The organism is Actinomyces sp. zg296 (assembly GCF_009829695.1).
GTDB classification, from domain to species: Bacteria; Actinomycetota; Actinomycetes; order Actinomycetales; family Actinomycetaceae; genus Actinomyces; species Actinomyces marmotae.
Genome location: NZ_VWPG01000006.1, coordinates 1 through 115,343, shown reverse-complemented (window position 1 = coordinate 115,343; position 115,343 = coordinate 1). Strand labels below are relative to the sequence as shown.

The 115,343-nt window shown below is 71.9% G+C and carries 90 protein-coding genes, 9 tRNA genes, 1 other RNA gene and 2 pseudogenes (1 of these 102 running past the window's edge); 70 read left to right on the top strand and 32 right to left on the bottom strand.

What is annotated here, in order from left to right; genetic code table 11:
• The 3 genes in view from GVV76_RS06890 to GVV76_RS06880 are tightly spaced (each overlapping or abutting the next) and all read right to left on the bottom strand, a layout consistent with a single transcriptional unit that may run on beyond the window.
• Positions 1-1,141 carry the 5' portion of a glycosyltransferase family 4 protein gene (locus GVV76_RS06890; protein WP_159625897.1) on the bottom strand. It extends 161 nt beyond the left edge of the window, so only the first 1,141 of its 1,302 coding nucleotides appear in the window; its start codon is at positions 1,139-1,141; the stop codon falls past the left edge of the window.
• Positions 1,138-2,295 carry a glycosyltransferase family 4 protein gene (locus GVV76_RS06885; RefSeq protein WP_159625895.1) on the bottom strand — a complete coding sequence of 386 codons (1,158 nt, stop codon included), beginning with the start codon at positions 2,293-2,295 and terminating at the stop codon, positions 1,138-1,140. Before GVV76_RS06885 ends, GVV76_RS06890 begins: the two co-directional genes overlap by 4 nt.
• Positions 2,292-4,460, bottom strand: a complete 2,169-nt coding sequence (locus tag GVV76_RS06880) for a polysaccharide biosynthesis protein (protein WP_201292212.1) — start codon at positions 4,458-4,460, stop codon at positions 2,292-2,294. Before GVV76_RS06880 ends, GVV76_RS06885 begins: the two co-directional genes overlap by 4 nt.
• A gap of 331 nt (positions 4,461-4,791) precedes the next feature.
• On the opposite strand from GVV76_RS06880, the gene cimA reads away from it, so the two are divergent.
• Positions 4,792-6,477: a citramalate synthase gene (gene cimA / locus GVV76_RS06875; protein ID WP_159625893.1), complete on the top strand. Its 1,686-nt coding sequence runs from the start codon at positions 4,792-4,794 to the stop codon at positions 6,475-6,477.
• Positions 6,478-6,610: 133 nt separating this feature from the next.
• On the opposite strand, the gene GVV76_RS06870 is transcribed toward cimA, so the two are convergent.
• Positions 6,611-6,686, bottom strand: a tRNA-His gene (locus tag GVV76_RS06870).
• A 150-nt stretch (positions 6,687-6,836) separates the two neighbouring features.
• Positions 6,837-7,466, bottom strand: coding sequence for an oligoribonuclease (gene orn / locus GVV76_RS06865; protein ID WP_159524144.1), 630 nt, complete (start codon positions 7,464-7,466; stop codon positions 6,837-6,839).
• 141 nt (positions 7,467-7,607) lie between these two features.
• Between orn and GVV76_RS06860 the strand changes: the two genes are divergently transcribed.
• Entirely contained in the window at positions 7,608-10,262 is a 2,655-nt protein-coding gene (locus GVV76_RS06860; protein WP_159625891.1) for a serine/threonine-protein kinase, read from the top strand.
• A 6-nt stretch (positions 10,263-10,268) separates the two neighbouring features.
• Here GVV76_RS06860 and GVV76_RS06855 read toward each other — a convergent pair whose 3' ends face one another.
• Positions 10,269-13,289 carry an ATP-binding cassette domain-containing protein gene (locus tag GVV76_RS06855; protein ID WP_159625889.1) on the bottom strand — a complete coding sequence of 1,007 codons (3,021 nt, stop codon included), beginning with the start codon at positions 13,287-13,289 and terminating at the stop codon, positions 10,269-10,271.
• Between the two features lie 184 nt (positions 13,290-13,473).
• Between GVV76_RS06855 and GVV76_RS06850 the strand changes: the two genes are divergently transcribed.
• The 4 genes from GVV76_RS06850 (at position 13,474) to GVV76_RS06835 (ending at position 17,533) form a co-directional block, all read left to right on the top strand.
• Positions 13,474-13,546 (top strand) — tRNA-Arg (locus GVV76_RS06850).
• 102 nt (positions 13,547-13,648) lie between these two features.
• The gene (locus GVV76_RS06845) at positions 13,649-15,253 is read left to right on the top strand and encodes a GTPase domain-containing protein (protein ID WP_159625887.1); all 1,605 of its coding nucleotides are present in this window, start codon (positions 13,649-13,651) and stop codon (positions 15,251-15,253) included.
• Between the two features lie 59 nt (positions 15,254-15,312).
• Positions 15,313-16,743 (top strand): GTPase, encoded by a 1,431-nt coding sequence (locus GVV76_RS06840; RefSeq protein WP_159625985.1) that lies wholly within the window; start codon positions 15,313-15,315, stop codon positions 16,741-16,743.
• 163 nt (positions 16,744-16,906) lie between these two features.
• Complete coding sequence (locus tag GVV76_RS06835) at positions 16,907-17,533, top strand: single-stranded DNA-binding protein (protein ID WP_159625885.1); 627 nt, start codon at positions 16,907-16,909, stop codon at positions 17,531-17,533.
• A 48-nt stretch (positions 17,534-17,581) separates the two neighbouring features.
• On the opposite strand, the gene GVV76_RS06830 is transcribed toward GVV76_RS06835, so the two are convergent.
• Positions 17,582-18,121: a TY-Chap domain-containing protein gene (locus GVV76_RS06830; RefSeq protein ID WP_159625883.1), complete on the bottom strand. Its 540-nt coding sequence runs from the start codon at positions 18,119-18,121 to the stop codon at positions 17,582-17,584.
• A 202-nt stretch (positions 18,122-18,323) separates the two neighbouring features.
• Here GVV76_RS06830 and ftsE point away from each other — a divergent pair, with 202 nt between their 5' ends.
• The 5 genes from ftsE to ssrA all read left to right on the top strand — a co-directional run bounded on the left by ftsE (position 18,324) and on the right by ssrA (position 22,404).
• Positions 18,324-19,013: a cell division ATP-binding protein FtsE gene (ftsE, locus tag GVV76_RS06825; RefSeq protein ID WP_159625881.1), complete on the top strand. Its 690-nt coding sequence runs from the start codon at positions 18,324-18,326 to the stop codon at positions 19,011-19,013.
• Between the two features lie 12 nt (positions 19,014-19,025).
• Positions 19,026-19,943 (top strand): permease-like cell division protein FtsX, encoded by a 918-nt coding sequence (gene ftsX, locus GVV76_RS06820; RefSeq protein ID WP_159625879.1) that lies wholly within the window; start codon positions 19,026-19,028, stop codon positions 19,941-19,943.
• A 3-nt stretch (positions 19,944-19,946) separates the two neighbouring features.
• On the top strand, positions 19,947-21,227 hold the full coding sequence (locus GVV76_RS10615; protein WP_159524121.1) for a M23 family metallopeptidase: 1,281 nt from the start codon (positions 19,947-19,949) through the stop codon (positions 21,225-21,227).
• Between the two features lie 144 nt (positions 21,228-21,371).
• Positions 21,372-21,914, top strand: coding sequence for an SsrA-binding protein SmpB (smpB, locus tag GVV76_RS06810; protein ID WP_159524142.1), 543 nt, complete (start codon positions 21,372-21,374; stop codon positions 21,912-21,914).
• Between the two features lie 119 nt (positions 21,915-22,033).
• Positions 22,034-22,404, top strand: a transfer-messenger RNA (tmRNA) gene (gene ssrA, locus GVV76_RS06805).
• Positions 22,405-22,573: 169 nt separating this feature from the next.
• On the opposite strand, the gene GVV76_RS06800 is transcribed toward ssrA, so the two are convergent.
• Complete coding sequence (locus tag GVV76_RS06800; protein WP_159625876.1) at positions 22,574-24,547, bottom strand: solute carrier family 23 protein; 1,974 nt, start codon at positions 24,545-24,547, stop codon at positions 22,574-22,576.
• 130 nt (positions 24,548-24,677) lie between these two features.
• The gene (locus GVV76_RS06795) at positions 24,678-25,373 is read right to left on the bottom strand and encodes a FadR/GntR family transcriptional regulator (protein ID WP_175994125.1); all 696 of its coding nucleotides are present in this window, start codon (positions 25,371-25,373) and stop codon (positions 24,678-24,680) included.
• Between the two features lie 228 nt (positions 25,374-25,601).
• Here GVV76_RS06795 and GVV76_RS06790 point away from each other — a divergent pair, with 228 nt between their 5' ends.
• The 13 genes from GVV76_RS06790 to GVV76_RS06730 all read left to right on the top strand — a co-directional run bounded on the left by GVV76_RS06790 (position 25,602) and on the right by GVV76_RS06730 (position 40,927).
• Positions 25,602-27,236 carry an ABC transporter substrate-binding protein gene (locus tag GVV76_RS06790; protein ID WP_159524119.1) on the top strand — a complete coding sequence of 545 codons (1,635 nt, stop codon included), beginning with the start codon at positions 25,602-25,604 and terminating at the stop codon, positions 27,234-27,236.
• 225 nt (positions 27,237-27,461) lie between these two features.
• Entirely contained in the window at positions 27,462-28,427 is a 966-nt protein-coding gene (locus GVV76_RS06785; protein WP_159524118.1) for an ABC transporter permease, read from the top strand.
• Positions 28,427-30,565 (top strand): dipeptide/oligopeptide/nickel ABC transporter permease/ATP-binding protein, encoded by a 2,139-nt coding sequence (locus GVV76_RS06780; RefSeq protein WP_159524117.1) that lies wholly within the window; start codon positions 28,427-28,429, stop codon positions 30,563-30,565. The genes GVV76_RS06785 and GVV76_RS06780 overlap by 1 nt, the downstream gene beginning before the upstream one ends.
• Entirely contained in the window at positions 30,565-31,404 is an 840-nt protein-coding gene (locus GVV76_RS06775; protein WP_159524116.1) for an ATP-binding cassette domain-containing protein, read from the top strand. The genes GVV76_RS06780 and GVV76_RS06775 overlap by 1 nt, the downstream gene beginning before the upstream one ends.
• Positions 31,405-31,457: 53 nt before the next feature.
• Positions 31,458-32,378 carry a dihydrodipicolinate synthase family protein gene (locus GVV76_RS06770; RefSeq protein ID WP_159524115.1) on the top strand — a complete coding sequence of 307 codons (921 nt, stop codon included), beginning with the start codon at positions 31,458-31,460 and terminating at the stop codon, positions 32,376-32,378.
• 105 nt (positions 32,379-32,483) lie between these two features.
• Positions 32,484-33,521 (top strand): ROK family protein, encoded by a 1,038-nt coding sequence (locus GVV76_RS06765; protein ID WP_159625874.1) that lies wholly within the window; start codon positions 32,484-32,486, stop codon positions 33,519-33,521.
• Positions 33,522-33,651: 130 nt separating this feature from the next.
• On the top strand, positions 33,652-34,383 hold the full coding sequence (locus GVV76_RS06760; protein WP_159625872.1) for an N-acetylmannosamine-6-phosphate 2-epimerase: 732 nt from the start codon (positions 33,652-33,654) through the stop codon (positions 34,381-34,383).
• A gap of 202 nt (positions 34,384-34,585) precedes the next feature.
• Positions 34,586-34,870: an HU family DNA-binding protein gene (locus tag GVV76_RS06755; protein WP_073452310.1), complete on the top strand. Its 285-nt coding sequence runs from the start codon at positions 34,586-34,588 to the stop codon at positions 34,868-34,870.
• A gap of 171 nt (positions 34,871-35,041) precedes the next feature.
• Positions 35,042-35,824 carry an ABC transporter ATP-binding protein gene (locus GVV76_RS06750; protein ID WP_328703567.1) on the top strand — a complete coding sequence of 261 codons (783 nt, stop codon included), beginning with the start codon at positions 35,042-35,044 and terminating at the stop codon, positions 35,822-35,824.
• The gene (locus tag GVV76_RS06745) at positions 35,800-37,509 is read left to right on the top strand and encodes a transporter (protein WP_159625870.1); all 1,710 of its coding nucleotides are present in this window, start codon (positions 35,800-35,802) and stop codon (positions 37,507-37,509) included. Before GVV76_RS06750 ends, GVV76_RS06745 begins: the two co-directional genes overlap by 25 nt.
• Positions 37,510-37,851: 342 nt before the next feature.
• Complete coding sequence (gene nagB / locus GVV76_RS06740; RefSeq protein ID WP_159625868.1) at positions 37,852-38,595, top strand: glucosamine-6-phosphate deaminase; 744 nt, start codon at positions 37,852-37,854, stop codon at positions 38,593-38,595.
• Between the two features lie 179 nt (positions 38,596-38,774).
• A complete protein-coding gene (locus tag GVV76_RS06735; RefSeq protein WP_159625960.1) occupies positions 38,775-39,113 on the top strand; it encodes a DUF3039 domain-containing protein in 339 nt (112 codons plus the stop codon).
• Positions 39,110-40,927 (top strand): DEAD/DEAH box helicase, encoded by a 1,818-nt coding sequence (locus GVV76_RS06730; RefSeq protein WP_159625866.1) that lies wholly within the window; start codon positions 39,110-39,112, stop codon positions 40,925-40,927. Before GVV76_RS06735 ends, GVV76_RS06730 begins: the two co-directional genes overlap by 4 nt.
• An 84-nt stretch (positions 40,928-41,011) precedes the next feature.
• Here the strand turns inward: GVV76_RS06730 and GVV76_RS06725 are convergent, their stop codons facing one another.
• Complete coding sequence (locus GVV76_RS06725; RefSeq protein ID WP_159625864.1) at positions 41,012-42,412, bottom strand: nicotinate phosphoribosyltransferase; 1,401 nt, start codon at positions 42,410-42,412, stop codon at positions 41,012-41,014.
• 62 nt (positions 42,413-42,474) lie between these two features.
• Here GVV76_RS06725 and clpS point away from each other — a divergent pair, with 62 nt between their 5' ends.
• The 5 genes from clpS to GVV76_RS06700 are packed head-to-tail and all read left to right on the top strand — an operon-like array spanning position 42,475 to position 45,591.
• A complete protein-coding gene (gene clpS / locus GVV76_RS06720; protein ID WP_159524108.1) occupies positions 42,475-42,798 on the top strand; it encodes an ATP-dependent Clp protease adapter ClpS in 324 nt (107 codons plus the stop codon).
• Positions 42,795-43,358, top strand: a complete 564-nt coding sequence (locus GVV76_RS06715; RefSeq protein WP_159625862.1) for a DUF2017 family protein — start codon at positions 42,795-42,797, stop codon at positions 43,356-43,358. Before clpS ends, GVV76_RS06715 begins: the two co-directional genes overlap by 4 nt.
• A gap of 42 nt (positions 43,359-43,400) precedes the next feature.
• The gene (murI, locus tag GVV76_RS06710; RefSeq protein WP_235905456.1) at positions 43,401-44,255 is read left to right on the top strand and encodes a glutamate racemase; all 855 of its coding nucleotides are present in this window, start codon (positions 43,401-43,403) and stop codon (positions 44,253-44,255) included.
• Complete coding sequence (locus tag GVV76_RS06705) at positions 44,252-45,058, top strand: MBL fold metallo-hydrolase (RefSeq protein WP_159524105.1); 807 nt, start codon at positions 44,252-44,254, stop codon at positions 45,056-45,058. Before murI ends, GVV76_RS06705 begins: the two co-directional genes overlap by 4 nt.
• A complete protein-coding gene (locus GVV76_RS06700) occupies positions 45,046-45,591 on the top strand; it encodes a DUF3054 domain-containing protein (protein ID WP_328703566.1) in 546 nt (181 codons plus the stop codon). Before GVV76_RS06705 ends, GVV76_RS06700 begins: the two co-directional genes overlap by 13 nt.
• An 80-nt stretch (positions 45,592-45,671) precedes the next feature.
• On the opposite strand, the gene rdgB is transcribed toward GVV76_RS06700, so the two are convergent.
• From rdgB to pip, 8 genes are all read right to left on the bottom strand, one after another.
• Positions 45,672-46,379: an RdgB/HAM1 family non-canonical purine NTP pyrophosphatase gene (rdgB, locus tag GVV76_RS06695; RefSeq protein ID WP_159625860.1), complete on the bottom strand. Its 708-nt coding sequence runs from the start codon at positions 46,377-46,379 to the stop codon at positions 45,672-45,674.
• Entirely contained in the window at positions 46,376-47,170 is a 795-nt protein-coding gene (gene rph, locus GVV76_RS06690; protein WP_159523870.1) for a ribonuclease PH, read from the bottom strand. The genes rdgB and rph overlap by 4 nt, the downstream gene beginning before the upstream one ends.
• Positions 47,171-47,289: 119 nt before the next feature.
• Positions 47,290-47,371, bottom strand: a tRNA-Leu gene (locus GVV76_RS06685).
• A 112-nt stretch (positions 47,372-47,483) separates the two neighbouring features.
• On the bottom strand, positions 47,484-47,960 hold the full coding sequence (locus GVV76_RS06680; RefSeq protein ID WP_159523872.1) for a peroxiredoxin: 477 nt from the start codon (positions 47,958-47,960) through the stop codon (positions 47,484-47,486).
• Positions 47,961-48,016: 56 nt separating this feature from the next.
• Positions 48,017-48,184, bottom strand: coding sequence for a hypothetical protein (locus tag GVV76_RS10210; protein ID WP_201288726.1), 168 nt, complete (start codon positions 48,182-48,184; stop codon positions 48,017-48,019).
• A 362-nt stretch (positions 48,185-48,546) separates the two neighbouring features.
• A tRNA-Lys gene (locus tag GVV76_RS06675) sits at positions 48,547-48,620 on the bottom strand.
• A 38-nt stretch (positions 48,621-48,658) separates the two neighbouring features.
• Positions 48,659-48,732, bottom strand: a tRNA-Lys gene (locus GVV76_RS06670).
• A gap of 134 nt (positions 48,733-48,866) precedes the next feature.
• Complete coding sequence (pip, locus tag GVV76_RS06665) at positions 48,867-50,000, bottom strand: prolyl aminopeptidase (RefSeq protein ID WP_236263280.1); 1,134 nt, start codon at positions 49,998-50,000, stop codon at positions 48,867-48,869.
• 168 nt (positions 50,001-50,168) lie between these two features.
• Between pip and GVV76_RS06660 the strand changes: the two genes are divergently transcribed.
• Together GVV76_RS06660 and GVV76_RS06655 are read left to right on the top strand one after the other, a co-directional pair.
• Entirely contained in the window at positions 50,169-51,089 is a 921-nt protein-coding gene (locus GVV76_RS06660) for an ATP-grasp domain-containing protein (protein ID WP_159625858.1), read from the top strand.
• Between the two features lie 147 nt (positions 51,090-51,236).
• A complete protein-coding gene (locus tag GVV76_RS06655) occupies positions 51,237-51,620 on the top strand; it encodes a YccF domain-containing protein (RefSeq protein ID WP_159625856.1) in 384 nt (127 codons plus the stop codon).
• Positions 51,621-51,666: 46 nt separating this feature from the next.
• Here the strand turns inward: GVV76_RS06655 and GVV76_RS06650 are convergent.
• Positions 51,667-53,034, bottom strand: a pseudogene (locus GVV76_RS06650) (amino acid permease).
• A 189-nt stretch (positions 53,035-53,223) separates the two neighbouring features.
• Between GVV76_RS06650 and mmuM the strand changes: the two are divergent.
• Complete coding sequence (gene mmuM / locus GVV76_RS06645; RefSeq protein ID WP_159625854.1) at positions 53,224-54,255, top strand: homocysteine S-methyltransferase; 1,032 nt, start codon at positions 53,224-53,226, stop codon at positions 54,253-54,255.
• 26 nt (positions 54,256-54,281) lie between these two features.
• Here the strand turns inward: mmuM and GVV76_RS06640 are convergent, their stop codons facing one another.
• Positions 54,282-56,987, bottom strand: a complete 2,706-nt coding sequence (locus GVV76_RS06640) for a DEAD/DEAH box helicase (protein ID WP_236263278.1) — start codon at positions 56,985-56,987, stop codon at positions 54,282-54,284.
• Between the two features lie 204 nt (positions 56,988-57,191).
• On the opposite strand from GVV76_RS06640, the gene GVV76_RS06635 reads away from it, so the two are divergent.
• The 5 genes from GVV76_RS06635 to GVV76_RS06615 all read left to right on the top strand — a co-directional run bounded on the left by GVV76_RS06635 (position 57,192) and on the right by GVV76_RS06615 (position 64,328).
• Positions 57,192-58,730, top strand: a complete 1,539-nt coding sequence (locus GVV76_RS06635; protein ID WP_159625852.1) for an alanine/glycine:cation symporter family protein — start codon at positions 57,192-57,194, stop codon at positions 58,728-58,730.
• 19 nt (positions 58,731-58,749) lie between these two features.
• Positions 58,750-60,309, top strand: a complete 1,560-nt coding sequence (locus GVV76_RS06630) for an alanine/glycine:cation symporter family protein (protein WP_159625850.1) — start codon at positions 58,750-58,752, stop codon at positions 60,307-60,309.
• A gap of 11 nt (positions 60,310-60,320) precedes the next feature.
• Positions 60,321-61,766 (top strand): alanine/glycine:cation symporter family protein, encoded by a 1,446-nt coding sequence (locus tag GVV76_RS06625; protein ID WP_159523884.1) that lies wholly within the window; start codon positions 60,321-60,323, stop codon positions 61,764-61,766.
• An 87-nt stretch (positions 61,767-61,853) separates the two neighbouring features.
• Positions 61,854-63,404 carry an alanine/glycine:cation symporter family protein gene (locus GVV76_RS06620; protein ID WP_159625940.1) on the top strand — a complete coding sequence of 517 codons (1,551 nt, stop codon included), beginning with the start codon at positions 61,854-61,856 and terminating at the stop codon, positions 63,402-63,404.
• A gap of 87 nt (positions 63,405-63,491) precedes the next feature.
• Positions 63,492-64,328, top strand: a complete 837-nt coding sequence (locus GVV76_RS06615; protein ID WP_159625848.1) for a fumarylacetoacetate hydrolase family protein — start codon at positions 63,492-63,494, stop codon at positions 64,326-64,328.
• Positions 64,329-64,342: 14 nt separating this feature from the next.
• Here GVV76_RS06615 and GVV76_RS06610 read toward each other — a convergent pair whose 3' ends face one another.
• Positions 64,343-65,575, bottom strand: coding sequence for a MalY/PatB family protein (locus GVV76_RS06610; protein WP_159625846.1), 1,233 nt, complete (start codon positions 65,573-65,575; stop codon positions 64,343-64,345).
• Positions 65,576-65,740: 165 nt separating this feature from the next.
• Between GVV76_RS06610 and gltX the strand changes: the two genes are divergently transcribed.
• Positions 65,741-67,285, top strand: coding sequence for a glutamate--tRNA ligase (gene gltX / locus GVV76_RS06605; RefSeq protein WP_236263276.1), 1,545 nt, complete (start codon positions 65,741-65,743; stop codon positions 67,283-67,285).
• A 188-nt stretch (positions 67,286-67,473) separates the two neighbouring features.
• Here gltX and GVV76_RS06600 read toward each other — a convergent pair whose 3' ends face one another.
• Positions 67,474-68,250, bottom strand: a complete 777-nt coding sequence (locus GVV76_RS06600; RefSeq protein WP_159523890.1) for a hypothetical protein — start codon at positions 68,248-68,250, stop codon at positions 67,474-67,476.
• Between the two features lie 301 nt (positions 68,251-68,551).
• Between GVV76_RS06600 and GVV76_RS06595 the strand changes: the two genes are divergently transcribed.
• From GVV76_RS06595 to GVV76_RS06580, 4 genes are all read left to right on the top strand, one after another.
• A tRNA-Gln gene (locus GVV76_RS06595) sits at positions 68,552-68,623 on the top strand.
• Between the two features lie 37 nt (positions 68,624-68,660).
• Positions 68,661-68,733: transfer RNA gene (locus GVV76_RS06590), tRNA-Glu, on the top strand.
• 31 nt (positions 68,734-68,764) lie between these two features.
• Positions 68,765-68,837 (top strand) — tRNA-Glu (locus GVV76_RS06585).
• A gap of 31 nt (positions 68,838-68,868) precedes the next feature.
• A tRNA-Glu gene (locus GVV76_RS06580) sits at positions 68,869-68,941 on the top strand.
• 885 nt (positions 68,942-69,826) lie between these two features.
• On the opposite strand, the gene GVV76_RS06575 is transcribed toward GVV76_RS06580, so the two are convergent.
• A complete protein-coding gene (locus GVV76_RS06575; protein WP_159625844.1) occupies positions 69,827-70,717 on the bottom strand; it encodes a polysaccharide deacetylase family protein in 891 nt (296 codons plus the stop codon).
• A 168-nt stretch (positions 70,718-70,885) separates the two neighbouring features.
• Between GVV76_RS06575 and GVV76_RS06570 the strand changes: the two genes are divergently transcribed.
• The 9 genes from GVV76_RS06570 (at position 70,886) to GVV76_RS06530 (ending at position 80,769) form a co-directional block, all read left to right on the top strand.
• Positions 70,886-72,520 carry a ribonuclease J gene (locus GVV76_RS06570; RefSeq protein ID WP_159523944.1) on the top strand — a complete coding sequence of 545 codons (1,635 nt, stop codon included), beginning with the start codon at positions 70,886-70,888 and terminating at the stop codon, positions 72,518-72,520.
• Between the two features lie 5 nt (positions 72,521-72,525).
• The gene (locus GVV76_RS06565; RefSeq protein WP_159523894.1) at positions 72,526-73,449 is read left to right on the top strand and encodes a PfkB family carbohydrate kinase; all 924 of its coding nucleotides are present in this window, start codon (positions 72,526-72,528) and stop codon (positions 73,447-73,449) included.
• A gap of 114 nt (positions 73,450-73,563) precedes the next feature.
• Positions 73,564-76,461: a DNA translocase FtsK gene (locus GVV76_RS06560; RefSeq protein WP_159625842.1), complete on the top strand. Its 2,898-nt coding sequence runs from the start codon at positions 73,564-73,566 to the stop codon at positions 76,459-76,461.
• A gap of 71 nt (positions 76,462-76,532) precedes the next feature.
• A complete protein-coding gene (gene pgsA / locus GVV76_RS06555) occupies positions 76,533-77,210 on the top strand; it encodes a CDP-diacylglycerol--glycerol-3-phosphate 3-phosphatidyltransferase (protein ID WP_159625840.1) in 678 nt (225 codons plus the stop codon).
• Positions 77,203-77,718: a CinA family protein gene (locus tag GVV76_RS06550; protein ID WP_159625837.1), complete on the top strand. Its 516-nt coding sequence runs from the start codon at positions 77,203-77,205 to the stop codon at positions 77,716-77,718. The genes pgsA and GVV76_RS06550 overlap by 8 nt, the downstream gene beginning before the upstream one ends.
• A 203-nt stretch (positions 77,719-77,921) precedes the next feature.
• Entirely contained in the window at positions 77,922-78,338 is a 417-nt protein-coding gene (locus GVV76_RS06545) for a helix-turn-helix domain-containing protein (RefSeq protein ID WP_413227751.1), read from the top strand.
• 127 nt (positions 78,339-78,465) lie between these two features.
• Positions 78,466-78,693 carry a DUF3046 domain-containing protein gene (locus tag GVV76_RS06540; RefSeq protein ID WP_159523902.1) on the top strand — a complete coding sequence of 76 codons (228 nt, stop codon included), beginning with the start codon at positions 78,466-78,468 and terminating at the stop codon, positions 78,691-78,693.
• 313 nt (positions 78,694-79,006) lie between these two features.
• Positions 79,007-80,248: a recombinase RecA gene (recA, locus tag GVV76_RS06535; RefSeq protein WP_159625835.1), complete on the top strand. Its 1,242-nt coding sequence runs from the start codon at positions 79,007-79,009 to the stop codon at positions 80,246-80,248.
• Entirely contained in the window at positions 80,248-80,769 is a 522-nt protein-coding gene (locus GVV76_RS06530; protein ID WP_159625833.1) for a regulatory protein RecX, read from the top strand. Before recA ends, GVV76_RS06530 begins: the two co-directional genes overlap by 1 nt.
• A gap of 142 nt (positions 80,770-80,911) precedes the next feature.
• On the opposite strand, the gene GVV76_RS06525 is transcribed toward GVV76_RS06530, so the two are convergent.
• The 5 genes from GVV76_RS06525 to GVV76_RS06505 form a co-directional block, all read right to left on the bottom strand.
• A complete protein-coding gene (locus GVV76_RS06525; protein ID WP_159625831.1) occupies positions 80,912-81,775 on the bottom strand; it encodes a hypothetical protein in 864 nt (287 codons plus the stop codon).
• A gap of 154 nt (positions 81,776-81,929) precedes the next feature.
• Positions 81,930-83,324 (bottom strand): ABC transporter substrate-binding protein, encoded by a 1,395-nt coding sequence (locus GVV76_RS06520; RefSeq protein WP_159625829.1) that lies wholly within the window; start codon positions 83,322-83,324, stop codon positions 81,930-81,932.
• 8 nt (positions 83,325-83,332) lie between these two features.
• On the bottom strand, positions 83,333-84,292 hold the full coding sequence (locus GVV76_RS06515; protein ID WP_159625827.1) for a carbohydrate ABC transporter permease: 960 nt from the start codon (positions 84,290-84,292) through the stop codon (positions 83,333-83,335).
• A gap of 13 nt (positions 84,293-84,305) precedes the next feature.
• Positions 84,306-85,211: a carbohydrate ABC transporter permease gene (locus GVV76_RS06510; protein WP_159625825.1), complete on the bottom strand. Its 906-nt coding sequence runs from the start codon at positions 85,209-85,211 to the stop codon at positions 84,306-84,308.
• A 122-nt stretch (positions 85,212-85,333) separates the two neighbouring features.
• On the bottom strand, positions 85,334-87,532 hold the full coding sequence (locus GVV76_RS06505) for an alpha-galactosidase (RefSeq protein WP_159625823.1): 2,199 nt from the start codon (positions 87,530-87,532) through the stop codon (positions 85,334-85,336).
• Positions 87,533-87,777: 245 nt separating this feature from the next.
• Here GVV76_RS06505 and GVV76_RS06500 point away from each other — a divergent pair, with 245 nt between their 5' ends.
• Together GVV76_RS06500 and miaB are read left to right on the top strand one after the other, a co-directional pair.
• Positions 87,778-88,953 carry an ROK family transcriptional regulator gene (locus GVV76_RS06500; protein ID WP_159625821.1) on the top strand — a complete coding sequence of 392 codons (1,176 nt, stop codon included), beginning with the start codon at positions 87,778-87,780 and terminating at the stop codon, positions 88,951-88,953.
• A gap of 11 nt (positions 88,954-88,964) precedes the next feature.
• Positions 88,965-90,629: a tRNA (N6-isopentenyl adenosine(37)-C2)-methylthiotransferase MiaB gene (gene miaB / locus GVV76_RS06495; protein WP_159625819.1), complete on the top strand. Its 1,665-nt coding sequence runs from the start codon at positions 88,965-88,967 to the stop codon at positions 90,627-90,629.
• A gap of 629 nt (positions 90,630-91,258) precedes the next feature.
• Here the strand turns inward: miaB and GVV76_RS06490 are convergent.
• Positions 91,259-92,212, bottom strand: coding sequence for an FAD:protein FMN transferase (locus GVV76_RS06490; protein ID WP_159625817.1), 954 nt, complete (start codon positions 92,210-92,212; stop codon positions 91,259-91,261).
• Between the two features lie 128 nt (positions 92,213-92,340).
• Here GVV76_RS06490 and GVV76_RS06485 point away from each other — a divergent pair, with 128 nt between their 5' ends.
• The 13 genes from GVV76_RS06485 (at position 92,341) to GVV76_RS06425 (ending at position 106,720) form a co-directional block, all read left to right on the top strand.
• Positions 92,341-94,140, top strand: a complete 1,800-nt coding sequence (locus tag GVV76_RS06485; RefSeq protein WP_236263274.1) for an FTR1 family iron permease — start codon at positions 92,341-92,343, stop codon at positions 94,138-94,140.
• 96 nt (positions 94,141-94,236) lie between these two features.
• Positions 94,237-94,911 carry an iron transporter gene (locus tag GVV76_RS06480; protein WP_159625815.1) on the top strand — a complete coding sequence of 225 codons (675 nt, stop codon included), beginning with the start codon at positions 94,237-94,239 and terminating at the stop codon, positions 94,909-94,911.
• 153 nt (positions 94,912-95,064) lie between these two features.
• Positions 95,065-96,336: a DUF2318 domain-containing protein gene (locus tag GVV76_RS06475; protein WP_159625813.1), complete on the top strand. Its 1,272-nt coding sequence runs from the start codon at positions 95,065-95,067 to the stop codon at positions 96,334-96,336.
• A 58-nt stretch (positions 96,337-96,394) separates the two neighbouring features.
• Positions 96,395-97,687, top strand: coding sequence for an ABC transporter permease (locus tag GVV76_RS06470; RefSeq protein ID WP_159625811.1), 1,293 nt, complete (start codon positions 96,395-96,397; stop codon positions 97,685-97,687).
• A gap of 83 nt (positions 97,688-97,770) precedes the next feature.
• Positions 97,771-99,084, top strand: coding sequence for an ABC transporter permease (locus GVV76_RS06465; protein ID WP_159625809.1), 1,314 nt, complete (start codon positions 97,771-97,773; stop codon positions 99,082-99,084).
• Between the two features lies 1 nt (position 99,085).
• A complete protein-coding gene (locus GVV76_RS06460) occupies positions 99,086-99,874 on the top strand; it encodes an ABC transporter ATP-binding protein (protein ID WP_159523931.1) in 789 nt (262 codons plus the stop codon).
• Positions 99,874-100,434, top strand: a complete 561-nt coding sequence (locus GVV76_RS06455; RefSeq protein WP_159625807.1) for an FMN-binding protein — start codon at positions 99,874-99,876, stop codon at positions 100,432-100,434. Before GVV76_RS06460 ends, GVV76_RS06455 begins: the two co-directional genes overlap by 1 nt.
• A gap of 71 nt (positions 100,435-100,505) precedes the next feature.
• Positions 100,506-100,982, top strand: a complete 477-nt coding sequence (locus GVV76_RS06450; protein ID WP_159625805.1) for a YbjN domain-containing protein — start codon at positions 100,506-100,508, stop codon at positions 100,980-100,982.
• Entirely contained in the window at positions 100,979-101,779 is an 801-nt protein-coding gene (locus GVV76_RS06445) for a YbjN domain-containing protein (protein WP_236263272.1), read from the top strand. The genes GVV76_RS06450 and GVV76_RS06445 overlap by 4 nt, the downstream gene beginning before the upstream one ends.
• Positions 101,780-101,787: 8 nt before the next feature.
• The gene (gene miaA, locus GVV76_RS06440; RefSeq protein WP_236263270.1) at positions 101,788-102,780 is read left to right on the top strand and encodes a tRNA (adenosine(37)-N6)-dimethylallyltransferase MiaA; all 993 of its coding nucleotides are present in this window, start codon (positions 101,788-101,790) and stop codon (positions 102,778-102,780) included.
• A gap of 9 nt (positions 102,781-102,789) precedes the next feature.
• Positions 102,790-103,773: a diaminopimelate epimerase gene (locus GVV76_RS06435; RefSeq protein WP_159625801.1), complete on the top strand. Its 984-nt coding sequence runs from the start codon at positions 102,790-102,792 to the stop codon at positions 103,771-103,773.
• Positions 103,770-105,143: a branched-chain amino acid transport system II carrier protein gene (gene brnQ, locus GVV76_RS06430; protein ID WP_159523936.1), complete on the top strand. Its 1,374-nt coding sequence runs from the start codon at positions 103,770-103,772 to the stop codon at positions 105,141-105,143. The genes GVV76_RS06435 and brnQ overlap by 4 nt, the downstream gene beginning before the upstream one ends.
• 23 nt (positions 105,144-105,166) lie before the next feature.
• On the top strand, positions 105,167-106,720 hold the full coding sequence (locus GVV76_RS06425; RefSeq protein ID WP_236263268.1) for an MFS transporter: 1,554 nt from the start codon (positions 105,167-105,169) through the stop codon (positions 106,718-106,720).
• On the opposite strand, the gene GVV76_RS06420 is transcribed toward GVV76_RS06425, so the two are convergent.
• Positions 106,710-107,330 (bottom strand): class I SAM-dependent methyltransferase, encoded by a 621-nt coding sequence (locus tag GVV76_RS06420; protein WP_159625930.1) that lies wholly within the window; start codon positions 107,328-107,330, stop codon positions 106,710-106,712. The two genes, GVV76_RS06425 and GVV76_RS06420, sit on opposite strands and share 11 nt — an antisense overlap.
• A gap of 46 nt (positions 107,331-107,376) precedes the next feature.
• Positions 107,377-108,747, bottom strand: a complete 1,371-nt coding sequence (locus GVV76_RS06415; protein WP_328703565.1) for an MFS transporter — start codon at positions 108,745-108,747, stop codon at positions 107,377-107,379.
• Positions 108,748-108,949: 202 nt separating this feature from the next.
• Here GVV76_RS06415 and hflX point away from each other — a divergent pair, with 202 nt between their 5' ends.
• From hflX to GVV76_RS06400, 3 genes are all read left to right on the top strand, one after another.
• A complete protein-coding gene (hflX, locus tag GVV76_RS06410; protein WP_159625799.1) occupies positions 108,950-110,479 on the top strand; it encodes a GTPase HflX in 1,530 nt (509 codons plus the stop codon).
• Between the two features lie 92 nt (positions 110,480-110,571).
• Positions 110,572-112,506, top strand: coding sequence for an ATP-dependent DNA helicase (locus GVV76_RS06405; RefSeq protein ID WP_175994122.1), 1,935 nt, complete (start codon positions 110,572-110,574; stop codon positions 112,504-112,506).
• A 176-nt stretch (positions 112,507-112,682) separates the two neighbouring features.
• Positions 112,683-113,687, top strand: coding sequence for an L-lactate dehydrogenase (locus GVV76_RS06400; RefSeq protein ID WP_159523938.1), 1,005 nt, complete (start codon positions 112,683-112,685; stop codon positions 113,685-113,687).
• Positions 113,688-113,763: 76 nt separating this feature from the next.
• Here GVV76_RS06400 and lexA read toward each other — a convergent pair whose 3' ends face one another.
• On the bottom strand, positions 113,764-114,684 hold the full coding sequence (gene lexA / locus GVV76_RS06395; RefSeq protein ID WP_159625797.1) for a transcriptional repressor LexA: 921 nt from the start codon (positions 114,682-114,684) through the stop codon (positions 113,764-113,766).
• A gap of 254 nt (positions 114,685-114,938) precedes the next feature.
• Between lexA and GVV76_RS06390 the strand changes: the two are divergent.
• Positions 114,939-115,343, top strand: a pseudogene (locus tag GVV76_RS06390) (hypothetical protein); the annotation flags it as partial.

Genomic DNA, 115,343 nt, shown 5'->3' with positions numbered 1-115,343 from the left:
GGGGGACCACGAGCCCGGCGCTCGCGGAGCGGATGATGTCGGCCGCCTCGCCGTCGACAGCGCCGCTGATATGGCGACCGGTGGCCAGGGCCTCGTAGAGCTTGGAGGGCACCGTCATGGACATGGCCGGCCAGTCCTGGAGGCTCACGAGGACCGTGTCGGCCCAGGCGTAGTGCTCGGCCACCGCCTCGGGGGCGACCAGCGGCAGCATCTCCACCGGGGCGCCCAGCCTCTTGGCGGTGGCGCGGATGTGGGCGGCCCGCGCGCCGTCGCCCACGATCCGCAGGCGCAGGCGGGCCCCCCGGCGCTCGGCGAGGACCGCCGCCTCCACCGCGGCCGCCAGCCCCTGGCTGCGCCCAACGGTTCCCAGGTACACGACGCGGAGTTCGGGGCGCCCATCATCACCGTCCCGGCGCGGTGGGGGAGCGGGCAGCACCCAGTCCGACGGGGTCGCGCTGTTGCGGATGACCTTCACCCTCTTCATGCCCCGCTCCCGCAGCGCCTGGGCGAAGGACTCCGTGGTGGCCACGACGGCGTCGGCCCTGCGTTCCAGGACGGTGACGAGCGGGGGGACGAGGGCGGCGCCGTGGCGCAACGAGCGCGGAGCCCAGGCTCCGACGCCGCGCGGGTCTCCGTCGGCACCGCCTGTCGCGCCAGCCCCGCCCGAGGGCCCGGCCCAGTGGTGGCTCGAGTCGAGGATGTCCGGCCAGGCGTCGCGCAGCTCGGCGACGACGGGGCGCCGCAGCGCGCCCCCGACCGCCAGTGCCGCGGGCAGGGTCGGCAGGCCCGGGACCGAGCCGATGACGACGTCGGGGCGGTGCCTCCCCCCGAAGCGCGCCAGGGCCAGGCGCGCCCCGTCCGCCGCGGCGAGCGCTTGATCCGCGCCGCGCCCGCCGATCCCCACCCCGTAGGGCCTGAAAGCCGTGCGGTGGATCATCGCCCCGCTCTCATCGCGAGTGATGGCTCCCGGGGCGAACCGGGGTGAGGAGTCGAGCAGCGCGCCAGCCGGGTAGTGCGGGGCGGGAGTGAGCACGGCGAGCTCATGACCGCGCTCCACCAGGCCGCGGGCCAGCCACTGCCAGCGGTTCTGGGGCGCGCCTGTCTCCGGCGCCCAGTAGTGGGTGAGCAGGAGGAGCCTCATCCCTGCTCACCATCCTCAGGGACACCGCCCCTGGGACTGGAGCCGCCCTGGCCGCTGTAGCCCTGGCGCTCATGGCGCTCCTGGCGCTCCTGGCGCGCCGCGCCCACGAGCGAGGGCAGGCTCATGTAGCAGGCCAGGACCACCAGCATCCCGATAACGCCCGGCGCCCACGCGACGCGCCCGCCTGGCCCCTGCCAGGAGGCCAGCGCCACCGCTGAGCAGGCCGCCGCGCAGGCGCCCACGAGGAGCGCCACCGCCCAATGGGGCCACCCGGCGGCGACGAGCCGCTGGTAGACGTGTTCACGGTGTGGCTCGTACCAGCGCTGCCCGGAGCGGGCGCGGCGCCACAGGGTCAGGCCCGTGTCGGTGGCCAGGATGAGCAGCGGGGCCACGGCGACGAGCAGTGGCACCCCGGAGGCCAAGCAGAGGGCCGCGCCGAAGGACCAGGCCGCCCCGAGGGCGTAGGAGCCGGAGTCACCCAGGAAGACCCGGGCGCGGGGCGCGTTGAAGGGCAGGAACCCGGCGACCGCCCCGCCGAGCCCGGCCATGACGAGCGCCAGCCCGGGGATCCCCACCGACAAGGCCACATGCGCGTAGTACGCCGCGGCCACGAGGGCGTGCCCGGCGGCTACCCCGTTCGCGCCATCCATGAAGTTCGTGGCGTTGACCATGGCGACGGCGCCCGCCCCCAGTGGGATCACGAGCCACAGCGGGGCCCCCGTGATCGACGTCGTGAGCAGGGCCAGCCCAGCGCCCAGGATCGCCTGGGCGATGAGGCGCCCCTTGATGGGCAGCGTGTACAGGTCGTCGCCGAGCCCCAGGATCGCCAGGGCGAGAATCGTGGAGAGCCCCGCGCTCAGCACCTCGATGAGCCTGCCGGAGCGGACCATCGGCCCCCCTGCCATGGCGCCGGCCAGGCCCGCCCCGACGGCGATGACCGCGGCCAGGACCAGGGCGCATCCGCCTCCTCGGGGCACCGGCCCGGCGTGGAGGGAGCGGCCAACGGGGACATCGATGACGCCGGCCCTCCGCAGCACTGGGATGATGGCGGCGGTCAGGACAGCCCCGGCCGAAAGGCCCATGAGGGCGCCAACGGTCGTGCCCCAGGCCCAGGCCCCGGGCGGCTGCGGGATCCAGAATGCCTGCTGAATCATGTGGGGGCGCCTGCCCGCTCGACGGCGCCCCTGGCGGTCGGAGTGCCACTGGGGGCGGCGGTCGGCTGCCTGCTTGCCGGGGCGCGCATCCATCGGGTGGCCGACCTGACGCCGGGGCCGCCGGTCTGGCCGTCCGCGGGGGCGGCGGCCCCGGGGCCCGCGACCGGCGCCCCGGGAGCGGGGGCCCGGCTCGTGCCCGTCATCCACCTGCGCACGAGCTCGCCCTGGGGGCCCCACTCCGAGCGCAGGCGGAGATCATCGATGTCCTGGAGGAGCCCCAGCCCGAGCGCCGCGACATCCACGTGCGAGATGAGCGGGTGCCAGGGACGGCGGTCGGCCTCCCCGGCGCCGAACAGCGACTCCGTCATCTTCTCCCCGGGACGGACCCTCGTGTAGGCCACCCGCGGCTCGTCAGCGCCCATGAGGGAGGCGAAGCGCCTGGCCAGGGACTCGATGTTGTGTGGCTCGCCCATGTCCAGGACCAGGACCTCGCCGGAGCGCCCCAGCGCCCCGGCCTGGAGGACCAGTTGGCAGGCCTCGTTGATGGACATGAAGAAGCGCTCCATGCGGGGATCCGTGACGGTCATGGGCAGTCCACGCTCCAGTTGGGAGGCGAAGGTGTGGAGCACCGAGCCACGCGAGCCCAGGACATTGCCGAAGCGCACGGAGATGAAGCGCCGATCGGCAGGCAGGCTCAACCCCACGGCGGCGGTCAGCCGTTCGGCGATGCGCTTGGAGTGGCCGAGCACGCTGGTGGGATCGGCCGCCTTATCGGTGGAGATGTTGATGAACAGGCGCACGCCATGGCTGGTCGCGGCCGTGAGGAGATCTCGGGTGGCGGCCACGTTGGTCAGGAAGGCCTCCTCTGGGAAGCGCTCGGTGAGGGTGAGGTGCTTGAGGGCGGCGGCGTGGAAGACGATCGTCGGGCGGGCCTCGTCGAAGAGGCCGCTAATGAAGCCGGGGGCGCGCAGGTCCCCGAGGATGAGGTCGGGGGAGTCGAGCATCGCCTCGCCGTCGAGGGACAGCTGGACGGCGTGCAGGGCGGACTCGTCCCTGTCCACGAGGATGAGCCGCTCGGGCCGGTACCTCGCGATCTCATGGCACAGTTGCGCCCCGATGGAGCCCCCCGCGCCGGTCACGAGGATTCTCTCGCCGGTCAGGTAGGAGGCGATGGCGTCAACATCGGTGTCGATCGCCCGGCGCCCCAGCAGGTCCGAGATCTCCAGGGGGCGGAAGATCCCGGTGCCTCGCTGGGCGACGGCGCTCGGCGGCGCGGGCGCGAGGGAGGGCGCCAGGCCCATGAGCTCCTCGGTGCCGGGCATGACCCGTATCGCGAGGCCGAGCTCGCGCGCCCGGGCCACGACGCCGTCGACCTCCTCCGGCCTGGCCGAGGGCACCGCCAGCAGGACGAGATCGGCGCTGGTCTCCCGGGCCACCTGCGCCAGGGCGCGCCAGGGGCCGAGCACCCGCACCCCGGAGAGCCGCAGATGCCGCTTGGCGGGGTCGTCGTCGAGCAGGGCGACGGGCGTGTAGGGGGAGGACGGGTCGTTCTGCATGAGGCTGATCGCCGCGGCGCCGCCGCCCCCGGCGCCCATGACGATCGTGCGCCGGGCGCGTCTGCCGACCGGCCGCTGGCGCGCCTCGACCACCCGCAGGTAGAGCCACCGGCAGGCCAGGTGGAGGGTGAGGGCGGCGCCGCCGGAGAGGACAGAGTCGCGCAGCGGCAGGAGGAGGCCCGCGGACATCCCGGAGGCCGCGGATAGGGCGACGGCGATGATGACGTCGGTCAGCAGGACGAAGGGGATCTCATCGATGGTCGCGAAGCGCGCCCTGCCCCGCAGGAAGGCCAGGTAGCCGGCGATCTGGAAGATGATCGCCAGCAGCGCCGTCAGCGTGACCCCCATGCCCTCGGGGTGGGCGTCGATCCCCGTGGTCAGGCTGAGGGCGGCCACGACCATCACGGCCAGCCCCCACATCGCGGAGTCGAGGGCGGCGGTGGCGCCGTGGGGCAGATGCAGGCGGGAGCCGCCGATCTCCCGCTCCCGCCACCCGGGCCCCGACCCACCCCTCGTGAGCGATGAGCCCGTTGGCGGCGATGAGGGCCTCACGGGCGGTGGGGCCGTCCTCGCCCCGAGCTCGGTCGAGGCGGCGCCATGCTCAGGCATGGGGAGAGTCCTTCGTTCAGGGACAAGGGTGCGGCGCCTGCGGAGCCGGTGCATAACAGGTCAGGGGTTGTATCGGCCGTTATATCAGCACTGAGGCGCCTTCGGCGGCGTCGCCCCAGTATCCCCTATAAGCGCTGCTTGTGGAGTGGATTCGGTGGAGATCACAGGCTCCTCCCTTCGCGGGGGCGGCCGCGTGGTGGCCGGCCCTTGGTCTGCCAAGGGCGCTGACCGCGTTTTCGTGACAGCATGACGGCTGGAATGCCGCACGTGCCACGACTGCTCGCCGTCCCGACGACCGGTCCTCTGGCCGACGATCGATGAAGGAGGCGCCATGGGAGCCGATGGCGCGACCCTGCCCGCCGGTGGCGACGCCGTCGCCATCTATGACACGACGCTTCGCGACGGCGCCCAGCAGCAGGGCGTCTCCTTCACCGTGGGGGACAAGCTCTCCATCATCGCCCTCCTCGATGAGCTCGGCGCGGCCTACATCGAGGCCGGCTGGCCCGGAGCCATCCCCAAGGACACCGAGCTCTTCGCGCGGGCCCGGGAGTTGGACCTGGCCACCGCGCGGCTCGTGGCCTTCGGCGCCACCCGCCGCCCGGGCGCCCGCGCCGCCGAGGATTCTGGCCTGCGCGCGCTCCTGGACAGCGGGGCCGAGACGATCACCCTGGTGGCGAAGTCCGACCCGAGGCACGTCGAGCGGGCCCTGCGCGCGACGCGCGAGGAGAACTTGCACATGGTCGCCGATTCGACGGCCCTCCTGGTGGGGGCGGGCCGGGAGACGATGGTCGACCTGGAGCACTTCTTCGACGGCTTGCGACGGGACGCCGATGGCCAGCCCTACGGGATCGAGGTGGCCCTGGCGGCGGCCCGCGCCGGCGCCAGTGCCGTCATCGCCTGTGACACCAATGGCGGCGCCCTCCCGGGCACCATCGCGGACTCTGTCGCCCGCCTGCGCCGGGCCCTGGACGCCGCCGGGCACCCAGACTGCGTCGTCGGGATCCACACCCATGACGACTCGGGCCTGGCCGTGGCCGGCGCGATGGCGGCGGTGGAGGCCGGAGCCCGCCAGGTGCAGGGCTGTGTCAACGGCATGGGGGAGCGCACTGGGAACGCCGAACTGCTGACCATCATCGCGAACCTGGAGCTCAAGACCCGCTTCACCGCGCTTCCGGGAGATGAGGCCGAGCGGGCGCGGCGCTTATCTGAGCTCTCGCGCGTGTCGCGCTCCGTGGGGGAGATCGCCAACCGCGCCCCCTCCACCCGGCAGGCCTACACGGGGGCCAGGGCCTTCGCCCACAAGGCGGGCCTGCACGCCTCGGCGATCCGCGTGGATCCCGACCTCTACCAGCACGTCGACCCCGCCCGCGTGGGCAACACGATGAGCATGCTTGTCTCGGAGATGGCGGGGCGCGCCTCGATCGAGCTCAAAGCCCGCGAGCTGGGCATCGACGCCTCGGGGCAGGGCGACGTCCTGGGCAGGGTGGCCGAGGAGGTCAAGGCCCGGGAGGCCGTCGGCTACGCCTACGACGCCGCGGACGGCTCCTTCGAGCTGCTGCTGCGCCACGCGCTGGGGGAACCGCCCGACTACTTCCGCGTGGAGTCCTGGCAGGCCTCGGTGCGCGCCGCCCCGGTGGGGGCGGATCGCCTCCTGCCGGTGGACGGCTCCACCCACACCCAGGCGGAGGCCACGGTGCGCCTGCGCGCGGGCGGGAGGCGCTTCGCGGTGCTGGGGGAGGGCAATGGCCCGGTCAACGCCCTCGACGCCGCCCTGTGCGATGCGCTGGCGCAGGTGTACCCGGAGATCCGGGCCTTCGAGCTGACCGACTACAAGGTGCGGATCCTCGACGCCGAGCGGGGCACGCGCGCGATCATCCGAGTGCTCATCGACCTCACCGATGGCGAGCGCACCTGGTCCACGGTGGGCGTGGGCACGGATATCGTCGAGGCCACCTGGGAGGCCCTCACCGACGGGCATGTGGTGGGGCTGATCCGAGCCGGCGTCAGCCCGCGCTGAGAGGAGGGCCAGCCTGAGGGTGCCGGCATTCTCAGCGCGCGGGCGGACGCGGGCCTCTAACCCGCGGTAATAGAGGATCTGGCATCGCGCCGGGGAAAGGGATCCTCAAACCTCGCCATGGCCCATCGCCCTCTGGGGTGGCTGACGGGGCTTGAACCCGCGACCTCCTGGACCACAACCAAGCGCTCTGCCAACTGAGCTACAGCCACCATGCGCAGTTCCCGCGATGAGCAGGACCGCAACGAATCGGTACTGTATCGGCTCGCTCAGAGCTCCGGCAAACCGGGGGCCGTGGACTGCGTCACGCCGCGGCCCGGGCCTGCGCCCCCGGCTGCTCGCCGACCCGCGGTCCGCGCGGCTCAGGCCTGGCTGCCGGCCGCCGTCGTCGGGTTGGCGAGGATCTGGGCGGCGATGGCCCGGCAATCATCCGAGGACGGTCCCTCGCCGTCGGGGAACAGCACCGCGCGGTAGTAGCGCAGCTCGTCGATGGACTCCAGGATGTCCGCGAGCGCGCGGTGCCCGCCGTTCTTCTCCGGGGACTGGAAGTAGGCGCGCGGGTACCAGCGCTTGGCCAGCTCCTTGATGGAGGAGACGTCCACTACCCGGTAGTGCAGGTAGTCGATGAGTTCGGGCATGTCGCGCGCGAGGAAGGCCTTGTCCGTGCCCACCGAATTGCCCGCGAGCTGCGCCGTGCGGGCCGTGGGAGCGAGGGAGCGGACATGGTCGAGCACTGCCTGCTGCGCCTCGGCCATTGTCAGCCCCTGCTCAAGTTCGTCCAGCAGGCCGGAGGAGGTGTGCATGCCGCGCACGAAGTCGTTCATCTGCTCCAGGGCCGCCGCCGGCGGCTTGATGACGACGTCGATCCCCTCCCCGAGCGGCTTGAGCTCGTAATCGGTCACCACCACGGCGACCTCGATGAGCGCGTCGGCGCCCAGGTCAAGGCCAGTCATCTCGCAGTCGATCCACACCAGGGGATCCGAGGTTGTCATCTGTCGGCTCACGGGCCAGCAGTCTAGTCCGGCCGGTCGCCCCCGGAGCCCGCCACCGTCAATGTCTCCCCATCGGCCCGCCGCCTGACGTAGATTCGGTCTTAGCGCCACCCCTCTCCCCGCAGATCACGGAGTTCCTCGATGACATCCCTCGATGAGCCGCGTCCCCTCGGCAGTTCCTACTTGCTCAAAGAGCGGATCGGGCACGGCGCCCAGGGGGAGGTGTGGCTCGCCAGCAGGACCGAGGAGGCTGACGGCGCCGCGACGCCGCTGGCGGTCAAGATCCTGCGCTCCGATCTCATCGACGACCCCAGCGTCGTCGAGCGCTTCGTGCGCGAGCGCGCCACCCTCATGCGCGTTCACTCGCCCTACGTCATCGCGGTGCGGGACATGGTGGTCGAGGGCACGACCTTCGCGATCGTCATGGACTATGTGCCGGGGCCGGACCTGCGCGAGGCGGTCATGTCCACCGGCCCCCTGCCGCCCGCCGCGCTCGCCCGCCTGGGGGCTCGGATCGCCGAGGGCCTCGTCGCCGTGCACGCCGCCGGCGTGGTTCACAGGGACATCAAGCCCGCCAACATCCTGTTGGAGGACTGGCAGGCCGGCGCGCGACCCGGGCGGCACGCCTCCCCGGCCGAGCCGTCACCCGCCCAGGTGCCCGCCGACGCCGCTGCCGCCACGATGACCTCCTCTGCCGTGACCACCTGGGGCGACGGCGGCATCATCGCCCCGATCCCCAGGATCGCGGACTTCGGGATCGCCCGCATCTGCGATTCGCTGGCCACGGTCACCGGAACCGGCGCCGTCGGAACGCCCCTCTACATGGCGCCGGAGACGATCGCGGGCGCCCAGCCCGCCCCTGCCGCGGACGTCTATGCCCTGGGCATCGTCCTGTACGAGCTCGCCTGCGGCGTCCCGCCCTACGCGGGTCAGCCCGTCCAGGTGCTCGCCCAGCACGCCCAGCGCGACCCGGGCCGCCCCGCGGGCATCCCGGACGGCCTGTGGAGCCTCATCGCCTCCATGCTCGCCAAGCGCCCCGACCACCGCCCCACGATGCGGCGGGTCGCGGAGAGCTTGGAGCAGATGGTCCCGGCGCTCCAGGGCCTGCCGGCCACGGCGGCCCTCACCTCCCCACCTCCGACCATGCCCTCGGTCACGCCCTACGGCTGGGAGGAGGCGGCGGGCCCCGCCGCGGCGGGCGGGGGAGCGGCCTCCGACGGCGCCCAGCAGGCCACGCTCATGAGCTCGGCGGGGACCGTGCCCGCCACCGCCGTCATGCCGGGCGGAGTGGGCGCCGCCGCGGGCCCCGGCCAGGGGTGGCCCGGGGGAGGCCTGGGGAGCCCCTCACTGCCCGCCGCGGCCTACTCGCCGCCGGGGCCGGCGCTCGACGGCGCCGCCCCTCCCCGCGGACGGCGCCGCAAGGCGGCGCTCGGCGGCCTGGCCGTCCTCCTCGTCCTCTCACTGGCCGCGGGCGGGGCGTGGTGGTGGCTCCACGGCGGCACGGGGGCCGAGGGGCGGTCGGCCATGGGCTGGACATCGGGTATCACCGCGGGCAGCGGCGCCGACTCCCAACGTGAGTTCAAGGACGCCGACGGCGAGATCCGGCTGTCCCCCGAGGGATCGGTGATGCTCGCCAAGACCGGTGGGGCGGGCAAGTACAACACGTTCTCCCTCTACGACCTGGCCTCCTCGTCTCAGGGGGCCGCCTGGACGGGGGAATGCGACAGCGCGGTCGCGTTTTGGACCGAGCGCCAGGTGATCTGCCGGAGGAACAGCGCGAGCGCATCCGTCCTGGTGTCCCTCGCCGCTGACGGGACGGCGACGGAGAACACCTCCCCCCTGTCCAAGGACCAGACCCCCATCGGCTCCGATGGGACGCGGGCGATCGTTCACGGTGGCGGGTATCAGGGCAACCTCATGGCCCTGGACAGCGCCGGGAACACGGTGTGGACCGTGCGCGGCGAGTATCGGAAGGCGATCATCCGCGATGGCTTCATCGAGGCCTACGACTCGTGGTCGCAGCAGACGGTGGTCCTCGACTCGGCCACCGGGAAGCGGATCGTGAGCAGCTCGTCGGGCGACTCATCGGATTTCGACGGCCGAAATCCGCAGCCGGGGGGCATCGGGATCGACGCCGGGCCGCAGACCGTCTACCAGTGCGATCGAAGCAACTGCACGGTCTACGACTCGGCTGGCAACAGCGTCGGCACCGTCACCGACCCCGGTAGGAGCTCCTGGGTGCTCTCCGGCCCCGTCACGCCCAAGCGCCTCCTGGAGATCCTCCAGCGGGCAGGCGAGGAGGGGATCCAGGGCGGCGAGATCGATCTTGAGGGATCCATGAGGCTCCCGAGCCTCCAGGAGCCCAATTCTGACGGCAAGACCCTCGTGGCGGGGGCGGAGCGCATGGATGTGGTCACCGTCGACTCCGAGGCCTGCACGGCGGTAGTTGGCGGCACCTCGCTGTCCATCCCTCCCAAGGAGGTGAGCGACAAATGCCGCATCAACCCCGTTGGCTGGACCGCCGGGGACAAGGCGATCCTCGTCCAACTCGGTGGATCGGGCTCAGGCGCTCCGGACAAGGACGACATCCTCGGGGCCTACGACCCATCGACCGGTGCCGAGCTGTGGCGCGTGCCCGGCGACTGGGCCGCGGTGCCCGGCCGGGGCGCCGCGGCGGATGGATCAGCGGTCCGGGCGGCGGGCATCGATCCAGCCGGCCTGCGCGACCTCTTCCTCATCTGGCACGCCAAATCCGTCTTGAAAGGCGAGTACGTCCTCTACCGCGCCAACGGCTGAGGTAGTTCAGCGGCGGCCCCGGCGCCACAGGCCCACGTAGCACACGGTCAACGCGACGACGAGAATGGCCCCCAGCACGCCGAGGTTCGCGAGCCATTGCCCGGAGGCGTGATCCCACAGCTCATCGCTGCGCAGCGGGTTGATGGTGTTGAGATCCACCGTCCCCGCCGTCATCGCGAAGCCCCAGCGCGAGGGCATGACCCAGGAGAGCTGCTCGAAGACCGCCTTGCCCGTCACGGGAATGATGCCGCCGGACAGGACGAGCTGCGCCATGATCGAGACCACGAGTACCGGCATGACCTGCTCGGAACTGGACACGAAGGCGGACACCGCCAGGCCCAGCAGGCCGGAGGCGAAGGCCACCGCCCACAGGCCCATGGCCAATTCGAGCCCCGGATTCCCCAGGAGGATCGCCTCGGAGGGGGCCTTGTTGAGCGCCAGGGAGATCCCCACCATGAGGCTGACTTGAATGGTGACGATGAGCGCGAGCACGATCGTCTTGGCCAGCAGGTAGGAGCCCGAGCGCAGGCCGACCGCCTTCTCGCGCAAGAACACGTCCCTCTCCCCGATGAGCTCGCGGATTGTCACCGACATCCCGGAGAACGCCGCGCCCGTCACCAGGATCACGAGCAGTTGCAGCACCTGGTTGGAGTAGTAGACGCATGGCTGCTCGGCGGTGGGCTCGGGGATCACCGGGGTGGAGAAGCCGTCGCTGCCTGGGATCGCTTTGGTCAGCAGTCCCATGACCACGGGCAGCGCCAGCATGAACACGAGGTAGGAGGGGTCTGCCGCGATGATGCGCAAGTGTCTGCGCACCAGGGTGGACATCTGCCGCAGCGCCGACTGCTTGGGGATCCGCCTCGTGGAGGCGTCCACCTCCCGCTCCTTGGCGGGAGCGCCGCCGCGGCGCGTCGAGGGCACGGTCGCTTCGAGGTACTGCCTGAGTTCGGGGGTGTGGTTGCGGATGAGCGCGTACACATCCGCGAACCCGTCGATCGCAGGCGGATCGGTGAAGTCGCCCTTGGGCGCGTAGAGCTTGAGCCTGCCCTGGCTGGTGAGTTCGGCGTGACGCTGCCGGAAGTGGGTCAGGATCTGCTGGGGCGGGCCGTAGTAGACGGGCTTGCCGCCGGCGGCCAGGATGAGGACCTTGTCCGCCCTGTCGATGTGGTTCTCGTTGTGCGTGACCACGACGACTGTGCGCCCCGTGTCACCCGGCCGGGTGCCGTGCGCGAGACTCGCGAGCAGGTCCATGACGTCGCGGTCGAGCTGGGGGTCGAGGCCCGACGTCGGCTCGTCGAGGAACAGCAGTGAGGGGCGGGTGAGCAACTCGATCGCCGTCGACACCCGCTTGCGCTGGCCTCCGGAGAGCTTCTTGACCCGCTTGTCCACGTGCTGGGTCAGGTCGAGATCCTCGAGGACCTCGGCGATCCTGCGCCTGCGCTCCTCCTTGGACACGTCCTTGGCGAAGCGGAGCTCGGCGGCGTAGTCCATCGTCTGCTGGACGGTGAGCGCCTGGTGGATGACGTCGTTCTGGGGGACCACGCCGATCTTGTTGCGCATGATCGGGTAGTGGTCGTAGACGTCGATCCCGTCGAAGAGCACCTGGCCGTGCTGGGCCTTCTGCTCGCCGGTGAGGGCCTTGAGCAGGGTGGACTTGCCCGCCCCGGAGGGGCCGACGACGGCGAGCAGTTCGTTGCCGGGCAGGGAGAAGGACACGCCGTCGAGGAGGCGCAGGTCCCCGCCGTTGACCTCGAAGACGAGGTCCTGGCCGATGAGTTCGCCGCCGGTGCCCGCGTTGACCTGCACCTCGCAGGTGCCATCGGGATTGACCGCGATGAACGTCGCGCCAATGCCCACGATGCTCGGCCGCGTCACCAGGACGCGCGGCACCCTCTGGGGGCCCAGGTAGATTCCGTTCGTCGAGCCCAGGTCCGTGATGAGGATGCCCTGCGGCGTCGGCTCGATCCTGGCGTGGTGCTTGGAGACGAGCGGGTCGTCGAGGACGAGGGCGTTGTCCGGCGCGCGGCCGATCGTCCCGGCCGCTGTGATGCGGAAGGCCTGGATCGTCTGGCGGCGCACGGGCGCTCTCATGCGATCCACGTCCTCGCCCGGCGAGGCGGCCGGGGGCATGGGCCCGGCCGGGGCCCCGGCGCGCGGCGCCGGGGGAGCGCCCAGGAGCGTCTCCGCGCTGCGTGTGTCGGGGGAGCCCACGGCCGTGGCGCGGCTGGGAGCATCCGCGGAGGGCGCCGAGGCGCCCGGGGCTAAGGGGCTCCCGGAGGCTCCGGCGTCCCGGGCCCCCTCCTCGGGCCGATCGGGGTGGCTCTTAGGCGGGGCGGGGCGGGGATCGGGGCGGGCCATTGTCTGGCCCGAGTCCCGCGGCGAGGGTTCCTGGACCGCGGGGGGCCGCCGCGGGCCGGGGGCCTGGGTGGCTCCCGCGGCGCCATCGGCGTCAGGGGCGGGCTGACCCGGCGCCCCAGCCGGCCCCGTGGGCGCAGGAGCGCCTGCCGCCCCTGGGGGGCCCTGCTGCCAGAGGGGCCGCCCCGCCGCGGGCTGGTACTGCCCGGGCGGAGGACTGGCGGGCGGCTGGGCGAAGGGCTGCCCGGGCCCTCCGGCGGGCGGCCCCGCGGGCGCCCCCATCGGGGGCATCATCGGCTGGCCGGGCGGTGACCCCATCGGCATCGCCGCCTGGGGCGCGCCGGGAGCCCCGGGTGGGGCGACGGGCCCGCCCACGGGGGTCATCGCGATCGCCGGCCCGGAGGCGTCGCCGAGCTGGATGCGCGTGCCATGAGTGATGAGGGCCTCTCGTACCGGCATGCCGTCGACCAGCATCCCGTTGCGGCCCTCGCACAGCACGTACCAGCCGGCGGGCTCGGGGCGCACGATGAGGTGGTGGCGCGAGACCAGCGGGTGGTTGACCTGGACCTGGCAGTCGGGCGTGCGGCCCACCCGGAACGGCTCGGTGAAGGTCTTGGGCTCCGCCGGGGCATGGGAGGACAGTGACTGAACGACGAGCGCGATGGGTGGCACGGCGATCCTTCCTGACGGGCAGACTGGTTCACGCGAGGACTGGGGCGGGAGGCCGGAGCGCTGCGGGACCGCCGCGGTGAGCCGCCTCAGCCTGGCGCCGACTCCCCACGCCACGATACCGGGTGGTCGGGATCGGGACACGGCGTGGCGTAGGCTGGATTCAGCGTCGGGCGACCCGGCGCGAGCCTCCATAGCTCAATGGATAGAGCATCGGCCTTCTAATCCGCAGGTTCCCGGTTCGAGTCCGGGTGGGGGCACCGTTGGAGTAACGCCGTTTTCCGGGGTCCTGGGCCCGGATGGGGGCATCGCCGCGCCGGGTTGGTCAAGCGCGATCAGCCCTGTTCCCATATTGTTGGATCATGCCCCCTACCGCCCCGTCGGCATCCCCAGCACCCCATGGGGAAGCCCTGCCCTCCTCGGCGCTCAGCCGCGCCCAACTCATCGAGGTGCTCAACAGCACCGTTGGCGACCTTGAGCGGCTCGATCTGGCGCTGGGCGCTTCCGAGACGGAGGCCGCTCGCCGTCTGCGCCACAGCCTCATCTGCCAGATCCGCGACCACGTCCTGCCCCGCATCGCCGACGCCGAGGTCCCGGCGATCGTCGTCGTCGGCGGCTCCACCGGCGCTGGCAAGTCCACCCTCGTCAACTCCGTGCTCGGGGCGGAGGTCTCCGTCGCCGGGGTCCTGCGCCCGACGACGCGCACCCCCGTCCTCGTGGTCAACCCCGAGGACCGCGAGTCACTCAGCGACCACTCCCTCGCCAGCGTGTGCGAGATCCAGGAGTCCGAGGCGGTGCCCGCCGGCCTGGCCCTCGTGGACGCCTCTGACCTGGACTCGGTCCACGAGTCCAACAGGGTCTTGGCCGCGCGCCTCCTGGAATCGGCCGACCTCTGGCTGTTCGTGACCACCGCCGCCCGCTACGGGGACCAGACGCCGTGGACCACGCTGGAGGCCGCCGCTGAGCGGAAGATGCCCATCGCGGTCGTCCTCAACCGCGTGCGCGCCGACGTCCTGCCGGAGGTGCGCAGGGACCTGATGACCCGCCTGGACCAGATCGGACTGGCCGAGGCCCCCTTCTTCGTCATCCCCGACGCCGGCCCGCACGAGGGCCTCCTTTCCGAGGACGCTGTCGGTGAGATCCGCGACTGGCTGCGGCTCCTGGCCGGGCGGCATCGCGCCGCCGGCCTCGTGCGCCGCGGCGGCCGCGGCCTGTGGTCGGCCCTCAAGAACGACCTGGCCGCCTTGGCCGACGCCGTCGATGTCCAGGACGACGCCGCCAAGCGCCTGGAGGAGGCCACCGCCGCGCTGCTCGTCGATCCCGGCGCCGAGATCCGCTCGGACCTGGAGCGCGGGGAGATCGGTGAGGGCGCGCCCACTACCCGGTGGGTCACCCTGGCGTCCTCCGGCGCCCCGCTCGCCCCCCTGGCCACGGGATCGCGCCTGCCCTGGGGCCTGATCGGGCGCGCCGCCAAGGCCCGGGCGGAGGCCCTGGCCAAGCTCGCCTCCGATTCCCAGTCGGCCCTGGCCTCGCGCCTTGAGGCCGCCCTTATCTCCCTGGCCGACGACGTCCAGCGGATCTGGGCCGAGGCCGGGGCGGAGGAGCCCGCTGGGCGCCTCCTGCCGGCTGTCCCCGACTCCGAGGCGCTCATCGCCGAATGGGCCGACGCCGTCCGCGCCGACCCGGGGGCCTCTGCTCGCGGCCTGCGCGGGACGGCGCTCGGCGATCTGATCATCGCGGCCGCCGCAGGCGTCGAGGGCTCGCGAGGAGCCACTGACAGGCTCCGCCTGGCCGACGCCGTGAACTCCGCGCGCGCCTCCCTGATCACCACGTTCGACGCCGCCCTGGCGCGCGTGGCTCCCCCCGGGACAGCCCTCGGACTCGCCCCCGACCCCGCGCTCGCCGCGGCGCTGCGCCTGCGCTCGGGTGAGCTCACGCCCTTCACCCGCCCTGGAGCGACCGCATGACCACTTCTCCTCAGCCTGATCAGCCCCGCACCGCCTCCACCGCCCAGGAGGACTCCCCGATGGTGCTCGACGCCGCCCATCTCGACGCGCGGCTCCACCGTCTGCGCGCGGCCATCGACTCCTGCCCGATGGAGGTCTCCGCCTCCCTCGCCCTGCCCGCGCGAACCAGCCTCGAGGAAGTCGGCGAGCGGCTCGTCCTGGGCGTGGACCACACGGTCGTCGCTCTCCTGGGAGGCACCGGATCGGGGAAGTCCTCCCTCTTCAACGCGCTGTCCGGGCTGCAGTTCGCCGATGTGGGCGCCCGCCGCCCCACCACCTCGGAGTCGGCGGCCTGCACCTGGGGCGATGACGCCATCGCCCTGCTGGACTTCCTGGGCGTCAACGACGAGCGCCGCATCCGCCGCGAGTCCCTCCTCGACGCCGACGACGAGGACGAGCTCGCCGGTCTCGTCCTGCTCGACGTCCCCGACTACGACTCGGTGACCACCGAGCACGCCCTCCAAGTGGACCGGCTCGTGCCCCTGGCCGACGTGCTCGTGTGGGTGGTCGATCCCCAGAAGTACGCCGACGCCGCCCTCCACGAGGGCTACCTGCGGGGTCTGGGCGCCCGCCAGGAGGACATGCTGCTGCTCGTCAACCAGGTCGACACCCTACCCCCCGGAGGGCAGGAGCGCCTCCTGAGGGACATCCGCTCCCTCCTGGACTCCGATGGGCTCCACGAGGTCCGGGTTATCCCCGTCTCGGCGGTCCGCGGCGACAACCTCACCCAGGTCCGCGACATCCTCATCGACAGGGTCTCCCGCGAGTCCAACGCCGCGCGCACCGCCTCCGCCGAGCTCGACGCCATCTGCCTGCGCCTGCGCCCGTGCGCCGCGGCCCACCCCGTGGGCACCTCGCCCGAGCACGAGGCCGCCGCGGTGGACGCCCTCATCCACGCCTCGGGCGCGCGCGCCGTGGAGGCCTCCATCCGCGAGGGACTGGCGCGGCCGCTGCCGCGGGCCCTGGCCCGCCCGGAGGCCCCCTCCCGCCCAGCCGTGACCGCCATCCGCACCACGTGGATGCGCCGCACCACCGAGGGCCTGCCCGCCGCCTGGCTGCGCAGCGTCGACGCCGAGGTCATGAGCCCGGAGGCCCTGGCCGCCCAGACCGCTGAGGCGGTCGGCTCCATCCGCCTGCCCGGGCGCCGCTCGCCGATCATCGAGCTCGGCTGGTGGGGAGGCCTCATCGCCACGCTGCTGGGGCTTGCCTGGGGCGGTCTCATGATCGCTCAGGGCGGCAACTTCCTCATCCCCATCTCCCTGCTCGTCATAGGCGCGCTGCTGTTCCTCTGGTCGGGGGCCCGCCGTATCGCGCGCGCCGATCAGGAGGCCAACGACTACGCGGACCGGGTGCGCGAGAGGCTCGCCGTCGTCGCCGCCCGGGGGTTGACCACGCCCGCGCAGGGCGTGCTCGCCCGGCATCGGGAGCTGCGCGAGGCCCTGCGCGTCTGAGCGCGCGCGTCTGAGCTCCCAGGCGCCCGGCGCGGGGAACCACAGGCGTCGCGGCGCCACCCGAGCGGGCCCGCCTGGGGGCCCGTCGGCCCATGGCGCAGCCGCCTCGGGCACTGTGGGAGGGAACCGGCGCCCGGCCGGATCCCCACCCACAGGAGTCATCATGACGCACCAGCTCGACCTCACCATCCAGGGCACCCTGGGCACGAACCCCGTCCTCACGTTCTCCGGGAGCGATGAGCGGCGCCTGGCCTACTGCCGCTTCCGAGTCGCCACCACCACCCGCCACCGCACGCGCTCAGGCCAATGGGTTGACGACCCCACCATGTGGTTCACCGCCAAGTGCTGGGGAAGCCTGGCGATCAACGCCGCTGAGGCCCTGCGCAAGGGGGACCCCGTCCTCCTCGCCGGACGCATGACCCAGGAGGCGTGGGACTCAGGCAAGGGCGTCATCATCACCAACGTGCTCAGCCTTACCGCTGTCGGCCATGACCTCAACCGCGGCTTCACCCGCTTCGCCCGCGTCCGCCGTGATGAGAACGGCAATGAGCTCTCCGACGGCGCCACGACCCCCGCGAGCCCGTCGAGCGCGCCGACGCCGGGCGCCGCCAGCGCGGGATCGGCGGACGCGGCCGAGCCGGCGGCGGGAGCGCAGGCCGCCGCCCCGGGGCCTGCGGCGCCCGCGCCGTTACCGGCGGACCACTGGGAGGTGCCGGCCGAGCGTCCCGGACGGTCGGCGGGGCCGGCCTACGTCGTCGTCGATGACGAGGCGGTCCAAGAAGAGGGGTAGGGGCGCTCGTGGTCGGGCGCTCGCGGTCGGCGCCCTCGCCGGGGCGTCTCAGGCCCGGGCGACGAGATGGTCGAGGTCCGCCGGGTGCGCCACCCGAAGCACCTCGATGAGGGCGCGCGTCATCACCTCGGCGGCCCGGGCGGCGTCGTCGAAGGCCTGGCGCATGACCTCCCCGTCGGACTCCCATCCCAGAGCGCCCAGCCCCTGGCGCATCGCGTCGTCGAGGAGGAACCTTCCCACCTCATCGACGATCGGCAGGTCCACCTCGACGCCGCCACCTCGCCCGAGGACGATCATCCCAGGCGGCTCCGGGGACACCTCGGGCCGGCCCCGAGAGGACAGGATCGCGCGCAGCCCCCGGCGCCGGCCGAGGGCGTCCTGAGCGGCGGCCGGCGCGGGAGCGGTGAGCAGGATCATCAGCCCCGCCCGGGCGTCGAGACCACTGGGGGAGAGCCCGTCCTGGGCCGCGCCCCCGCTCAGCGTCGCCAGGAAGGGGGCCAGGGACGGCGTGAAGCGCGCCCATGAGCCGTGGTCCACCACCGAGGCGAAGGAATCGCTCGCGGCGCGAAGCGCCTCCTGCTCGTTCATGGGACCAGGGTATCGGGAGAGGGGCCGGTGGCCGTCCGGCCGCGAGGATGATGGGGCAGCGCTGGGCGGGGCGGGCGCGCGTCACAGGGTTGTCGCCTTGCTCGCGCCCGGGCGTGTCACGGGCTGGATTCGCCCTCACCGTGCGTACCGTGGCTCTGACCGGCGCGCGTTGGCGCCTGTGCCTGCCAGGAGCGATCCACCGATGATCCGATTTGACCACGTCTCCAAGGTCTACAAACGAGGGGCCCGTCCCGCGCTCGACGATGTCGACATCGAGATCGAGCGCGGCGAGTTCGTGTTCCTCGTGGGCGCCTCCGGCTCCGGGAAGTCCACCTTCCTGCGCCTGACCCTGCGCGAGGAGCGCCCCACCTCAGGGGCGGTGCACGCGCTGGGACGGGACCTCTCCCAGATCTCCACCTGGAAGGTCCCCCAGTTGCGCCGCGAGATGGGCTTCGTCTTCCAGGACTTCCGGCTGCTGGAGACCAAGCCGGTCGCCGAGAACGTCGCCCTGGCGGCCCAGGTCATCGGCAAGCCGAGCCACTACATCCGCACCGCCGTGCCCGAGGCGCTCAAGCTTGTCGGCCTGTCTGGCAAGGAGAGGCGCCTGCCCCACGAGCTCTCCGGCGGCGAGCAGCAGCGCGTCGCCATCGCCCGGGCCATGGTCAATCGTCCCAAGCTCCTCCTGGCCGATGAGCCCACCGGCAATCTCGACCCCTCGACCTCCGTGGGCATCATGCGCCTCCTGGACCGGATCAACCGGCAGGGGACCACGGTGGTCATGGCTACCCACGATGATGAGATCGTCGATCAGATGCGCAAGCGGGTGATCGAGCTCAAGAGTGGCAAGGTCGTGCGCGACCAGGATCGCGGCGTCTACGGCTCGGACCGCTGAGGAGGACCACTGATGAGATTCCGCCTGATCACCGCTGAGACTTTCAAGGGGCTGTCCCGCAACGTCGCCATGACGATCTCGGTCATCCTCGTCTCGTTCGTCTCCCTGCTGTTTGTCGGCTCCGCCGCTCTTTTGCAGTCCCAGATCTCGACCATGAAGGGGGAGTGGTACGACAAGGTCCAGGTCAGCGTCTACATGTGCCCGCCCTCTTCAGCCCGCCCCGAGTGCGTCGGCGGTGAGGCCACGCAGGCGCAGATCGACGCCGTCGAGCAGCTCTTGGGCTCCCAGGCGCTGTCCTCCTACGTCAAGGACTACACGATCGAGACGAAGGCCGAGGCCTACGCCAAGTTCAAGAAGGCCTACGGGAACTCCCCCATCGGGCGCACCGCCACGGAGGAGATGATGCCGATCTCCTTCCGCGTCAAGCTTAACGACCCCGAGAAGTACCAGGTGGTTTCCGAGCAGTTCACCGGGCGCGATGGCGTCGAGCGCGTCGTCGACCAGCGCTCCACCCTGGAGCCCCTGTTCCTGGTGATGAACCGCGCCACCTGGATCACCGGGGGCCTGGCGGCGATCATGGCCCTGGCGGCGGTCCTCCTCATCTCCACGACGATCCGCCTGTCCGCGATGAGCCGCTCCAAGGAGACGAGCATCATGCGGCTCGTGGGCGCCTCCAACCTCTTCATCCAGTTGCCCTTCATCCTGGAGGGCGTCATCGCGGCGCTCATCGGGGCGCTGATGTCCATTGGCGCCCTGTGGCTGGGCGTGCACTACATCGTCGAGCACTGGCTGAGCCGCTCCGTGACCTTCACCAGCGCCTTCATCCGCACCAGCGATGTTCTCTACATCGCCCCCTGGCTCATCCTGGCCGCGGTCGCGCTGGCCGCGATCTCCTCCGCCGCCTCCCTGTCGAAGTACACGAGGGTGTGAGCCGTGTCCCGCCGGAGCCTCCCCATCCTCCTCGCAGCCGCCCTGTGCCTGACTCCCATATCCTCCGCCCTGGCCGATGACCGGTCCGACGCCGTCGATGAGCAAAACGAGGCGCAGCGCAAGCAGGCCGAGCTCGCCTCCTCCCTGGAGGGGGTCTCCGCCGACCTGGGGCAGGCCTACATCGACTTGCAGAACGCCCAGACCAGCCTGACGAACGCTGAGACCGAGCTGAAGACCTCGGAGACGACCCTGAAGGAGAAGGAGCGCGAGAAGAAGACCGCCGCCGATCGCCTCGCGATCGCCGAGAGCGTCCTTGAGCGGATCACCGCGGAGGCCTCCGCCTCGCAGTCCGCCGCCGATGAGACCTCCGGATCCGTGGCCCAACTCGTCGTGTCCGCCTACCAGGGCGATACCTCGGTGACCTCCCTGACCTATGTCCTGGAGTCGGGCTCCGCCGAGGAGCTCAGTTCGCGCGCCGAGACGTTGCAGATCGCCTCCGGCATCCAGGAGTCGGTGCTGTCGGCCGCCGAGGCCAAGCGGGCCCAGGACGCCAACCGCAAGGCGCGCCAGGATGCCGCCACCAGCCGTGTCGCCACCCTCAAGGCGGATGCCGACGCCGCCGCCACCGCCGCCCAGGCCGCGCGCGATGACGCCAAGACCAAGCGGGACAACGTCTCCACCCTGGCGGCCCTGAAGGCCAAGGCCGCTTCCGACCTGGAGGCCCGCAAGACCGACCTCGAGGCTCAGCAGGCCCAGGCCGCCAAGGACGCCGATGCCGCCGCGGCCAAGATCGCGCAGATCGACGCCAAGAACCGGGCCGCCTACGCCGCCGGTCAGACGGGAGTCTCCTCGGACTCCATCGCCGCGGACTCCCTGGGAGCGGGATACATCGGCCACCCGATCTCCGGGCCGCTCGTCGTCACCTCGCCCTTCGGGTACCGCATCCACCCCGTCACCGGGGTCGGCGTGGGGCACCAGGGAACGGACTTCGCCGCCGCCGCGGGCACTCCGCAGTACGCCTCCGTGTCGGGAACGGCCACCTACTGGGACTCCCCGTCCTGCGGGATCGGCGTCGACATCAACGCCGGCTACATCGACGGGCACTCCTATGTCATCACCCTGTGCCACCTGTCTGGGCGGGCGATCGCGGACGGCCAGTACGTCAGCCGTGGCGACGTCGTCGGCTACACCGGTTCCACGGGTTACGCGACGGGCCCGCACGTCCACTTCCAGGTCGCGCGGGACGGCGTGTACATCGATCCCATGACACTGCCCGGCTTCTGAGCCCGGGGCGGAGCCCCCAGCGCGAGGGGCCCCGTGCGGCGAGTAGACTGTCCAGTCCGCGCGCCGCGCGCGCCGCGCGCGCCACCGGAGCCCGCCAGGGCCCGGCGGCGCGGAGATCGCATCGTGAACCGGAGGGAGACGACCATGGCCTCATCGGGCAGGGCGGGGCAGGGCAAGCCCAAGAAGCCGACACCGGGCGAGCGCGCCAAGGCCGCCTCGGACGCCCACAAGACGATCGCCCGCAACAAGAAGGCCCGTCACGACTACTTCATCGAGGACCGCTACGAGGCGGGACTGGCGCTGACCGGCACGGAGGTCAAGGCCTTGCGCATGGGGCGGGCCTCACTGACCGAGGCCTGGATCGAGATCGACCGCAACGGCGAGGCCTGGCTGCAGGGCGCTCACATCCCCGAATACCTCCAGGGCACGTGGAACAACCACGCCCCACGCCGCAAGCGCAAACTCCTCCTGCACCGCGCCGAGCTCGCCAAGCTCGCCGCGCGCGTGGCCGCGAAGGGCTTCACCATCGTCCCGCTGGAACTGTACTTCCTCGGTGGCCGGGCGAAGCTCGAGATCGCCCTGGCGCGGGGCAAGCAGGACTGGGACAAGCGGCAGGCGCTGCGTGAGGCGCAGGACAACCGCGAGGCGCAGCGCGCCATGGCGGCGGCCAACCGGCGCCGGGGCTGAGCACTGGGACTCCGGGCGGTCCAGCCCGTGGCCGATCTGGACCGCGTCATGGATGGCCTGCTATGGTGGGAGGCCGCCGTGGGCGTGCCCAGTGGGCTCGTCGGCGGTGCAACTCCATAGGGGATGATCGGTTTCGACGACGGTCATGGGTTCAGGAGAAGCGGGTCGAGGATGCGCAGTCATCTCGTCAACGCTCTGCGCGAACCTATAGGTGCCGATAACACTCGCACCGACTTCGCCCTCGCCGCCTGAGCGAGCCTCGAAGTCCGTCAGCCCGGGGATTGCTTCCGCCCCGGTTCCTGGCGTCATCTAGGGAGCCACTGCTGAGGAACCGTGTCGGTAGGTTCCTCGGGACTCCTCATCGACTGAGCCCGTCGGCGTCCTTGCTCGCGTGAGACGCCGGGGCCGAGAAAATCACTAGCGAGCTGCGCCCGGAGAAGTCCTGTTGCATGCCCGTCGGACCGGGGTTCGATTCCCCGCATCTCCACCCATCCTGATGGCCTCCGCACCGCCTGGTGCGGGGGCCATCGGCTTGCTCGCGCGCGAAGTTCCTGCGCCCTCACCCCGCAGAAACCGTCTCGGCCCGGCGTTGCGCCCTCAAACTGCGAGGATGAGGGCGCAACGCCGGGCTGAGGCGGTATGTGGGGCGCGAGGGAGCGTCAGTCCAACTGCTCGAACTTGCGGGCCCAGGCACTGCGCACGGGGTTGGCGTCGGCGATCATGGCGTCGAAGCGCTCATCGGCGATGTCGACGATCTCGCTGATCGTCGTGCGGGCCTCGCGCTCGGGGGAGGCCTCGACGCGGTTCCAGCCCCGGGAGATGAGTTGGGAGCGGTCGGCCAGGCGCTCCACGCACATGACCAGTGGGCGGTCGAAGCGATCGTGGTAGGCCTCGGACAGCGCCCGCAGTTCGGCGGCCTCGGCGTCGTTGAACTCGCCCAGGGCCAGCGAGGCCGTGTCGAGCCCCGCCTGGGGATCCGCCTCGGCGCCCTGACCGAGGATGAGGTCGACGATGTCCCGGTAGTTGGCGGTCAGGGCGGCCTGCTCCACGCCGTTGGCGGACAGCACGACGTCCTGGAAGGCTCCGCGCAGTCGCGCGGTGGACTCGTAGGGGAGGCCCTCCCACACCCGCTCGGCGGGCCAGGTGACGCCAGCGTGCATGGGGGAGAAGGCCGCCACGAATCGCTCGCGGTCCATGGAGTTGACCTCCTCCAGGTTGACCGGGCGCCCCTCCAGGCGCGCCACATCCGGGCCGGCCTGGCGCCCCACGTGGAAGAACAGCAGGTTGAGGACGATGGCGGTGATCGAGCCGATGGTCACGCCCGAGCCGAAGAGGATCGCGAGCCAGGACGGCATCAATCCCGCCAGGTCGGGCTTGAAGGTCACCAGGAGGGCCAGGCCGATGGAGGAGGAGACGATGACCGCGTTGCGGTTGTCGTGCATGTCCACCTTGGAGAGCGTCTGGATGCCCACGACGGCCACGGAGGCGAACATGGCCAGCGACGCCCCACCGATGACGGGGGAGGGGATCGCCGCGACGACGGCCCCCGCCTTGGGCAGCAGGCCCAGGAGGATCATGAGCCCGCCCGCCGCGGTGACGACCCACCGCGACCTCACCTGGGTCAGGCGCACGAGCCCGACGTTCTGCGCGAAGCAGGTGTAGGGGAAGGAGTTGAAGATGCCGCCCAGGAGCGTGGACAGCCCATCGGCGCGCAGCGCGTTGGCGATGTGGCGCGGCGTGATCCGCTTGCCGACCACCTCCCCGGTGGCGAAGACGTCGCCGGTGGTCTCCACGGCGGTCACCGCCATGACGATGGCCATGGACACGATACCGGCCAGGGAGAATTGCGGGATGCCGAAGAAGAAGGGGGAGGTCAGGCCCACCGGCGCCGCGGCGGCCACCCCGGAGAAGTCCGCGTCTCCCAGCGCCAGGGCCGCCGCCGTGGCGGCGACGAGGCCCACGAGGACGGCGATGGTGGCCATGAAGCCCTTGAAGACCCGCTGTACGAGGAGGATGACGCCCAGCGTCCCCAGGGCGTAGAGCAGGCCCTTGATCGTCAGGGCCGCGACCTGCGCGTCGGTGGAGCCCTCGGGGGCGCTCGCGCCCCAGGAGACGATGTCTCCCGCGGACACGCTCATGAGGGTCGTGCCCATGACCGTCAGCAGCGTGCCGGTGACCACCGGCGGGAAGAACCTCAGCAGGCGGGCGAACCAGGGCGCCGCGAGGAAGGTGAGGATGCCAGCGGCGATGATCGAGCCATACATCGCGGCCAGGCCCGCGTTCCCGCCCTGGCCCCCGGAGGCCGTCAAGCCGATCGCGATGAGGGGGGAGACCGCCGTGAAGGTCACGCCCTGGATGAGGGGCAGCCGCACGCCGATCCTGGGCCCCAGGCCCGCCGACTGGATGATCGTGGCGATGCCGCAGGTGAAGAGGTCTGCGTTGATGAGATGGATGGTGGTCGCGGCATCCAGGTGGAGGCCGGAGGAGATCACCAGGGGGACGACGACGGCGCCCGCGTAGAAGGCGAGCACGTGCTGGACGGAGAGGATCGAGAGCCTGCCGATCGGCGGCACGGCGTCGACCGGGTCGACGGTCCTGGCAGGCGTGGCTGGGGTGGTGCGGCCCTGCGTCATGCGGTCTCCCGGGGTGCGGAGAGGGACAAGAACAGCGCCATTGTGTCCCGCCCCGGCCAGCGGGGGAAAACCGGCCCCGTCGGCCAGGCCGCGCTGAGGGCGCCGGGGCGGAACGTCCGAGGCCGGGCACTCAGGGCCGGGGCGGGCGGGGGGAGCTCAGGGCCAGGACGAGTGGGGCGTAGTGCTTGTGGGTCGCCTCGCGGTAGGCCTCGACGTCGCCCCTTCGCGCGGCCTCAAGCATCTCGCGGTGCGCCTTGGCCGTGGTGATGATGTCCTCCGCGGCGGGCGCGTCCATGAGCGGCACTGTCAGGGTGTGCACGGCCCAGAAGGCGTCGATGAGGTGGGCCCACAAGTGGTTGGCGAGGGGCTCCAGCAGCCGGGCGTGGAAGGCCTGGTCCTGCTCGGAGAAGGTCTTGCCCTCGGCGGCGAGCTCCTCCATGTCGTCGATGTAGCCGTCGAGGACGGGGTCGGGGCGGCCCTTCCACGCCTTGACGACGTCGTCGGCCAGCGCGCTGTCCAGGGTCATGCGCACGTCGACGACGTCGCGCAGGCTCGCGTAATCATCGCCCGGGGCCAGCAGGCCCCGGAACACGAGGGACTCGACCATCGGGCGCATGGAGACCTGGCCAACAAACATGCCTTGACCATGGCGGACCTCCACGATGTCGAGGGCGACGAGCGTGCGGACCGCTTCGCGTACCGAAGAGCGCGACACGCCGAGGTCGGCGCACAGCTTGGACTCCGTGGGCAGCGGATCGCCCGGTCGGAGGTGGTGCGAGAGTATGTAGTCCTTGATCGCGCTCATCGCGGTAGACGCCTGGGTCATCGGCGCCGGGGATAATGCGACGTAGGTGTTGCGCAGGGCTCTTCCCGAGGGCACGTGTGACACACCTCACTTTCTCGCTCTTCGGTTCGGCGATCGGGTCGTCGATGACCAGGATCTTATAGAGATTCTGACACGGCGCTGCCAACGATTGGCTGGGAGCGGGCCGAACCTGTTAAAGTCATCCTACCTACGTCGGACATGAGACGTCAGATCTTCAGGAGTCCATCAATGGCGATTTCACTTCCCCGCGCTTCCCGGCGCGACTTCATCAAGATCAGCTCCACCGTGGGCATGGCCGCCGGCATTGCGGCGACGCTCGCCGCCTGCGGTGGTGGGACCGCCAAGAAGCCCAGCACTGGCGCTGGCTCCTCGGCCGCCCCTGATGTTGAGGTGACCAACAAGGACGGCGTTATCACCGCCGGCATCTCCTACGAGCTCGGCACCAACGGCTACGACCCGATGACGACGACGTCGGCCCTGACGATCGCCGCCAACTGGCACACCATGGAGGGCCTGACCGAGATCCACCCCGCCACCCGCGAGTGCTACCCGGCCCTCGGCGCCGCGCTGCCCACCAAGGTCAGCGACACGAGCTACGAGGTCGCCCTGCGCGACGGCGCGGTCTTCTCCAACGGCACCGCCGTCACCGCGGAGGACGTCGTCTTCTCCTTCGAGCGGGTCCTCAACCCGGACAACAAGTCGCTGTACGCCTCCTTCCTCCCCTTCCTCGACAAGGTGGAGAAGAAGGATGACAAGACCGTCACCCTCACGCTCAAGTACCCCTTCTCGCTGGTCGCCGAGCGCATCGCCGTGGTCAAGGTCGTCCCGAAGGCCACCGTCGAGGCTGACGCGAAGGCCTTCGACCAGATGCCCGTGGGCACCGGCCCCTACGTCATGAAGGACAACGGCGCCGCGTCCAAGACCGTCGTCTTCGAGCGCAATGACAAGTACAGCGGCTCCAAGCCCGCCCTGGCCAAGTCCATGACCTGGCAGATCCTGCCCGACGACACCACTCGCACCAACGCGATGAGCAACGGCACCGTCCAGGCGATCGACGCCGTGCCCGCCGCCCAGATCACCGCCATGTCCGCCCCGGTCAAGGTTAGCGCCGAGCAGGGCTTCGGCCTCCTGTTCGCGATGTTCAACTGCGGCTCCGAGGCCATGAAGGACGTCAAGAACCGCCAGGCGATCCTCTACGCCCTCGACTACGTGTCGATCTGCAAGAACGGCATGGCCGGCCTGGCCACCCCGGCCACCTGCTTCGTTCACAAGGAGCACCCCGCCTACCGCGCTGCCAAGGTGGACTACTCCAAGGGCGGCGCCGAGAAGGCCAAGGCCCTCCTGGCTGAGACCGGCCTGAAGGCCGTGCGCCTGCTGTGCTCCGACCACGGCTGGTTCTCCTCGGTCCGCCCCATCATCAAGGAGAACCTTGAGGCCGCGGGCCTGACGGTCACCTATGAGGAGAAGAAGTCCGCCGAGGTCTACAACACCATCGACAGCGACCCTGACTCCTATGACATCGTCGTCGCGCCCGGGGACCCCTCGGTGTTCGGCAATGACGCGGACCTGCTCCTGCGCTGGTGGTACTCCGGTGACACCTGGATCGACAAGCGCATGCACTGGAAGGGTCAGGAGTCCCAGGTCAAGGTCCAGGAGATGCTGGACGCCGCCGTGCAGAAGACCGGTGATGAGCAGGTCAAGGCCTGGCAGGAGGTCTTCGACGCCATCTCCGAGGCCGTGCCGGTCTACCCGCTCTTCCACCGCAAGACCCCCACGGCCTGGAACGGCGACACCCTGGTCAACTTCAAGCCGATCACTCTGACCGGCCTGTCCTTCATCGGGGTCGGCTCGAACAAGAGCTGAGGCCCGTGGGCTCATCCGCCTGAGGCGCGCGCGGCGCTCCCCCTCTCGTCGGGGGAGCGCCGCGTCGCGATTGGCGGGTCAGCGCCAATTTGCCATTGAACATCAGACGTCAGACAATATGTCTGAGGTCTCCCGACCGGCCCCTCGCGCCCCTGGGCGCCGGGGCGAGCCGGCAGGCCACCCACCGCCCGCCTGGGCGGGACACCGAAGCAAAGGAGCACTCCAGTGTCCAACCTCATCCGCCTGATTGGACGGCGCCTGCTGGCGCTGCCCGTCATGGTGCTGGGTGTGACGCTGCTCGTCTTCGTCGTCATGTCTTTCTCCTCGGCAGACCCCGCGCGCCTGGCGCTGGGCGAGGCGGCATCGGCGGACGCCCTCGAGCAGTACCGGATCGACCACCACCTCAACGACCCCCTCCTGACCAGGTTCTGGGACTACCTCGTCGGCCTCGTCCAGGGCGACCTCGGCCAGAGCTTCACCGGCGTCGACATCAGCCGGCTCATCTCGGACGCCTTCCCCATCACCCTCCAGATCACCCTCATCGGCCTGGCCGTGGCGATCATCATCGCGGCGGTCCTCGGCATCATCGCGGCCCTGTACCGCGATCGCTGGCCCGACCAGGTCATCCGCGTGGTCTCCATCGCGTGCCTGGCCACCCCCTCCTTCTGGCTGGCGCTGCTCCTCATCCAGTGGCTCACCGACGTGCCCGGGGGGGCGGGGATCTTCCCGGCGCTCATCACCAACTGGGTCCACTTCTTCGACGACCCCGGTGAGTACGTCCGCCAGGTCTTCCTCCCGGCCCTGGCCATCGCCGTGCCCAACATCGGCTCGCTCACCCGGGTCGTGCGCACCGCCATGGTCGAGGAGCTCGATCGCGACTACGTGCGCACCGCCATCGGCGCCGGCATCCCCAAGCGCATCGTCGTGGCGCGCAACGTCCTGCGCAACGCGCTCATCACCCCGCTGACGGTTCTGGGCCTGCGCGTGGGCTACGCGATGGGAGGCGCCGTCGTCATCGAGATCATCTTCAACATCAAGGGCATGGGCCAGCTCATCCTCGATGGCATCACCCGCAACGAGGTCAACATCGTTCAGGGCGTCTCGATCACTGTCGCGCTGGCGTTCATCGTCATCAACATCATCGTCGACATGCTCTACGTCCTCGTCAACCCGCGAATCAGGAGCGTCTGATGCTGCACCGCCGCACACTCGAGAAGGCCGCCAAGCCCGGCCTGCGCTTCCAGGGCTGGAAGACCCTGCCGTTCGGCTCCAAGATCGCCGTCGTCGTCCTGCTCGTGATCCTGCTCATGGGGCTCTTCGCCCCATTCATCGCCACCTACAGCCCCTCCACCACGGGTCTGGCCGAGGGAACCACCTACCAGGAGGGGATCGGTGAGATCACCACGGTGACCGTGGGCCCCAATGGCGAGCAGTTCTTCGGCACCGACAAGACCGGGCGCGACGTCTTCTCCCGCGTCGTCTACGGCTCGCGCGTGTCCATTGTGGTCGGCCTGTCGGCCACGGCCCTCGCCCTGGCTGTCGCCGTGGTCCTGGGCGCCATCGCCGCCACCGCGCGCAAGTGGATCTCCGAGGTCCTCATGCGCGTCCTGGACATCCTCATGTCCTTCCCGGGCATCGCCCTGGCGGCCGTGCTCGTCTCCGCCCTGTCCCAGAGCCTGCCGATGCTCCCGGTGATCATCGTGTCGATCGCCATCCTCTACATCCCGCAGCTCACCCGCGTCGTGCGCGCCAACATCCTGTCCCAGTTCGGGGAGGACTACGTGGCGGCCTCCAAGGTCATGGGCGCCGGCGTGCCCTGGATCCTGGCCAAGCACGTCGCCCGCAACTGCCTCGCCCCGATCATGGTCTTCGCGACCGTGCTCGTGGCCGACGCGATCGTCTTCGAGGCCTCGCTGTCCTTCATCGGCGCGGGCATCAAGTCCGTCAACATCCCCACCTGGGGAAACATGCTCTCCGAGGGCAAGGAGCTCCTCCTGCAGGGGGCCTGGTGGCCGACCTTCTTCCCCGGCCTGATGATCCTCATCACCACCCTGTGCCTCAATGTCCTGTCCGAGGGCCTCACCGACGCCATGGCCTCGCCGCGCATCCGCCGCAAGGTCGATGTCCAGGCCGATGAGGAGGCCATGGAGGCCGTCGAGACCGCCAAGGCCTGGGACGAGGCCGGCGCCGCCGTCGAGGCCAACGCCTCGGCCCCCGAGGGCGCCGCCGAGGGCGGGGCGATGAGCAGCCTCACCGGGATCGTCGAGCCTGCCGCCGAGGACGTGCCGCTGGCCGAGCGCCTCCGGCAGCTGGCGGTGGCGGAGCGCGAGCGCGGCGACCGCCTCGTCTACGCCGACACGGGCGCCGCCCCGATCCTTGAGGTCAAGAACCTGTCCATCGCCTTCCCCGCCCAGCACGGCGAGGTCAACATCGTCGACGACGTCTCCTTCTCGGTGCGTCCCGGCGAGACGATGGGCCTGGTCGGCGAGTCCGGCTGCGGCAAGTCGATCTCCTCGATGGCCGTCATGGGACTGCTTCCCCCGACCGCCCGCATCTCCGGCGAGATCCTGTTCAAGGGCAAGAACATCCTCGAGATGACGCCCGGGCAGCACAACGCCCTGCGCGGCCACGAGATGAGCATGATCTACCAGGACGCCCTGTCGTCCCTCAACCCCTCGATGCTCATCAGCGCCCAGATGAAGCAGCTCACCTCCCGCGGGGGCAAGCGCACCGCCGTCGAGCTCCTCGAACTCGTGGGCCTCGACCCCGAGCGCACCCTGAAGAGCTACCCCCACGAGCTCTCCGGCGGTCAGCGCCAGCGCGTCCTCATCGCCATGGCGCTGACCCGGGACCCCAGCCTCGTCCTGGCCGACGAGCCCACCACCGCCCTGGACGTCACCGTCCAGAAGCAGGTCGTCGACCTCCTCAACGACTTGCGCGAGAAGCTCGGCTTCGCGATGGTGTTCGTCTCCCACGACCTGGCGCTGGTCGCCAAGCTCGCCCACCGGATCACCGTCATGTACGCCGGCCAGGTGGTCGAGCAGGCTGAGACCACCGAGCTCCTCGTCAACCCGACCCACGAGTACACCCGGGGCCTGCTCGGCGCCGTTCTGTCCATCGAGGCGGGCTCCAACCGCCTCCACCAGGTCCGCGGCACCGTGCCCAGCCCCTCGGAGTTCGTTGCCGGCGACCGCTTCGCGCCGCGCTCCTCCCACCCCACCGTGGGCCTCGAGACCCGCCCCACCCTCAAGCCGGTCGATGGCAACCCGGACCACGTCTTCGCCATCACCCCCGAGCTCGAGGCGATCCTCGCGAAGGAGGCCCACTGATGGCCGCACGCACATCCCCTCGTGGCACCGCCGACGGTGCCTGGACCGAGGCTGATCCCGTCATCGAGCTGAGGAACGCGCACGTCATCCACACCTCGCGCACCGGCAGCCTGTTCAAGCCCGACACCGTCCACGCTGTCAACGACGTGTCCCTGACGGTGCGCCGCGGCGAGACCCTGGGGCTCGTGGGCGAGTCCGGCTGCGGCAAGTCGACGACGGCGCGCGTCATGGTCGGCCTGCAGCCCCTGACAAAGGGCGAGGTCTACTTCAAGGGCAAGCGGATCGGCCACACGGCCGCGGACCGCAAGGCCCTGGGCCGCTCGGTGTCCGTGGTCTTCCAGGACCCCGCCACCGCGCTCAACCCGCGCATGATCGTGCACGACACGCTCATCGATCCGCTTAACGTCCACGGCATCGGCAGCCCCAAGGAGCGCGAGGCCCGCGTGCGCGACCTCCTGCACCTCGTGGGCCTGCCGCCCAGCGCTCTGGACGTCCTGCCCCGCCAGATCTCCGGCGGTCAGCGCCAGCGCGTGGCCATCGCCCGCGCCCTGGCCCTGGATCCCGACATCATCGTGGCCGACGAGCCCACCTCCGCCCTCGACGTCTCCGTGCGGGCCCAGGTGCTCAACCTCCTCCAGGACCTCAAGGCCACTCTCGGCCTGGGCCTGGTGTTCATCAGCCACGACATCAACACCGTCCGCTACGTCTCGGACAAGATCGCCGTCATGTACTACGGCCGGATCCTCGAGATGAACGCGACGGCGGAGATCTTCAACAACCCCCAGGAGAACTACACCAGGACGCTGCTGTCCGCCGTGCCGTCCCTGCTTGAGGGCTGAGCGCGCCGCGCCCAGTGCTCACTCCCATCCCAGCAATCAGGAAGAGAACCTTCATGGACACCCGCTTCACCGGCGTCATCCCACCGGTCGTCACCCCCTTCACCGCCAGTGGCGACGTCGACTACGAGGACCTCGACAAGGTCATCGACCACCTCATCGACGGCGGCATGCACGGCCTGTTCGTGCTCGGCTCCTCCGGCGAGGTCGCCTACCTCACCGACGCCGAGCGCGATGAGATCGTCAAGAGGACCGTCGCCCGTGTCGCCGGCCGGGTGCCGGTGCTCGCCGGCGCCATCGACACCACCGCCAAGCGCGTCATCGAGCACGCCAAGCGCGCTGAGGCCCTGGGCGCCGACGGCATCGTCGCGACCTGCCCCTTCTACGCGCTCAACGACGAGGAGGAGTTCGCTGCCCACTTCCGGGCCATCGCCGCGGCGATCTCGATCCCCCTGTTCGCCTACGACGTCCCCGTGCGCCTGGGCGGCAAGAAGCTCTCCCGCGACCTGCTGGTGAGCCTGGGATCCGAGGGCGTCATCGCCGGCGTCAAGGACTCCTCCGGCGACGACGTCGGCTTCCGCCGCCTCGTGGCCGCCAACGAGAAGGCCGGGCACCCCCTGGCCCTCCTGTCCGGCCACGAGCTCATGGTCGACGGCATGCTCCTGCTGGGCGCCGACGGCTTCGTGCCCGGCTACGGCAACGTCGAGCCGCGCCCCTACCGGGAGATGTGGGACGCCTCCCGCGAGGGTGACTGGCCCCGCGTGCGCGCCATCCAGGACCGGATCGCCGCCGGCTTCGAGGCTGTCTTCGCCGTTCAGGGCCGCTCCGCCGACGCCACCGGCATCGGCGCCTTCAAGACCGCCATGGTCGAACTCGGCATCATCAAGGCCAACTACGTCGCCTTCCCGATCAAGCCCCTCGAGGGCGCCAACAAGGAGGCCGTCGTGGCCGTCATGAAGGAGGAGGGCCTTATCTGAGGCCCGCGCGGCCCGGGCCGGACGCCGCGCCCGGCCCGGGCCGCCCCCCATCCCGTCCCCATCGCATCCTCACTGCGCCGGACCGCCGGCGGCGAAAGGAATCCCATGGCCTCCTCCGACGCCAGCGGCGCGACGGGCGCCCCTGACGCGCCCAGCATCACCGGCGGCGCGGGCACCCCGGTCGTCGTCGGACTCGACCTGGGCGGCACCAAGATGGCGGCCGCGCTCGTGGGCGCCGACGGCCGGCTGCTCGGTCCCATCTCCTCCGTCCCCACCCCCGCCCATGAGGGGCCCGACGCCATGCTCGACGCCATCGCCGGCCTCGTCATGAAGGTCGCGCGCACGGGCAGCGCGGGCGCTAAAGCCTCCTTCGGCGGGTCCGCGGCCATCGGCGCGGTGGGCATCGGCACCGCCGGCGTCGTCGACGTCGAGCGCGGCGAGATCGTCTCGGCCACGGACGCCATCACCGACTGGACCGGCACCCGCGTCGCGCGGGGCGTCCAGGCCCGTCTTGAGGCCGAGGGCCTGGGCCGCCTGCCCATCCACGTCGAGAACGACGTCGACGCCTACGCGGCGGGGGAGGCCTGGCTCGGCGCCGGGCGCGCGACCCGCTGCGCCCTCATGGTGGCCGTGGGCACCGGCGTGGGCGGCTCCGTCCTCCTCGACGGCGTCCCCCTGCGCGGCGCCCACCACGTCGCCGGGGAGATCGGGCACATGCCCTCGAGGCTCGCCGCGGGGGAGACCTGCACCTGCGGGCGCCCCGGCCACCTCGAGCCCATCGCCGCGGGCCCCCAGATCCACCGCCGCTACCTCGCCGCCGGGGGCGACCCCGCGGCCGTCAACGCCCACGACGTCGAGAGGCGCGCCCAGGCGGGCGACGAGCTCGCCGCGCGCGTCTACCGGGAGGCCGCCGTCGCCCTGGCCCAGGCGATCGCCGGCGTGGCCACCGTCCTGGACCCCGAGCGCATCATCATCTCCGGCGGCCTGGCCCGGGCCGGCGATCTGTGGTGGGCCCCGCTGCGCGAGGCCTTCTTAGCCGAGGTCATCGAGCCCCTGGCCGGCATCGAGATCGTCCCGGCCGAGCTCGGCACCACCGCCCCCATCGTCGGCGCCGCCCGGGGCGCCCTCGCCCTTATGGGGTGAGGCGCTGGCCCGGCGCCGGCCCGGCGCCGGCCCCGCATGACCGCCGCCCGGCCCCGGCCCGACCACCGCCCATCGCGAGTTCAGCCGCCGTATCGCATCCCACCCCCGTCCCACGAAAGAAGACCGCGTCATGACCCAAGCGAATGAGACCGACACCAGCCAGGCCGTCCTCGACCGCCTCAAGGGGGGCCTCATCGCCTCCGCCCAGGCCTACCCCGGCGAGCCCATGCGCGACCCCCGCACCATGGACGAGGTCGCCCAGGCCTGCGTGGCCGGCGGCGCCGTCGGCATCCGCGCCCAGGGCCTGGCCGACCTCGCCCTGATCAACCAGCACGTGGACGTGCCCGTTATCGGGCTGTGGAAGGACGGGCACGACGGCGTCTTCATCACCCCCACCCTCACCCACGCTATCGCCGTGGCCGCCACCGGCAGCCAGATCGTGGCCCTGGACGGCACACGCCGCCCCCGCCCCGATGGGCTCACCCTGGCCCAGACCGTCGAGGGACTGCGTGCCGCCCGTCCGGGCACCCTCATCATGGCCGACTGCGGCAGCGCCGACGACGCCCGCGCCGCGCAGGACGCCGGCGTCGACGTCCTGGGCACCACCCTTGCCGGGTACACCGGCGAGCGCCCCAAGACCGACGGCCCCGACCTCGAGCTCGTCGACGAGATCGTCGGCTTCGCCTCCCTGCCGCTCGTCGTCGAGGGGCGGATCCACACCCCGGCCCAGGCCGCCCAGGCGATGGGGCGGGGCGCCTTCGCCGTCGTCGTCGGCACCGCGATCACTCATCCCACGACGATCACGTCCTGGTTCGTCAGCGCCGTCGGGCGCCCGGACGGGAGCGGCGCCGCCACCGCCTGAGCGCTTCGAGCGGACTCCCAGGTGAGAGGCCATAACGATGTCGGTGTGGTCGGTGGGACTCGTGGGACGATTGAGGCGCTGATCTGGTGTGTCACACGTCGAAAATCGGCTCAGCGACTGACAAGACGCCTCAATTGCGCATAGCGTTGCGGCCAGTGGCACCACCCAACCGAGGTGCCGCTCCACGACCGAGAGGCAAGACATGTCCGTCAACCGCACCGAGCTCATCGCGGCCATCGCCGCCAAGACCAGCCTGAAGAAGACCGAGGCCGATGCCTTCCTCGCCGCCTTCCAGGACGTTCTCGTGGAGAGTGTCTCGAAGGGTGAGGCTGTCAAGATCACGGGCCTGATGGGCGTGGAGCGCGTCAAGCGCGCTGCCCGCACCGGCCGCAACCCCCGCACCGGTGAGGAGATCCAGATCCCCGCGGGCTACGGCGTGAAGCTGACCGTGGGCTCGGCCCTCAAGAAGGCCGTCGCCGACAACTGAGCCCGGCTGAGGGCGGTGGGCGCCACGGCGCCTCCCTCTTGACCGCCCGAACGCCCCCGGGGTGCGCTACCGAGACGGTGGCGCACCCCTTTTCGTCGCTGAGGGGAGGAGCGGGGCGGCATCGTCCCCGCGGATGAGGTGCCTCGGCCGTTCCGCTCATAGCCTGGGGGTATGAGCCACACCGCATCCGGGAGCCCCCCGGCGCTCCTCATGGAGGGGCTGTGCAAGGCCTTCGGGCAGAAGATCGCCGTCAACATGCTCAGCCTCGCCGTGCCGACGGGATCCATCTACGGCATCGTGGGCCCCAACGGCGCCGGCAAGACGACCATGCTGTCCATGTCCACCGGCCTGCTCGTGCCCGACGGCGGCCGCGTCCTCGTCCACGGCACCGACGTGTGGGCCGACCCGGCCGGTGCCAAGGCCCAGCTCGGCGTCCTGCCCGACGGCCTGCGCACCTTCGACCGCCTCTCCGGCCTCGACCTCGTGACCTACTCCGGGCTGCTGCGGGGCCTGGACCGCGCGACCGTCATCGAGCGCGCCACCCAGCTCCTGCACGTCCTGGGCCTGTGGGAGGCCGGCACGACGCTCGTGACCGACTACTCCGCCGGCATGCGCAAGAAGGTCCACCTGGCCTGCGCCCTCGTCCACTCGCCCGCCGTGCTCGTCCTCGACGAGCCCTTCGAGGCCGTCGACCCCGTCTCCGCCCAGACGATCCAGTCGCTGCTCACCGACTTCGCCGCCGCCGGCGGAACCGTCATCATCTCCAGCCACGTCATGGCCACCGTCCAGCGCTTCTGCACCCACGTGGCCGTCATCCACAACGGGCGCGTCCTGGCCGCCGGCACCACCGAGGAGGTCGCCGCCGGCGAGGACCTCGACACCCGCTTCGCCCAGCTCGTCGGCGCCCCGACCACCAGGGAGGAGCTGTCGTGGTTGCGACCCTCGTCCGTCTGAGGTGGCGCCTGACCCTCAACGCGCTCTCGCGCAACATCTGGGCGCTCATCGGCACCGTCATCGCCGCCCTCTACGGGCTGGGCGCCCTGGGGCTGGCCCTGAGCGGCGCCATCGCCCTGGGCCAGGCCCCCGTCGACGTCATCGCCCAGGTCCTCGCCGCCGTCGCGGCGCTGACGGTCCTGGCCTGGACCCTCCTCCCGCTGCTGTTCACCGGAGTGGACGCCACGCTCGACCCGCGCGCCATGGCCGCCTGGATCGCGCCCTCGCGCTCGCTCTCGCGCGCCCTGGCCGTGGCCGCAGCCTGCGGCATCACTGGCGTCCTCACCGCCCTGGGGACGCTGCTGCCGGCACTCGTGTGGGCGATCGCCGGGCAGATGGGCGCCGCCCTGCTCTCCCTCGTGCTCGCGCCCGCCCTGCTCGCCACATGCGTCCTGCTCAGCCGCGTCATCGTCATCGGGGCGGGAGTCTCACGGTCGCGCCGCGGACGCGAGCTGGCCGGTCTCATCGGCATGCTCGCGGTCTTCGCCGTCGCCTGGCTGCCGTCACTGCTGTCCAACATGAGCGTCGGCGACCCGGACGGTCTGCTGGCCGCCCTGAGCACGGGTGCGGTCGGAGCGGGTCTGTCCCCCTTCGGCTGGGCGGCTGCGGCCCCCGGCTACCTCGCCCAGGGGCAGGTGCTGCCCGCCGGGGCCCTGGCGCTGGGGGCGCTCATCGTGCCAGTGGCGCTCCTGCCCGCCTGGGAGCGGGTGACCCGGCGCGTGATGACGGGGCCCGCCCGCGCCTCGGTTCGCACGCGCTCCTACGAGGCCGCTGCTCACCGTGACGCCGCGGGGCCCGCCCTGGTGTGGCACGCGCGCCTGGAACGGGTCATGCCCTCTGCCGCGGCCGCCGTCGCCGCCCGGTGCCTGCGCTACTGGCGCTCCGACCCCCGCTACGTGGCCCAGGTGGTCTCGCTGGTCTTCGTCCCGGCCATCCTGACCGTCGCCTTCCTCGGCAGCCGGCAGGCCGCCCTGAGTGGGGGCGGCACCACTATCTCCTTCGGGCGCGTCCTGTCCTGGGGCGAGGCGCCACCGGCCGTGCTCGCCGGGGCCGTCTTCCTCGCGCTCATGTGCGGCTGGGGTCTGCACAACGACCTCGCCTTCGACTCCACTGCCCTGTGGCAGCACGTGTCGGCCGGGCTGAGCGGGCGCAACGACCGCTTGGGGCGTGTGGTCGCCGCGGCCCTGTGGCAGGTGCCCCTGCTCGTCATCGTCGCCTGCCTCGGTGCCGGGGCGAGTGGACGGTGGGACATCCTGCCGGCTGTGCTGGGGCTCAGCGTCGCCCTCATGGGCTGCGCCTACGCCTGGTCGAGCGTCATGAGCGTGCTCGTGCTCTACGAGATGAACGCGCCGGGGGAGAGCCTCATGAAGTCGCGCACCTCCGGCACGGCCTTCATTGCCGCCCTGGTCCAGATCGTCGGCTTCGTCATCATCGGCTTCATGACTGCCCCCGTCGTCGCGGGCTTTGCCGTCACGGCGGTGAGCGGGATGTGGGCGTGGGGGTGGCTCGTCCTCGCGGGCGGCCTGCTGTGGGCAGCGGGCGCCACCTGGGGCGGCATCGTCCTGGGAGGCCGGTACCTCGATGAGCGGGGGCCGCGGGTGCTCACCACGATCCGGTCCTGGCCCGGGCACGAGGACGTCCGCTGAGCCTGACCCGCCCCCCGGACGTTGAGGGCGTGGGGCTGGGCCGTGCTCGCGGGCGGGGCGCTCTGGGGCTGCGCCTGCGCGGTCGTGGGCGTCGTCGTTGGCGGGAGGATCCTGAACCAGCGACGACAGGTCGCGGTCCTCGCCACCATCTCGTCCTGGCCTGGGCATATGGAGGCGCGCTGAGAAGGAGCCGGAACTCGCCGAGCGCGGGCGCGGCGCTGCTGGGGCGCCCGGGGCGCCAACCGTTCGACGTGACGTTTGATGATCGGATGTTTTATGATTCGATCAGGAGCGCGCAGGCGCTCGTCCCGCATGAGACCCCACCGATCGAGGAGAGCAACCATGGAGCTCGTCATCCTGGACACGCCCGAGGCCATCGCCGAGCGCGCCGCCGACGCCATCGAGGAGCTGCTGACCGCCAAGCCGGACGCCGTCCTGGGCACCGCCACCGGCTCCAGCCCGCTGCCGCTCTACGACGAGCTCACGCGCCGCTGCGAGGCAGGCCGGATCTCCTTCGCGAGGGTCACCGGCTTCATGCTCGACGAGTACGTCGGCCTGCCCGAGGGTCACCCCGAGCGCTACGCCACCTTCATGGAGCGCCACCTGCGCTCGCGCGTCGACATGAGGCCCGGCGCCCTCCACGGCCCCGACGCCCTCAACCCCGACCTCCAGGCCGCCTGCGACGCCTACGAGGCCGCCATGGCCGCCGCCGGCTACTGCGACCTGCAGATCCTGGGCATCGGCGCCGACGGCCATATCGGCTTCAATGAGCCCGGCGGCCCCCTTGACTCCGCCACCCACATCGACGTCCTGACCGAGCAGACCCGCCGCGACAACGCCCGCTTCTTCGACGGCGACATCGACGCCGTCCCCACGCACTGCATCACCCAGGGCCTGGGCACCATCATGAAGGCCCGCAGGCTCGTCCTCATCGCCACCGGCGAGAACAAGGCCGAGGCCGTGCGCCAGCTCGTCGAGGGCGAGGTCAGCCCCCAGTGGCCCGCCACCGTCATGCAGAACCACGCCGACGCCCTCGTCCTGGTCGACCCCGCCGCCGCCTCCCTCCTCACCGCTGCCCGCCCCTGACCGAGACCGGTCGAAAATAGGAGCGAGACCGGTCCGCGGACCGGTCTCGCTCCTATTTTCGACCGGTCTCGGTGAAAGACGACGGAGGGGAGGGGGAGGGCGGGCGAGTTATCGCACAGGCCGCCGGCTCGGAGCGCATCCGGGGGCGGGCCTAGACTGGCCGCATGATCCTTCCCCGCATGAGCTCCGATCCTGCCGATCCTGGTAGCCCCGCGGACCCGGGCGCCGAGCCCGGGCGCTCCGTCGGCACGGCCGTCCTGGAGCGCGAGGAACTGCAGTCCACGGACGACGGCGACGCCGACCGCTTCGCCCATTACGTGCGCAAGGACAAGATCGCCGCCGCGGCCGCCACCGGCCGCCCCGTCGTCGCCCTGTGCGGCAAGGTGTGGACCCCCGGCCGCGACCCGTCGAAGTACCCCGTGTGCCCCACCTGCAAGGAGATCATGGAGTCCATGCGCGCCGACGGCAAGGGCGGCCCGCGCCGCCCGCGCTTCCCCTTCGGGCGGGGTGGTCAGTGAGCCCCGCGCGCGGGAGCCAGGCCCAGCACAACCCGACCCAGCCATCGATCTTCGCCGCGGAGCACCTCTCCCCGGCCTACCCGCAGCGCGCCGCCTGGGGCACGACGCGCTCCCTGCGCGCCTGGCAGGCCGCCGCACTCGAGAAGTACATGAGCGCCATGCCGCAGGACTTCCTGGCCGTGGCCACGCCGGGAGCCGGCAAGACCACCTTCGCCCTGCGGATCGCCGTCGAGCTCCTGCGGCTCGGCGAGGCCTACAAGGTGACGATCGTGTGCCCCACTGAGCACCTGAAGTTCCAGTGGGCGGAGGCCGCCGCGAAGGTCGGCATCCACATCGACCCCTCCTACTCCAACGGGCAGGGGGCGCTCGGATCCCGGTTCGACGGCGTCGCCCTCACTTACGCGCAGGTCGCCGCCAACCCCGCGCTGCACCGCGCCCGCACCGACTCCATCCGCACCCTCGTCATCCTCGACGAGATCCACCACGGCGGCGACGCCCTGAGCTGGGGCGACGCCATCCGCGAGGCCTTCAGCCCCGCCCGGCGCCGGCTGTCCCTGACCGGGACTCCCTTCCGCTCCGATGAGTCCCCCATCCCCTTCGTCACCTACGCCGAGGAGGCCGGGGGCGTCAAGCGCTCCAAGGCCGACTACTCCTACGGCTACTCCGATGCCCTGCGCGACGGCGTTGTCCGCCCGGTCATGTTCATGTCCTACTCGGGCGAGATGCGCTGGCGCACGCGAGCCGGTGATGAGATGGCCGCGCGCCTGGGCGAGCCGCTGACCAAGGACCTCGAGGCCCAGGCTTGGCGCACGGCCCTGGATCCCAAGGGGGAGTGGATCCCCGCGGTGCTGGCCGCCGCGGACCAGCGCTTGAGCGAGGTGCGCCGCCAGGTGCCCGACGCCGGCGGCCTGGTCATCGCCACCGACCAGCAGCGGGCCCGCGCCTACGCCCGCCAGTTGGCCGCGATCACGGGGGAGCCCCCCACCGTGGTCCTGTCCGATGATTCGGGCGCCTCCAGCCGCATCGAGGCCTTCGCCGAGTCCACCGATCGCTGGATGGTGGCCGTGCGCATGGTCTCCGAGGGCGTGGACGTCCCGCGCCTGGCCGTGGGCGTCTACGCGACCTCCACCTCCACGCCGCTGTTCTTCGCCCAGGCCGTCGGGCGCTTCGTGCGCTCGCGGGCCCGCGGCGAGACGGCGAGCGTGTTCCTCCCCTCGGTGACCCCGCTGCTGGGCCTGGCCAATGAGATGGAGGTGGCCCGCGACCATGTGCTCGGCAAGCCGCGCTCCAACGAGGACGAGGTCTTCGGCTACCCGGAGGACCGTCTTATCGCCGAGGCCAACAAGGAGGAGAAGGCCTCGGATGACCTCTTCGGCGCCTTCGAGGCCATGAACTCCACCGCCGAGTTCGATCGTGTCCTCTTCGACGGCGGCGAGTTCGGTACCGGAGCCATGGTCGGCTCCGTGGAGGAGCAGGACTACCTCGGGCTTCCCGGGCTGCTCGAGCCCGAGCAGGTGACCGCCCTGCTGCGGGCCCGCCAGGACAAGCAGATCAAGTCCCAGAAGCGCCAGGCCGCCGCCGCCGCTCAGCGCCGCGCCAACTCGGGGGTCGATGACGCCCGCAAGCGCGCCGCCGCCCGCAAGGAACTCAACTCGCTCGTGTCCGCATGGGCCCGGCGCTCCGGTCAGCCCCACGGGGCCGTCCACAACGAGCTACGCCGCGTGTGCGGGGGCCCGGAGGTCGCGCAGGCCACCACCGAGCAGATCGAGAAGCGCGTGGGCACCCTGCGCCGCTGGTTCGTCGGCAAGCGCTGACAAGCGCCGACAAGCGCCGACGGGTGCTGAGAGGGGCGCCGAGCCGCTGGGGCGGCGACGCCGGTCGGGCCGGCCCAGCGCTCCTCAGCGCCGGGTGGCGGTGCGGCCGTCGAGGTCGAGGTAGCGGGTCGGGATCGCGGCATCGCCGTCGCTGAGCCGCCAGGCCTCGTAGGGAAGCTCCGCGCGCGAGGCCTGGTGGCGCTGAGCGGCGGCGGCCAGCGCCCCCTCGCCCCGGTGCTCCTCCACGATCGTCCCGTCGACGACGAGCGGCACCTGCAGGGGGCGCGCCCCGGCCTCAGCCAGGGCCGCCAGGCCCTCCGCCTCGGTGCTGGCCGAGACGAGCAGCTCCTCGGTGGCCGTGCCCGCGCCGTCGATGACGCGGCCCGCCCACTTGCGGCCGCCGACCGTCGCCTTGCCCCCCGAGGAGAACTTCGCGACCTCCGCCATCTCGCCGTCGGCGCCCCGGCGCTCCACGAGCTTGTAGACCAGGGCCGCAGTCGGGCGCCCCGAGCCGGTCACGAGCTTGGTCCCCACGCCGTAGGAGTCCACGGGCGCGGCGCCGAGCGCGGCGATCGCGTGCTCATCGAGGTCGTTCGTCACCGTGATCTTGGTGGACGTGGCTCCCAGGGCGTCGAGCTGCGCGCGCACCTTGAAGGCCTCGGCCACGAGGTCGCCGGAGTCCAGGCGCACCGCGCCGAGCTCCCCTCCCGCGTCCCGCGCGGCTTTGACCGCCCGCTCCACGCCCGTGGCGATGTCATAGGTGTCCACGAGGATCGTCGTGCCCGTGCCCAGCGAGGCCACCTGCGCCGCAAAGGCCTCCTCCTCGCTGTCGTGCAGGAGGGTGAAGGAATGCGCGGAGGTCCCCACCGTGGGGATCCCGTAGCGCATCCCGGCCTCCAGGTTGGAGGTCGCCGCGAACCCGCCGACGACGGCCGCCCTCGCCGCCGCGATGGCCGCCTCCTCATGCGCCCGGCGCGCCCCGAAGTCAGCGCAGGGGCGGCCGTGCGCCGCGATCGTCATGCGTGAGGCGGCCGAGGCCACCGCGCAGTCGTAGTTGTAGATCGACAGGGCGAGCGTCTCGATGATGCAGGCCTCCGCGAACGTGCCCTCGACCGTGAGCAGGGGGGAGCCGGCCACATAGCACTCGCCCTCCGCGTAGCCGCGGATCGTCCCCCGGAAGCGGTAATCGCGTAGGAAGTCCAGCGTGGTGTCGTCGACGACCCCCGCGCGGCGCAGGAAGTCGATCTGCTCGGAGGTGAAGGTGAAGGCCTCGACGGCGTCCAGGAGGCGCCCCGTTCCCGCCACCACGCCGAAGCGCCGGGAGGCGGGCAGCTTGCGGCCGAAGAGTTCGAAGACGCTCTCCCGCTGCGCCGTGCCCGCCCGCAGTGCCGACTGGAGCATGGTGAGCTCGTACATGTCGGTCATGAGGGAGGTCGACAGCGCGGTGGGCGGCGAGGCGGGGAGAGCGCCGGGCGTGATCGTCATGACAACAACCTAGCCCGAACCGAATGCGCCGCATACCCGCCGCCACCGGCTACGCTGCCAGCATGAGCCCCGCCGTGCCGGTCGCGGAACCGAGCATCCAAGCAGATGAGCGCACCAGCGCCCACCGCCTGTGGGCCACCGTCGTCCACGACGACCCCATCAACACCATGGACTACGTCACCTGGGTCTTCGCCAGCCACTTCGGCTACCCCCGGTCCAAGGCCGCCCATCTCATGATGCAGGTCCACATGACCGGCCGCGCCACCGTCTCCCGCGGCGAGCGCGCCCGCATGGAGGCCGATGTCACCGCCATGCACTCCTACGGGCTGCGCGCCACCATCGAGCCCCTGGCGGGCCTGACCGACGGCGGGGGAGAGGGCCGATGAGGGCCTTCACCGCCGTCGAGGGGGGCTGGGAGAGCCGGTTGGAGCCAGAGGAGCGCGAGGCCCTGGCCGGGCTCCTTCTGCAGGTCGCCACCGTCCTGGGCGCCGACGACGGCCATCCCGCCGAGACCTCCGCGGACCGGGCGCTGCGGGCCGAGGCCGCCCTGGCCCGCGAGATCCTCCTGCCCGACGCCTCGGAGGACCCGGAGACCGCCGTCGCCATCTCCGCCTGCCGGCGCGCGGGCCTGCGCGACCTCAAGGACTCCCGGGCGCGCGACGCCATCGCCGAGCTCCTGGCCCCCTCCGGAACCGACGGCGCCGTCCGGGTGGCGGCCGGGGCCGAGGGCGCGTGGCTGGGGGCGCTCAACGACGCCCGCCTCCTGCTCGCCCGGCGTCTGGGGATCGACAGCCCCGAGGCCGCCGAGGCGATTCATTCGCTCGCCGATCCATCCCCGATCACAGACGCGGATCCGCAGGTCAGGGAGCGTCATGCGGCGGCGATCCTCTACACCATGCTCACCTGGTGGCAGGAATCACTGGTATCAGGGCTCCTGGGGGACTGAGCGCCGCATAGTCTCGGTTCCATGAATGACGCCGCCATCGGAATGTTCGACTCCGGGGTCGGCGGGCTCACGGTGGCGCGCGCTGTCCTGGATCAGCTCCCGGGGGAGAGGGTCCTTTACATCGGCGACACCGCGAACACCCCCTACGGGCCGCGTCCCATCGACGAGGTGCGCGCCCTCGCCATGGGGGTGATGGACGAGCTCGTCGATTCCGGCGTCAAGCTCCTCGTCATCGCCTGCAACACGGCGTCGGCGGCCGTGCTCCACGACGCCCGCGCCCGCTACACCCTGGGCAAGGGCGTGCCTGTCATCGAGGTGATCCACCCCGCCGCCCGCGCGGCCGCCCGCGTGACCCGCAACGGGCGCGTCGGACTGATCGCCACCCAGGGAACCGTGGACTCGCGCGCCTACTCCGACGCCCTCGGCGCCGTCCCGGGGGTCGAACTCATCAGCCAGGCCTGCCCGCGCTTCGTCGACCTCGCCGAGAGGGGCGTGACCACGGGCCCCGAGGCTCTCGGTGTCGCCGAGGAGTACCTCGCGCCCGTGCGCGAGGCCGGCGTCGACACCCTCATCCTCGGATGCACGCACTACCCGCTGCTCGTAGGCCCCATCTCCTACGTCATGGGGGAGGACGTGCGCCTCGTCGCCTCCTCCGATGAGACGGCCAAGGACGTCTACCGGGAACTCGCCGCGAACGACCTGCTCCGCGACCCTGGCGCTCCCGCCCCCCTCCACGACTTCCGCTCCACGGGGGACCCCGAGTCCTTCGCCGTGCTCGCCCGCCGATTCCTGGGCCCCGAGGTCGGGTCAGTCACCCGTGCTGGCCGCCCGGCGCCGTCGGCCCGGGCTGAGCGGGTCGTGCCCATCCCCGCCATCTCTGCCGAGGAGAGCGCATGAGGCTCACGATCATCGGCTGCTCCGGCTCCATGTCGGGACCAGGCTCCTCCGCCTCCTCCTACCTGGTGCAGGCCAGCGGCGGTGACCCCCTGGGCCCGGTGGGCGCCGAGCACACCTGGTCCGTCATCCTCGACCTCGGCCCGGGCTCGATGGGGCGGCTCCTCAACCATGTCGACCCTGCCGACCTCGATGCCATCTGCATCTCCCATTGCCACGCCGACCACATGGCCGACCTCGTCGGCATGCACGTCTACCGCCGCTGGAACCCCGCCGGCCCCCTCGGCCCCGTCCTCACCCTCGGGCCCTCCAACCTGCTGGAGCGCCTTCGCGGCGTCGACGGCACGGAGAAGACCGACGAGGACTACCGCACCGAGTTCGATGTCCGCACCGTCACCCCGGGGCGCCCCGTTCGCGTGGGCCCCATGACGATCACCCCGTACACAGCCCTGCACCCGGTGGAGGCTTACGGCTACCGGATCGAGGGCCCCAGCGAGGACGGATCGCGCATCGTCACCATGGCCTTCACCGGGGACACCGACTCCTGCGAGGGCATGACCGCCATGGCCGACGGCGTCGACCTGCTCCTGTCCGAGGCCGCCTTCGTGGAGGGCGGGGAGGCCGTGCGTGGCATGCACCTCACGGGCCTGCGCGCCGGCGAGCTCGCCCAGGAGGGGCGCGTGGGGCGCCTGATCCTCACCCACATCCAGCCCTGGACGGACCCCGCCATCCCGCTGGCTGAGGCCCGCCGCGCCTATTCGGGTCCGGTGGACGCCGCCATGAGCTCGATGGTGTGGGAACTGTGAGTGAGCGCGGGGGCGCGGTCGGGGGCGATCCGTCCTCGCCGGCCGCCGGGGCGGGGCGCCGGATCGACTGGGCACCCGCCGTTCCCGACGGCGTTGACTGCCCCTGGACCCGTAACCGGCTCACGCGCTGGTGGCTCGTCCTGCCCGCGGACGCCATCGGCGCCGCCCTGGTGGCGGTGCTGGGCTCGGCGGGGGCTCATGAGCTCGACGAGATCCCGACGGCGCTGGCGCGGGGGGCCGCCGCCGTGGTGATCGCCTGGGCCTGCGCCTGGGCGCTGCTGCGCGGGCGCGAGCACCACCTCGAGAGGCCCTGGCCGGAGGGCGGGGCCGTCGTCGTCGTGGCGTGGGGCGCGTGGACGGTCATGCGCGCCCTGGCCGGAGGCGGCGCGGGACTGGCGTCATGGGCAGTCATGACGGGGGCGCTGCTCGTGGCGGCGCTTGGTGGCTGGCGCTGGCTCTACGGCTTCGCCAAGGCGCATGACTCGCTGACCCCCAAGCCCCTCCAGCGCCGTCTCGACGCGCAGGATCAGTAAGTATTTGAGCGAGACCGGTCGAAAATAGGAGCGAGACCGGTCCGCGGACCGGTCTCGCTCCTATTTTCGACCGGTCTCGCTCATTGGGGGAGGTGATGAGTCAGGAGGTCGGCCAGGATGGGGGCCATGGCCCGGAAGGCCTGGCCGCGATGGGAGATCGCGTTCTTCTCCGCCGGGCTCAACTGAGCGCTCGTGCGCCCCGCCGCCCCCGGCTCGTCCTCACTGGCGGGCACGAAAATCGGGTCGTAGCCGAAGCCCCCCTCGCCGACGGGCTCGGTGATGAGCCGACCCTCCATCGAGCGCTCGATGATCTCCTCGCGCCCAACCCCGCCCCCGGTCCCGGGGACGACGAGCACGGCGGCGCACGTGAAGCGCGCGGTGCGGTGCGGGTCCGCCACGGCGCTGATCTGGTTCAAGAGGAGTCGCAGGTTCGCCTCGTCGTCGCCGTGGAAGCCGGACCAGCGGGCCGAGAAGATCCCTGGCGCCCCGCCCAGGACGTCCACGCACAGCCCCGAGTCGTCGGCGACGGCGGGCAGGCCGGTGGCCTGGGCCAGGGCCCGCGCTTTGATGAGGGAGTTCTCCGCGAAGCTGAGGCCGTCCTCGACCGGCTCGGGGGCGCTGAGCTCGGCCGCTGAGATGATCGCCCCGGGCGCCAGCCCGGGCACGAGCGGGGCCAGGATCTCCCGCAACTCGGCGAGCTTGCCGGCGTTGTGGGTGGCCAGGACGAGCAGGGCGCCGTCGGGTGCCCCGGTGTCGCCGATCGGCGGGTCGCCAACGGCCGGGCTCATGCTCGTGCCCCCGCGCCGGACGAGACCGTCACGGGTCCGTCGGCGCGCTCGGCTAGGGCCCGGCGCTGGAGGGCCGCCAGCGCCGCGTTTCCCGCGCTCGCCAGGTCGAGCAGGGCTCCGAGCTCGTCGCGGTTGAAGGGGGAGTGCTCGGCGGTTCCCTGGACCTCGATGAAGCGCCCGTCGCCGGTCTGGACGACGTTCATGTCGGTGTGGGCGCGCACGTCCTCCTCGTAGGGCAGGTCGAGGCAGGGGACGCCGTCAATGATGCCGACGCTGATGGCGCTCAGCGAGTCGGCGAGCACGGGCCGCCCGGCGCGGGGCTTGATGAGGCCGCGCTCGGTGCCCCAGGCGACGGCGTCGGCCAGGGCGACGTAGGCCCCGGTGATCGCGGCGGTGCGGGTGCCGCCGTCGGCCTGAAGCACGTCGCAATCCAGCGCGATGGTGTTCTCCCCCAGCGCGCCGACGTCGATGATGCCCCTTAAGGACCGGCCGATCAGGCGGGAGATCTCGTGGGTGCGCCCGCCGACCCTGCCGCGCACGGACTCACGGCCGCTGCGCTCGGAGCCCGCACGGGGGAGCATCGCGTACTCGGCTGTCACCCACCCCTCTCCGCTGCCCTTGCGCCAGCGCGGGACGCCCTCGGTGAACGACGCCGCGCACAGCACGCGGGTGCGCCCGAAGCTGATGAGGACGCTGCCCTCGGCGTGGTCGAGCCAGTGGCGAGTGATGGTCACGGGGCGCGGCTCATCGGTCGCGCGCCCGTCCTTGCGGGTGAAGCCAGTCGTAGTCACTGGGACAGGGTACTCGTGGGCCACGACGCCGCGCCGCGTGTTCCGGGCGCGTTCACCGCCGCGATGGAAAGAGCGTCTACGCGCCGTGGCGCGGGCGAGCGGATCCTCTGACTGGGCAGTGCGCGAGAAGGGACTCGAACCCTCACGCCCGAAGGCACCAGGACCTAAACCTGGGGCGTCTACCAATTCCGCCACTCGCGCTCAGGGGTGAGCCTACCCGCTCGGGCGGGCGCCGCGGCCGGACTGGCCCGGCGCCCGCCGGCGCGCCCAGGCCAGCGGAGGCCGCCTCAACCGGCGTGGGCTCGCCGCCGCCTCAGTCGATGCCGAGCTCGGCGCGCAGGCGCCCGACGTGCCCAGTGGCCTTGACGTTGTGCTTGGCCAGCAGGACCTTCCCGGCGGTGTCCACCACGACGGTCGAGCGGATGACGCCGGTGACCAGGCGCCCGTAGTTTTTCTTCTTGCCCCAGGCGCCCCAGGCCTCCATGACGGCGCGCTCCGGGTCGGACAGCAGGGGGAAGGGCAGGGACTGCTTCTCGGTGAAGCGCTTCAGCGCGGCGGGGGAGTCGGGGGAGATTCCGACCACCTCGTAGCCCGCGGCCTTCCAGGCGCCCAGGGAGTCGCGGAAGTCGCAGGCCTCCTTGGTGCAGCCCGGCGTGGAGGCGCGGGGGTAGAAGTAGACGACGACGCCGGCGCTGGCCCTCTGGCGCAGCTCGGCGAGGCCGACCTCGGCGCCGGAGGCATCAGGCAGCGTGAAGTCCGGGGCTGTGTCCCCGATGGCGAGGGTGCTCATGATCTGTCTCCTGTCCTCATCCGAACTGGGCGTCGCCCTTTCGCGCGGCTAGGGCCTCAGGCGGCCAGGTCCAGGGCCTCCTCGGCGGCCTGCAGGCGCTCCAGGGCCCGCTCAAGGCGGGACGGGGACGCGGTGGCGACCAGGGAGTCGACCTCGGTGCGGGCCGCGGCGAGCTCGCGCTCGGCGTCCTCGCGGGACGCGGTGATGCTGATGATGTCCGTCATCTCTCTTCTCCTTCTTCTCATCTCAGCCCTTCTGCGAGGGCTCCTCAATGCCGGGCGCGGGCAGGGACGGCAGGGAACCTGCTCGGCGGCGCTGGCGCGCTCCGGCGGATGGTCACGGTGGGCGCGAACGGCACAGGGCTCCCGGAGGGCTCTACACGGGAGGGCGCCTGGGCGCTCGCGGCACGGCGGCGTGCGCTCGGGATTCATTCCCGCAGCGGCATCGCGCCGATCCAAACGTGGTACACCGCCAAGGACTCGAACCTTGAACCCGCTGATTAAGAGTCAGCTGCTCTACCAATTGAGCTAGCGGTGATCGGCCACTGGCGTGGCCGACGGCTTCCGGCTGGGCCGGGAGTCGTCAGTACCCCCTCAGGGACTCGAACCCTGGACACCCTGATTAAGAGTCAGGTGCTCTAACCAACTGAGCTAAGGAGGCTCTGGTGAGCGGCTTCCGGCTGGGCCGGAAGTCGTCAGTACCCCCTCAGGGACTCGAACCCTGGACACCCTGATTAAGAGTCAGGTGCTCTAACCAACTGAGCTAAGGAGGCATTGGATTGTCGTGCTCGCCAGGCGCGAGCGCTTGGCAACAGGGACAGACTGTACCTCCGGGATGCGGCGCGAGTCCACTCAGGAGCGGCCCGAAGCCTTCGATGTGCCTGACATCTCAGGCCTCGGCGGCGCCTCAGGCCTTGGCGGCGGCGGCGCCTCTTCTCGCCGCGGGCCCCGTCGCCCCTGAGAGCCCCATGGGCCCCGCGAGTCCCGCGAGTTCGACGGCGAATCGATCAGTCGCCCTGATGAGGGAGTCGAGGGTCTCGGGCTCGTTGAAGGCGTGCCCCGCGGTGGGGCTGATGCGCATCTCGGCCTCCGGCCAAGCGCGGTGGAGGGCCCAGGCGGTGCCGATGGGGCAGCACATGTCGTAGCGGCCCTGGACGATCACCCCGGGGATGCCGTGGTCGGCCAGCGCCCCGGCGCGGGTGAGCAGCTCGCCGTCATCCATCCAGCCGCGGTTGACGAAGTAGTGGTTCTCGATGCGCGCGAAGGTTAGGGCGAAGGCCGGGTCCTGGACCTCGTCGATATGCCCCTGGTCGCGCAGGAGCGTGGAGGTCGCCGCCTCCCACGTGGTCCAGGCGATCGCCGCCGGGCCGTGGACGGCGGGATCCGGGCTGGTCAGCAGCTCGTGGTAGCGCTCGATGTACCCGCCGGGGCCCACGCCGTCGCCGGCCGCCGCGGTGAAGGCCTCCCACTCGTCGGGCCAGACCATATCCGCGCCGCCGGCCTCGTAGTACCAGTCGAGCTCGCGCTGGCGCAGGGTGAAGATGCCGCGCAGGACGAGGGCGGCCGCCCGCTCGGGGTGCGTGACGGCGTAGGCCAGGGCCAGGGTGGATCCCCAGGACCCGCCGAAGAGGAGCCAGGAGTCGATGCCCAGGTGGGTGCGCAGGCGCTCCATGTCCTCCACGAGGTGCCAGGTGGTGTTTGCCGTGAGGTCCGCCTCCGGCTCCCAGGCGTGGGGCAGGGAGCGCCCGCAGCCGCGCTGATCGAACAGGACGATCCGGTACCTCTCCGGATCGAAGCAGCGCCGGTGTGCCGGCGCGCAGCCACCGCCGGGGCCCCCGTGGACGAAGACCGCCGGGATACCCGCCGGGTTGCCGCACTCCTCGTAGTAGACGCTCTGGTCGTCGCCCACGTTGAGAAGGCCGGTGGCGTAGGGCTCGATCTCCGGGTAGAGGCCGCGCGGGGCCGACGACGGCGGGGCGGTGACGGGGGAGGCGGTATCGGTGGGGAGGGGGTTGGGGCCGGTCTTCTCGGGGGCGCTCATGGCGGCATTATGGCGCCGGCGCGGGGGCGCTGGCCGCGCCTGGGGGCGCGCTGCCGGCGCCGGTGGCGGGGGCGCTGGGAGCGGGGTGGGGAGGATCGCTCGCCGTCCTGTTCGTTCTCACAGCCCGGGAGGTGGGACCTAAGGGCGCGCGCGCGGTACCGTGGTGCCGTGAGCATGCCGATTGTGACCCTCGCGACCTCTTCCGACTTCCCGGGACTCGATGAGGACGACCGCGCCCTGCCCGACGCGCTGCGCGAGCGGGGCATCGAGCCGCGCGTCGCCGTGTGGAATGAGCCGGGCGTGGACTGGAGCGAGTCGGACATGGTGGTCCTGCGCTCCGTGCGCGACTACGCCAAGAGCGACCGCTACGAGGACTTCCTGCGGTGGACGCGCTCCGTGCCGCGCCTCGCCAACCACCCCGACGTCGTCGCCTGGAACGCGGACAAGCACTACCTGCGCCGCCTCAGCGAGCTCGGCGCGCCCATGATCCCGACCCTGTGGCTGGAGCCCGATGCGGGGCTGTCCAAGCACCAGGTGCACTGCCGCTTCCCGGCATTCGGCGACTTCGTGGTCAAGCCGGCCATCTCCTCGGGCGGCCGCGGCACGGGGCGCTACACGGCGATCGACGCCGGATCGCGCTCGGAGGCCATCAACGACGCCATGCACCACCTCTCGCGGGGCCGCACGGTCATGGTGCAGCGCTACCTCGAGGAGGTGGACCGCAGGGGCGAACTCTCCCTGGTCTACTTCAACGGCGTACTCTCCCACGCCGTCGAGAAGGCCCCCATGCTGCACCCCTCCTTCCGCTCCACGGATGAGGTCCACGAGGAGATTGTCACGGCGCGTGAGCCCAGCGAGCAGGAGTGGCTGTGGGGTGAGCGCGTGCGCAAGGCCCTCCACCAGCACATTAAGGAGCGCTCCGGGCGCGACATCCAGTTGCTTTTCAACCGGGTCGACGTCGTCGAGGACGGCCAGGGGGGCTTCTACCTCATGGAGGTCTCGCTCATCGACGCCGGCCTCTACCTGGGCTCGGCCCCCGACGCCCTCAACAACTTCGCCGACGCCATCGCCCAGCGCGTCTTCTGGTGACCCGGCGGGGTAAGGCCCGCTTGAGGCCCGCTCTCCTCATGCGTGTCAAGGCCGGCGCCTTGATGATTCGGGCGGCCCTGGCGGCCTGGTCACCCACTTGATCCCGCGGCGCCCCGGGGGCTGGGTCCGGTGTGATAGGACTGTGCCATGCGTGCGCTGCTCAACATCATCTGGGTCGTCTGCGGCGGCCTGTGGCTCTTCCTCGGCTACATCGTCGCGGGGATCATCGCCTGCGCCCTCATCATCACCATCCCCGCCGGGGTGGCCTGCTTCCGCATCGCCGGGTACGTGCTGTGGCCCTTCGGCCGCCAGGTGGTCCCCAGCCCGGGCGCCGGCGTCATGAGCGGGCTGTCCAACGTCATCTGGTTCCTCGTCGCCGGCCTGTGGCTCGCCATCGGGCATGTGACCACTGCCTTCGTCCAGGCCATCACGATCATCGGGATCCCCCTGGCCATCGCCAACATCAAACTCATCCCCGTCACCTGCTTCCCCTTCGGCAAGCGGGTCGTGCCCGGGCGCGGCCTCCTGTGAGGACGCCGGGCCGCGTGCCCGAGCGGCGCGCCGATCCCCGATCCGATCAGAGGCTGACGCGGCGGGCCACCGCCCAATAGCCCCCGTAGCACACCACCAGGAAGACCGCCGTGATCCCCAGGGCCGGGCGCTGAACCGGGTCGAAGACGATGAGCAGGCACGACGCGGTCGTCAGCACCAGGGCCGCGATCGGCACCCACGGGTATCCCGGCGCCCGATACGCCAGCTCCCCGGCGCTGCGCCCCTCGGCCACCCACCTGCGCCGGAACGACAGGTGCGAGGCCGAGATCGCCACCCACACGAGCACCACGGCGAGGCCCGAGACCGACACCAGCACCAGGTAGACCGTCGACGCCGCGTACACCGAGGTCAGGAGCGCGGCCAGCCCGCCGATCATGGACAGGCCCATCGCCAGGGCGGGCACACCGAAGCGGTTCGTGCGCGCCAGCGCCCTCGGCAGGGTCCCCTCGTTCGCCAGGGACCACAGCATCCGGGTCGAGGCGTAGAGCCCCGAGTTCGCCGCCGACAGGATCGCTGTCAGGATGACGACGTTCATGATGTCCCCGGCCCCAGGGATCCCGATGCCGTCCAGGACGGTGACGAAGGGGCTCTCCTCCACCCCCGCGTCCTGCCATGGGATGAGCGCCGCGATGACGACGATGGAGCCGATGAAGAACACGACCAGCCGGACCAGGGTGGCATGGATCGCGCGGGGGATCGTGGTGCCCGGGTCCTTCACTTCGCCCGCCGTGATGCCGATGAGCTCAGTGCCCGAGAAGGCGAAGTTGACCGCGAGGATCGTGGTGAACACGGCGCCGAGGCCATTGGGGAACAGGCCATCGCCGGTGAGGTTCGACAGCAGTGGCGCCGCGTCGCCCGTGCCGCCCGGGCCTCCCGCCCCGCCGCCGTCGTAGGGCAGCAGGCCCACCACGGCCGCCGCTCCCAGGACGATGAACAGGATGATTGCCACGACCTTCACCCCCGACAGCAGCGTCTCCGCCTCGGCGAAGACACGCACCGAGAGCATATTGAGCATGAGGATGAGCGCGATGAACAGCGCCGCCTACACCCACACGGGCACCCCCGGGAACCAGCCGTTCATGATGATGGCCGCCCCCGTGAACTCGCTGCCCAGCGCCACCGTCCACGTCAGCCAGTACAGCACCGCCGTCACGAAGCCCGTTGCCGGCCCGATGAAGCGGCGCGCGTAGAGGTGGAACGCCCCGGTGAAGGGCATGGCCACGCTCAACTCGCCCAGGCACATCATCACCAGGTGCACGATGACGGCGCCGATCGCGTAGGCCAAAACGGTCCCGAAGGGCCCCGCCTGGTTGATCGTGTACCCGGTGGACAGGAACAGGCCCGTGCCGATGACCCCGCCGAAGCTGATCATCATGAGGTGCCGCTTGTTCATGCGCCTCTCAAGGGCGTCGACGCGCCCGGCCGCGGAGGTCCGATCCGCTGAGGCGAGAGGCCGGCTGGAGGAGGAGTCGTCGCTGGGCATGGCGGGGACGCTATCGGTCAGGTCAGAGGCGGCGACGGCGCATCTCGCGAAGCGGGCCACTAGGCGCGGTCTCGCGGGGGCGGGCAATAGGCTCCCGGCATGGAGCCCGCCCAGACCCTCCCCCTCAGCCCCGGTGGCGGCGCCGTCGAGGGCGCCGATGACGGCTCAGCGCCCGCGCCACTGGCCCGAGCGCTGGGGGAGGGGCCCGTCATCCTCGACGGCGCGATGGGTACCGAGCTCGATGCGCGCGGCGTCCCCACCGCCCAGGAGCTGTGGTCCGCGCTTGCCCTCGTGACGGCGCCGCGGGCCGTGGCGGCCGTCCACGACTCCTACTTGCGCGCGGGCGCGCGCGTCCTCACCACCAACTCCTACCAGGCCGCCCTGCCCGCCCTCATGCGCTCAGGGCTGAGCGAGCCCGAGGCCCGGGGCGCCATCGCCTCCAGCGCCCGCATCGCCCTGAGGGCTGCCGCCCGCTCCCGCCGGGAGCGCCCTGACCGGGTGGCGCTGGTCGCCGGGAGCCTCGGTCCCTACGGCGCCTATCTCGCCGATGGCTCGGAGTACACTGGCGCCTACGCCCTCCACGCCCCCGACTTCGAGGCCGTCCACGTCCCGCGCATCGAGGCACTGGCCGGGGAGGGAATCCGGCTCTTCGCCGTCGAGACCCAGCCCCGGCTCGATGAGGCCCAGTGGATCGTCCGGCAGGTCGGCCGGATCGCCCCCGGCGCCGAGTGCTGGGTTTCCTTCCAGACGGGGGACGATGGCGAGCGCCTGGCCGATGGCACGCCGCTCGCCGAGGCCGGGGCCTGGGCCGATGCTGAGCCCGGCGTGGCCGCCGTCGGCGTCAACTGTGTCGCGCCGGGCGCGGTCATGCCCGCGCTGGGCGTTCTCGGGGGCGTGACCGCCAAGCCCCTGGTCGCCTACCCCAATTCCGGGGACATCTACCACCCGAGCACGAAGACCTGGACCGCTGCCGCCCCCGACCAGCGCTTCACCGCCCACGCCCGGCAATGGGCGCGGGCCGGCGCGCGGCTCATCGGCGGCTGCTGCCGGACGACGCCCGCCGACACGGCTGTGCTCGCCCGGATGTTCGGCCTGCCGACCGCCGCGGTTGGCCCCGAGCCGCGGTGCTGAGGGCGGGCCAGGCCGCCCCGCCCGGGTCAGCCCCGCGGGCCGACGCTCAGCAGCCGGATGACGGCGCGCTCGGCCTCGTTAGAGGCCTCCAGGTCCACCAGGGCCGTGAGCCTCCAGTCATGGTCGCCGTCGGGATCCTCGATGATCTGAGTCGCCAGCCACACGCGCCGGCCGGTTCGCTCGATCACGTCGACGAGGCGCTCGGATACCCCTGCCGCGGCCAAGGCCTGGGCGTCGGGAGACTCGTCGAGCGGCGCCAGGGCGATGGCGCGCGCGGCGGTGTCGGAGCCGATCCAGTCGTACTCGTCCCAGTAGCGCGCTAGCGCCTCATCCCAGCGCTCCTCGCCCCAGCCCGACGCGGCGTCCAAACGCGCCAGGCCCTCGACGTCGTCGCGCGCCATGAGCTCGACGCGCCGGAACATCTCGCGGCGCACCGCCACCCGGAAGGAGTGGAGGTTGCGGGTCAGGGCGACTCGCCCATCGGCATCGGCGCCGAATGCCCGCTCCACGCCGGTCGAGTCGTCGGCCCCGGCCCGGTCCCCGGGAACGGCTCCCGCGCTCAGCGGCTCGCCGCGCTCGGCGGCCCCCAGGGCCTCCCACTCGTCGAGCAGGGAGGAGTCGACGGCCCGCACGAGGCCGCCGAGCCAGTCGACGACCTCCTCGACCTGCTCCGTGCGGTGCTCCTCGGGAACCACCTGCCGCAGCGCCCGGTAGGCATCGGTGAGGTAGCGCAGGAGGACGCCCTCACTGCGCCCGAGCTCGTAGCGAGAGACGAGGTCGGAGAAGGTCATCGCGTTCTCCACCATCTCGCGCACCACCGACTTCGGGCGCAGCTCGTGCTCGGTGGTCCACGGGTTGGCCCGCTTGTACATCTCCAAGGCGGGGGCCAGGAGCTCGGCCAGCGGCTGGGGCCAGGTGATCTCCTCGACGGCGGCCATCCGCTCCTCATAGTCCAGCCCCTCGGCCTTCATCGCCGCGATCGCCTCGCCGCGGGCCGCCCTCTGCTGGGCGTACAGGAGGGGCCGGGGATCGTCCAGGGTCGCCTCGACGAGGCTGACCACATCCAGCGCGTGCTCCGGCGACTCGGGGTTCAGCAGGTCCATGGCGGCGAGGGCGAAGGGCGCGAGCGGCTGGTTGAGGGCGAAGTCTCCCGGAAGGTCCACCGCCAGGCGCAGGCGGGGGCGCCCATCCGCGGCGGCCACGGCGCTCGGCACGTGCTCCACCACGCCCGCCGTGCGCAGCGAGCGGTAGATGTCCAGCGCGCGGCGCGCATGGGCCCGCCGCTCGGCGGCGCTCGATTGCGTGCGCCCCAGGAGGCGGGCCATATGCGCCACCGGGTCCCCGGGGCGCTCCATGAGGCCCAGGATCATGGTGGTGGTGACTTGGAACTGGCTCGTGAGCGTCTCCGGGGCGGCGTCGCGCAGGCGCTCGAAGGTCTTGTCCGTCCAGTTGACCCGCCCCTCGGGGGCCTTCTTCCGCACGATCTTGCGGCGCTTGCGCTCGTCATCGCCCGCCTTGGCCAGGGCCTTGGCGTTGAGGATGACGTGCTCGGGGGCCTGTACCGTCACGTAGCCGCGCGTGTCGAATCCGGCCCGCCCGGCGCGGCCCGCCACCTGGTGGAACTCGCGAGCCGTCAGGTGGCGCTCCCTCGCGCCGTCGAACTTCACCAGGGAGGTCATGACCACCGAGCGGATCGGCACGTTGATGCCCACCCCCAGGGTGTCCGTGCCCGAGATGACGCTGAGCAGGCCGGCGCGGGCGAGCCGCTCCACGAGCCTGCGGTAACGCGGGAGCATCCCCGCGTGGTGGACGCCGATGCCCGCTCGCAACAGCTTGGACAGGGTCGCCCCGAAGCCCGGGCCGAAGCGGAAATCGCCGATCGCCCCGACCACCTCCGCCTTGCGCGCCCTGGTTAGGCCCAGGTCCACGCTCAGCAGGGAGGTCGCGCGCTCAATGGCCTCCTTCTGGGAGAAGTGGACGACGTACACGGGGGCCTTGTCCTGGCCCACCAGGCGGGTGAGGAGCTCCTCGATGGACTCCACCGAGTACTCCAGCTCCAGCGGGACCGGCCGCGCGGCGTCGTCGACGACGGCGACCTCCCTGCCCGTGCGCGCCTCCATGTCCTCAACGAAGTAGGACACGTCCCCCAGGGTGGCCGAGAGCAGCACCATCTGGGCCTGGGGGAGCTCTAAGAGTGGCACCTGCCAGGCCCAGCCGCGCTGCGGGTCGGCGTAGTAGTGGAACTCGTCCATCACGACGCAGTCCGCGTCCAGCTCCTCGCCCTCGCGCAGGGACTGGTTGGCCAGGATCTCCGCCGTGCAGCAGATGATGGGGGCGGCGGCGTTGATCGAGGTATCCCCGGTGACCATGCCGACGTTGTCCGCGCCGAAGAGCCGCACGAGCTCGAAGAACTTCTCACTCACCAGGGCCTTGAGGGGCGCGGTGTAGTAGGAGCGCCCGCCGCGCGCCAGCGAGGCCGTGTGCGCCGCGAGCGCGATCATCGACTTGCCTGAGCCCGTGGGGGTTGCGGCGATGACATGACGTCCTTGGAGGATCTCGCTCAGCGCCTGGTCCTGATGGGGGTAGAGGGGGCGGCCCGTGGACTCGGCCCACTCGGTGAAGGCGAGGTAGGTCTCCTCCGGCTCGGGCACGCGCTGCGGGTCATCGGCCGGGATGAGGGCGTCGAGCATCGCGTTGAGCGCGGGGGCCTGGGGCGCGGTGACGGTGGGCATGGCGCCATCGTCCCACAGGGGAGCAGGCGCTCCGAGGGCCGCCGGGGTGGGCGACGCCCCCTCCTCGCCGTAGCGCTGGTGGCGCCCGCCCGTCGATCGGACGCGTCACCCGGCGCCACGGCCCAGGATCCGGCACGGCGCTTCGCGCAGGGGCCGCTTCATGAGAGCATGCCCGGCGTTCCCACATTCAGCGGAAGGCACAGCATGGACGCGCTCGCGGCGGATCTCCAACAGGTGGCCGATTGGATCACCGCCCACATCACCATGTGGGTCCTGGTCGGCACGGGCCTCATCCTGACCATCGCCACCCGGGGCGTTCAGGTCCGCCACCTGGGCTCCATGATCCGGCAGGTGCGCGGTGCGCGCAGCGGCGCCGAGGGCGGGATCTCCTCGTTCCAGGCCTTCGCGATCTCGCTGGCCGCGCGCGTGGGCATCGGCAATGTCTTCGGCGTGGCCGCCGCCCTGCTCATGGGCGGGCCCGGCGCGATCTTCTGGATGTGGGTGGTGGCGCTGGTGGGCATGGCCACGGCGTTCTTCGAGGCGACCCTCGCCCAGATCTTCAAGGTCCGCTCCGCTGACGGCTCCTTCCGCGGCGGCCCCGCCTTCTACATGACGCGGGGCATGCGCAGCCGGCCGCTCGCCGTCGTCTTCTCCGTCATCTCCCTGGTGACCTGCGGGTTCATCATCACCTCGGTGCAGTCCAACTCCGTTGCCGGCACCCTGCTGGCGGCCTTCGGAGCTGACGACGCCGCCCCGCTGCCCGGCGCCGGCGGGCTGACATCCGCCCAGCTCGTCGTCGCGGCCCTCATCTTCGTCTTCACCGCGATGGTCGTCTTCGGCGGGGTGCGGGCCGTGGCGCGCGTGACCGAGTGGATGGCGCCGATCATGGCCCTCATCTACATCGTCCTCGTGGCCTTCATCTGCCTGACGAACCTGCATGAGTTCGTGGACGTCCTGGGCCGGATCGTGCGCGCCGCCTTCGCCCCCGAGCCCATTGCCGGAGGACTGGGCGGCGGCATCCTCGCCGCTGTCGTCAACGGCACCAAGCGCGGCCTGTTCTCCAACGAGGCCGGCCAGGGCACCGCCCCCAACGCCGCCGCCACAGCTACTGTCGCCCACCCCGTCCAGCAGGGGCTCATCCAGTCCCTCGGTGTCTTCGTGGACACGATCATCGTGTGCACGGCCACCGCCTTCGTCATCCTCATCGCTGGGCCCGAGGTCTGGTCCTCCCCGGACGCCAATCCCGCCACGCTGACCACCCTGGCCATCGCCCACGAGCTGGGCGGCTGGACCGTGGCGCCCATGGCGGTGCTCATCTTCGTGCTCGCTTACTCCTCCATCATCGCCGCCTACGTGTACTCCGATGTCAACATGGAGTACCTCGTGGGGCCCCGGCGCTGGGCGAGCTGGACCGTGCGCGTGCTCTCCGTGGTCTCCGCCTCCGCCGGCGCCATCCTCACCCTCGACGTCGTGTGGAACGCCGTGGACATCGCCATGGCCATCATGACGCTGACCAACCTCGTGGCCCTGTTGTGGCTCGTGCGCTGGGGCGCGGGCGCCCTGCGCGACTACGAGGCCCAGGTCCGTTCCGGCGTCGCCGAGCCGGTCTTCGTGGGGCGCGGCAACCCCCACCTGCCCGGAGACGTCCCCGGTGACGTGTGGGCCTCGCGCGACGACGCCGTGCCCTCAGACCCCCGATCGACCCAGCCGGCCGCCTCGACCGGCGCCGAGCACTGTTCCTGACGAACGAAGAGGACTCATGATGACCCCCGCACCGCTCACCGCACCGACAGCCCTGCCCGCGGCTACCCTCGCCGAGCAACTCGGTCAGGTCGATGACTTCCTCTACACCTATGTGCTCGCCGCGCTGCTCATCGCCGTCGGCCTGTACCTGACGATCCGCACCCGTGCCGTTCAGGCCCGGCACTTCGGGACCATGGCGCGGACGCTGACCCGATCGCGCGGCGGCGCCGAGGGCGGCATCTCCTCCTTCCAGGCCTTCGCCGTGGGACTGGCGGCGCGCGTGGGCATCGGCAACATCGCGGGCGTCGCCATTGCCGTCCTCATGGGCGGCCCGGGCGCGCTGCTGTGGATGTGGGTCGTCGCGCTGATCGGCATGGCCACCGCCTTCATCGAGTCGACCCTCGCGCAGGTCTTCAAGGAGCGCGGCCGCGACTTCACCTTCCGCGGGGGCCCCGCCTACTACATCAAGAACGGCCTGGGCTCGCGCGCCTGGGGAGCCGTCTTCGCCGTCCTGTGCATCATCTCAGTGGGCGTCACCGTGGTCATGGTGCAGACCAACTCCCTGGCCGGGGTCATCAACGCCACCGTCCCGTCCGTGGAGCCCTGGATGGTCGGCGTCTTCCTCATCATGCTCACCGGGCCCGTCGTCCTGGGCGGCCTGAAGTCGGTCGCCCGGATCACCGAGTGGATGGCGCCCGTCATGGCGCTCGTCTACGTGGCCATGACCGTCGTCGTCCTGGCGCTCAACATCACCGAGCTTCCCGGCGTCCTGCGCTCGATCCTCTGGGGCGCCCTCGGGGCCGACCAGGCCCTGTACGGCGTCGCCGGCGGGATCGTCGCGGCGATCCTCAACGGCGTGCGCCGCGGCCTGTTCTCCAACGAGGCCGGCCTGGGGACCGTGCCCAACGCCGCGGGCACCGCCACCACCGCCCACCCGGTCCGCCAGGGCCTCATCCAGTCCTTCGGGGTCTTCATCGACACGATCCTGGTGTGCACCGCCACCGGCCTGCTCATCCTGCTCGCCACCGGCACCTACGCGCCCGGGACCTACACGGCGGACAATGCCAGGGGCGTGGGGGCCGTCCTCACCCAGCAGGCGGTCGTCGAGCACCTGGGGGCCTGGACGACCTGGCCGATGGTGGTGCTCATCTTCGTCCTCGTCTTCTCCACCGTCCTGGGCTGCTACTCCTACTCGCAGGTCAACGTCAACTACCTGGGCGGCCAGCGCCGCGCCGAGCAGGTCTTCGGCCTGACCCTCACCGCCGCGGCTTTCGCCGGCACCATCCTCGACCTGCCCGTGGTGTGGGCCCTGGCCGACATCGCCCTCGGGCTGCTCGGCCTGCTCAACCTCGTGGTCATCGTCCGCCTCGCCCCCTGGGCCCTGGGGGCGCTGAGGGACTTCGACGCCCAGCTGCGCGCCGGCCGCGTCCCGGTGTTCGTGGGGCGCGGCAACCCCCACCTGCCCGGTGACCTGCCCGGAGGCGTCTGGGACGGGACGACGGCGGCGCCCGGCGGCACCGCCGCTGAGAAGGCCGGCGGGAACCCCGCGCCCGCCGCTGGCCCCGCCGAGCAGCACTGACAGGAGCCACCATGCCCGCGCTGAACGACGTCCTCACCCAGGTCTCGGACTTCCTCTTCTCCACCTTCCTCGTCTGGCTCCTCATCGGGGCCGGGATTTACTTCACGATCCGCACCCGCGGCGTGCAGCTGCGCCACTCCGTCTCGATCGCCTGCTCGATGGTCGGCTCCCGGGCGAGCGGGGGGCGCTCCCTGTCCTCCTTCCAGGCTTTCGCCGTCGGGCTGGCCTGCCGCGTGGGCACCGGCAACATCGTCGGCGTCGCGCTGGCGCTCCTCCTGGGAGGCCCCGGCGCCATTCTCTGGATGTGGGTGGTGGCCCTGCTGGGCACGGCCACCGCGTTCACGGAGTCAACGCTGGCGCAGGTCCTCAAGGTCCGCCACCGCGATGGCGGCTTCAGGGGCGGACCGCCCTACTACATCGCCAAGGGCCTGCGCCTGCCGTGGCTCGGCGCGGTCTTCGCGGTCTTCTTCCTGGCCGCCAACGGGCTGTCGATGCCCCTGGTCCAGTCCAACGCGGTGGCCGGCGCCCTGGGGGCCGCCGGCGCCATCCCCGCATGGGGCAGCGCCCTCATCGTCGTGGCCCTCACCGCGCCGGTCCTGCTCGGAGGGCTCAAGGCCATCGGGCGCGTCGCGGAGGTCCTCGCCCCGCTCATGGCCGCCGCCTACCTGCTGGCGGTCCTGGGCATCGTGGTCACCCATCCGGCGGCCTCTTGGCAGGCGCTCACCTCCATCATCGAGGGCGCCTTCGGTCTGCGCGCCGGGCTCGCGGGGCTGGCCGGCGGGGTCGTCCAGGCGATCCTCAACGGCGTGCGCCGCGGCCTGTTCTCCAACGAGGCGGGACTGGGCGGGGCGGCCTGCGCCTCCGGCTCTGCCGCCGTGCGCCACCCCGTCCAGCAAGGGCTCATCCAGGCCCTCGGCGTCGTCATTGACACGATCCTCGTGTGCACCGCCACCGCCCTGGCGATCCTCATCGCCGGTGAGGCCGTGTACACGCCCGGCGTCACCGGCAAGGACGCCGCCGGCTCACTGACCCAGGACGCCATCGCGCTCCTGGTGGGGGAGTGGACGCGCTGGCCCATGGCGATCCTCATCGTCGTCCTGGCCTACACGACGATCATCGGGGCCTTCTCCTACGCCCAGGTCTGCCTCGACTACCTCACTGAGAACCGCTGGGCGTCCAAGGCCCTGCAGTGCGCCGCCGTCGCCTGCGCCGCGCTCGGGGCCTTCCAGGCGCTCAACACGGTGTGGACACTGGCAGACATCCTGCTGGGCGTGGGGGCCATCATCAACCTCGTGGCGCTTGTCGCGCTCATCGGCTGGGTGCTCGGCGCCCTGCGCGACTGGGAGGCTCAGCGCCGTCAGGGCGTCGAGCCCGTGTTCATCGGTCATGGCAATCCGCTCCTGCCCGGGGACACCAACGACGGCGTCTGGGAGGCCGCCCCTTCGCCCCGGCCATGACACAGGCGGGTAACACGCTGGGCCTAGGCTCCCCGGGACTGCCCCCCGGACTCTGGAGGTACTCCTTTGAACCACTCTGCCCCCGCGATCCGGGCGGTGCTGCCCACGGGCGCGCTCGATGACGCCACCAAGACCCTCGGAGACATCTCCGACCAGTTCTACGCCGGCTTCCTCGCCTGGGTGCTGATCGCCGTCGGCCTCTACTTCACCATCCGCAGCCGCGCGGTGCAGTTCAGGCTGTTCCCCGAGATGATCCGCACGGTCTTCGGATCGAGGGGCAACGCCGAGGGCGGGATCTCCTCCTTCCAGGCCTTCACCATCGGCCTGGCCAGCCGCGTGGGCACCGGCAACATCGTCGGCGTCGCCATCGCCATCACGCTGGGCGGGCCCGGTGCGATCTTCTGGATGTGGGTGGTGGCGCTGGTCGGCATGGCCACCGGCTTCATCGAGTCCACCCTCGCCCAGATGTTCAAGGTCCCCGCCGCTGACGGCTCCTTCCGCGGCGGCCCCGCCTACTACATCACCCGCGGCCTGGGCTCGCGCACCTGGGGCGGCGTCTTCGCCGTCGTCATCACCTTCGTCTTCGGCTTCGCCTACGAGGCCACCCAGGCCAACACGATCGCCGGAGCGGTCAACGGCGTCCTGGAGAATCACGGGCAGGAGGTGGAGCCCTGGGTCATCGGCGCGGTTCTCGTGGCCCTGACGGCGCCCATCGTCTTCAAGGGCATCAAGCGCGTGGCCCGCGTGGCCGAGTGGATGGCGCCGATCATGGCGCTCATCTACGCGCTGCTGGCCATCGTCATCCTCGTCCTGCACGTCGACGCCATCCCCGGCGCCTTCAAGGCGATCTTCGAGGGCGCCTTCGGCCTCAACGCCACTTTCGCCGGCATCAGCGGCGGGTTCTACGCCGCGGCCATCAACGGCATCAAGCGCGGCCTGTTCTCCAATGAGGCCGGTGAGGGCTCCGTGCCGAACGCCGCGGCGACCGCCACCACCTCTCACCCCGTCAACCAGGGCTTCATCCAGTCCATGGGCGTGTTCGTCGACACGATCATCGTGTGCACCGCCACCGCGCTCATCGTCATGCTCTCGGGCCTCTACGACTCCGCCGCCAACCTGGCCGGCCCGGAGGCGACCGCCGCCGCCGACGCCGCCAAGAAGACCCTGACCTCCGACTCCGTCGCCTATGTCCTGGGCGAGTGGAGCCAGTACCTCATGGCCCTCATCATCTTCGTGTTCGCCTACTCCTCCCTGCTGGGCAACTACACCTACGCGGAGATCAACGTCGACTTCCTGCGCGGCTCGCGCTCCAACCACACCTGGCTGCGCCTCATGATCCTCGTGGCCACCTACGTCGGGGCCGTCGCCTCCCTGGACTTCGTGTGGAACTTGTCCGACATCGCCATGGGCGCGATGGCCGTCATCAACATCGTCGCCATCACCCTGCTCGGCAAGTGGGCCTTCGGGGCCCTGCGCGACTGGGAGGCCCAGAACCGGGAGCTCCGGGAGGGCCGCCGCAAGGAGATCCGCTTCGTCGGCAAGGGCAACCCGTACCTGCCGGGCGACCTGCCCGGAGACGTCTGGGCGCCCAGAGGGGCGGCTGCCGCTGTCGCCGAAGCGCCGGTCGCCCAGGGCTGAGCGCCCCCAGCGGGCCCGGGACCGGGGGAGTGAAAAAGGCGAGAAGAGGCGCCGCGATCGCGATCCCGGCACCGGTAGGCTGACCCCATGAAGATCGCGCGATTCTCCACCGGCGATGAGCCCCGCTACGGCATCGTCCAGGGCCTGGATGAGGCCGAAGCCGTCCCCACGGGGGAGTCCGAGGGGCACCTGCTCGTCCTCAAGGGCGACCCTCTCTTCTCCGTGCCGGAGGCCACCGGGGAGGTCGTGGCGCTGAGCGAGGCCAGGCTCCTCGCCCCGGTCATCCCCCGCTCCAAGGTGGTGGCCATCGGCAAGAACTACGCCGCCCATGCCGCCGAGATGGTCGGCGGCATGGATGGCGCCGTGCCGGAGACCCCGATCATCTTCCTCAAGCCCAACACGGCCGTCATCGGCCCTGACGCCCCCATCGTCCTGCCGGCCTGGAGCGAGGAGGTCCACTACGAGGCCGAGCTCGCCGTCGTCATCAAGCGCATCGCCAAGGACCTCGCCCCGCAGGACGCCCACCGGGTGATCATGGGGTACACGGTGGCCAACGATGTCTCCGCCCGGGACCGCCAGCGCGCCGAGCCGCAGTGGGTGCGCGCCAAGGCCTTCGACACCTCCTGCCCCCTGGGGCCCTGGATCGAGATCCCCGAGCCCGGTGACGAGCGCGCCTTCGACCCCTCGCGCGCCACCGTGCGCGCGCGGCTCGACGGCGAGACGGTCCAGGAGGGCGGCACCCAGGACATGGTCATGGGCGTCACGGAACTCGTCGCCTACGCCTCAACGATCTTCACGCTCCTGCCCGGCGACGTCATCCTCACCGGGACTCCCGCCGGTGTCGGCGAGATCCGCGCCGGGCAGCGCGTGGGCGTCGAGGTCGAGGGCATCGGCGGCTTCTCCAACCCCGTCGTGCGCCGCTGAGGCGCTCGCGGGCCTCAGGCCAGGGCGGCGGCGATGCGGTCGGCGGCCTCATCCGCGATGCCGCGCCCCGTGGCCAGGTTGAGGCGGCAGAACGCGGCGTAGTCCGAGCCGAAGGTCACGCCCTCGTTCATCGACACCCCGGCCTCGCGCTCCAGGAACTCGGCGGGGGCGCCGGTCATCCGTCCATCGGCCAGGGCGCCCGAGAAGTCGATCCAGGTCAGGTAGGTGGCCTCCGGCATGGTGACTGATGCGCCGTCGATCCCGTTGAGGCGGCCCGTGATGGTCTCCAGCGTGCCGCGCAGGTACTCGCGCACCGCCTCGTTCCAGCCCCGTCCCTCGGAAAGGGCCGCCGTCGTGGCGATCGCGCCGAGGACCGAGGCGCTCCCGGGCAGGGAGGAACACAGCGGATCGGCGTTGAACCGGGCGCGCGCCTCGCCGGAGGCGATGAGCTGGGCGCAGTGCAGGCCCGGGATGTTCCATCCCTTCGAGGCCGACGTCGCCGTGAATGTGAGGGCGGGGTCGGCGCCCGGGCGGGAGGCGTAGCAGATGTGCTGGGCGCCCCCGGGCAGGACGAGGGAGGAGTGGATCTCATCGGCGAACACGATGACGCCGTGCTTGGCCGACAACTCCGCGACGGCGTCGAGTTCGGCGGCGCTGAGAACGCGACCCACCGGGTTCCACGGGTTGCACAGCATGAGAAGGCCGGCGCCCGCGGCCATGGCGGTCTCGATGCCCTCCAGGTCCAGTGACCAGACGGGGGCCGAGACGCCGTCGCCGCGCAGGGCCGGGACCTCGATCACCTCCCGGTCCAGCGCTCCCGGGATCCTCAGGAAGGGCATGTAGGCCGGGGTGGGCGCGATGATCGGCGAGCCCGGGCGCGTCATTCGGCTGATGATCGCCCGCAGCGAGGACAGCACGTCAGGCAGCAGGCTCACGTCCTCCTCCGGGATGTCCCAGCCGAAGGAGTCGCGGTGGAAGTCGATGACCGCCGAGCGGCAGGCTCGCCAGACCGGCGTGGGCATGTAGCCGAAGAGGGCGTCGTCGACGGCGTGGCGCAGCGCCGCCGTCACCGCCGGGGCCGTGCCCAGGTCCATCTCCGCCACCCACGCTGAGATCACCGCGTTGGGCCGCTCTGTCCACTTCGCCGAGCCCCTGGCGCGCGCCTGCCCGGGGGTCAGGGCATCGAAGGCGGCGAAGAGATCCGAGGAGGTCAGGGAGGGCGCGGGCCGGGAGGAGGACTGACTCATGGAGGGGATCATACGGAGGCCGCGCGCCTGTTCCTGATGGCGTCCGCCCTGCGTGCGCAGTCGTTCGCAGCCCCTGCTGCCGATCCCATGGGATCCCATCGGGCCCGCTGGTGGATGGGGCGTCGGGCGGGGGGAGCCCGTGGCCGGGCTACGCTATGACCCATCATGACTGACACCGCCACGCCCGCTCCCATCCGCGTCCGCTTCTGCCCCTCGCCCACGGGCACGCCCCACGTCGGCATGGTGCGCACCTGCCTGTTCAACTGGGCCCACGCCCGCCACACCGGGGGCGCCTTCGTCTTCCGCATCGAGGACACTGACGCGGCGCGCGACTCCGAGGAGTCGTTCAACGCCATCCTCGACTCGCTGACCTGGTTGGGCCTGGACTGGGACGAGGGGGTGGGCAAGGGCGGTCCCCACGAGCCCTACCGCCAGTCCCAGCGCATGGGCCTGTACCGGGAGGTGGCCGCCGAGCTCCTCGAGGCGGGCTACCTCTACGAGTCCTACTCCACTCCGGAGGAGATCGAGGCCCGTCACCGCGCCGCTGGTCGCGACCCCAAGCTCGGCTACGATGGCTTCGACCGGGACCTGACCGAGGAGGCCAAGGTCGCCTTCCGCGCCGAGGGCCGCAAGCCCGTGCTGCGCATGCGCATGCCCGACGAGGACATCACCTTCACTGACCTCGTGCGCGGCCCCATCACCTTCAAGGCCGGATCCGTGCCCGACTACGTCGTCGTGCGCGCCGGCGGGGACCCGCTGTACACGCTCGTCAACCCCGTCGACGACGCCGCCATGGGCATCACCCATGTTCTGCGCGGGGAGGACCTGCTGTCCTCCACGCCCCGCCAGATCGTTCTCTACCGCGCCCTCATCGCGATCGGCCGCGCGCAATCCGTGCCCGAGTTCGGCCACCTGCCCTACGTCATGGGGGAGGGCAACAAGAAGCTCTCCAAGCGCGACCCCGAGTCCAACCTGCTCATCCACCGCTACCGCGGGATGATCCCCGAGGGCCTGCTCAACTACCTCGCGCTGCTGGGCTGGTCGCTGAGCAAGGATGAGGACGTCTTCACCCCCGCCCAGCTCGTCGAGCACTTCGACATCCACGACGTCAACCCCAACCCCGCGCGCTTCGACCCCAAGAAGTGCGAGGCGATCAACGCCGAGCACGTGCGGCGCCTGGAGCCGGCCGACTTCCGGGACCGCCTCGTGCCGTACTTGCGCGACGTCCACCCGGATCCCTCCGACCCGGCCTGGCGGTCCCGGCCCCTCGTGTCCGCCCCCTCCTTCCCCGAGCTGAGTGAGCGCGAGAGGGAGATCCTCACCGCCGCCGCCCCCCTCATCCAGACCCGCATCCAGTTGCTGCGGGAGAGCCGCGACATGCTCGGCTTCCTCTTCGTGGGCGACGACGCGCTCGCCGTCGACGACAAGGCCGTGTCCAAGCTCAAGGACTCCGCTCCCGCGGTGCTCGACGCCGCCATCACCGCCCTGGACGCCCTCGGCCCCCAGGAGTGGACGACGGCGCGCCTCGAGGAGGTCCTGCGCTCGGCCATCGTTGACGGGCTGGGCATCAAGCCCCGCCTCGCCTTCGGGCCGTTGCGGGTGGCCGTCACGGGGCGGCAGGTCTCCCCGCCGCTGTTCGAGTCCATGGAGATCCTCGGCGCGGCCTCCTCACTGGCCCGCCTGCGCGCCCTGAGGCGGCGCCTCGCCTGAGACGCGAACCGCTCGCGAACCGGCGCGGGCCTCTCGCGAACCGGTGCGGCGCCCGCGAACCGCTCGCGAACCGGCGCGGCGCCCGCCGCGCCGGGGCCCCCGGGTGGGGCGGGCGGTACGGCCGCGGAGAGCGGCACGGGCGCGGTGGGCGGCACGGCCGCTCCTGCCCGCTCAGGCGCGGCGGCTCCTCACAAAGCGGGGGAGTCCATCCCCTCGATGCGGATGCCCCCCAGGATCGTGTGCCACTGATCGGCGGAGATCTCATGCCCGCTCTCACAGCCGATCCACACATCGAAGCGCAGCCCCGCGTCGCCCACGACCCGTGAGAATCGGTAGCCGGTGAGATCGCGCTGGCTCCACTGCTTGGAGTCGGTGATGCCCGTCCAATGCGCCGAGTAGCCGTCCATGATGCCGCCGTCGTCCTTGACCAGGCCGAGTTTCTCCGGCTTGTCGCTGTTGAAGTCGTGGACGATGGGCTCTGCTTGGCCCGCCCGGTTGCGGCTGTAGCGGTCGTCGTCGAACCGCTGCTGGTGGTAGACGGAGCTGATATCCCTGATCACGTAGCCCAGGCAGTAGCCGTCATAGGTGCGGTAGCCCTCGAGGTTGCCACGGTCCGTGACGCTGTCCTGCTGGGTGATGCTGTCGTCCTGGTACCACACGGAGTAGTCGTCGTTGTAGAACTTCAGCGCCGGTGGCGTCCATCCCGAGTCGGGGTTGGGGGCCTGGTTGAGCGTGGGGACGGCGCCAGGCGTGTTCTGGGCGCGCACCGGGGGAGGGGCGGGGGTGCTCAGCGTCGGCAGGGTGAAGGGGCTCGACGGCGCCGTCGCCTCCTGGGAGGGCTCGGCCTGGGAGGCGCTCTTGCCGTCAGAGCATGAGGCGAGGCACAACGACAGGCTCAGGGACGCGGTGATGGTGATGGCCTGGGCCATGCGGCGCCCGCCGCTTGCGCTGCGGATGAGGGGCATGTGATGGATCATTCGATACCTCCGATGGTGGGAGGGGGGCCCTTTGATTCTAGGGACCCCCGGGCGTGCGGGGCACCGCTGGCGATGGTGAGGGCTGCCCGGCGGCATCGGCAACGGTGAGGTCGGGAACCTCGCGCCGCTGGCGATGGTGAGGGTTGCTCGGCGGCGGGCCAGTCGCCCCTGGGGGCCGCCGATGGCGCTGTGGTGGCGTTCACGTGCCCACGATTCGACAGCGAGGGGGAGCCCGTGTAGATTTCTTCCCGCTGCCCCGATCGGCTCGCCGGTCCGGGGTCACCTGCTTTGGGGTATGGTGTAATTGGCAACACAGGTGATTCTGGTTCATCCATTCTAGGTTCGAGTCCTGGTACCCCAGCGGAGAGCGTGAGCTCGCCATACAGTTGAAGAACTGCGCCCCGTTCGTCTAGCGGCCCAGGACACCGCCCTCTCACGGCGGCAGCACCGGTTCAAATCCGGTACGGGGTACTCAGGCAGCCATCAGGCTGTCGGTCCACACGCCCCGTTCGTCTAGCGGCCCAGGACACCGCCCTCTCACGGCGGCAGCACCGGTTCAAATCCGGTACGGGGTACTCAAGCGGCCATCAGGCTGTCGGTCCACACGCCCCGTTCGTCTAGCGGCCCAGGACACCGCCCTCTCACGGCGGCAGCACCGGTTCAAATCCGGTACGGGGTACTCCAACCTGAACTCATGAGGCTCGGTCGCTGCGGGTGATCGGGCCTTAGTTGTGACTGCTGTGATGTGTCCGCGGGATGACTGCTGTTATGTGTCCGCGGGCCGCGGCCTCAAAGGGAGCCTCCTGCTGGGGGCGGGCGCCCGGCCCCGGTTGCCCCCCGGAGAGCAGAGGAAGGACGCCTCACTGTTGGGGCGGGCGCCCGGCCAGCGCTCACGCCGCCCACTCGCCACCGCGCCCATGTGGCTGTGGGCGCGCCCGACCGGACCTCCGCGCGCACCAGCGCCTGACGACCGCGCCCATGTGGCTGCGGGTGCGCATTCTTGGTGAGCGTGGTGGACGTCGGGCCCTGGTCGTCGCGCCCCTGTGGCCGCGGACGCGCATTCTTGGTGAGCGTGGTGGACGTCGGGCCCTGGTCGCCGCGCCCATGTGGCCGCGGACGCGCCTCTGGGCCGTCGAAAGCAGCGCGGGGCCCTCGGGGGCATCGGACGGCCATTGAGAGCATCGCGGGGAGCGCTGCACTCAATGGCCCAACGCTGCTCAAGACGGTCCACCGCTGCTCAAGACGGTCCGATGCTGCTCAGGACGGCTTGGTGCCGCTGCTCAAGACGGTCCGGTGCTGCTCAGGACGGCTTGGTGCCGCCCTCAACGGTCCACCGCTGCTCAGGACGGCTTGGTGCCGCCCTCAACGGTCCACCGCTGCTCAGGACGGCTTGGTGCCGCTGCTCAAGACGGTCCGGTGCTGCTCAGGACGGCTTGGTGCCGCCCTCAACGGTCCACCGCTGCTCAGGACGGCTTGGTGCCGCCCTCAATGGCCCACCGCTGCCCAAGACGGCTTGGTGCCGCCCTCAACGGCCGGTGCTGCTCTCAATGAGTCCTGGGGATCCTCACGATCCGCCACCGCCCGCGAGCAGCTCGCCAGCGCTGACGACGCGCAGGCCACGGGACTGGATTCGCTCCACGGATCGGCCCATCTCCTCCATGAGCTCGGCGTAGGGCTGACTCCGACCGTCGTGGCACAGGATGATCGCCCCGTCCTGCGCGGCCTGTCCCACCTCCTTGGCCGCAGCGGCGCCCGGCGTGTGCAGGCTCCAGAGGACCAGGTCCAGGCCCCGGTCCGCGGCGGCGGCCAGGGCGACGGCGTCCACCCGCCCGTAGGGGGGCCTCCAGAGCGTTGGCTTGGGCGCCCCAGCGGAGGTGATCGCCTCGATCGTCCGGTCGATGTCCCGGCCGAGCTCATCCGGCGAGGCGCCGTAGACGTCTGTGTGAACCCAATTGTGGATGGCGACCTCATGCCCCTCGGCCGCCTCACGGGCGATGAGATCGGGGTGGGCCCGGGCGGCCTCGCCCAGCACGAAGAAAGTTGCCTTGACCCCCAGCCGGGACAGCATGTCGAGGACTACCGGGGTCCAGCGGGGGTCCGGGCCATCGTCGAAGGTGAGGGCCACCGACCCAGTTCCCGGCGCCACCCGGAAGGTCGTGGACACCGCGCGGCGGCCTGAGCCGTCCGCCGGCAGCGCGGCGACGCGGAAGGTGGGGGAGCGGCGTCCGTCGTGCCAATGGGTGGCCGCTGCCCCGGCCGCGGCGCCGATCGTGCCCGCCGCGAGCATGCCGGCCACCCTCAGGGCCCCGCGGCGCGACGAGTGGGCGGCAGCGCCGTCGCGGCCCTGCTCGGCCACCCCCGTGGCTGGGCGCGCCCCCTCTCCTGCTGCGTCGGCCTGGGCATCCTCCGATGCGCAAACGGGCGAGTCCGATGAGGAGGCGGGAGACGGGGTCATGGGGCAGAGGTTACGCCGCCCGCGCCGCGCGACCGCCGCGCGCGCTCTCCCTGGACTCTCTCTCCTTCCCCCCGGAGGGCCCGATCGCCGTCAGGGCGGTTGCTCTAGAATGCCGTCGTGACGAACTTCCCCACTCTTGGCGCCCCGGGGCCGATCCCCGAGGGCGCGATGCGGATCGTGCCGCTGGGCGGCCTCGGCGAGATCGGGCGCAACATGACCGTCTACGAGGTGGACGGCAAGCTCCTCATCGTCGACTGCGGCGTCCTCTTCCCCGAGGACGACCACCCCGGCGTCGACCTCATCCTGCCCGACTTCTCCTACATCGAGGACCGCCTCGACGACGTGGTCGCCCTCGTCCTGACCCACGGCCACGAGGACCACATCGGCGGCGTTCCCTACCTGCTGCGCCTGCGCGACGACATCCCGCTGGTGGGCTCCGAGCTCACCCTGGCCTTCATCGACGCCAAGCTCAAGGAGCACCGCATCCGCCCCGTCCTGCGGGAGGTCCGCGAGCACGAGCGCGTCGCCTACGGCCCCTTCGAGCTGGAGTTCGTGGCCGTCAACCACTCCATCCCCGACGCCATGGCCGTCATGATCCGCACCGAGGCGGGCAGCGTCCTGTGCACCGGCGACTTCAAGATCGACTCCCTGCCCATCGACGGGCGCATCACCGACCTGCGCGCCTTCGCCCGCTTCGCCGACGAGGGCGTGGACCTGTTCTGCGTGGACTCCACCAACGCCGAGGTCCCCGGCATGGTCGCGCACGAGAACCAGATCGGCCCCGTGCTCGACTCCGTCTTCGGGGAGTCCGACGGGCAGATCATCGTCGCCTCCTTCTCCAGCCACGTTCACCGCGTCCAGCAGGTGCTCGACGCCGCGGCCCTCCACGGGCGCCGCGTGGCCCTCATCGGGCGCTCCATGGTGCGCAACATGGGCATCGCCGCCGAGCGCGGCTTCCTCAAGGTGCCCGAGGGCGTCCTCATCGACGCCCGGGACATCACCAGCCTGCCGGCCGATGAGCGGGTCCTCATGGTCACCGGATCCCAGGGCGAGCCCATGGCGGCCCTGAGCCGCATGGCCCACGGGGAGCACCGCTCCGTCACCGTGGAGCCGGGGGACACCGTCATCCTGGCCTCCTCCCTCATCCCAGGCAACGAGAACTCCGTCTACCGGGTCATCAACCAGCTCATGCGTCTCGGCGCCCGTGTGGTCCACCGCGACAACGCCCGCGTCCACGTCTCCGGGCACGCCTCCTCCGAGGAGCTCTTGCACGTCTACAACATCGTGGCGCCCCGCAACGTCATGCCCATCCACGGCGAGATCCGCCACCTCGTGGCCAACGGGGCCCTCGCCGTCAAGACCGGCGTGCCGCCCAAGAACGTCATGCTGTGCGAGGACGGGGTCGTCGTCGACCTCCTCGACGGCCAGGCCCGGATCGCCGGGCAGGTGCCCTGCGGCTACGTGTTCGTCGACGGCGCCTCGGTGGGCGAGATCGATGAGGCCGAGCTCAAGGACCGCCGAATCCTCGCCGAAGAGGGCTTCGTCTCCGTCTACGCCGTCGTGGAGACCTCCACCGGCACGATCCTGGCGGGCCCGGATATCCAGGCCCGCGGCATGGCCGAGGACGACTCCGTGTTCGACGAGGTCCTGCCTGACGTCACCGCCGCCCTCCAGCAGGGGCTCGACGGCGGCAGGGCCGACGCCCACTCCTTGCAGCAGGCGATGCGCCGCGCCCTGGGCCGGTGGGTGGCCCGGCGCCTGCGACGCCGCCCCATGATCGTGCCCGTCGTCATCGAGGCCTGAGGCCCATGCCACCCCGTCGGCCCGCCTGCTTCATCTCCACCGGCAGTGTCCTCATCGACCTGCCCCTCCAGGTCAACAGGATCCCCGCCCCCGGCGGGGCGGTCACCGCCAGTTCCACCGGGCCGGTCGTGGGAGGCGGCTACACGGTGGTCTCCGCCGTCGCCCGGCAGGGCAAGCCCGCGGCGCTCGCGGCCACGCTGGGCACCGGTCCCAACTCCGCGCTCGTGCGCGAGGCCATGATGCTCGACGGCGTCGAGCTCGTCGTCGAGGAACTCGTGGGGGACATCGGCACCTGCATCACCCTCATCGAGCCCTCCGGGCGGCGCACCTTCATCACCAACGAGGGCATCGAGGCCGAGCCCCAGCTCGACGACCTGCGTCAGCTCGACCTCCTGCCCGGAGACTGGGTCCACGCCTCCGGTTACGACATCGTCCATCCCCTGAGCCACCGGGTCCTGGCCGACTGGCTTGTCGACCTGCCCGAGGGGGTCGGCCTCGTCATCGACCTGGGCCCCGTGGAGCCGGAGATCGGCGCCACCACGCTGAGCCGTCTGCTCGGCCGCGCCACCCTGCTTACCGGCAACCACCTGGAGATCACCCAGCTGAGCGCCCGGCTCGGCAGCCCCGCGGCGCTGCGCGAGGCCTGCCCCGGCGCGCTTATCGTGCGCCGCACCGGCGTGCACGGCTGCGTGCTCTGGCCCGCCGGCGGCTCCCCCATCGAGGTGGCCGGCTTCTCCCGGGACGTCGTGGACACCACTGGGGCGGGGGACACCCACACCGGGGTGCTCGTGGCCAACCTCATGGACGGCCTTGACGAGGTCACCGCCGCCACGCGCGCCAACGCGGCCGCCGCCGAGGCCGTCTCCCGGCAGGGTCCGGCGCGCTGCCCGCTGCGCGAGGAGATCGACGCCCTCCTGAGCGGGGCCTGAGCCCCAGGCGGCGCCCCGATCCCGATCCCCCGGGGAGGTGTGGCGCACTCTTCGCCCGTCCGGCGGCGTGGCAGTCCCGGCGCGGAAGGCACTGCCGCTAGCGTGTTGACCACCATGGCCACCCGCAGCACCAAGCGAAACGCGAAGCCCTCATCGAACCCGAAACCGCCCCAGCGCGGCTCGGGCCGCCGCCGTCGCACGCAACAGGGCCAGGGCCGCGCCGACGCGACCACCACCATGCCCGCCCAGGCGGCGCCCGGCTCCCAGCGCCCCGCGGCTCATGGCTACGCCCGCACCGCCTGGGCCTTCGGGCTCCTCGCCCTGGCCGCGGTCACAGGGCTGCGCGAGTGGTTCGGGGTGTCCGGCGCCGCCGGCGGCTTCCTGCACCACCTGGCCGCCGGGCCCGTGGGCATGCTCAGCATCATCGTGCCGATCCTCCTGGCTGCCCTGGGCGTCGCCACTCTGCGCGTCCACCGCCTCACCAACGTTCACGCCCGCGTGAGCGTCGGCGGCCTGGGCGTCCTGGCGGGGCTCACCGGCATCATCCACGTCGCCTCCGGCCAGCCCGCCCTCGGCGCCGGCGCAGAGGGCGCCGGAGGCCTGCTCGGCTGGCTCTTCGGCGCGCCCCTGGCCGGGCTCTTCGGCGCCGTCGGCGCCGTCATCCTCCTGCTGCTGCTCATCGCCTTCTCAGCGCTCGTGGTCTCCGGCAGGACCATCGCCGAGTTGCGGGAGACCGCCGCCGCCCGCAGGACCGAGGCTGGCGCCGACTTCCCAACGGACACCTGGCCCACCCGAGCCCTGGGCCGGGTCCGCCAGGCCCTGGGATCGCGGGCCCCCGTTGACGACGCGGACCTCACGGCCACGACATCCCTCGACTCCTACGACGGCGATGAGCCCTTCCGCTCCGCCATCGAGATGGAGGACTCGCCCGCCGAGGGCGCCACCGACGGCGGGAAGGCCCCCCTGGGCGCCTCGCGCAAGCGCGGCTCTGGTCCGCGCCCCCGGATCACCCCGGGGGAGGGTGCCGCCTCGTCCCGGCGGCGCCCGCGCGGGGAGGGCGCCGCCAGCGGCCCCAGCGGCGTGGGTGGGCTCGACGCCCCCGTGGGCGCCGATCCTGCCACTGAGGTCATTGCCGGGGCCCCTTCCCCCCTCGACCCGCCCGCCCTCACCCCTCGGGGTAGGAGCGTGATGGCGCCGGGGGAGCGGCCCGTGCCGCCCACGGACCCCGAGGCCGTCACCGACGAGACCCCCGCGATCGATCCGGACCTCGCTGACGAGATCGAGATGGCCGGCGGAGCCGCCATGGCCCTGCCCGATGGCACCACCTATTCGCTGCCCGACTCCTCCCTCCTGGAGGCCGGCGCCGGGCATGCCACCCACACCGAGGCCAACGACGCCGTCGTCGACGCCCTCCAGAACGTCTTCACCGAGTTCAACATCGACGCGACCGTCTCCGGCTACACCCGCGGCCCCCAGGTCACCCGTTACGAGGTCCACCGCGGTCGGGGCGTCAACGTCTCCAAGATCACCGGCCTGGAGAAGAACATCGCCTACGCGGTGGCCTCCGACGAGATCCGCCTCCTGACCCCCATCCCCGGCAAGTCCGCCATCGGCATCGAGATCCCCAACTCCGACCGCGAGATGGTCAAACTCGGCGACGTCCTGCGCTCGGGGGCCGCCAAGAAGCAGGCGCACCCCCTCGTTGTGGGCCTGGGCAAGAACGTCGAGGGCGACTACATCGTCACCAACCTCGCCAAGACCCCGCACATGCTCGTGGCCGGCCAGACCGGCTCCGGCAAGTCCTCCTTCGTCAACTCCATGATCACCTCGATCATGATGCGCGCCACCCCTGAGGAGGTCCGCATGGTGCTCGTGGACCCCAAGCGCGTGGAGTTGACCATCTACGAGGGCATCCCGCACCTCATCACCCCCATCATCACCTCCCCGAAGAAGGCCGCGGAGGCCCTGGAGTGGGTGGTGCGCGAGATGGACGCCCGTTACGACGACCTCGCCTCCTTCGGCTTCAAGCACATCGACGACTTCAACAAGGCGATCCGCGCCGGTGAGGTCCAGCCCCTGCCCGGCAGCCAGCGGGTTCTCAGCCCCTACCCCTACCTCCTCGTCGTCGTCGACGAGCTCGCCGATCTCATGATGACCGCGCCCAAGGACGTCGAGGCCTCCATCCAGCGCATCACCCAGCTGGCGCGCGCCGCCGGCATCCACCTCGTGCTGGCCACGCAGCGGCCGGTCGCCCAGGTCGTCACGGGCCTCATTAAGTCCAACGTCCCCTCGCGCCTCGCCTTCGCCACCGCCTCCCAGCTCGACTCGCGCGTCATCCTCGACCAGAACGGCGCCGAGACCCTCACCGGCCAGGGCGACGCCCTCTACCTGGGGCCCGGCGCCTCCACCCCCATCCGCGTGCAGGGATCGTGGGTCACCGAGCGTGAGATCCGCGCCGTCGTCGAGCATGTCAAGGGGCAGCTCACCCCCGACTATCGCGAGGACGTCGTCGTCCCCGAGGTCAAGAAGCAGATCGACGAGGAGATCGGCGACGACATGGACCTGCTCCTGCAGGCCGCCGAGCTCATCATCACCAGCCAGTTCGGCTCCACCTCCATGCTCCAGCGCAAGTTGCGCGTCGGCTTCGCCAAGGCCGGGCGCCTCATGGACCTGCTGGAGTCCCGCGAGGTCGTGGGCCCCTCGGAGGGATCCAAGGCCCGTGACGTCCTGGTCCAGCCCGAGCAGCTTGAGGAGACCCTCGCCTGGATCAAGGGCGACGGGCAGGCCCCCCAGATCGACGACCCGGGCGCCTCCGACGCCACCGCCGCCCGCGTGCCCTCCGGCCTCCAGCCCGGCACCCCGCGCGAGGTGGGCCTGCCGACCGACCGCTACGCCGTCGACCCCCTCGAGGAGGAGGGCGGCGCCCCCGTGAGCGAGTCCTGGGACGACGAGTCGGCCTCGGAGGACTCCGAGGACGCCTGGAGCCTCACCGGCCGCGGCCAGTCCTGGTAGGCGCGGGCGAGGCCCGCGATCCGGTCCCGCGGGCCCCACCGGATGCCCCCGATTCCTCTACTCTTGAGGCGATGAGAACCGCCCCGCCCCCCTCCCACCCGGGTCCCGCCGCGCCCTCGTCGGCAACTGGCAGGGGCGCCCCCGCGGGCGAGGCCCCCCTGCTCAACATCGCCAACGCCCTGACCGTCCTGCGCATCATCCTCGTGCCGGTCTTCGTGTGGCTCATGCTCCTCCCGGGCGATGCCATGCGCCTGGCCGCCGCCCTCGTCTTCATCGTGGCCGCGGCGACCGACCGACTCGACGGGCAGCTCGCGCGCTCGCGCAACCTCATCACCAGTTTCGGCAAGATCGCCGACCCCATCGCGGACAAGGCCCTCACCCTGTCGGCCTTCATCCTGCTCAGCGTCGCCGGCCGCCTGTGGTGGTGGGTGACGGTCCTCATCATCGTGCGCGAGCTCGGCATCACTGTCATGCGCTTCGCCATGCTCCGGCGCGCCGTCATGGCGGCCTCGCGGGGCGGCAAGGCCAAGACGGTCCTGCAGATCCTCGCGCTCATAGGCCTCCTCCTGCCCTGGCACGCCGTGCTGCCCGCGACGCTGGCCACGGCCCTGCTGCGGGTCTCCTACGCGCTGGTGGCCGCCGCCCTCGTCGTCACGGTGGCCACGGGCATCGACTACGTCCTCCAGGCGATCCGCATCTCGCGTGAGAAGCCCGCCGCCGACGCCACGGGCGGCGCCGGGCATGGGTGAGGCGCCCGTCGCGGCGCCGGCCTGGCCCGAGGGGCGCCAGGCGGCGGAGGACCTGCTGCGGGCCCTGGGCGAGCGCGGGCTCACCCTCGCCGTCGCCGAGTCGCTGACCGCCGGCATGGTCTCCTCCGCGCTGGGCGGGGTGCCCGGGGCCTCAAGGGTCCTCCTGGGCGCCGTCGTTTCCTACGCCACGAGGATCAAGGCCGAGCTCCTGGGGGTCGACGCCGCCCGCCTGGCCATCACGGGGCCGGTCGACGCCGTCGTCGCCCAGCAGATGGCGCGGGGCGCCGCCCGGCTCCTCGGGGCGGATGTGGGACTGGCCACCACCGGCGTGGCCGGACCCGGCCCCGCCGACGGGCACCCGGCCGGAACGGTCTACATCGCGGCCTTCGGCCCATGGGGGGCCGTGGGCCGAAGGCTGGGCCTGACCGGCGGGCGGGATGAGATTCGCGCCGCGACGGCCCTGGCGGTCCTGAGCCTCGCCGCTCGCGCCGCGCGAGGGGACCTCTGAGGCGCCGCGGCCGTCCCCCGCATCCCCCCTCCTCCCCGCGCGGATCGGGGCGCGCTCGCGCCCATGTCATGGCTCCCTCATGAGCCTCGCCAAGCGTCCTCTCAGGCCCCGGCGACATGCTTCATGCCATCGGCCAGGGCGCGGTGATCAACCAGCGACCGGGGCCGGGAATGAACCCCACCAGTGAATGGTTGTGCCTTGTGATGAATGAGATGACTCGCCCCCGCCCCGCCCGCTCGTCCCGCCTGGCGCCCAGGATGGCGATGCGCCCGGCGCTCTCCACGGGGTACGGTTCTGCCGTGGACACCACCAAGCACGAGAACGTCCTCCTGCGCCGCGAGATCGGCGAGGTCCTCCGCTCCGTCCGCCAGCACCAGGGGCGCACCCTGCGCGAGGTCTCCTCGCAGGCGCGCGTGTCACTGGGTTACCTCTCCGAGGTTGAGCGCGGTCAGAAGGAGGCCTCCTCGGAGTTGCTCGCCTCCATCTGCCAGGCCCTCGACGCCCCCCTGTCCACAGTGCTGCGCGAGGTCTCCGAGCGCGTCGCCATGGCCGAGGGCGTCGTCATCCCCGACACCGTCCCCGACGAGCTCATCCGCCAGCAGGGTGCCATCGCGCGCTGACGTCGGCGGGCCAGCCCGATCCCCATTCCCGGAAGGCCGCGAGGCCGCCCGGGGATCCCCCTGCCCGCGCCCCTTCCCCTCCCCGATCCCCTCCCGGCCATCCGTTCCCCTGACCAGGAGCCCCCCCATGAAGCACTCGGAGTTCTGGCGCGCCCTCGACGAGGTCTTCGGCTCCGCCTACGGGCGATCGCTGGCCCAGGACCTCGTCCTGCCGCCCTGGTCGATGACGGCCGTCCAGGCCCTCGACGCCGGTGAGCCGCCTCGCGAGGTCTGGGACTCGCTCTGCCAGGAGACCGAGCGCGACGAGGCTGAGCGCTGGGTCTACCGGGACGATCCGCGCGCCCGCCGCGGGTAGCGCGCGGTCGCCGCCGCGCGGCGGTGAGGCTCCCAGCCGCTCGGGTGGCTGCGCGGGCCCAGCCGGGAGTGGCGCCGTCGCCTCTGCCCCGTGACACGCCGGGGCGGCTCCGCTTGCGGATTCGAACACGTGTTCGGCTAGAGTTCACCACGGACGCGCCACGAGCCCCCACAGGCCCCGTTCTGTGGAGGCTCGCGGATACATGTCAGTGGTCCGGCATACCGTCGTCCACGAGCCCCGGAGAGGGGATCCCGTCCACGAGGACCAGCCCTGAACACCGCGGCCCACCGCCGCCCGAGCCGGAGAAGAGACCATGCCCGCAGCAACCCAGAACCAGGATCGATCCAAGGCCCTGGCCACCGCCCTTGCCCAGATCGACAAGTCTTTCGGCAAGGGCTCCGTCATGCGCCTGGGCGATGACAGCCGTCCTCCCGTGGCCGTCATCCCCACCGGCTCCACCGCGCTCGATGTCGCGCTCGGGATCGGTGGCCTGCCCCGTGGCCGCATCATCGAGATCTACGGCCCCGAGTCGTCCGGTAAGACCACCGTCGCCCTCCACGCCGTCGCCAGCGCCCAGAGGGCCGGCGGGAACGCCGCCTTCATCGATGCTGAGCACGCCCTGGACCCGGTCTACGCCAAGGCCCTCGGGGTGGACACGGACAACCTGCTCGTGTCCCAGCCGGATACCGGGGAACAGGCCCTGGAGATCGCGGACATGCTTATCCGCTCCGGCGGCCTGGACATCATCGTCATCGACTCCGTGGCCGCGCTGGTGCCCAAGGCTGAGATCGAGGGGGAGATGGGGGACTCGCACGTCGGCCTCCAGGCCCGCCTCATGAGCCAGGCGCTGCGCAAAATCACCGGTGCCCTGTCCGCCACGGGCACCACGGCTATCTTCATCAACCAGCTGCGAGAGAAGATCGGCGTCTTCTTCGGCAGCCCCGAGACCACCACGGGCGGCAAGGCCCTCAAGTTCTACGCCTCCGTGCGCATCGATGTGCGCCGCATCCAGACCCTCAAGGACGGGGACCAGCCCGTGGGCAACCGCACCCGCGCCAAGGTGGTGAAGAACAAGATGGCCCCGCCCTTCAAGCAGGCTGAGTTCGACATCCTCTACGGCCGCGGCATCTCCCGCGAGGGCGGCCTGCTGGACCTGGGCGTGGAGAACGGCATCGTGCGCAAGTCCGGCGCCTGGTTCACCTACGGCACGGACCAGTTGGGTCAGGGCAAGGAGAACGCCCGCGCCTTCCTCGCGGACAACCCCGCCCTGGCCGATGAGATCGAGCAGAAGATCCTCGCCGCCCTGGGGATTGGGGAGGCCGGGCGCAAGGCCCAGGAGGAGGCAGCGGCCCGGGCGGCCGCAGCGGAGGCCGATGCGGCGGCAGCGGCGGCCGAGGCCGCCCTCGAGGCCGCCGCGGGGACGAAGGCCCCCGCCAAGGCCGTGGGGCGCGGCTCGGGCAGAGGCTCGGGCAGGGGCGGCGCCAAGAGCAGCGCCAAGAAGTCCTCCGCCCTCGATATCGACGCCGCTTTCGGTGAGGACGCCGGTGGCTTCTGATGCCCTGGCTCATCCCTGACGAGCATCAGGAAGAGGTCGAGGCGGCGCGGGAGATCGTGTTGCGCCGCCTCGACCGCGCCCCCGCCTCCCGCGCGGCCCTGGCCGAGTTGCTGGAGCGCAAGGAGGTGGATCACCGCGTGGCGCAGGAGGTCCTCGACCGCCTCGAGGCCGCTGGCCTCATCGATGACGGCGCTTACGCCGCGACTCTTGCGCGCACCCGCTTCGCTGAGAAGGGCGCGGCCCGGCGGGCCATCGCCGCTGAGTTGCGGCGCAAGGGCCTGGGGGAGCGGGCGATCAGCGGGGCCTTGGCCCAGATCAGCGGCGACGACGAGGCCGGCGCCGCGCTCGCCCTGGCCCGCAAGAGGCTGCGCGCCACGCGCGGGCTCGATCCGGTGGTCCGTCGGCGGCGCGCCCTGGCGGCGCTGGGCCGCAAGGGCCACTCCCAGGCCGTGGCCCTGGATGCCTTCGAGCGAGCCCTGGCCGAGGAGGCCCGGGAGGGCCAGGGCCCCGACGGTCACTGAGCCGGTCGGCCGCCCAGCGCGGGCCGGCACGACCGCGCCGACCGGCGCCGTCCGCACCCACTGGCGCGGGCAGGACGCACCACTGGGAGGAAATGGCGCCACTCGGTGGGCAGGCCGTCGGCAGCCCCGGTGGCGCCCACGCCTATTCCTGAGCCGCCGCGGCCAGGGCGCTCCAGGCGGCCAGGCCGCAGGCTGTGAGCACGGGCGTCGCGCCCGCGGGGCCCATGCCTGGCGCCAGGGTGGAGGCGTGCTCGGCGATCATCTCCCACAGGTCGATGGCGTCCTCAGCCCCGCAGAACACCATCAGGCAGTCCGCCTCGCCCACGCGCTCTCGTGCCAGGATCACCGTGTGCCCACAGGCGGTGGCCCGCACGGCCGCCCCGTCGCGCAATCGCCGCAGGAGACCGGGGCCGCAGAGCACGTCGGGCCCGCAGTCCTCCCCGCCGGGGGCATTGTCCTCGGCCAGCAGGGCGGCGGGCATCCCCGCCCCGGACTCGACGACGCCGCGCATGACCTCCTCCGCTCGGGGCCCCGCTACGGCGATGAGCGCGATCGACTCCGTCGCGTCGATGATGCCCTCCCACCGCGGGATGGCGCCATGGGCCGTCCCTATGGCGCTGCGTCGGTCGGCGGCGCTCGTGACCACGAGGAACTCCTCGTCCCCCAGCCGGTAGATGGTGGCAGGAGCGGCGTCGGCCGCTAGCCGAGCCCGCAGGGCGCGGCCAACGGGGAGGGAGGAGGCCGGGCCGGCCGAAGCGGGGCCGTCGGGGTCGGCGCCGGTGAGCGCGGCATCGAGGGAGGCGCCCGCCGCGGGGCCCTGCGCCTTGAACGTGCCCAGGTGGGACAGGTCGAGGATGCCGGCGCAGCCCCGCAGCGCCTCCAGTTCGCCGTCGCCGGGGGCGTAGCGCAGCGGGACCTCCCAGCCGTCGCGGATGGTGAAGGTGGCGCCGAGCGCCTCGTGAATGCCGTGCAGGCAGACGCGCCGCGCCCTCGCCGCTGTTGCCATCGTCGTCCCCTCCTCGCCTCGCCCCCGGAGGTGCCTTTCCCCAATCGTAGTGGGCGCCGCGACGATCGCGGCCCCTGCCCACCCGGCCTGGGATCCGGGAGGGCAGGGGCCAACGCCATCGGGGAACGGTCGGGGGGCTGAGTGGGGCGTCGGCTCAGCCCTTCTCCTTCGAGGTCTTGAACAGGAGGTTCACCTGCTCGTTGTACTCGTTGAGGGTGGAGGCCGGCACGCGGTTGACGTAGACGTCCGCGACCCCCGGCTTGATGATCGCGTTCACGTCGGCGCCGAAGTACGTCAACGGGAAGTAGAACGTTCCGCCGTTGTCCTCCTCCAGGTAGCTGGTGAAGGGCTTGGTGGGCAGCCCGGTCTTCTCGAAGACCTCTACCGCCTTCTCAGTGGAGGCCGTGATCGCCGGGAAGACGATCCCGTAGGAGGCCACGATGTCCTGCGCCTCCTGGGTTCCCAGGAAGGCCACCCATTTCGAGGCGCCCTCGATGTTCTTCGAATTCTTGACGATCGAGTCGCCCAGGCCGTTCATGAGGGAGACGGACTTGCCGTTCGGCCCCACCGGGTGGGCGACAATGCCGACGTCGATCTCCATCTTGGCGTAGGTGTTGAACATCCAGGCGCCGGCGACGCATAGCGCGATCGAGCCGCTGGCGAGCTGCACATCGGTGCCGTTTCCCTTGGCGAACGTGCCGGCAGGGGCCATGTAGCCCTTGTCGATGAGCCCGAAGTACCAGTCGAGGGTGTCCTGGAACTGCTTCTCGTCGTAGCGGTAGCGGGTGCCCCAGGTCTCCTTATCCGTGTAGTGCCAATCACCGACGCTGCCTGTGAAGGGGCTCCACTGGGTCTGGCCGTCCGAGGAGCCCTCATCGGCGATGCCGGTGGCGTAGACGGCCACGTTCTTGGGGTCGAAGCCCGGCTCGTCGCCGCGCACGCCGTTCTTATCAATGGTCAGGCGGGCGAGGATCTTCTCGAAGCTGCCGCCGTCGGTGAGGTTCCAGGACCATCCCTCCAGGTCCTTCTCGCTCAGGCCGGCGTCGGCGAGCATGGCCTTGTTGTAGAAGACCGCCTCGGTGTCCCAGTCCTTGGGGCAGCCGTACTGGTGCCCGTCGTCGCCCTTCCACAGGTCGATGAGGCCGTCCTGGAAGGCCTGGGTCTCCACGCCGGACCACGCCGGCTGCTCATCGAGGGGGAGGAGGATGTCCAGATCCACGAACTGGGCGAACTTGGCGATGTGGTCGGTGAAGACGTCCGGGGCGGTGTCGGCGATGAAGCCCGCGGTGAGCTTCGTCCAGTAATCATCCCAACCGATCTGGGTGATGTTGACAGTAATGCCGGTCTTGGCCTTGAAGGCTTCGGCGCAGGCCTGGTAAGCGGGCAGCTGCGCGGAGTCCCACAGCCAGTACTCCACGGTGTTGGGGTCCGAGCCTCTCGATCCGGAGCAGGCTGCCAGGGTCATGGCGGCGGCCCCTGAGGCCAGGCCGCACAGGAGGGAGCGCCGCGAGAGCGCCGAGCGCAGGATGGGGAGAGAGGGGGTCGTCATCTGGTGCCTCACTTGATGCCTGTAAAGCCGATGGAGTTGACGATGCGCCGGGCGAAGGCCATGAACAGCAGCAGCATCGGGAGGGCCGCCACGAGCGTGGCCGCCATGAGGCCGGACCAGTCCGGGCCGGTCTGGGGCGCCTGGGACTTGAAGACCGCCAGCGCCACGGTGAGCACCCGGGAGGAGCCCGAGTAGGAGACCAGCAGCGGCCAGAAGTAGTCGTTCCAGGCCGTGATGTAGGTGAGAATCCCCAGCGTGGTGATGGGCGCTTTCGCCATGGGAAGGATGAGGGTGAGGAAGACCCTCGTCTTCGAGGCCCCGTCCAGGAGGGCCGCCTCCTCCAGCTCCCGGGGGATGTTCATGAAGAACTGGCGCAGGAAGAACACCGCGAAGGGCGTCATGAGCATCGTCGGCAGCGCCACGCCCAGGAGGGTGTCGATGAGGCGCAGCTGCTTCATGAGCACGAAGTTCGGAAGCAGGGTGAAGATCGAGGGCACCATGAGCGCGGCCAGGAAGATGGCGAAGACGGCATCGCGGCCCTTCCAGCGCAGGCGCGAGAAGGAGTAGGCGGCCATGGCAGAGAAGAACACCTGGCCCACCGTGACCAGCGTGGACACGATGATCGAGTTGCGCAGGTAGAGCCAGAAGTTGATCTCCGCGCCGGAGCCGCCGTCGGCGATCGCCGCCTCGGTGGACTGCATGCCGAAGACCCTGGCGAAAGCCCGGAAGTTGAGGTCCACGGGCAGGGGGTTGGCGGGATCTGCGTAGATGCCCGCGTTGGAGGACAGCGCGGTGCGCAGCACCCAGTAGAAGGGCAGGAGCGTGAAGGCCATGATGAGGGCCATGGCGGCCCAGGCGGCGACGCGACCTGCCGAGACGCGCTTCTCGGGGGCGCTGCGCCTCTTGGGGGCGCTGTCCGCCCCGGCCCTCCCGGATGCGGCTGAGGGGGTGGTGACAGTGGTGGTCATGGTCGGTTCCCTCTCAGTTCAGATCGGTCTCGCCCGCACGGGTCATGCGGTACTGCAGGGCGGTGATCGCCGCCAGGATGAGGAGCAGCCCGACGGCCATCGCGGAGGCGTAGCCGAACTGGAAGCGGCTGAACGCCATGTCGTACAGGTAGAACTGCAGCACGCGGCTGGCGTTGACCGGGCCGCCGGCGGTGGTCACGGAGACCGTGTCGAAGACCTGGAAGGAGCCGATCACCGTCATGATGAGGACCAAGGCGAGGATCGGGCGCAGCAGCGGCATGGTGATGCGCCAGAACATCGTCCACTCGCTGGCGCCGTCCACCTTGCCCGCCTCGTAGACGTCCCCGGGGATCGCCTGGAGGCCGGCGAAGATGAGCAGCGCCGTGTAGCCCACGTGCCGCCACACGTTGATGATGGCGATCGTGGGGATCGCCAGCGAGGAGGAGAAGAAGTCCACGCGGTCGCCGAGCACCGCCTCGATGACCTGGTTGGAGATGCCCAGCGTGTTGTCCAGCAGCCACAGCCACAGCATGGCGGCCACGACGTTCGACACGAGGTAGGGGGTCAGCACGATGGAGCGCACGAGCGTCGACTGGGTCAAGCGCTGCATGAGGACGGCGATGACGAGGGCCAGCACCGTCTGCAGGCCGATGTTGATGACCACGTACTCCAGGGTCACCCGAACCGCGTTCCAGAAGATCTTGTCCTGGACCATGCGGGAGTAGTTGGCCAGCCCGTTGAAGGAGGCCGGGGTCAGCAGGTTGTACTCGGTGAAGGACAGCCAGATGCCCCGCAGCAGTGGCCAGATGTAGAAGGCGAGGAGCCCGATGCCCGCGGGGGCGATGAAGGCCCATCCCAGGCGGGCGTCGCTGCGCGGCCTGGCGCGCAGTCGTGGGGCCGATGAGGCGATGGTGGTCATGGTTCCTTCCAGATCATCGTCGAAACGGATAGGGGGCAGGGGCGAGTCGGATGGAGGGGGCCGGGGACGACGACGGCGAGCAGGCCCTGCGCCCCAGCGCCGGCCGCTCGCGGGTCGGCGGGTCAGTCGACGGCGGTGGCGCGCACCAGCACGAGGTGGTCGGGGTGGAGGATCGGCAGGGCCAGGCCGGTCGTGGACAGGTACGAGCCCGGCAGGGTGACCGGCTCGTCCATCCACCTCGGGCGCAGGGACAGTTCGGGGTACGACGGCGCCGCGAGCTCGATCCGGTAGCGGCGCCCCGGGTCCAGGCCGGGCAGTGGCCGGGGGGCCGTCGGCCAGGAGATGGTCTGCCCCAGGCAGGCGATCTCGTAGACCGCCTCGGAGCCATCGGCGGACACCACGCCCTCGATCCGCAGGGCGTCGTCGTCGGCCAGGTCCGCGTGGACCGTCAGGCCCGAGTGCAGCAGGGGGCGCAGTTCCTTGTGCAGGGCGATGATCGAGGCCAGGCGCTCGCGGTCGTCGTCGTCGGCGCTGGTGAGGTCCCATTCGACGCCCATGTGCCCCCATAGGGCCGTGCCCGCGCGGAAGTCGAGGTCGAGGTCGCGGAGCGTCGTGTGCGCGCGGCCGTCGCCCACATGCGTGCCGACGAGCTCGGGGGGCAGCAGCAGCATGGTGCCGCGCTGGATGTCCTGGCGGTCATGGGCGTCGATGGAGTCCGAGGCCCACACCCGCTGGGCGCGCTCCATGATGCCCATGTCGATGCGGCCGCCGCCGCCGGCGCAGGATTCGATCTCCAGGTCCTCGAAGCGCTCGCGCAGGGCGTCGAGGAGGCGGTAGAGGGCGAGGGTCTGGTCGTGGACGGCCGCTCCGCCGCGCCGGCCGGCCGTGGGGGAGGCCGCCTCGTGGCCGACGGCCACGAGCGGGGAGTTGTGGTCCCACTTGATGTAGGCGATGGAGTAGCGCTCCACGAGGGCGCTGATCGACTCGAACAGGTAGTCCCAGGCGCCGGGGGCGCACAGGTCAAGGACGCGCTGGTTGCGGTGCTCGGGAGCGCCCCCCGCCCCGTCGGACAGGATCCAGTCCGGGTGGGCGCGGGCGAGCTCGGAGTCCACGTTGATCATCTCCGGCTCGAACCACAGCCCGAACTCCATGCCGAGCTCGTGGACGCGATCCACGAGAGGGCCCAGGCCCTCGGGCCAGGCCTCGGCCGAGACCCGCCAGTCGCCCAGGCCCGAGGTGTCGTCGCGGCGGGAGCCGAACCAGCCGTCGTCGAGGACGAAGCGCTCGATGCCCACGTCCGCGGCGAGCTCGGCCAGGCGCGTGAGCTTGTCGAGCCGGTGGTCGAAGTAGACGGCCTCCCAGGTGTTGAGCAGCACCGGCCGGGGGCGCTGAGGGTGGGAGGGCAGTGAGCGCAGGAAGGCGTGGGAGCGGTGCGCCAGCGCGTCCAGGCCCTCGCCCCAGGAGAAGACCGCCCACGGGGAGGTGTAGGACTCCCCCGGGGCCAGGATGACCTCACCGGGGGCGAGCAGCTCGCCGGCGCCGATGAGCGCCCTGCCCTGGGAGGGGCTCATGATGAGCGAGCGCGTGGAGCCCGACCAGGCCAGGTGGACGCCGTGGACCGTGCCCGCGCGCCAGCCGAAGCCGGCGCGTCCGGCGGCGAGCCAGGTGGTGGCGTCGTGCCCGGGCCGGCCCTCCCAGGACTCGCGCAGGTGCGTGCCCGCGGTGAGGCGGTGGCGCTGGAGGCGGCGCTCATTGATGTGGTGCCCGGACATGTCCAGGATCTCATTGGCGCCCTGGGGGAGGGGCAGCGCGGGAGTGATCTCGTCGACGACGAGGCCGCTGGCCAGCTCGAGGCGCCCGCCCGGCTCGTTGGTGACCGTGGCGCGCACGCGCACGAGCCCGGACTCCTCCAGGCGGATCTCGCTGACGATGCTCACCCCGTGCGCCTCATCGACGGCCGTCGAGACGACGATGGGGGTGGTGGGAGCGGCAGGCCCCTCCACGGCGGCCGGTGGTTCCTCGGCCCACCACTCGTGGTCGACCTGGGTGGGGTGGAAGGAGAAGGCGGTTCCGTCCACCCGGTGCAGGCCGATGGCGGGGCGGGCCGACCAGCCCAGGCTGGCGTGGGGGAGGATCGGCAGGTCGTTGCAGATCCAGGCGGAGTTCGCGCCGAGTGTGGTGGCTGACGCGCGGCCGGCGTCCTGGAGGGCGCTGCCGTCGAGGGGGCCGAGATCGGCCCCCCAGTGGCGCACCACGGGGAAGCGGTCCACGGGGGTGTCCAGAACAAGGGAGGTGCCGCCGGAGCGGAGGTGGAGGGTCATCGTCGTCCTTCCGGGCCCGAGGGGGCCTCCTGGCGGTCCGCGACGCCGCGAACCATTCCTTTCAAGATGAAAATAAATGGGTGGTGATGAGGTGTCAAGACCCTGCTCACATGGAGGGAGCCTCGGGCGCCGGGAGGGCGCAGGGGCGCCCGGAGGGTGGCGGGGCGCGCGTCCCGTGGGGGCGCCGGGCGCCGGTGTGGCAGGATTCCCCCGGCGGACGACGAGCGCATGGGGGAGGAGCGGGCATGGAGGCCACCGCTGCCGCGGGACCGGCATCGAGGGTGCTCCTGCGCTTGGCGGCCGCCGGTCCCCGGACCCGCACGGACCTGGCCGATCATCTCGGCCTGTCGGCGCCCACGCTCTCCCGCGCCGTGCGCCCGCTGATCGAGGACGGCCTGCTCCTAGAGGATGAGCCGTCCGCGCCGACCGCCGCTGAGGCCGGGCGCCCTGCCAAACGCCTGCGCCTCGCGCCCCGCGCCGCCGCGCTGCTCGGCATCAAGCTCACTGCCAAGGACCTTTACGCCCAGGTCATCGACCCGCTCGGCTCTCCGCTCGTCGAGGTTTCCGAGCCCCTGGCCGCGCGGGATCCGGACGGCGTCGTCGAGCAGATCGCAGGGCTCTCCCGGCGCATCGAGCGCTCCACCGGGATGGCGCTGTCCGGCATCGGGCTGTCGCTGGGGGCCAGCGTGGTGGATGGCGCCACCATCGCAGTCGCCCCCTTCCTGGGGTGGCGGGATGAGCCCATCGGGGAGCGGCTGCGGGAGGCCACCGGGCTCGACGCCATCGTGGCCAATGATGTGCGCGCCTTCACCCACGCCGAGGCCTGGTTCGGGCTCGGCCACGGCGTCGATCCCTTCGCCCTGCTCACCATCGGAGCGGGGATCGGCTGCGGCCTCGTCATCGGGGGGCGCACGATCGCCGGGGCTCACGGCGCCGCCGGCAGCATCGGCCATCTTCCCCTGCGTGAGGAGGGCCCGGCCTGCGAGATGGGCCACGTGGGCTGCGCCCGGGCGCTCGCGGCCGCGCCGGGCATTGCCCACCAGGCCTCGGAGGTGCTCGGGCACCATGTGTCCCCGGAGGAGATCGTCGGGCCCGCGGGGCTCACCGAACTCGCCCGCGATCCCCAGCTGGCGGGCGTCCTCGAGGCCGCCTCCGACGCCGCCGGGAGGATCGTCGGCTCGATCGTGGCCCTCGTCGATCCTGAGCTCGTCGTGGTCTCCGGGGAGTCGGTGGGGCTCGTTGAGGCGCACCGGCAGGTCTTCGACGCCGCCGTGGAGAGATCCCGCCACTGGTCCGCGCCGCCGCCGCGCATCCTCACCCGTTCCTTCTCCTTCGGCGAGTGGGCGCGTGGCGCCGCCGCTCTGGCCATCGAGCCGTGGACCCGCGCGGTCGAGGCCGGCCTGAGGGGCTCCAGCGCCTAGACTGCCTGGCGATGACTGCCACGATGACCACTCCGATGAGCGCCGCCGACGCGCGCGCCCCGCGCACCTACCACGTGCGCACTCTCGGCTGCCAGATGAACGTCCACGACTCCGAGCGCATGGCCGGGCTCCTCGAGGCCGCGGGCTACGTGAGCGCGGACGACGTCCCCGCCGCCGCGGCCCGCGCCACTGAGGCCGGCGACGGCGGCGCGGATGTTGTCATTGTCAACACCTGCTCTGTGCGGGAGAACGCCGCCACGCGCCTGTTCGGCAATCTCGGCCAACTGGCCGCCGTCAAGCGAGAGCGCCCCGGGATGCAGATCGCCGTCGCCGGGTGCCTCGCCCAGCAGATGGGACAGGGGATCGTGGACAGGGCGCCGTGGGTCGACGTCGTCTTCGGCACCCACAACCTCGACGCTCTGCCGGCCCTGCTCGAGCGCGCCCGCCACAACGCGGCGGCCGCCGTCGAGATCGAGGAGTCCCTCAAGGTCTTCCCCTCCACCCTGCCCACCCGCCGCGAGTCCGCCTACGCCGCCTGGGTCTCCATTGCCGTGGGCTGCAACAACACATGCACCTTCTGCATCGTGCCCTCCCTGCGCGGCAAGCAGCGCGACCGCCGACCCGGGGAGGTCCTGGCCGAGATCGAGGCGGTCGCGAACCAGGGCGCCATCGAGGTCACGCTGCTGGGCCAGAACGTCAACTCCTACGGGGTCGGCTTCGGGGACCGCGGCGCCTTCGCCAAGCTGCTGCGCGCCGCGGGGGGAGTTGAGGGCATCGAGCGGGTGCGCTTCACCAGCCCCCACCCGGCGGCCTTCACCGACGACGTCATCGAGGCCATGGCCTCCACCCCCGCCGTCATGCCCAGCCTCCACATGCCGCTGCAATCCGGATCCGACCGCGTCCTTCGCGCCATGCGCCGCTCCTACCGCTCCGAGCGGTTCCTCAGGATCCTTCAGCGCGTGCGCGCCGCCATGCCCGAGGCGGCCATCACCACCGACATCATCGTCGGCTTCCCCGGGGAGACGGAGGAGGACTTCCAGGCCACGCTCGACATCGTCGAGGAGGCCCGCTTCGCCTCCGCCTTCACCTTCGAGTACTCCCCGCGCCCCGGAACGCCCGCGGCGGACCTGGAGCCCGTGCCCGCCGAGGTGGTTAAGGACCGCTACCGCCGCCTGGACGAGCTCGTGCGGCGCATCACCCATGAGGAGAACATGGCCCAGGAGGGCCGGGTGATCGAGGTTCTCGTGGCCGAGGGCGAGGGGCGGCGCGACGCCGTCACCGCCCGCGTCTCGGGGCGCGCCGCGGACAACCGCCTCGTCCACGCCGCCCTGCCCGCCGGGCTGTCCGCTCACGACTACGCGCAGGGAGCGCCCCGGCCCGGGGATATGGTGACCGTACGTGTCACCCATGGCGCGCCCCACAACCTCATCGCCGACTCCGCCCTGTGCGGGCGGGCGCTGAGCGAGGCCGAGCGCGCTGCCGGGGAGGCCCGCTCCGCCGGGGATCGCGCCTGGTACGACGACGGGCCCGCCCTGTTCGAGGTGCGCCGTACCCGCGCCGGCGACGCCTGGGAGCGCCGCCAGGCCCAGACCCATGCCGCGCCGGAGTCTGACACCGCCCCGGTGAGCCTGGGACTGCCCACCCTGCGCGTGGGCGCGTCAGGACCCGCTCGCTGAGGAGGCGGCGGTCCAGATCGGGACGGGACCGCGAGGCCGTCTTCGTGGTCTCCGGATCCTTGCGGCCCCGGTGCCTGTGACAAGGGGCCACTCGTCCAGACCTAGGACGAACTCTTCCCCATTGCGGCCCCGGTACCTGTGGCAAGGGAGTCTCCTCAGGGGCCGTCGCTCGGAGACGAGCGCGAGGATCGCCGCGGCAATGATGATCGCCATGACGATCCTGCTCTGGGAGACGCGCTCATGGGGGCGTGCCGGGGCTCTCATGGCACGCGGATCAATCGCGTGCGCGCAGCCATAGCCTCGGCGAGCGAGGGAGCCGCACTGACCGGTGCGGATGGCGCCGACTGGTGCGGATGGCTCCGACTGGTGCGGGGAGGACGCACCGCTGGGTGCGGATGGCTCCGCTCGGGGTGGATGGCCCCGACTGGTGCGGGGAACACCGACTGGTGCGGGGAGGACGCACCGCTGGGTGCAGATGGCTCCGCTCGGGGTGGATGGCCCCGCTGGGTGTGGATGGCTCCGCTCGGGGTGGATGGCCCCGCTGGGTGCGGATGGCGCCGACTGGTGCGGGGAGGACGCACCGCCAGCCGCGGATACCCCCGCTGGCCGCTTGCGGCGCGACCGGCTGGTCAGGCGGTGAACAGCGAGCCGGGCAGGCCCCGGGAGACCTCCGCGCTCCCGTCAGCGCGCAGGACGGCGCACTCGAAGCGCAGGCCCGAGGCTGCCAGCTCCTCCGGGCGAGTGAGGAAAAGCGCGGTGGATAGGCCGTCCGCGGCAGCGCAGGTCTCGGCGATCGCCCAGGTCGCCGTCATCCGGGCCGCCGGCCTGCCGGTGAGGCCGTCGAGGATGTGATGCAGGCCGTCGCCCCACGCCCGGCGACTGGTCCCCGAGCCGGCCACCGCGCCGCGCGCGATCTCCACGGCGCCGACCACGCGGGTGCTATCGGCGGGATCCTCCAGCCCGATTCTCACCGGCTCGTCGGTATGGACGAGCACGTCCCCGCCAGCGTCGACGACGAAGTCCTCCACACCCGATTCCAGGAGCAGCGCCCCCACGAGGTCTGCGAGGAATCCCTTGCAGACCGCGCCCACATCCACCAGTGCGGGGCGCTTGAGGATGAGCGCGTCCCCCTCGTGATGGGCGAGCTCCCCCCACGTTCCCCGGCCCGGCGGGCCCAGGTTCGTCACCGACCCGGCGCGCACGGTGAAGGAGTAGGCGGGGTCGTAGCCGAGGGCGACCAGGTCAGCGCCCACCAGCGGATCGATCCGGCCCCCGGTGGCGGCGTGAAGGCGGTCGTACAGGTCCAGCATGGCCCCTGACCCCTCCGGCAGCTCCAGGCGGATCGGCCCGCCGCCGAGCCTCCCGTCCGCGGCTCGGCTGATGAGGGAGTCGGCGCGGAACCTCGACCACGTGCTCTCGAATCCCTCGACCAGCGATATGACGCCCTGGCGCGCTTGGTGGGGAAGTGGGTCACGGCTGCGGATCGACCACACGGAGCCCGTGGCCGAGAAGGCCCAGGCCCCGGGCCCCGTCATGCCCGGTCCGGGCCTCTCAGGGAGCTGCTCGGCGGACGATCGCGACATATCAGGCATCCTAGATGAATTGACCTTCGCTCGAAGGTGAGCCTACCCTGCGTGACGAAGGTCTAATTTGTGAAGAAACCATGCGCGAGGTCGGTCGACGGCCCCGGCGACGTCGAAGGATCTGCCTCATGCTCCTGCCCCCCGGCCCTCCCCATGGCAGCGCCATGCTCCTGCCCGCGCGTCATCGGGATGCTCCGAGCGCGGCTCCCGCCCGCCTGGTGGCCGCCCTGATCGCGGCACTGCTGATGCCCCTGCTGATCTCCTCGCTGACCTCCTCCCTCGCGCCGGCGGCCGCCGCCCCGGCCCGCGAGGCCACAGCCCCGACCGACTACTCGACCTGGTCCGAGGTCGCCGGCGCCGTGGGGGCGAAGATCGACTCCGCTCTGGCCGATTACTCCTCCGGCAACACCACCGGGGCGGCCGCCGACTTCCAGAGCGCGCTCAGCTTCGACTACGTGGCCTCCAATATCGGGGAGGTCATCTCGGCGCGCATCGGGCAGGACGCGGCCGCCGAGCACCAGAGCGCCTTCGCCACCCTGAAGAAGGACGCCCTGGTGAAGGGCAACGACGACTCCCTCGCCGCGGGCTCCGCCGCCCTCAAGGCCTCCATCGCACAGGCGGCGACGACTCTTGACGCGATGAGCGACCTCGCCGGCCCCCGTGACTACGCCGCCGCCAAGACGGCCACCATCCAGGCGCAGCGCGAGCAGATCCAGGCCAGCAAGAAGCAGGTCAACTCCGGGCGCGGCGAGCGCTCCTGGGCCGAGGTGGCCCAGGAGATGAGCGCCCTCATCCAGGAGGGCGTCTCCAAGGCCAGGGCGGGCGACGGCGAGGGCGGCGCCGAGAGGGTCAACAAGGCCTACTACGGCTACTACGAGAAGCTCGGCTTCGAGAAGACCGTGCTGACGGCGATCTCGGGGGATCGTGTCTCCAAGGTCGAGCACCAGTTCAAGGTGGTCCGCAAGACCATGCTCGCCGGCGAGGACCCGTCCGCCGCCGCGGCTGAGCTCACCTCCATGATCAGGGAGGACGCCGCGGCGCTCGACGGAGGGGCGGCGGCATCGGTCAACCCCGTCAAGGCCTTCTTCACCAGTTCCTTCGGCCAGGCGCTCCTCATCCTGCTGCGCGAGGGTCTTGAGGCCATCCTCGTCGTCGCCGCCATCATCGCCTATCTCCTCAAGGCTGGGATGAAGGACCGGGTCAAGCACATCTACGCCGGCATCGTGCTCGCCCTCATCGCCAGCGGGATCGTGGCGGTCCTGTTCAACCTCCTCTACGACTCCGCCTCCTCCCACCAGGAGATCCTTGAGGGCGTGGTCGCGCTGGTCGCCATGCTCATGCTGCTCGGGACATCCAACTGGATGCTCTCCAAATCCTCGGTGGCGTCTTGGAACGCCTACATCAAGGACCGCACCCGGGCCTCGGTCTCCAACGGCGGCTTCTGGGCCCTGGCCATGCTCTCCTTCCTCGCGGTCTTCCGCGAGGGGGCCGAGACCGTCCTCTTCTACCAGGCGCTGTTCGCCATCGATCCGTCCGGCTCAGCCTCCATCTGGCAGGGATTCGCCGTGGGGGCGGCCATCCTCGTCGTCGTCTTCCTCCTCATCCGCTACACCAGCGTGAGGATCCCGCTGCGCCCGTTCTTCGCCATCACGAGCGCGCTCATGGCCGTCCTCGTGGTCGTCTTCGCCGGAGGGGGCGTGCACGCCCTCATCGAGGGGGATGTCGTCCCCGCCACCTACCTGCCCGGCTGGCCCACCCACGACTTCCTCGGCCTCTACCCCTATCGGGAGACCCTCGCGGCTCAGGCGGTCATGGGCGGGGTCGTCATCGGCCTGGCGGTCGCATCCGTCATCAAGCGCCGACGCGAGGATCGGGCCAGAGTCGCCGCCGAGGGAGCGGATGGCGATGAGACCGCCAGCACCCCTTGAGGGGAGACCCTCCCATCATGCTCCCCGGGTGATGCCCGGGGCCACAGGGCGCCACCGGCGCCGAATCCCGCACCCTGAGAACATTAGGAGCATCCCATGCGCACCAAGACCGCACTGACCCGCCGCGGCGCGATCGCCGTCGCGGCCACCATCTCAATGGCAGGAGCCCTGGCGGCCTGCGGCTCCGACAAGGAGGCCGCCTCCTCGGGCTCGTCGGCGAAGTCCTCCGGCGGCGCGGCGTCCAAGGACGCGGCCTCCAAGGACGCGGCCGCGGACTCCGGAGCCGGTTTCGAGGAGTACCCGGTCGGCTCGGATAAGCAGATCGAGGAGCAGGCGAACGTCGCCGTCGTCTACTTCCAGCCCGTGGACATGAAGCCCGCCGGCATGGCCCTGGAGGCCGCCAAGGCCAACTTTCACCTTGAGGCCGACATCTCCGCCCTGGAGTCCAACACCCTGGGCTACGGCTCCGGCGACTTCATCCCGGGCCTGACCGTCGACTACGAGATCACGGACAAGGCGACGGGCGCCGTGGCCAACAACGGCCAGGCCAAGGGCACCTTCATGCAGATGAACGCCTCGGACGGCCCTCACTACGGCGCCAACATCGCCCTGCCCGACGCCGGGCAGTACGTCCTCAAGCTCACCGTCCACAGCCCCGCCGAGAACGGCTGGGTCCTCCACTCCGACCCCGAGACCGGCGTCAAGGGCGACTTCTGGACGGTCCCCGCCGAGCTCAGCTGGGACTGGGACTACACCCCCATGGAGTGGTGAGGGCCGTGGCCGGGTAGCGGGGGAGTCGCGCGCGGGGGAGTCTCGGCGCGCGTCAGTCAGGCACCTCCTGGCGCGCGCCGCCCCTCCCGCCCCTCCGCCCCCGGGCCCCACCCATACACCGCCCTCTTCCGCGCAACGATCGAAGGATCCCCCATGCTCGAGCGCTTCGCCGCCGTCGTCGGCGGGATGACCCTGCCGTTCCTGCTCTACGCCGCGCTCGCCGTCGTCCTCGTCCCGCCGCGCCCCGAGGGGTGGCCCCTGACTAGCCGGGCCCGCCTGGGCGCCTCCGCGCTCGGCCTGGGCGCCGGAATCGTCTTCGCCTGGCTGCGGGCCTCGGCGGCGATCACCTCGCGCACGGCCGTCAACATCCCCGCCGTGGCCGCCACCGTCATCGCCGATGGGATCCTGCTCATCGTCCTGGCGGCCCTCGTCATCCGCCCCCGATGGGGGCATGGCGGATGGACGGCCGTGGTGGCCAACGCCTCCGCCTGCGCCGTCCTCGCCCTGGCCTTCTTCCGCGCCGTCCCCGAGATGATCCTCCAGCTCACCGCCTTCATCAAGCCGGGGGAGGAGGTCCTCTCCTCGCAGATGCTGCTGCGGATCCTCGGCTTCTCCGTCGGCTGGGCGGCGGTGGGAGTCCTGGCCTTCATCTACTACAGGGCCGCCCGCCGCGCCCCCGTCCCCCTGGCCCGGACCGCCGTCCTCGTCCTCGTCGCCATCGTCGCCCTCCTCCACACGACCACCCTGGCGCGCATGCTCCACTCCACCAGGCGCGCCAGGCTCAGCGGCAAGGCCTTCCGGGCGATGATCTGGGTGACGAACAACGACGAGGGCGTTATCCTCATCGCCGCCGCCACGGTGCTGCTCATCCCCATGATCGTCGCCTTCCTGGTGACCCTGCGCAGGATCCCCGAGCAGGGCAACCCGGCCCTGCGCCGCCGGGAGATCGCGGGGCGGCGCCGCACCAGGCGCTGGGTGATCGCCTCCGGGGCGGGGCTGGCCGCCCTCGTGGCCACCCGGACCGTCCTGGTCAGGATCATCAACGAGGTTCCGACGCTCTCCGATCCCGAGCCCTACACCGTCAGCGAGGGCACGGCCCGCATCGACCTCGCCAAGATCGCGGATGGCCACCTCCACCGCTACGCCTACACCGCGGCCAAGGGCACCGAGGTCCGATTCCTCGTGATCCTCAAGAACGGCGGCTCCTACGGCGTGGGCCTGGACGCCTGCATCTCCTGCGGACCGGCCGGGTACTACGAGAAGGACGGCAAGGTGATCTGCAAGCGCTGCGATGTGGCCATCAACCCCGCGACCATCGGCTTCAAGGGAGGGTGCAACCCCATCCCGATCGACTTCACCGTCGACGGCGGTTCTCTCACCATCACCACTGATGCCCTTGAGGCCTCCGCCGAGGTCTTCGCATGAGGCCGTCGCCCGACGCCCTCGATGCCCCCGCCACCGCCATCCGGGAAGGAATGGGCTGATGCTCCTCATGCGCATCATCCACCGCTCGTTCACGCGCCAGCCCCTCAGGCGCGGCCTCATCGCCCTGACCGTGGCGCTGTCGACCGCGATCAGCGTGGCGATGCTCGGCGTCGTCCTCGACGTCGGGGACAAGCTGAACGCCGAGCTGACCGCCTACGGGTCGAACATCGTCGTGGCCCCCAAGGCCGATGCCGTCGTGTCCAGCCTCTATGAGACCTCGGGGGAGCAAGAGGCCACCTCCTACCTGCGTGAGGACGAGCTGCCCAAGATCAAGACGGTCTTCTGGGCTTACAACATCGTCGACTTCGCCCCGCTGCTCAACAGCCGCGCCCAGGTCTCGGCCAGCGGCTCCGGCGCCTCCAGCTCCATGACCGTGACGGGCACCTGGTTCAACAAGGAACTCGCCCTGCCCACCGGCGAGAGCACCGAGGCGGGATTGACCACCATGCGCTCGTGGTGGAAGCTCACTGGCTCCTGGCCCCGCGACGACGCCGACGAGGCGATCATCGGCGCCACGGCGGCCTCCGAGCTCGGGGTGTCCACCGGCGACACCCTCACCCTCACCACGGCGACGGGGAGCCGCGACCTCACCATCACCGGCGTCTACACCTCCGGCGATGCCGACGACTCGCGCATCCACGCCCCCCTCGATCTCGTCCAGGGGCTCAGCGGGCATGAGGGGCAGGTCGCTAAGATCGAGGTCAAGGCCCTGACCACCCCCGAGAACGAGCTCAGCCGCAAGGCCGCGGCCAATCCCAAGCTGCTGTCCCCCGCGGACTGGGAGACCTGGTACTGCACCGCCTACCCCTCCTCGATCGCCTACCAGATCAGCGAGGTCATCACCGGTTCCGTGGCCAAGCAGGTCCGGCAGGTCGCCGCCGTCGAGGGCAACGTCCTGCAGAAGACGCAGGCCCTCATGATCCTCATGACCGTCCTCAGCCTGGTGGCGGCCGCGCTCGCCACCGCCTCCCTGACCACCGCCTCCCTGGTGGAGCGCACTGGTGAGTTCGCCCTCCTCAAGGCCATCGGGGCCTCATCGGCCTCGGTGAACAGACTGATACTGGGGGAGACCGCCGTCGTGGGGGTCATCGGCCTGCTCGCGGGCAGCGCCCTGGGAACGGGGCTGGCGCAGATCATCGGGAAGGTCGTCTTCGACTCGGGGATCACCATGCGCCCCATGGTGTTCGTCATCGTCGCGGTGCTCGTCGCGCTCGTGCTCGTCGCCGCCACCGCCTCCTCGATGCGGGCGATCCTGCGGATACAGCCCGCCACGGCCCTGCACAGGAGATGAGCCCGATGACCGCGACTCCCACGACGCCCGCGCCCTCCCCGAGCCCGGCGCGATCCGGGACCGATCGCCGTGCCCCGAGGCGCATGACGAACCGGAGGATGTTCGCCACGATGCTCATCGGCGCCATGGCGCGCCGGCGCTCGCGCGCGCTCACGGCGATCCTGTCTTCCGCCGTCGGCGCGGCGACCCTGTTCTGCCTGGCCGCCATCTGCCTGGCGGTCCCGGCCCAGGTCAGCGCGCAGATCCGCCAGTTCGGGGCCAATCTCATCGTCGTGCCCATCTCCGAGAAGGGGGCGGCCCACAGGGTCTCGGACGCCGATGCGCGGGCGATCACCGCCGCGGCGGCCCGGGCCAGCGGGACCCCCGAGTCCGCGCTGCGCACGGCCGCCTACCGCTATGAGACGGTGCGCATCAACAAGTCGCCGCATCTCGCCGCCGGCATCGACGTCGACGCCGTGCGCGCGCTCAACGGCCACTGGGAGATCCAGGGGGAGTGGCCCACCGCGGGCAGGGTCCTGGTCGGCAAGGACATCGCCGACTCGGCGGGGTTGTCGGTCGGCTCGGTCCTGACCGTCGACTACCTGTCCAGCGACAGCCTCTCCCTGACGGGAGGCGCGGCCCCGAGCGCCCCCGCCCCGCACTCGGCCCACGGCTCTCATGCCCCCGCCCCGCACTCGACCCACGGCTCTCATGCCCACGGCTCCCACGCCGATGGCTCGCATGCCCACGGCTCCCATTCCCAGGCCTCCTCCGGGGTTTCCAGGGAGTGGCGCGTGGCCGGGATCGTCGACACCGGTGGCGAGGAGGATGACATCATCTATGCCACCAGCGCCGACATCGACGATCTCACCGGCCAGTCCAAGCCCGGCTACGACGTCGTCGAGATGTCCGTGAGCACCGACTCCACGGATATGTCCACGATCGCCGACTCGATCCAGGCCAGCGCCGACGGCGTCCGCGCCCAGCCGGTGGCCAAGATGACCGCGGGCACCGCCCGCATCATCACCATGCTCGACACCCTGTTCTGGGTGGTCTGCCTCATCGTGCTCGCCCTGACCCTCATGGGGGTCTCCACCACCATGACCGTCATCGTCGCGGAGCGGCGCAACGAGATCGGCCTGCGCAAGGCCCTGGGGGCCACGGGGCGCGCCATCTCGATGGAGTTCTACTCCGAGGCCGCCATCCTCGGGCTCATCGGCGGCGCGCTCGGGATGGCGGCCGGCCATGGCCTGGCCCAGGCCGTGAGCACCAGCGTCTTCGACGCCCCGATCCCGTTCTCCTGGTGGCTGGCCTCCCTGTGCGTCGCCCTCACGGCGCTCGTGGCCATCATCGCCTCCATCGCCCCGGTGCGCAGCGCCTCGCGCATCGATCCCGCCGTCGTCCTGAGAGAGGAATGACATGCTGCTCACGCTCTCGAACGTCTACAAGACCTACGGGGACCTCCACGCCCTGGAGGACCTCAGCCTCACCGTTGAGCGGGGGGAGTGGCTCTCGATCGTCGGCTCATCGGGCTCGGGCAAGACCACGCTCATGAACATCATCGGCTGCATGGACACCCCCACCCGGGGCGCGGTCACCCTCGATGGGCGCGAGCTCGGCCGCCTGAGCGCCTCCCAGCTCACCGACATCCGCAAGAACGTGATCGGGCTGGTCTTCCAGCAGTTCCACCTCATCCCGCACCTGACCGCCATCGAGAACGTCATGGTGGCGCAGTACTACCACTCCATGACCGATGAGAAGGAGGCCATGGCGGCGCTCGACGGCGTGGGCCTGGCCGATCGCGCCAAGCACCTGCCCTCCCAGCTCTCCGGCGGCGAGCAGCAGCGCGTGTGCATCGCGCGGGCCCTCATCAACCACCCCGAGATCGTGCTGGCCGATGAGCCCACCGGGAACCTCGACGAGGCCAACGAGCAACTGGTGCTCGACATCTTCGCCCGCCTCCACGCCGAGGGCACCACGCTCATCGTCGTCACCCATGATGCCCATGTCGCCTCCTGCGGCCAGCGACAGATCCTGCTCAACCACGGGCGCCTCGTGGGGGAGAGGATCAACGCCGACGGAGCACGCAGCGGCCGTAGGGCATCGGACATGCTGGACTTCGCCTCCGACGGCGCCGAGCGCCATGATGGGGAGGATCATGATGGCACCGGCCAGCACGACCGCGACCAGGAGGGTGAGGACGAATGATGAGCGCGCGCGCACGGGGGGACGACGGGAGCGGCGGGGGCGCCCGCGGCGGGAGCGCCGGAGCGGCCCGGAGGGCGCTGTCCCTGACCGGCGCCGCCATGGCGGCGCTCTCCCTGGCCGCCTGCGGCGGCAATGACACCGCCCCGGGCCAGGGCGAGTACGCCGGCCGGGCCCAGGGGGCGGGGCAGGGGCCCATGGCCCGGACGGGGGCGCCGACGAGCGCCTCCGCCCCGCCGGCCTCCCCCACGGCCGGCCCCTACGCGGACGGCTCCTACCGGGACACCCAGGCCTACAGGGGCGTGGATGAGCTGCCCGCCGATGAGTCCATCGACGTCTCCGTGACCCTGAGCGACGGCGCGATCACGGATGTCACGGTCACCGGGCACGCAGGCAACGCCACCTCGGAGAATTTCATCCGGGGCTTCACCTCCAGGATCAAGGGCGCCGTCGTCGGCAAGAGCATCGAGCAGGCGCATGTGACCGCGCTTGCCGGGGCCTCCAAGACCTCCGCCGCCTTCAACGCGGCGATCGACGCCATCGCGGAGCAGGCCCGTGGCTAGCCTTCTGCCGACGGCGGATCGCCCCGCGCCCGGGTTACCCCGCGCCGTGGTGGGGCGGCTAGGCTGGTGCCATGCCCTCTGACTCGGACCCCCGCACGGACACCACCGTCGTCGCGGCGCCGACGCCGGTGAGCGCCGAGCGCATCCTGGAGGCCGCCCACCGGCTGGGCCTGAGGTACTTCGTCGACGACGAGGGCGACGTCGGCATCCCTTGGCGCTGCGTCGTCGTCCACGTCATCTTCCAGGACACGCGCGCCGTCCAACTGCGCGGCACCTGGCACCGCATCGCCGACACCGAGCACCTCGCCGCCCTGCGCTCCCTCGTTGAGGACTGGAACGCCACCCGCATCGGCCCCAAGGCCTTCCTGACCGTGGGTGACGGGGGGATCGTCCGCCTCCACGGCGAGATCACCTACCCGCTGGACGCCGGCATGACCGACGCCCAGATCGATGACTTCGTCTTCACGGGATGCCGCCTCATCGTCGCCCTCGTGCGTGAGGCCGAGGAGGTCTTCCCAGACCCCCTGCGCGGGAGCCTCGAGCCGTGAGCGAGGCCCCTCGGCGGCGCACGCGCCTTGAGCGCCTGGCCGGCTTCATCGCCCGATCGATGGGCAAGGGCTGGGACCGGCGGGCCGGCGCCGCGCGCTCCGCGGGGGACTCCTCGCCCGGGCCCTCGCCATCCTCCGCGCGATCCGCCCCATCGGCGGGATCAGCCCCGGGGGGACCCTCATCCGACTCGGTTGACCCCGTCGACTCGGCGGACTCAGCGGACCCCTTTGGCCGCCCCAACCGCGCCCGCCCCCTTGGGAGCCCCCGGCGACATGGCTCGGAGAACGTCAGCGCGGGCCCAGGTGGCGCGCCCCGCACCCGCAGCGGGGCCCGGGGCGCGCGGGGCTCCGCGCAGCCCGCCGACGAGCAGGTCACCTCGCGCCTGACCCTGGAGCGCATCGAGTCCATGCTCGCTTCGGAGATGTCCTATCGGATCCGCCGCGAGGAGGATCAGGGCCACGCCACCCTCATGGGCAACTGGGACGGCTTCCCCTTCATCATCGAGATCCCCGCCGAGCACGACGGCTGGCTCCTCATCTCCGGGGACTGGGCCGAGCCCGGCCCCGAGGGGCAGCGCGACGAGCTCGCATCCGCCGTCAACGACTGGAACCGCGACCGCTACTTCCCGACCGTCGCCATCGTCGACGGCCCCGAGGGCCCCTTCATCCGCGCCATCTACATCACCGACCTGCGCGCGGGCATCACCGACGACCAGCTGCGCCTCCACCTCGACACCGCCCTGGCCTCCTGCACGCAGGCGCTGCGCGCCATCGCCCCTCTCCTGCCCGAGCTGTGAGGCCCACCGTGGCACTCACGCGCATCGCCGTCGTCGGCCCGACGGCGACCGGCAAGTCAGAGCTCGCCCTCGACCTGGCCGACGCCCTCGGCGGCGGGCCCGCCAGCAGCGAGATCCTGGGGGCCGACGCCTCCCAGCTCTACCGGGGCATGGACGTGGGCACCGCCAAGCTCCCGCTGGCCGAGCGCCGCGGCTACCCCCACCATCAGATCGACGTCCTCGACGTCGCCCAGGAGGCCTCCGTCGCCGCCTACCAGCGGCACGCCCGCGCCGATCTCGCCGCCATCGAGGCCCGCGGCGGGCGGGCCCTCATCGTCGGCGGCTCGGGCCTCTACGTCCGCGCCGTCACCGACGCCCTCGACTTCCCCGGCACCGACCCGACCGTGCGCGCGAGCCTGGAGGAGCGCGCCCGCGCCGAAGGCGCCCGCGCCCTGTGGGAGGAGTTGGCCGGCGCCGACCCCCTGTCCACCCAGCGCATCGATGAGGGTGATACCCGTCGCATCGTGCGCGCGCTGGAGGTCCTAGCCGTCACCGGCCGCCCCTTCTCGGCCACCCTGCCCCGCTACGAGGACGTCGCCCCGACCGTCCACCTGGCCCTGCGCCCGCCGCGCGAGGCCCTGAGCGCCCGCATCAACGCCCGCGCCGCCGCCATGTTCCGCCCCGTGGCGGGCCCGGGCATCATCGAGGAGACCCGCGGGCTCATTAGCGCCGGGCTTCGCGAGGGGCCGACGGCGAGGCGCGCCATCGGCTACGCCCAGGCCCTGGCCGTCATCGACGGGGGGATCAGCGTCGAGGAGGCCGTCGCCGCCACGGCCGCCGACACCCGCCGACTCGCGAGCCGCCAGCTCAAGTGGTTCCGCCGAGACCCGCGCATCCACTGGATCGACATGCGCCTCACCCCTGATGGGGCGGTGCCCGACGGCGAGCGGCAGCGGGTTCTCGACGTCGCGCTGGGGCTGGTCGGGGCCGCGGATTCCGGGCAGCCCCAGCCCGTCGCATAGGGTGGGCGCATGACCACCTCGACGCGCAACGGCCTGGCGGGCCACGAGCTCATCAAGGGGCGCGCGGCGGGCGACGACCTCCTCATGCTCGTCGATCCCGACTGCGATGTCCCTCTCACTGCCGCGGACATCGCCGCTGTGTGCGACCGGCGCGGCGGCATCGGCGCCAGCGGGCTCGTGCGCGTCGTGCGCACGGCGAGCCTGCCTGGGGCCGAGCGCTTCGCCGAGGCCGTGCCCGAGGCGGAGTGGTTCATGGACCACTACAGCGCCGATGGGGCCGTCGCCGGGGCATCCCCCAGCGCCGCGCTCCTGCTCGCCCAGACCCTCATCGCCGAGTCCCTGGCCGTGATCCTCGAGGGCGCATCGGTGACCATCGGGACGCGCGGGGGCGCTCGCACCGCCACCAGGATCGGAGACCTGTGGGCCGTGGACATGGGGCCCGCGCGCCTGCCCTCCCGCCCCGAGCCCCCCGCCGGCCCCGCCGGGGCGGACGAGGACTGGCCCGGTTGGGATACCGCCGTCGTCATCCCGGGGATCGACGGCCCCCGCGCGGGCCTGAGCGTCACCATGACGGGTGCCGCGGCTACCCACATCGTCATCGCCCTGGCCGACGAGGCCGAGCTCGACGCGGCGAGCCCCGAGGGGGCCATCGGCCCCGGCGGGGCCGTGCGCTACGAGCCCGAGCCGTCCGCGCCGGTGGCCCTGGACGCCGTGGTCCCCCTGGGCGAGGAGGCCGACCCCGCCACTGGGGAGCCGATCGGCGTGGCCCGCCTGAGGGCCCTGGGCCGCTCGGAGGGGGACGCCCCCTCCACCGCGATGAGCTGCTGCGCCGTCGCCGCCGCCCTCCACGAGTGGGAGGGCGAGGGCGCCCCCGAGTCCTACCGCCTGCTCGTCCCCGGCGGGGAGGTCGGGGCCCACGTGGGCGCAGCCCCGGGGGGAAGCATCATCCTCACCGGCCTGGCCAGCCTCATCGCGCGGGTGGTGGTCCTATGATCGGCCACGACCTGCGCCAGGTCGCCACGACCGGCCTCATGCTCTTCGCCCTGTTCTTCGGGGCGGGCAACCTCATCTTCCCGCCCTCCCTGGGCGCCTCCAGCGGGGACGCGGTGGGCGTCGTCGTCATCGGCTTCATCGCCACCGGGGTCATCCTGCCGCTCCTGGGCGTCATCGCCGTGTCCACCTCCGGGGAGGGGATCCTCGGCCTGGCCCGAAGGGTCGGGCCCCGCTTCGGGCGCGTCCTCCCGCTCGTCGTCTACCTGTCCATCGGCCCGCTCTACGCCATCCCCAGGACCGCGATCGTCTCCTACGAGCTCGCCACGAGGCCGCTCCTGGAGCTCGCCGGGATGCCCACCGGCCCCGTGGCCCTGGCCCTCCACGCCGTCGGATTCTTCGCCGTCGCGCTCGCCCTGTCCCTGCGGCCCTCGCGCCTGGCCGACCGCATCGGCAAGTTCCTGACGCCCGCGCTCCTCATCCTCATCGCGGTGCTGTGCGCCGCCGCCATCATGGCGGGCCCGGTGATCGATCGACCCGCCACCGGCGCCTACACCACCGCGCCGCTGGCCGCCGGGCTCACCCAGGGCTACCTCACCATGGACGCGCTGGCGGCCACCGTCTTCGGGATCGTCGTCATCACCACCCTGCGCGCCCAGGGGCTGAGCACCGACAGGCAGATCCTGTGGGGCACCAGTGGCGCCGGGGTCATCGCCGCGATCTGCCTGGCGGCCGTCTACGGCAGCCTGGCGCTGCTGGGCATGCACGCCGACGGGGATCCCGCCGACGGCACCTCGCTCCTGCGCGCCGCCGCCGCCGACTCCCTCGGGCCCACGGGCACGGTGGTCTTCGCCCTCGTCGTGGTCCTCGCCTGCCTCTCCACCGCCATCGGGCTCATCTCCTCCTGGGCCGGCTACGCCAACACCGCCTGGCCTCGGATCGATTTCCGCGCCCAGGCCATCGGCTGCTCCGCCGTCGCCCTGGCGCTGACCAACCTGGGCTTGAGCGCCATGATCGTCATCATCTCGCCGGTCACGCTCCTGCTCTACCCCATCGTCATCACCCTCATCGTCGTCACGCTCATCGACAGCGCCGCCCCGGGCCATCTGCACTGGACGTATCGGGTGCCCGTGAGCCTGGCCGCCGTCCTCGGCGCCGTCTCCGCCGCTGCGGAGACCGGCTGGTCGGCGCCCTCCGACCTCCTCGCGCGCACCGGAGCCTGGGACAACTCGATCGGGTGGGTCCTGCCGGTGGTCATCGTCATCGCGCTCTCGATCGGCGTGGATGTCGCCACCGGCCGGTGGAGCCGCCCCGCCAGCGACACCAGCGACGTGCCCGACGAGGTCCGGAGGGCCATCGCCTCGCAGTACTGAGCCCCGGGTCCTAGGGTGGGCTGGTGACACCCAGCGCCAGCGACTCCCCCCACCCCGCCGCTCCCGCGGCCAGTGGGTCGGGGCCGATGGACCGCCAGCAGAAGGAGATCCTCTCCGTCCTGCTCATCGCTGCCTTCATGTCCCTCCTGGCCGTCTCCTCGGTCAACGTGGTCCTGCACGCCATCGAGACGAGCCTGCGCGCCTCCACCTCCGCGCTCCAGTGGGTGGTCTCCGGATACGCCCTCGTCTTCGGGATCCTGCTCGTGGCCGCGGGGCGCGCCGGGGACGTGGTGGGCCGGGGCCGCCTGCTCGTGGCGGGCCTGGCGGTCTTCGGCACCGGCGCCCTCCTCTGTGGCCTGGCGCCCTCCCTCCTCGCCCTCAACCTGGCGCGCCTGCTCATGGGCGTGGGCTCGGGCTTGCTGAGCCCCCAGGTCACCGGGATGATCCAGCAGTACTTCGTAGGCGAGCGGCGCGGGCGCGCCTTCGGGATGTTCGGTGGGATGGTGGGCGTGTCCGTCGCCGTGGGGCCGGCCATGTCCGGCGCGCTCATCGGGGCGCTCGGCCCCGAGGCCGGGTGGCGCGCCTCCTTCCTCGTCAACGTGCCCGTCGCGCTCATCGGCGTGGTCGTCGCGCTGAGGGTCCTGCCCGCCTCCGCCTGGGCCCCCTCCACCACCACCGCCGCTCCCGGCCCCCGGCGCTCCGGCGCCTCCGTGAGCACCAGACGGCCCCGCGCCGACTTCGACCCCGTGGGGATGATGCTCCTGGGCCTGGCGACCCTCCTCGTCATGCTCCCCTTCGTTGAGCGCTCCGACTCACCGGTGGGCGCCTGGATCTGGGGGAGCCTCGGCATCGGGCTGGCCCTGGGAGCCGGCTGGCTCGTCTGGGAGCGCCGCTACGCGATGCGCGGGCGTCAGCCCATGGTCCACCTGGGGCTCTTCCGCACGCGCTCCTTCGCCGTCGGCACCTTGCTCATCGGCGCCTACTTCACCTCAGTGGCGGGGATCTGGCTCATCATCGCCCAGTACGTCCAGCAGGGCCTGGGCTCCTCCGCCCTCGCGGCGGGCCTGGTGGGCCTGCCCTCCGCCCTGGCCGGGGCCATCTGCGCCCCGATCGCTGGGCGGCACGCGCTGCGCGTGGGGCGCCCCATGGTGCTCATCGGACTGACGCTCGTCATCGCGAGCCTCCTGGCCACGATGCTCGTCGTCCGCCTCCACGCCACCCGTGGCCTGCCGTTCTGGTGGGCGGGCCTCACCCTCATCCTTCACGGCGCCGGGCAGGCGATGGTGGTTTCGCCCAACCAGACGCTCTCCCTCGCCGAGGTGCCCCTCCACTACGCCGGGGCGGCCGGTGGCATTCTCCAGACCAGCCAGCGCATCGGCACCTCGGTGGGGATCGCCGCGCTGACCGGCATCGCGTTGACGACGGCGGGCCGCCAGGGCTGGGACCAGGGCTTCCTCATAGGCCTGGGCGCGAGCGCCGCGATCTGCCTGATGGCGCTCGCCCTGGCGGTCCTCGACCTGCGCGCCGGGGCCGGGCGGCGCGGGGGCGGCGCGGACGGCGGAACTCTCAGCGGCTGACGCGCAGGACCCGGAATCCCTTGGCCGAGGCCTCGCGCGCCACCGCCCAGCCCTGGGACGCGAGCCAGGCGGCCAGCGAGTCCGCCCCCAGGTTCTTGCCGACGACGAGCCAGGCCTCGCCGTCGTCGGCCAGGAGCGGTAACCAGTCCGTCAGCAGCGCGTGCAGCGCCTCCTTGCCGATCCGCACCGGGGGGTTGGACCAGATGAGGTCTAGGCGCCGCCCGGAGGCGCGCAACTCGGTGAGGAGCGCGCCGGCCGGGGCGGCGCGCACGCCCACCAGCCCGGCGGCCTCCGCGTTGCGCGCCGTGAGGTCCACGGCGCGCTCGTTGGTGTCGGCGGCCAGGACCTCCGCGGCCGGGGAGGCCGAGCCCAGGGCCAGAGCGATCGGGCCCCAGCCGCAGCCCAGGTCCAGGAAGCGGCCGGTCTCGGGCGGATCGGGCACGTGGTCCAGCAGCACCCGCGTGCCCTTGTCCAGGCGGTCCGCGCTGAAGACGCCGGAGGCCGTGGTCACCTCCACCTCGCGGCCCCGGATCGTGAACCTGTGGCGGCGCTCAGCGGCCCGGGCGGCCGGGGAGGCGGTGAAGTAATGCTGGTCGCTCACGCCACCCAGGCTACCCGCTGCCGAGGAGGCCGGGCGGGCCCGGGGCCGGTCCCGCTCAATCTATGCGCCGCGCGAGCAGGGGAGTGGCGGCCAGCCCTACCACGAGCACGATGAGCACGGGGACGAGCAGGCGCGCCTCGACTCCGGCCGTTGTCGGGGCCACGGCGGCGGTGACGAGCGTGGCCAGGGCGGCGGCCCCTGCCGAGCCCGCCACGGCGGCGGAGGTGGCGGCGCGCGCCTGGCTGATGCCGTCATCGATCTCGGGCGCGGTGATGACCCGCAGCCACGCGTCCTGGTTCGTCAGCCCCATCCCGGCCCCGAGGACCCCGAAACCCGCGTGCAGGCACCACCAGGGGGCGGCGCCGGCCAGGGCCACGATCATGAGCGCGCCCCCGGAGGCGAAGGCGATCCCCGCCAGGGCCGCGCGCCGCCGCAGGAGCCGGGGATCGCGGGCGGGGCGCGCCCCGCAGCGCATCGCGATCACCGACCAGCACACGCCCGCCGTCGTCAGCGCCCAGCCGATCGCGCCCGGGCCCAGCCCCAGCACGTCATGGGCGGCCGGCGCCACCACCAGGTCGATCGTGAAGTAGAGGGAGCACAGCCACGCCAGGGTCCCGACGGCGGCCCTGCGCCCGCGCTCCAGCCGCAGGGAGCCCGCGGGGAAGACACGCGCGCAAGCCCCCACCACGAGGACCATCCCGAGGCCCGCCATCGGCCAGAACCAGGGGCTCGCCGCCCGGGCCGCGCCGATGACGCCGACCCCGCCCGCCATCGCCAGTGCGGGGATCCACGGCGCGCCGTCGTCCCCGCGCAAGCGCAGGTCCGCCGCCTCGTGCGCCATCGCCGCCCGCGCCGCCACGAGGACGGGCAGGTAGCCCACGAGCGCCCAGCGCCACCCGGCGGCGGCGCTCAGGGCCGCGGCGTAGGCGGGCCCGATGAGGGAGGAGACCACCCACATCGCCGATCCCGCCGCCGCGTACAGGCGCCGCCAGGCATCGGGCAACCCAGCCACGAGCACCCCCATCGACACGGTGGCGAGGGCCCCCGCCGCCAGGCCGCGCAGCACCTCGCCCAGGATGTACACCCAGATGGTGGGCGCGAGCGCGCCGATGACCGCGCCCGCCGTGAGCAGCGCGGTCAGAGCCGTCATGAGGGCGCCGGCGCGCCAGCGCTCCAGCATCGCGCCGCCCAGGGGCATCGTGAGGAACGCGGGCACCTGGGCGGCCGCCGTGACCAGGCCGTAGGAGTCGCGGGCGTCGAGGTCGGTGGCCAGCAGCGGCAGGACCGTCTGGTTGATGTAGGTCTGCATCCCCGCCAGGAGCTCGACGACGAGCATCGCCATCGCCAGATGGCCCAGCCTCGTGGTCAGCAGGGCGCGCGGTGATGGTGGCGGCGCGGGGGCCCGCGTCGTCGGCGATGGGCTCACGCGCCGAGACTAGCGCCGACGAGCGCCGAACCCCCGGGGGAGCGGGCGCGACTGCGCTACAATGCGCCCATGTGGATCACCCGGATGTCGTGACCGGCGGCCAGCAGGCCCCGCCCATGCGGCCGCCCGGACCGACGCGCCGGATCGGTCGGCCCGTCGAGCCCCGCTCCGGGCCCGCCTCACGCGATTCCGAAGGACTCCAGTGACCCACCCCACCCCCCAGACCGCCGGCCGGCCCGACGACGCAGAGGCCGCTGAGGCCCGCGCCGAGGAGATCGTCGCCCGCATCCTCTCCCGCCGGGGGACCGCCCTGGCCTCCACCGCCTCCCAGCACGAGAGCCGCGAGAGCGACGATGGCTCCCTGGAGCGGGAGGCCCGTGCCGCCACGCGGCGCGTCGCCTCCCTGTCCACCGAGTTGGAGGATGTCAGCGAGGTCGAGTACCGCCAGATCCGCCTGGAGAAGGTCGTGCTCGTGGGCCTCGACCTGCCGCGCGCCGCCGGAGGCCCTGCCGGGGCGCAGGACGCCGAGACCTCGCTGGCCGAGCTCGCCGCCCTGGCCGAGACCGCCGGCTCGGAGGTCCTCGACGCCGTCATCCAGCGCCGTGACCACCCCGATCCCGCCACCTACCTGGGCAGCGGGAAGGCCAAGGAGCTCGCCGAGATCGTCTCGGCCGCGGGGGCCGACACGGTGATCGTCGACGGCGAGCTCGCCCCCTCCCAGCGCCGCGCCCTGGAGGACGTCGTGCGGGTCAAGGTCGTCGACCGCACCGCCCTCATCCTCGACATCTTCGCCCAGCACGCCAAGTCCCGCGAGGGCAAGGCCCAGGTGGAGCTCGCCCAACTGGAGTACCTGCTGCCGCGCCTGCGCGGATGGGGCGAGTCCATGTCCCGCCAGGCCGGCGGGCGCGTCGCCGGGGGACAGGGCATCGGCTCGCGCGGCCCCGGCGAGACGAAGATCGAGCTCGATCGGCGCCGCATCCGCGAGCGCATGGCCAAGCTCCGCCGCGAGATCAGGGCCATGGCGCCCTCGCGCGAGGTCAAGCGCGGCTCACGCCGCCGCGGCCCCATCCCGAGTGTCGCCATCGCCGGGTACACCAACGCCGGCAAGTCCTCCCTCATGAACCGCCTCACCGGCGCGGGGATCATGGTGCAGGACGCCCTTTTCGCCACCCTCGACCCCACGGTTCGCCGAGCCCAGGCCTCCGACGGGCGCGTTTACACGCTCACCGACACGGTCGGCTTCGTGCGCAACCTGCCTCACGAGCTGATCGAGGCCTTCCGCTCCACCCTTGAGGAGGTCGCCGAGGCGGACCTCGTCCTGCACGTCGTCGATGCCGCCCACCCCGACCCCCTGTCCCAGATCGCCGCCGTGCGCACCGTCCTGGCGGAGATCCCCGGCGCCCTGGAGGTGCCCGAGCTCATCGTCCTGAACAAGGCCGATCTCGCCGATCCGATGACGCTCGTGGCCCTGCGCTCCCAGCTGCCCGGGGCCCTGACCGTCTCAGCGCGCACCGGCGAGGGCGTCGGGGAGCTGCGCGAGCGCCTGGAGGAGATGCTGCCCCGCCCGGATGTGCCCGTCGACGTCGTCGTGCCCTACTCGCGGGGCGATCTCGTCTCGCGCGTCCACGCCGACGGCGAGATCGAGTCCATCGAGTACGTCGAGGCCGGCACGCGCCTGGTCGCCAAGGTCAGCGCCCCTCTCGCCGCCGAGCTCACCGGCGCGGCCCTGTGAGCGATCGGGCGGCGGGCCCGCCCGACGGCGCCGAGGGCCCGTGCGCCGCCGCGCTGACAGCGCTGACGGCCCTGGCCCACGCCGTGGACGCCATGGGCGGCAGTCCCCGGGCCGGGCAGGAGGAGATGGCCAGCCGGGTCCACCAGGCCCTGGCCGACGGCACCCACCTCATGGTGCAGGCCGGCACCGGCACCGGGAAGTCACTGGGATACCTCGTGCCCGTGCTCGCCCGCGCCGTCGAGGCGGGGGAGCGGGCCGTGGTCTCCACCGCCACGCTCGCTCTTCAACGGCAGATCCTCACCAAGGATGCGCCCCTGGCCGCCGACGCCGTCCAGGAGGCCACCGGCCGCGCCCCGTCGATCGCCCTTCTCAAGGGCTGGCAGAACTACCTGTGCCGCCACCGCGTGGCCGGGGGCTACCCCGAGGACGACGACGCCGACTCGCTCTTCTCCGCCGCCAGCGCCCTGGCCCCCGCCCGCCTGGGGCAGGCGGGGGCCACCAGCCTGGCCGAGCAGGTGCTGCGCCTGCGCGAGTGGGCCTCCACCACGGGCACCGGCGACCGCGACGACCTCGTCCCGGGGGTGACGGACCGCGCCTGGGCGCAGGTCTCGGTCTCCCGGGCCGAGTGCCTGGGCGCCTCCTGTCCCTTCCACGACGACTGCTTCCCCGAGCTCGCCCGCGCCGCCGCCGGCGAGGCGGATCTGGTCATCACCAACCACGCGATGCTCGGCATCGCCGCCGCCGGCAATCCGAATGTCCTGCCCGAGCACGACATCATCGTCGTCGACGAGGCCCACGAGCTCGCCGACCGGGTCCGCTCGCAGGGGACCGTGAGCCTGTCCGCCGCGGCCGTCATGCGCGCGGCCGCCACCGCCCGCAAGCACGCCGGCGTCATCGCCGCCGACCTGGAGGCCGCCGGTCAGGCCCTCCAGCTTGCTCTGGCCGACCTGCCCGATGGGCGCCTCGAGGCGGGCCTGCCCCAGGCCCTCCACGACTCCCTCATCATTCTCGACGAGGCCACCCGGCGAATGGCCGGCGACATCCGCGAGGCCGCCAAGGCCCGCTCAGGAGACGCCGGCGCGATCGCCCTGGCTCGCACCGCCGTCGCCGACCTCCTCGACGCCGTCGAGCGCATGACCTCGGGAAGCGTGGAGGCCCGCCGGGACGTGGCCTGGATTGAGAGGCCCCGCATGGGCGCCGACCCGCCGCGCCTCCTGCTCGCCCCCATCGACGTGGCGGGCAGGGTCGCCGACACCCTCCTTGAGGGGCGGGCCGCCGTGCTGACCTCGGCGACCCTCGCGCTGGGCGGGAGCTTCGGCCCCATGGCGCGGGCGCTGGGCCTCGCGCTGGGAGGCACCGCGTGGGACGGGATCGACGTCGGCACGCCCTTCGACTACGCCCGCCAGGGCATCCTCTACACCCCCACGCACCTGCCCCGCCCCCAGAAGGGCATCTCCGAGGCCGCGCTCGACGAGGTCCTCGCCCTGACCGAGGCCTCCGGTGGCGGGATGCTGGGCCTGTTCTCCTCCAGGCGGGCCGCCGAGGAGGCCGCCTCCCTGCTGCGCGGCGCCACCGGCCTGACCGTCTACGCCCAGGGGGAGGACCAGCTGCCCACGCTCGTGCGCGCCTTCGCCGAGGACGAGGACTCCTGCCTGGTGGGCACCCTGAGCCTGTGGCAGGGAGTGGACGTGCCGGGGAGGGCCTGCCGGCTGGTCATCATCGACCGCATCCCCTTCCCCCGCCCGGACGATCCCGTGGCCAACGCCCGCGCCGAGGCGGTCAGCGCGGCGGGGGGCAACGGCTTCATGTCCGTGTCCGCCACGCACGCCGCGCTCCTGCTCGCCCAGGGCGCGGGGCGGCTCGTGCGCCGCTCGGACGACCGCGGCGTCGTCGCCGTTCTCGACCCCCGGCTGCGCCGCGCCCGCTACGGTGCCTTCCTGGCCCGCTCCATGCCGGCCCTGTGGCCCACGACCGAGCGAGAGGTCGTCCTCGGGGCGCTCAAGCGGCTCGCGGCGGCCGGGCGCTAGATGAGCGCTGAGACGGGCGGGGGCGCCCCGCTGATGGCGGCTCCGCTGATGGCGGCCGAGGGAGGCGACGCCGAGTCATACGGCTCCGGGGCTTAGGGCCGCTGTGGCCCGCCCCTCTTGCGACTAGGCTGGGCCCTGGGCCGAACGGCCCATCCCCGAAGATCTGGAGGTTTTCCGTGTCCGACGCCGCGATCACCAACACCGCTGAAGGCTCCTACCCGACGGGCAAGTCCGGCCGCCCCTCGAAGGTCGCCATCATCGGCGCCGGAGCCGTGGGCTCCACCCTCGCCTATGCCTGCGTGACCAAGGGCGTGGCACGCGAGATCGTCTTGCAGGACATCGCCAAGGAGAAGGTCGAGGCCGAGGCCCTCGACATCGCCCAGGGCATCCAGTTCACCTCCGCGGGCGCCGTCTCCGGCTCCGACGACCCGGAGATCTGCCGCGGCGCCGACGTCATCGCCATCACCGCCGGGGCCAAGCAGAAGCCCGGCCAGTCCCGCCTCGATCTCGCCGGCGCCACCGTGGGCATCATGGAGAAGATCCTGCCCAAGCTCGTCGAGGTCGCCCCGCACGCCATCTTCCTCCTCGTGGCCAACCCGGTGGACGTCGTCACCTACTGCGCCCGGAAGATCACGGGCCTTCCCGACAACCAGGTCTTCGGATCCGGCACCGTCCTGGACACCGCCCGCATGCGCTACCTCGTCTCCCTGGAGACCGGCACCGCCACCCAGAACATCCACGGCTACATCGCCGGTGAGCACGGCGACTCCGAGGTCGCCCTGTGGTCGAGCTGCGAGATCGGCGGCGTGCCGGTCACCCAGTGGGGCAGGACCCTCGACGGCGGCATCTTCGACCAGGCCAAGCGCGACCGCATCGCCTATGACGTCGTCCGCTCCGCCTACCGCATCATCGAGGGCAAGGGCGTGACCAACTACGCGGTCGGCCTGGCCGTGCAGAAGATCATCAGCGCCGTCCTCAACGATGAGCAGCGCGTGCTTACCATCTCCCCGCTGCTGGAGAACTGGCACGGCATCTCGGACGTGTGCATGGCGGTCCCGACGATCGTCGGCCGCGAGGGCGCCGGGCGCCGCCTCGAGCTGCCCCTGACCCTCGACGAGCGCGACCGCCTCACCGCGTCCGCCCAGCGCCTGCGCGAGGTCGCCCGCGGCCTGGGCTACTGAGGCCCCGCGCCCGCGCGACGACGGCGCCCCCATCCGGTCATGGATGGGGGCGCCGTCGTCGCGTTGCGGGCGCTCGCTACAGCGCGCGCAGGACGGTGACGACCCGTCCCATGATGGTGGCGTCGTCGCCCGGGATCGGCGCGTAGTCGGGGTTGCGCGGCAGGAGCCACTGGTGCCCGTCCTTGCGGGACAGGACCTTGACCGTGGCCGAGGCGCCGTCGACGTCGTCGAGCATGGCGGCGACGATCTCCCCGTTGGCGGCGTCGGACTGGGCGCGGACCACCACCCAGTCGCCGTCGCAGATCGCGGCGTCGATCATCGAGTCCCCGTGAACCTGGAGCATGAAGAGTTGCCCGGAGCCGGTCAGGCGCCGGGGCAGGGCCATGACGTCCTCGACCTCCTGCTCGGCCAGGATGGGCGAGCCTGCCGCGATCCGCCCCACGAGGGGCACCGCTACGGCCTCCCCCTCGGCCACTCCCGGCAGCATGGGCAGGGCGGCGGGAGTGGCGGGGGAGGGGCTGGTCGGGCCGGGGGCCACCTGGAGCGTGGGCCCCCCAGGGGCGGCGGTGGATGCGAGGGCCCCGGGCTCCTCGGGGACGATGACCTCCAGGGCGCGGGGCCGCTTGGGGTCGCGGCGCACCAGGCCGAGGCGCTCGAGCTTGTCGAGCTGGTGCTTGACCGACGATGGGCTGGTGAGCCCCACCCTCTGCCCGATCTCGCGCATCGAGGGCGGGTAGCCGTGATCGACGACGGCGTCGCGCACGGCCTCGTACACCGCGCGGGCTCGCTCATCGAGGCTCGCAAGAACGCGATCGCCGCTGGCCGCGCTGCGAGAGCTCTCAGCGGCCCCGGCGCTGCGAGAGCCCTCAGCGGCCTCGGCGCTGGGGGCGCCGTCCTGGTGGGGGCGCTCCCGCGCGCAGGCTCCCTCCGCCCGCCGGGCGGCCGGCCCTCCGGCTCGTGCCTTCGTGGGGCGGCCGCTGCCGCGGGATGTGCTCATCGCGATCTCCTCGGTAGTGCGGGCGGGCTGCCGGATCGGGCCGGCGCCGGGGCACCGGGGCGACCACGGGCCCGGTGCGAGCGGTTAAGGGCGCCGGATTCGTGTCAGTGCCCGGTGATGTCCTGTTCGCCGTCAACCATACGGCCAGCCCGCCAGTCATTCAAACACATGTTCGAAAAATGCTGGACGTGTCGCGCCGGACTCGCTATTCTTCGAACAGTTGTTCGTCGAACATGTGTTCTAGGAGGTTCCTCGTGAGCGCACTCGCACTCCCGCCGCAGCCGTCCCGCCGCCTGCGGATGGTCACGCCCCTGTCTGCGAGCTCGGCGGCCTCAGCCCCTCGCACGGAGACTGCCGAGCAGGAGGCGCTGCCCGCGCGCGCCGCCGGCGTTCCTCGCCGCCCGCGCCTGCGGCTCGTCTCCGGGGTGGATGCCCCGGAACTCCCCGCCATCGCGGCTCCCGCTGACCTGCGCCGGCGCCCGAGCGCGCCGCGCTCCGCCCGCCCGCGCCCCGCCTCGGGGGCTCGCCGGAGCGCCGCGCCCGGGGCGTTAGAGCCGCGCTCCCGCGCGGGGCTCGCCGAGTTCGCGAGCCTCGCGTCGACCCATCCCGCCATCCGCGGCGCCCAGAGGCGCGCCCCCGCGGCGGGCCCGGCCCAGGCC

Bases quoted from the DNA above. Each gene is read 5' to 3' on its own strand.
- GVV76_RS06780 (WP_159524117.1), top strand. From the start codon at position 28,427: ATGCTGCACCGCCGCACACTCGAGAAGGCCGCCAAGCCCGGCCTGCGC.
- ftsX (WP_159625879.1), top strand. From the start codon at position 19,026: ATGAGATTCCGCCTGATCACCGCTGAGACTTTCAAGGGGCTGTCCCGC.
- pgsA (WP_159625840.1), top strand. From the start codon at position 76,533: ATGAGAACCGCCCCGCCCCCCTCCCACCCGGGTCCCGCCGCGCCCTCG.
- GVV76_RS06470 (WP_159625811.1), top strand. From the start codon at position 96,395: ATGCTCCTCATGCGCATCATCCACCGCTCGTTCACGCGCCAGCCCCTC.
- GVV76_RS06800 (WP_159625876.1), bottom strand. From the start codon at position 24,547: ATGACGCAGGGCCGCACCACCCCAGCCACGCCTGCCAGGACCGTCGAC.
- GVV76_RS06485 (WP_236263274.1), top strand. From the start codon at position 92,341: ATGCTCCTGCCCCCCGGCCCTCCCCATGGCAGCGCCATGCTCCTGCCC.
- GVV76_RS06655 (WP_159625856.1), top strand. From the start codon at position 51,237: ATGCGTGCGCTGCTCAACATCATCTGGGTCGTCTGCGGCGGCCTGTGG.
- brnQ (WP_159523936.1), top strand. From the start codon at position 103,770: ATGATCGGCCACGACCTGCGCCAGGTCGCCACGACCGGCCTCATGCTC.
- GVV76_RS06715 (WP_159625862.1), top strand. From the start codon at position 42,795: ATGAGGGCCTTCACCGCCGTCGAGGGGGGCTGGGAGAGCCGGTTGGAG.
- GVV76_RS06500 (WP_159625821.1), top strand. From the start codon at position 87,778: ATGGAGGCCACCGCTGCCGCGGGACCGGCATCGAGGGTGCTCCTGCGC.
- GVV76_RS10210 (WP_201288726.1), bottom strand. From the start codon at position 48,184: ATGACGGACATCATCAGCATCACCGCGTCCCGCGAGGACGCCGAGCGC.
- GVV76_RS06845 (WP_159625887.1), top strand. From the start codon at position 13,649: ATGCCCCCTACCGCCCCGTCGGCATCCCCAGCACCCCATGGGGAAGCC.
- GVV76_RS06705 (WP_159524105.1), top strand. From the start codon at position 44,252: ATGAGGCTCACGATCATCGGCTGCTCCGGCTCCATGTCGGGACCAGGC.
- lexA (WP_159625797.1), bottom strand. From the start codon at position 114,684: ATGAGCACATCCCGCGGCAGCGGCCGCCCCACGAAGGCACGAGCCGGA.
- GVV76_RS06510 (WP_159625825.1), bottom strand. From the start codon at position 85,211: ATGACCACCATCGCCTCATCGGCCCCACGACTGCGCGCCAGGCCGCGC.
- GVV76_RS06475 (WP_159625813.1), top strand. From the start codon at position 95,065: ATGCTCGAGCGCTTCGCCGCCGTCGTCGGCGGGATGACCCTGCCGTTC.
- pip (WP_236263280.1), bottom strand. From the start codon at position 50,000: ATGAGCGCCCCCGAGAAGACCGGCCCCAACCCCCTCCCCACCGATACC.
- GVV76_RS06775 (WP_159524116.1), top strand. From the start codon at position 30,565: ATGGCCGCACGCACATCCCCTCGTGGCACCGCCGACGGTGCCTGGACC.
- nagB (WP_159625868.1), top strand. From the start codon at position 37,852: ATGGAGCTCGTCATCCTGGACACGCCCGAGGCCATCGCCGAGCGCGCC.
- gltX (WP_236263276.1), top strand. From the start codon at position 65,741: ATGACTGACACCGCCACGCCCGCTCCCATCCGCGTCCGCTTCTGCCCC.
- GVV76_RS06560 (WP_159625842.1), top strand. From the start codon at position 73,564: ATGGCCACCCGCAGCACCAAGCGAAACGCGAAGCCCTCATCGAACCCG.
- GVV76_RS06435 (WP_159625801.1), top strand. From the start codon at position 102,790: ATGACCACCTCGACGCGCAACGGCCTGGCGGGCCACGAGCTCATCAAG.
- rdgB (WP_159625860.1), bottom strand. From the start codon at position 46,379: ATGAGCCCGGCCGTTGGCGACCCGCCGATCGGCGACACCGGGGCACCC.
- GVV76_RS06725 (WP_159625864.1), bottom strand. From the start codon at position 42,412: ATGACGATCACGCCCGGCGCTCTCCCCGCCTCGCCGCCCACCGCGCTG.
- GVV76_RS06505 (WP_159625823.1), bottom strand. From the start codon at position 87,532: ATGACCCTCCACCTCCGCTCCGGCGGCACCTCCCTTGTTCTGGACACC.
- GVV76_RS06480 (WP_159625815.1), top strand. From the start codon at position 94,237: ATGCGCACCAAGACCGCACTGACCCGCCGCGGCGCGATCGCCGTCGCG.
- cimA (WP_159625893.1), top strand. From the start codon at position 4,792: ATGGGAGCCGATGGCGCGACCCTGCCCGCCGGTGGCGACGCCGTCGCC.
- miaB (WP_159625819.1), top strand. From the start codon at position 88,965: ATGACTGCCACGATGACCACTCCGATGAGCGCCGCCGACGCGCGCGCC.
- GVV76_RS06450 (WP_159625805.1), top strand. From the start codon at position 100,506: ATGCCCTCTGACTCGGACCCCCGCACGGACACCACCGTCGTCGCGGCG.
- GVV76_RS06550 (WP_159625837.1), top strand. From the start codon at position 77,203: ATGGGTGAGGCGCCCGTCGCGGCGCCGGCCTGGCCCGAGGGGCGCCAG.
- mmuM (WP_159625854.1), top strand. From the start codon at position 53,224: ATGGAGCCCGCCCAGACCCTCCCCCTCAGCCCCGGTGGCGGCGCCGTC.
- GVV76_RS06520 (WP_159625829.1), bottom strand. From the start codon at position 83,324: ATGACGACCCCCTCTCTCCCCATCCTGCGCTCGGCGCTCTCGCGGCGC.
- GVV76_RS06465 (WP_159625809.1), top strand. From the start codon at position 97,771: ATGACGAACCGGAGGATGTTCGCCACGATGCTCATCGGCGCCATGGCG.
- GVV76_RS06570 (WP_159523944.1), top strand. From the start codon at position 70,886: ATGCGGATCGTGCCGCTGGGCGGCCTCGGCGAGATCGGGCGCAACATG.
- GVV76_RS06565 (WP_159523894.1), top strand. From the start codon at position 72,526: ATGCCACCCCGTCGGCCCGCCTGCTTCATCTCCACCGGCAGTGTCCTC.
- GVV76_RS06635 (WP_159625852.1), top strand. From the start codon at position 57,192: ATGGACGCGCTCGCGGCGGATCTCCAACAGGTGGCCGATTGGATCACC.
- GVV76_RS06490 (WP_159625817.1), bottom strand. From the start codon at position 92,212: ATGTCGCGATCGTCCGCCGAGCAGCTCCCTGAGAGGCCCGGACCGGGC.
- GVV76_RS06530 (WP_159625833.1), top strand. From the start codon at position 80,248: ATGCCCTGGCTCATCCCTGACGAGCATCAGGAAGAGGTCGAGGCGGCG.
- GVV76_RS06835 (WP_159625885.1), top strand. From the start codon at position 16,907: ATGACGCACCAGCTCGACCTCACCATCCAGGGCACCCTGGGCACGAAC.
- GVV76_RS06765 (WP_159625874.1), top strand. From the start codon at position 32,484: ATGGCCTCCTCCGACGCCAGCGGCGCGACGGGCGCCCCTGACGCGCCC.
- GVV76_RS06840 (WP_159625985.1), top strand. From the start codon at position 15,313: ATGGTGCTCGACGCCGCCCATCTCGACGCGCGGCTCCACCGTCTGCGC.
- GVV76_RS06525 (WP_159625831.1), bottom strand. From the start codon at position 81,775: ATGGCAACAGCGGCGAGGGCGCGGCGCGTCTGCCTGCACGGCATTCAC.
- orn (WP_159524144.1), bottom strand. From the start codon at position 7,466: ATGACAACCTCGGATCCCCTGGTGTGGATCGACTGCGAGATGACTGGC.
- GVV76_RS06760 (WP_159625872.1), top strand. From the start codon at position 33,652: ATGACCCAAGCGAATGAGACCGACACCAGCCAGGCCGTCCTCGACCGC.
- GVV76_RS06455 (WP_159625807.1), top strand. From the start codon at position 99,874: ATGAGCGCGCGCGCACGGGGGGACGACGGGAGCGGCGGGGGCGCCCGC.
- GVV76_RS06880 (WP_201292212.1), bottom strand. From the start codon at position 4,460: ATGCCTGAGCATGGCGCCGCCTCGACCGAGCTCGGGGCGAGGACGGCC.
- GVV76_RS06770 (WP_159524115.1), top strand. From the start codon at position 31,458: ATGGACACCCGCTTCACCGGCGTCATCCCACCGGTCGTCACCCCCTTC.
- GVV76_RS06755 (WP_073452310.1), top strand. From the start codon at position 34,586: ATGTCCGTCAACCGCACCGAGCTCATCGCGGCCATCGCCGCCAAGACC.
- GVV76_RS06545 (WP_413227751.1), top strand. From the start codon at position 77,922: ATGAATGAGATGACTCGCCCCCGCCCCGCCCGCTCGTCCCGCCTGGCG.
- smpB (WP_159524142.1), top strand. From the start codon at position 21,372: ATGGCCTCATCGGGCAGGGCGGGGCAGGGCAAGCCCAAGAAGCCGACA.
- GVV76_RS06795 (WP_175994125.1), bottom strand. From the start codon at position 25,373: ATGACCCAGGCGTCTACCGCGATGAGCGCGATCAAGGACTACATACTC.
- recA (WP_159625835.1), top strand. From the start codon at position 79,007: ATGCCCGCAGCAACCCAGAACCAGGATCGATCCAAGGCCCTGGCCACC.
- GVV76_RS06830 (WP_159625883.1), bottom strand. From the start codon at position 18,121: ATGAACGAGCAGGAGGCGCTTCGCGCCGCGAGCGATTCCTTCGCCTCG.
- GVV76_RS06750 (WP_328703567.1), top strand. From the start codon at position 35,042: ATGAGCCACACCGCATCCGGGAGCCCCCCGGCGCTCCTCATGGAGGGG.
- GVV76_RS06610 (WP_159625846.1), bottom strand. From the start codon at position 65,575: ATGAGTCAGTCCTCCTCCCGGCCCGCGCCCTCCCTGACCTCCTCGGAT.
- GVV76_RS06885 (WP_159625895.1), bottom strand. From the start codon at position 2,295: ATGATTCAGCAGGCATTCTGGATCCCGCAGCCGCCCGGGGCCTGGGCC.
- GVV76_RS06460 (WP_159523931.1), top strand. From the start codon at position 99,086: ATGCTGCTCACGCTCTCGAACGTCTACAAGACCTACGGGGACCTCCAC.
- GVV76_RS06615 (WP_159625848.1), top strand. From the start codon at position 63,492: ATGAAGATCGCGCGATTCTCCACCGGCGATGAGCCCCGCTACGGCATC.
- GVV76_RS06540 (WP_159523902.1), top strand. From the start codon at position 78,466: ATGAAGCACTCGGAGTTCTGGCGCGCCCTCGACGAGGTCTTCGGCTCC.
- GVV76_RS06625 (WP_159523884.1), top strand. From the start codon at position 60,321: ATGCCCGCGCTGAACGACGTCCTCACCCAGGTCTCGGACTTCCTCTTC.
- murI (WP_235905456.1), top strand. From the start codon at position 43,401: ATGTTCGACTCCGGGGTCGGCGGGCTCACGGTGGCGCGCGCTGTCCTG.
- GVV76_RS06860 (WP_159625891.1), top strand. From the start codon at position 7,608: ATGACATCCCTCGATGAGCCGCGTCCCCTCGGCAGTTCCTACTTGCTC.
- GVV76_RS06630 (WP_159625850.1), top strand. From the start codon at position 58,750: ATGACCCCCGCACCGCTCACCGCACCGACAGCCCTGCCCGCGGCTACC.
- clpS (WP_159524108.1), top strand. From the start codon at position 42,475: ATGAGCCCCGCCGTGCCGGTCGCGGAACCGAGCATCCAAGCAGATGAG.
- ftsE (WP_159625881.1), top strand. From the start codon at position 18,324: ATGATCCGATTTGACCACGTCTCCAAGGTCTACAAACGAGGGGCCCGT.
- GVV76_RS06735 (WP_159625960.1), top strand. From the start codon at position 38,775: ATGAGCTCCGATCCTGCCGATCCTGGTAGCCCCGCGGACCCGGGCGCC.
- GVV76_RS06790 (WP_159524119.1), top strand. From the start codon at position 25,602: ATGGCGATTTCACTTCCCCGCGCTTCCCGGCGCGACTTCATCAAGATC.
- GVV76_RS06640 (WP_236263278.1), bottom strand. From the start codon at position 56,987: ATGCCCACCGTCACCGCGCCCCAGGCCCCCGCGCTCAACGCGATGCTC.
- GVV76_RS06600 (WP_159523890.1), bottom strand. From the start codon at position 68,250: ATGCCCCTCATCCGCAGCGCAAGCGGCGGGCGCCGCATGGCCCAGGCC.
- GVV76_RS06515 (WP_159625827.1), bottom strand. From the start codon at position 84,292: ATGACCACCACTGTCACCACCCCCTCAGCCGCATCCGGGAGGGCCGGG.
- GVV76_RS06680 (WP_159523872.1), bottom strand. From the start codon at position 47,960: ATGAGCACCCTCGCCATCGGGGACACAGCCCCGGACTTCACGCTGCCT.
- GVV76_RS06405 (WP_175994122.1), top strand. From the start codon at position 110,572: ATGGGCGGCAGTCCCCGGGCCGGGCAGGAGGAGATGGCCAGCCGGGTC.
- GVV76_RS06575 (WP_159625844.1), bottom strand. From the start codon at position 70,717: ATGACCCCGTCTCCCGCCTCCTCATCGGACTCGCCCGTTTGCGCATCG.